This is a genomic window from Acidobacteriota bacterium (genome assembly GCA_003225175.1).
Taxonomy (GTDB): Bacteria; Acidobacteriota; Terriglobia; order Terriglobales; family Acidobacteriaceae; genus Gp1-AA112.
The window spans coordinates 1-104,742 of the sequence record QIBA01000055.1; the positions used below are offsets into that span (position 1 = coordinate 1).

Annotated in this window: 93 protein-coding genes and 1 pseudogene; 35 read left to right on the forward strand and 59 right to left on the reverse strand. The window is 55.5% G+C overall.

The window, feature by feature from the left end:
- Nucleotides 1-183: 183 nt before the first annotated feature.
- A pseudogene (locus tag DMG62_15440) lies at nt 184-270 on the reverse strand (energy transducer TonB).
- Nucleotides 271-1,157: 887 nt separating this feature from the next.
- Here DMG62_15440 and DMG62_15445 point away from each other — a divergent pair.
- Entirely contained in the window at nt 1,158-3,464 is a 2,307-nt protein-coding gene (locus DMG62_15445) for an amylo-alpha-1,6-glucosidase (protein PYY21954.1), read from the forward strand.
- A 38-nt stretch (nt 3,465-3,502) separates the two neighbouring features.
- Here the strand turns inward: DMG62_15445 and DMG62_15450 are convergent, their stop codons facing one another.
- Complete coding sequence (locus DMG62_15450) at nt 3,503-4,021, reverse strand: DinB family protein (protein ID PYY22038.1); 519 nt, start codon at nt 4,019-4,021, stop codon at nt 3,503-3,505.
- Between the two features lie 314 nt (nt 4,022-4,335).
- Here DMG62_15450 and DMG62_15455 point away from each other — a divergent pair, with 314 nt between their 5' ends.
- Entirely contained in the window at nt 4,336-4,524 is a 189-nt protein-coding gene (locus DMG62_15455; protein PYY21955.1) for a hypothetical protein, read from the forward strand.
- A 217-nt stretch (nt 4,525-4,741) separates the two neighbouring features.
- Here the strand turns inward: DMG62_15455 and DMG62_15460 are convergent, their stop codons facing one another.
- Nucleotides 4,742-5,812, reverse strand: a complete 1,071-nt coding sequence (locus DMG62_15460) for a hypothetical protein (GenBank protein PYY21956.1) — start codon at nt 5,810-5,812, stop codon at nt 4,742-4,744.
- An 81-nt stretch (nt 5,813-5,893) separates the two neighbouring features.
- A complete protein-coding gene (locus tag DMG62_15465; GenBank protein ID PYY21957.1) occupies nt 5,894-6,739 on the reverse strand; it encodes an EamA family transporter in 846 nt (281 codons plus the stop codon).
- A 149-nt stretch (nt 6,740-6,888) separates the two neighbouring features.
- Between DMG62_15465 and DMG62_15470 the strand changes: the two genes are divergently transcribed.
- Nucleotides 6,889-8,121, forward strand: a complete 1,233-nt coding sequence (locus tag DMG62_15470) for a hypothetical protein (GenBank protein PYY21958.1) — start codon at nt 6,889-6,891, stop codon at nt 8,119-8,121.
- Between the two features lie 205 nt (nt 8,122-8,326).
- Here DMG62_15470 and DMG62_15475 read toward each other — a convergent pair whose 3' ends face one another.
- The 6 genes from DMG62_15475 to DMG62_15500 are packed head-to-tail and all read right to left on the reverse strand — an operon-like array spanning nt 8,327 to nt 12,453.
- Nucleotides 8,327-9,280, reverse strand: coding sequence for a carbohydrate kinase family protein (locus DMG62_15475; protein ID PYY21959.1), 954 nt, complete (start codon nt 9,278-9,280; stop codon nt 8,327-8,329).
- Nucleotides 9,281-9,337: 57 nt separating this feature from the next.
- Nucleotides 9,338-10,240 (reverse strand): formamidopyrimidine-DNA glycosylase, encoded by a 903-nt coding sequence (locus DMG62_15480; protein ID PYY21960.1) that lies wholly within the window; start codon nt 10,238-10,240, stop codon nt 9,338-9,340.
- Between the two features lie 5 nt (nt 10,241-10,245).
- Nucleotides 10,246-10,464 (reverse strand): hypothetical protein, encoded by a 219-nt coding sequence (locus DMG62_15485; protein ID PYY21961.1) that lies wholly within the window; start codon nt 10,462-10,464, stop codon nt 10,246-10,248.
- A gap of 3 nt (nt 10,465-10,467) precedes the next feature.
- Nucleotides 10,468-10,974 carry a glyoxalase gene (locus tag DMG62_15490; protein ID PYY21962.1) on the reverse strand — a complete coding sequence of 169 codons (507 nt, stop codon included), beginning with the start codon at nt 10,972-10,974 and terminating at the stop codon, nt 10,468-10,470.
- On the reverse strand, nt 10,971-11,981 hold the full coding sequence (locus tag DMG62_15495; GenBank protein PYY21963.1) for a hypothetical protein: 1,011 nt from the start codon (nt 11,979-11,981) through the stop codon (nt 10,971-10,973). Before DMG62_15495 ends, DMG62_15490 begins: the two co-directional genes overlap by 4 nt.
- Nucleotides 11,956-12,453 (reverse strand): GNAT family N-acetyltransferase, encoded by a 498-nt coding sequence (locus DMG62_15500; protein PYY21964.1) that lies wholly within the window; start codon nt 12,451-12,453, stop codon nt 11,956-11,958. Before DMG62_15500 ends, DMG62_15495 begins: the two co-directional genes overlap by 26 nt.
- A gap of 632 nt (nt 12,454-13,085) precedes the next feature.
- On the opposite strand from DMG62_15500, the gene tsaA reads away from it, so the two are divergent.
- Nucleotides 13,086-13,532 (forward strand): tRNA (N6-threonylcarbamoyladenosine(37)-N6)-methyltransferase TrmO, encoded by a 447-nt coding sequence (gene tsaA / locus DMG62_15505; GenBank protein PYY21965.1) that lies wholly within the window; start codon nt 13,086-13,088, stop codon nt 13,530-13,532.
- Nucleotides 13,533-13,567: 35 nt separating this feature from the next.
- Here the strand turns inward: tsaA and DMG62_15510 are convergent, their stop codons facing one another.
- Entirely contained in the window at nt 13,568-13,900 is a 333-nt protein-coding gene (locus DMG62_15510; protein PYY22039.1) for an NIPSNAP family protein, read from the reverse strand.
- 145 nt (nt 13,901-14,045) lie between these two features.
- Between DMG62_15510 and DMG62_15515 the strand changes: the two genes are divergently transcribed.
- Both DMG62_15515 and DMG62_15520 read left to right on the forward strand, forming a co-directional pair.
- Nucleotides 14,046-14,810: a transcriptional regulator gene (locus DMG62_15515; protein ID PYY22040.1), complete on the forward strand. Its 765-nt coding sequence runs from the start codon at nt 14,046-14,048 to the stop codon at nt 14,808-14,810.
- A gap of 44 nt (nt 14,811-14,854) precedes the next feature.
- Nucleotides 14,855-15,610, forward strand: coding sequence for a TIGR02206 family membrane protein (locus DMG62_15520; GenBank protein ID PYY21966.1), 756 nt, complete (start codon nt 14,855-14,857; stop codon nt 15,608-15,610).
- Here DMG62_15520 and DMG62_15525 read toward each other — a convergent pair.
- The 5 genes from DMG62_15525 to DMG62_15545 form a co-directional block, all read right to left on the reverse strand.
- Nucleotides 15,601-16,764, reverse strand: a complete 1,164-nt coding sequence (locus DMG62_15525; GenBank protein ID PYY21967.1) for a VWA domain-containing protein — start codon at nt 16,762-16,764, stop codon at nt 15,601-15,603. The two genes, DMG62_15520 and DMG62_15525, sit on opposite strands and share 10 nt — an antisense overlap.
- Before the next feature lie 86 nt (nt 16,765-16,850).
- Complete coding sequence (locus tag DMG62_15530) at nt 16,851-17,216, reverse strand: general secretion pathway protein GspG (GenBank protein ID PYY21968.1); 366 nt, start codon at nt 17,214-17,216, stop codon at nt 16,851-16,853.
- On the reverse strand, nt 17,216-17,632 hold the full coding sequence (locus DMG62_15535) for a general secretion pathway protein GspG (protein ID PYY21969.1): 417 nt from the start codon (nt 17,630-17,632) through the stop codon (nt 17,216-17,218). Before DMG62_15535 ends, DMG62_15530 begins: the two co-directional genes overlap by 1 nt.
- Complete coding sequence (locus DMG62_15540) at nt 17,626-18,114, reverse strand: general secretion pathway protein GspG (protein ID PYY21970.1); 489 nt, start codon at nt 18,112-18,114, stop codon at nt 17,626-17,628. The genes DMG62_15535 and DMG62_15540 overlap by 7 nt, the downstream gene beginning before the upstream one ends.
- A 10-nt stretch (nt 18,115-18,124) precedes the next feature.
- Nucleotides 18,125-20,800: a type II and III secretion system protein gene (locus tag DMG62_15545; protein ID PYY21971.1), complete on the reverse strand. Its 2,676-nt coding sequence runs from the start codon at nt 20,798-20,800 to the stop codon at nt 18,125-18,127.
- Between DMG62_15545 and DMG62_15550 the strand changes: the two genes are divergently transcribed.
- Nucleotides 20,799-21,323 carry an SsrA-binding protein gene (locus DMG62_15550; protein ID PYY21972.1) on the forward strand — a complete coding sequence of 175 codons (525 nt, stop codon included), beginning with the start codon at nt 20,799-20,801 and terminating at the stop codon, nt 21,321-21,323. The genes DMG62_15545 and DMG62_15550 overlap by 2 nt on opposite strands.
- An 80-nt stretch (nt 21,324-21,403) precedes the next feature.
- On the forward strand, nt 21,404-22,906 hold the full coding sequence (locus DMG62_15555; protein PYY21973.1) for a leucyl aminopeptidase: 1,503 nt from the start codon (nt 21,404-21,406) through the stop codon (nt 22,904-22,906).
- A gap of 65 nt (nt 22,907-22,971) precedes the next feature.
- Here DMG62_15555 and DMG62_15560 read toward each other — a convergent pair whose 3' ends face one another.
- Both DMG62_15560 and DMG62_15565 read right to left on the reverse strand, forming a co-directional pair.
- A complete protein-coding gene (locus DMG62_15560) occupies nt 22,972-23,550 on the reverse strand; it encodes a hypothetical protein (protein ID PYY21974.1) in 579 nt (192 codons plus the stop codon).
- A gap of 165 nt (nt 23,551-23,715) precedes the next feature.
- Nucleotides 23,716-25,653, reverse strand: coding sequence for an arginine--tRNA ligase (locus tag DMG62_15565; GenBank protein PYY21975.1), 1,938 nt, complete (start codon nt 25,651-25,653; stop codon nt 23,716-23,718).
- Between the two features lie 273 nt (nt 25,654-25,926).
- Between DMG62_15565 and DMG62_15570 the strand changes: the two genes are divergently transcribed.
- The 4 genes from DMG62_15570 to DMG62_15585 all read left to right on the forward strand — a co-directional run bounded on the left by DMG62_15570 (nt 25,927) and on the right by DMG62_15585 (nt 30,469).
- Nucleotides 25,927-28,005, forward strand: coding sequence for a methionine--tRNA ligase (locus DMG62_15570; GenBank protein ID PYY22041.1), 2,079 nt, complete (start codon nt 25,927-25,929; stop codon nt 28,003-28,005).
- Complete coding sequence (locus DMG62_15575) at nt 28,006-28,818, forward strand: TatD family deoxyribonuclease (GenBank protein PYY21976.1); 813 nt, start codon at nt 28,006-28,008, stop codon at nt 28,816-28,818. It begins immediately after the preceding gene.
- 153 nt (nt 28,819-28,971) lie between these two features.
- Nucleotides 28,972-29,472 carry a YajQ family cyclic di-GMP-binding protein gene (locus tag DMG62_15580; GenBank protein ID PYY21977.1) on the forward strand — a complete coding sequence of 167 codons (501 nt, stop codon included), beginning with the start codon at nt 28,972-28,974 and terminating at the stop codon, nt 29,470-29,472.
- A 1-nt stretch (nt 29,473) separates the two neighbouring features.
- Nucleotides 29,474-30,469 (forward strand): polyprenyl synthetase family protein, encoded by a 996-nt coding sequence (locus DMG62_15585; GenBank protein ID PYY21978.1) that lies wholly within the window; start codon nt 29,474-29,476, stop codon nt 30,467-30,469.
- A gap of 84 nt (nt 30,470-30,553) precedes the next feature.
- On the opposite strand, the gene DMG62_15590 is transcribed toward DMG62_15585, so the two are convergent.
- The 4 genes from DMG62_15590 to DMG62_15605 all read right to left on the reverse strand — a co-directional run bounded on the left by DMG62_15590 (nt 30,554) and on the right by DMG62_15605 (nt 34,226).
- On the reverse strand, nt 30,554-31,114 hold the full coding sequence (locus DMG62_15590) for an NADH-quinone oxidoreductase subunit B (protein PYY21979.1): 561 nt from the start codon (nt 31,112-31,114) through the stop codon (nt 30,554-30,556).
- A gap of 194 nt (nt 31,115-31,308) precedes the next feature.
- Nucleotides 31,309-31,968, reverse strand: coding sequence for an antibiotic resistance protein MarC (locus DMG62_15595; protein ID PYY21980.1), 660 nt, complete (start codon nt 31,966-31,968; stop codon nt 31,309-31,311).
- A 249-nt stretch (nt 31,969-32,217) separates the two neighbouring features.
- Nucleotides 32,218-33,240: an alcohol dehydrogenase gene (locus DMG62_15600; GenBank protein PYY21981.1), complete on the reverse strand. Its 1,023-nt coding sequence runs from the start codon at nt 33,238-33,240 to the stop codon at nt 32,218-32,220.
- 23 nt (nt 33,241-33,263) lie between these two features.
- A complete protein-coding gene (locus DMG62_15605) occupies nt 33,264-34,226 on the reverse strand; it encodes a deoxyhypusine synthase (protein PYY22042.1) in 963 nt (320 codons plus the stop codon).
- A gap of 243 nt (nt 34,227-34,469) precedes the next feature.
- On the opposite strand from DMG62_15605, the gene DMG62_15610 reads away from it, so the two are divergent.
- The 3 genes from DMG62_15610 to DMG62_15620 all read left to right on the forward strand — a co-directional run bounded on the left by DMG62_15610 (nt 34,470) and on the right by DMG62_15620 (nt 36,817).
- On the forward strand, nt 34,470-35,315 hold the full coding sequence (locus DMG62_15610; protein PYY22043.1) for a xanthine dehydrogenase: 846 nt from the start codon (nt 34,470-34,472) through the stop codon (nt 35,313-35,315).
- Between the two features lie 222 nt (nt 35,316-35,537).
- Entirely contained in the window at nt 35,538-36,089 is a 552-nt protein-coding gene (locus DMG62_15615) for a hypothetical protein (GenBank protein ID PYY21982.1), read from the forward strand.
- Nucleotides 36,086-36,817, forward strand: coding sequence for a haloacid dehalogenase (locus tag DMG62_15620; protein PYY21983.1), 732 nt, complete (start codon nt 36,086-36,088; stop codon nt 36,815-36,817). The genes DMG62_15615 and DMG62_15620 overlap by 4 nt, the downstream gene beginning before the upstream one ends.
- On the opposite strand, the gene DMG62_15625 is transcribed toward DMG62_15620, so the two are convergent.
- Nucleotides 36,801-37,367: a hypothetical protein gene (locus DMG62_15625; GenBank protein PYY21984.1), complete on the reverse strand. Its 567-nt coding sequence runs from the start codon at nt 37,365-37,367 to the stop codon at nt 36,801-36,803. The genes DMG62_15620 and DMG62_15625 overlap by 17 nt on opposite strands.
- Between DMG62_15625 and DMG62_15630 the strand changes: the two genes are divergently transcribed.
- Both DMG62_15630 and DMG62_15635 read left to right on the forward strand, forming a co-directional pair.
- Nucleotides 37,234-38,067 carry a Fe3+-hydroxamate ABC transporter substrate-binding protein gene (locus DMG62_15630; protein ID PYY21985.1) on the forward strand — a complete coding sequence of 278 codons (834 nt, stop codon included), beginning with the start codon at nt 37,234-37,236 and terminating at the stop codon, nt 38,065-38,067. The genes DMG62_15625 and DMG62_15630 overlap by 134 nt on opposite strands.
- 9 nt (nt 38,068-38,076) lie before the next feature.
- Nucleotides 38,077-38,634 carry an NUDIX hydrolase gene (locus DMG62_15635; protein ID PYY21986.1) on the forward strand — a complete coding sequence of 186 codons (558 nt, stop codon included), beginning with the start codon at nt 38,077-38,079 and terminating at the stop codon, nt 38,632-38,634.
- A 57-nt stretch (nt 38,635-38,691) separates the two neighbouring features.
- Here DMG62_15635 and DMG62_15640 read toward each other — a convergent pair whose 3' ends face one another.
- Both DMG62_15640 and DMG62_15645 read right to left on the reverse strand, forming a co-directional pair.
- Nucleotides 38,692-39,930 carry an Mn transporter gene (locus tag DMG62_15640; GenBank protein ID PYY22044.1) on the reverse strand — a complete coding sequence of 413 codons (1,239 nt, stop codon included), beginning with the start codon at nt 39,928-39,930 and terminating at the stop codon, nt 38,692-38,694.
- 126 nt (nt 39,931-40,056) lie between these two features.
- Complete coding sequence (locus tag DMG62_15645; protein ID PYY22045.1) at nt 40,057-41,313, reverse strand: magnesium transporter; 1,257 nt, start codon at nt 41,311-41,313, stop codon at nt 40,057-40,059.
- Nucleotides 41,314-41,530: 217 nt separating this feature from the next.
- Between DMG62_15645 and DMG62_15650 the strand changes: the two genes are divergently transcribed.
- Entirely contained in the window at nt 41,531-41,974 is a 444-nt protein-coding gene (locus tag DMG62_15650) for an ATP-binding protein (protein PYY21987.1), read from the forward strand.
- Nucleotides 41,971-42,318, forward strand: coding sequence for an anti-sigma factor antagonist (locus DMG62_15655; GenBank protein PYY21988.1), 348 nt, complete (start codon nt 41,971-41,973; stop codon nt 42,316-42,318). Before DMG62_15650 ends, DMG62_15655 begins: the two co-directional genes overlap by 4 nt.
- A 187-nt stretch (nt 42,319-42,505) precedes the next feature.
- On the opposite strand, the gene DMG62_15660 is transcribed toward DMG62_15655, so the two are convergent.
- From DMG62_15660 to nth, 3 genes are all read right to left on the reverse strand, one after another.
- Nucleotides 42,506-42,898 carry a hypothetical protein gene (locus tag DMG62_15660; GenBank protein ID PYY21989.1) on the reverse strand — a complete coding sequence of 131 codons (393 nt, stop codon included), beginning with the start codon at nt 42,896-42,898 and terminating at the stop codon, nt 42,506-42,508.
- A 306-nt stretch (nt 42,899-43,204) separates the two neighbouring features.
- The gene (locus DMG62_15665; protein PYY21990.1) at nt 43,205-45,190 is read right to left on the reverse strand and encodes a hypothetical protein; all 1,986 of its coding nucleotides are present in this window, start codon (nt 45,188-45,190) and stop codon (nt 43,205-43,207) included.
- Nucleotides 45,191-45,202: 12 nt separating this feature from the next.
- Nucleotides 45,203-45,964: an endonuclease III gene (gene nth, locus DMG62_15670; GenBank protein PYY21991.1), complete on the reverse strand. Its 762-nt coding sequence runs from the start codon at nt 45,962-45,964 to the stop codon at nt 45,203-45,205.
- A 367-nt stretch (nt 45,965-46,331) separates the two neighbouring features.
- Between nth and DMG62_15675 the strand changes: the two genes are divergently transcribed.
- Nucleotides 46,332-47,777 carry a hypothetical protein gene (locus DMG62_15675; GenBank protein PYY21992.1) on the forward strand — a complete coding sequence of 482 codons (1,446 nt, stop codon included), beginning with the start codon at nt 46,332-46,334 and terminating at the stop codon, nt 47,775-47,777.
- A gap of 68 nt (nt 47,778-47,845) precedes the next feature.
- Here DMG62_15675 and DMG62_15680 read toward each other — a convergent pair whose 3' ends face one another.
- On the reverse strand, nt 47,846-48,724 hold the full coding sequence (locus tag DMG62_15680; protein ID PYY21993.1) for a formate dehydrogenase accessory sulfurtransferase FdhD: 879 nt from the start codon (nt 48,722-48,724) through the stop codon (nt 47,846-47,848).
- A 218-nt stretch (nt 48,725-48,942) separates the two neighbouring features.
- On the opposite strand from DMG62_15680, the gene DMG62_15685 reads away from it, so the two are divergent.
- Nucleotides 48,943-50,646, forward strand: coding sequence for a hypothetical protein (locus tag DMG62_15685; GenBank protein ID PYY21994.1), 1,704 nt, complete (start codon nt 48,943-48,945; stop codon nt 50,644-50,646).
- 105 nt (nt 50,647-50,751) lie between these two features.
- On the forward strand, nt 50,752-52,512 hold the full coding sequence (locus DMG62_15690; GenBank protein ID PYY21995.1) for a DUF885 domain-containing protein: 1,761 nt from the start codon (nt 50,752-50,754) through the stop codon (nt 52,510-52,512).
- A 97-nt stretch (nt 52,513-52,609) separates the two neighbouring features.
- On the opposite strand, the gene malQ is transcribed toward DMG62_15690, so the two are convergent.
- Nucleotides 52,610-54,202 (reverse strand): 4-alpha-glucanotransferase, encoded by a 1,593-nt coding sequence (malQ, locus tag DMG62_15695; protein ID PYY21996.1) that lies wholly within the window; start codon nt 54,200-54,202, stop codon nt 52,610-52,612.
- Nucleotides 54,148-57,480, reverse strand: a complete 3,333-nt coding sequence (gene treS, locus DMG62_15700) for a maltose alpha-D-glucosyltransferase (protein ID PYY21997.1) — start codon at nt 57,478-57,480, stop codon at nt 54,148-54,150. The genes malQ and treS overlap by 55 nt, the downstream gene beginning before the upstream one ends.
- Before the next feature lie 418 nt (nt 57,481-57,898).
- Here treS and DMG62_15705 point away from each other — a divergent pair, with 418 nt between their 5' ends.
- Both DMG62_15705 and DMG62_15710 read left to right on the forward strand, forming a co-directional pair.
- Nucleotides 57,899-59,002: an efflux RND transporter periplasmic adaptor subunit gene (locus tag DMG62_15705; protein ID PYY21998.1), complete on the forward strand. Its 1,104-nt coding sequence runs from the start codon at nt 57,899-57,901 to the stop codon at nt 59,000-59,002.
- A 9-nt stretch (nt 59,003-59,011) separates the two neighbouring features.
- On the forward strand, nt 59,012-62,071 hold the full coding sequence (locus DMG62_15710; GenBank protein PYY21999.1) for a hydrophobe/amphiphile efflux-1 family RND transporter: 3,060 nt from the start codon (nt 59,012-59,014) through the stop codon (nt 62,069-62,071).
- Nucleotides 62,072-62,206: 135 nt separating this feature from the next.
- On the opposite strand, the gene DMG62_15715 is transcribed toward DMG62_15710, so the two are convergent.
- Complete coding sequence (locus DMG62_15715) at nt 62,207-63,181, reverse strand: hypothetical protein (protein PYY22000.1); 975 nt, start codon at nt 63,179-63,181, stop codon at nt 62,207-62,209.
- Nucleotides 63,182-63,520: 339 nt separating this feature from the next.
- On the opposite strand from DMG62_15715, the gene DMG62_15720 reads away from it, so the two are divergent.
- On the forward strand, nt 63,521-64,411 hold the full coding sequence (locus DMG62_15720) for a hypothetical protein (protein ID PYY22001.1): 891 nt from the start codon (nt 63,521-63,523) through the stop codon (nt 64,409-64,411).
- A gap of 75 nt (nt 64,412-64,486) precedes the next feature.
- On the opposite strand, the gene DMG62_15725 is transcribed toward DMG62_15720, so the two are convergent.
- The 10 genes from DMG62_15725 to DMG62_15770 all read right to left on the reverse strand — a co-directional run bounded on the left by DMG62_15725 (nt 64,487) and on the right by DMG62_15770 (nt 74,876).
- Nucleotides 64,487-66,934, reverse strand: coding sequence for an ATP-dependent Clp protease ATP-binding subunit ClpC (locus DMG62_15725; GenBank protein PYY22002.1), 2,448 nt, complete (start codon nt 66,932-66,934; stop codon nt 64,487-64,489).
- Between the two features lie 198 nt (nt 66,935-67,132).
- Complete coding sequence (locus tag DMG62_15730; protein PYY22003.1) at nt 67,133-67,843, reverse strand: ABC transporter ATP-binding protein; 711 nt, start codon at nt 67,841-67,843, stop codon at nt 67,133-67,135.
- A complete protein-coding gene (locus DMG62_15735) occupies nt 67,831-68,151 on the reverse strand; it encodes a hypothetical protein (protein ID PYY22004.1) in 321 nt (106 codons plus the stop codon). The genes DMG62_15730 and DMG62_15735 overlap by 13 nt, the downstream gene beginning before the upstream one ends.
- Nucleotides 68,144-69,511, reverse strand: coding sequence for a permease (locus tag DMG62_15740; protein PYY22005.1), 1,368 nt, complete (start codon nt 69,509-69,511; stop codon nt 68,144-68,146). The genes DMG62_15735 and DMG62_15740 overlap by 8 nt, the downstream gene beginning before the upstream one ends.
- A 117-nt stretch (nt 69,512-69,628) precedes the next feature.
- On the reverse strand, nt 69,629-70,324 hold the full coding sequence (locus DMG62_15745; GenBank protein PYY22006.1) for a hypothetical protein: 696 nt from the start codon (nt 70,322-70,324) through the stop codon (nt 69,629-69,631).
- Nucleotides 70,224-70,544 (reverse strand): hypothetical protein, encoded by a 321-nt coding sequence (locus tag DMG62_15750; protein PYY22046.1) that lies wholly within the window; start codon nt 70,542-70,544, stop codon nt 70,224-70,226. Before DMG62_15750 ends, DMG62_15745 begins: the two co-directional genes overlap by 101 nt.
- A 149-nt stretch (nt 70,545-70,693) precedes the next feature.
- Nucleotides 70,694-72,298, reverse strand: coding sequence for a 2,3-bisphosphoglycerate-independent phosphoglycerate mutase (locus tag DMG62_15755; protein ID PYY22007.1), 1,605 nt, complete (start codon nt 72,296-72,298; stop codon nt 70,694-70,696).
- Nucleotides 72,299-72,309: 11 nt separating this feature from the next.
- Nucleotides 72,310-72,834, reverse strand: a complete 525-nt coding sequence (locus DMG62_15760) for a hypothetical protein (GenBank protein ID PYY22008.1) — start codon at nt 72,832-72,834, stop codon at nt 72,310-72,312.
- A 5-nt stretch (nt 72,835-72,839) separates the two neighbouring features.
- Complete coding sequence (locus tag DMG62_15765) at nt 72,840-73,469, reverse strand: hypothetical protein (GenBank protein ID PYY22009.1); 630 nt, start codon at nt 73,467-73,469, stop codon at nt 72,840-72,842.
- Between the two features lie 102 nt (nt 73,470-73,571).
- Entirely contained in the window at nt 73,572-74,876 is a 1,305-nt protein-coding gene (locus tag DMG62_15770; protein PYY22010.1) for a phosphopyruvate hydratase, read from the reverse strand.
- Nucleotides 74,877-75,057: 181 nt separating this feature from the next.
- On the opposite strand from DMG62_15770, the gene DMG62_15775 reads away from it, so the two are divergent.
- On the forward strand, nt 75,058-75,402 hold the full coding sequence (locus tag DMG62_15775) for a 4a-hydroxytetrahydrobiopterin dehydratase (protein PYY22011.1): 345 nt from the start codon (nt 75,058-75,060) through the stop codon (nt 75,400-75,402).
- 238 nt (nt 75,403-75,640) lie between these two features.
- Complete coding sequence (locus DMG62_15780) at nt 75,641-77,011, forward strand: amino acid permease (GenBank protein ID PYY22012.1); 1,371 nt, start codon at nt 75,641-75,643, stop codon at nt 77,009-77,011.
- Here DMG62_15780 and DMG62_15785 read toward each other — a convergent pair whose 3' ends face one another.
- The gene (locus tag DMG62_15785) at nt 77,012-78,328 is read right to left on the reverse strand and encodes an amidohydrolase (GenBank protein PYY22013.1); all 1,317 of its coding nucleotides are present in this window, start codon (nt 78,326-78,328) and stop codon (nt 77,012-77,014) included.
- An 85-nt stretch (nt 78,329-78,413) separates the two neighbouring features.
- On the opposite strand from DMG62_15785, the gene DMG62_15790 reads away from it, so the two are divergent.
- From DMG62_15790 to DMG62_15800, 3 genes are all read left to right on the forward strand, one after another.
- Nucleotides 78,414-79,121 carry a haloacid dehalogenase gene (locus DMG62_15790; GenBank protein ID PYY22014.1) on the forward strand — a complete coding sequence of 236 codons (708 nt, stop codon included), beginning with the start codon at nt 78,414-78,416 and terminating at the stop codon, nt 79,119-79,121.
- 52 nt (nt 79,122-79,173) lie between these two features.
- A complete protein-coding gene (locus tag DMG62_15795; GenBank protein ID PYY22015.1) occupies nt 79,174-79,401 on the forward strand; it encodes a hypothetical protein in 228 nt (75 codons plus the stop codon).
- An 80-nt stretch (nt 79,402-79,481) separates the two neighbouring features.
- On the forward strand, nt 79,482-81,470 hold the full coding sequence (locus tag DMG62_15800) for an excinuclease ABC subunit B (GenBank protein PYY22016.1): 1,989 nt from the start codon (nt 79,482-79,484) through the stop codon (nt 81,468-81,470).
- 33 nt (nt 81,471-81,503) lie between these two features.
- Here DMG62_15800 and DMG62_15805 read toward each other — a convergent pair whose 3' ends face one another.
- The 16 genes from DMG62_15805 to DMG62_15880 form a co-directional block, all read right to left on the reverse strand.
- Nucleotides 81,504-82,226, reverse strand: coding sequence for a hypothetical protein (locus DMG62_15805; GenBank protein PYY22017.1), 723 nt, complete (start codon nt 82,224-82,226; stop codon nt 81,504-81,506).
- Nucleotides 82,227-82,244: 18 nt separating this feature from the next.
- Nucleotides 82,245-83,009: a hypothetical protein gene (locus DMG62_15810; GenBank protein PYY22018.1), complete on the reverse strand. Its 765-nt coding sequence runs from the start codon at nt 83,007-83,009 to the stop codon at nt 82,245-82,247.
- Nucleotides 83,006-83,455 (reverse strand): hypothetical protein, encoded by a 450-nt coding sequence (locus tag DMG62_15815; protein ID PYY22019.1) that lies wholly within the window; start codon nt 83,453-83,455, stop codon nt 83,006-83,008. The genes DMG62_15810 and DMG62_15815 overlap by 4 nt, the downstream gene beginning before the upstream one ends.
- Nucleotides 83,452-83,979, reverse strand: a complete 528-nt coding sequence (locus DMG62_15820; protein PYY22020.1) for a hypothetical protein — start codon at nt 83,977-83,979, stop codon at nt 83,452-83,454. The genes DMG62_15815 and DMG62_15820 overlap by 4 nt, the downstream gene beginning before the upstream one ends.
- On the reverse strand, nt 83,976-85,121 hold the full coding sequence (locus DMG62_15825; GenBank protein PYY22021.1) for a chemotaxis response regulator protein-glutamate methylesterase: 1,146 nt from the start codon (nt 85,119-85,121) through the stop codon (nt 83,976-83,978). Before DMG62_15825 ends, DMG62_15820 begins: the two co-directional genes overlap by 4 nt.
- Nucleotides 85,122-85,123: 2 nt before the next feature.
- A complete protein-coding gene (locus DMG62_15830) occupies nt 85,124-88,192 on the reverse strand; it encodes a hypothetical protein (GenBank protein ID PYY22022.1) in 3,069 nt (1,022 codons plus the stop codon).
- Nucleotides 88,189-89,061 carry a hypothetical protein gene (locus DMG62_15835; GenBank protein ID PYY22023.1) on the reverse strand — a complete coding sequence of 291 codons (873 nt, stop codon included), beginning with the start codon at nt 89,059-89,061 and terminating at the stop codon, nt 88,189-88,191. The genes DMG62_15830 and DMG62_15835 overlap by 4 nt, the downstream gene beginning before the upstream one ends.
- Nucleotides 89,062-89,094: 33 nt before the next feature.
- On the reverse strand, nt 89,095-90,546 hold the full coding sequence (locus DMG62_15840; protein ID PYY22024.1) for a hypothetical protein: 1,452 nt from the start codon (nt 90,544-90,546) through the stop codon (nt 89,095-89,097).
- 37 nt (nt 90,547-90,583) lie between these two features.
- Nucleotides 90,584-91,111: a hypothetical protein gene (locus DMG62_15845; protein ID PYY22025.1), complete on the reverse strand. Its 528-nt coding sequence runs from the start codon at nt 91,109-91,111 to the stop codon at nt 90,584-90,586.
- A complete protein-coding gene (locus DMG62_15850; protein PYY22026.1) occupies nt 91,108-91,467 on the reverse strand; it encodes a two-component system response regulator in 360 nt (119 codons plus the stop codon). The genes DMG62_15845 and DMG62_15850 overlap by 4 nt, the downstream gene beginning before the upstream one ends.
- Nucleotides 91,468-91,483: 16 nt before the next feature.
- Nucleotides 91,484-92,191 (reverse strand): hypothetical protein, encoded by a 708-nt coding sequence (locus DMG62_15855; protein ID PYY22027.1) that lies wholly within the window; start codon nt 92,189-92,191, stop codon nt 91,484-91,486.
- Complete coding sequence (locus DMG62_15860) at nt 92,188-93,615, reverse strand: hypothetical protein (protein ID PYY22028.1); 1,428 nt, start codon at nt 93,613-93,615, stop codon at nt 92,188-92,190. Before DMG62_15860 ends, DMG62_15855 begins: the two co-directional genes overlap by 4 nt.
- Entirely contained in the window at nt 93,612-93,989 is a 378-nt protein-coding gene (locus tag DMG62_15865) for a hypothetical protein (protein PYY22029.1), read from the reverse strand. The genes DMG62_15860 and DMG62_15865 overlap by 4 nt, the downstream gene beginning before the upstream one ends.
- 202 nt (nt 93,990-94,191) lie before the next feature.
- Complete coding sequence (locus tag DMG62_15870; protein PYY22030.1) at nt 94,192-95,580, reverse strand: sigma-54-dependent Fis family transcriptional regulator; 1,389 nt, start codon at nt 95,578-95,580, stop codon at nt 94,192-94,194.
- Nucleotides 95,581-95,964 carry a hypothetical protein gene (locus tag DMG62_15875; protein PYY22031.1) on the reverse strand — a complete coding sequence of 128 codons (384 nt, stop codon included), beginning with the start codon at nt 95,962-95,964 and terminating at the stop codon, nt 95,581-95,583.
- 49 nt (nt 95,965-96,013) lie between these two features.
- Nucleotides 96,014-98,380: a hypothetical protein gene (locus DMG62_15880; protein PYY22032.1), complete on the reverse strand. Its 2,367-nt coding sequence runs from the start codon at nt 98,378-98,380 to the stop codon at nt 96,014-96,016.
- Nucleotides 98,381-98,709: 329 nt separating this feature from the next.
- Here DMG62_15880 and DMG62_15885 point away from each other — a divergent pair, with 329 nt between their 5' ends.
- Genes DMG62_15885 through DMG62_15905 form a run of 5 tightly spaced genes read left to right on the forward strand, consistent with a single transcriptional unit; the run spans nt 98,710 to nt 104,604 of the window.
- Entirely contained in the window at nt 98,710-99,045 is a 336-nt protein-coding gene (locus DMG62_15885; protein PYY22033.1) for a hypothetical protein, read from the forward strand.
- 33 nt (nt 99,046-99,078) lie between these two features.
- A complete protein-coding gene (locus DMG62_15890; protein PYY22034.1) occupies nt 99,079-101,088 on the forward strand; it encodes a hypothetical protein in 2,010 nt (669 codons plus the stop codon).
- Nucleotides 101,089-101,106: 18 nt separating this feature from the next.
- Nucleotides 101,107-101,577, forward strand: a complete 471-nt coding sequence (locus DMG62_15895) for a chemotaxis protein CheW (GenBank protein ID PYY22035.1) — start codon at nt 101,107-101,109, stop codon at nt 101,575-101,577.
- A 58-nt stretch (nt 101,578-101,635) separates the two neighbouring features.
- The gene (locus tag DMG62_15900; protein PYY22036.1) at nt 101,636-102,541 is read left to right on the forward strand and encodes a hypothetical protein; all 906 of its coding nucleotides are present in this window, start codon (nt 101,636-101,638) and stop codon (nt 102,539-102,541) included.
- The gene (locus tag DMG62_15905) at nt 102,538-104,604 is read left to right on the forward strand and encodes a hypothetical protein (protein PYY22037.1); all 2,067 of its coding nucleotides are present in this window, start codon (nt 102,538-102,540) and stop codon (nt 104,602-104,604) included. Before DMG62_15900 ends, DMG62_15905 begins: the two co-directional genes overlap by 4 nt.
- Nucleotides 104,605-104,742 lie beyond the last annotated feature (138 nt).

Consider the following 104,742-nt stretch of genomic DNA (forward strand, 5'->3'; position numbering starts at 1 on the left):
CAACCAGGTTCTGGTTCCCGTGGAGGACGCCTTGCGAACCACACTGCTCCACATCGTCTTTCTCAGCGTTCTTGTTCTTGCGATGATGATAGTGACATCTTGCGGCGGAACTTCCAACACCGCCAGCAACTCTCCCGGGGGTAGCAGCGCCAATCCAGGACCGGCAGCGGCGCCTGGCTCCGGAGGCTCCGGCTCCTCCGGCGGCAATGCTGGCGGAGGTTCTTCGGGCGGTTCAGGAGGAGGCACTTCCGGGACCGGCTCGGGAGGTAATACGACTCCGAGTGCTCCAAGTGGTCCAGACACTTATCTTGCTCAGATTTTTCAAGTGGCGGAGAGGTTTCCGAATTCAGAGGGACAACTCACACTTAATAACAAGGCCAACGATGGCTCGGGCGTCCTGCAATTCTCACATGCGAGTACCAATACCGGTAATTTGGTTCTGCGGTTTTGTCAGTATGCCTTTAACCCACCGAACTGCTTCAACATCACATCTCTCGCAACCGATGCGAACGGCAACGGAACCGTAAACTTTACCTTTCCCAGAAAGGGAACGGTTTCCGGCGCATTCCAGATAACCCTCAACGGCGACCAGTGGGGCTATGCTGCGACCGGCACCTCGGGAAAGAACTTTCAATCGGCGCTCCTGCCGGCCTCTTCGATCACAGGAGGCATCAACCTGACGGCGGGCAATGCACAAGGTTGGGGATCGATTGTGGTCAATGACACTACCGGACACATTGTTCTAAACCAGACCACGCCGAACCACACGTTTAATACCGCGATTTGTGGCCCGACGAATTCGTGTCTGAATCTGGGCAATGTCTCAACCGATGCGCAAGGAAACGCGAGTGCCGATATTGGATCAGTCCAGGCTGCTGGTGGAAGTGTGTTTCGCGTCAGCGACGAAAACGGTGTGCAGTTTGTGTCTGCATTTCGCGTGCAGTAGCTGCATGTAGCTGAAAGTTTGTCCTGCAGCGTGGGGCTCTGGCTGGGCAGCATCTCCCTTTCTTCAATCCGTCAGTTCGCCTGAATGAAGACCTCTACCACTTTCTCGGATGCGCACGTAAGTTTCTCGTGTACATTTTTGGACTCCGAGCGCAGATCGGGGAGAAGGTCCGCACGACAAATAGGACAAGCGAAGCATCGAACAGAGCAGGATGCTCTGCTCGGATTCAAGTCTGATTGAACTTCAGTCGCGCTCCGATTCTGAATACATAAGCCATAGCCGCACTGTGCTCATCACCGACCGCAAAGGTTGGGTGAGTGGCAACTCTGACCAGGGACTCTGGATCTACCAAGCGCGCCTCCTGTCGCGGTACTTGTGGACGCTGGATGGAAAGACGCCGCAGCTCAGCGCCTTTTCTTGTGTCCGCCAGAACAGCTCTCTTGGCTACTACATTGCGGCGCCGAAAAATTGGAAGCGGACTGAGCCGAAAGACCGCGATGCAGCGCAGCAGTCCATCGAGTTGCGCGTTTCCCGAACACTCGGCGCTGGTCTCACAGAAGAGGTGGCGGTCACAAATTACACGCAAATCAGCACGGTTGTTGAGCTCGCGCTCGAAGTTGCCTCCGATTTCGCCAGCCCAAGTGCGGAATCCGGCGCGGACAGAGTTCCTGGAACAATGAAACAGAAATGGGCTGAAGTCGGTGAAGGTGAATGGGAGCTCTGCTTCGATTATCGGGCTCGGCACTGGTACAGCCACCAGGGCGATCGTGGAATAGCGCGCTTTCATCGCGGAGTCCGCTTGCGTCTGAAAGCCAATGTTACGCCGAAGTATCGAAATGGGAAGATATCCCTGGGTATCAGGCTTGCACCTCGCCAGAGCTGGCGATGCTCAGTTCATGCCACCGCACTGATGGAAGGCGATGAATGGAGCCCGGTAGACGGAAGCCCCTGGTCTTCACCCGTAACAACTACAGAAAAGGAAGACGCCTTCCCTGCCGATGCCACGCAACTCACTTCGCCCGGGTCGCCAACCTTTCCTGCCCTCGTACTCAGCACGCTGGCACGGTCTCAGAAGGACCTGTTTGCCCTGCGTCTAGTCGATCTCGACTCTCGCGACGAGGAAGGAAGGGCCTGGATTCCTGCAGGCGGACTCCCGGCCTATGTTGGACTGTTCGGGCGCGACTGCCTGGCTTCAGGATGGCAGGCAGCCCTATTGAGCACGGCCATGATGCGCGGTTCCCTTTCGGAACTGCCAAAAACGCAGGGACAGAAGATTGACGATTGGCGAGACGAGCAGCCTGGACGCTTCGTCCATGAGCTGCACACCGATCCGCGCGCGGTGCTTAACTACAATCCGCACGCCCGCTATTACGGAGGCGTCACCGCATCCATTTACTACCCGGTCGTCGTCTCCGCAGTCTGGCATTGGACTGGCAACAAACAGTTGGTCCGGCGGTACGTCAAGCCGGCGCTTGAAGGACTCGACTGGGCAGATAAGTACCTGCGCGACGAAAGCGGCTTTTACCGCTACCGCAAACGCTCCAACCAGGGAGAACGCAACCAGGGATGGAAAGACTCAGACGATGCCATCGTGAATGCTGACGGATCACAGGCGAAACATCCCCTGGGGACGTGCGAGATGCAGGCATTTGTCTACGCATCGAAGATGCATCTATCCGAAGTTCTCTGGTGGCTCGGGGATCCCGAAACGGCCCGCCGGTTGTTTCGTGAGGCAGGAGAATTAAAGGAACGCTTCAATGACTTCTTCTGGATGGAAAATGTCGGATATCTCGGAATGGCCATCGATGCGAAGAAGCGCTTAGTGCGATCGATTGCTTCAGATCCCGGGCATTGTCTCGCCTCGGGAATTGTTGATCAGCGTCTGGCGACGGGGCTTGCCGAGCGGCTCATGCGGCCTGACATGTTTTCTGGTTGGGGCATACGCACACTGTCGGCGGAGCATCCTGCATTCAATCCATTCTCCTATCATCGCGGATCGGTTTGGCCGGTTGAGAACGCCGTCTTTGTGCTTGCTTTCGCGCGCTATGGCTTGCACAACAAAATGCAGACGCTTGCGCGGGCGATGTTCGAGACTGCCGAAATCTTCAAGTACCACCGGCTGCCCGAGGTCTTTGCCGGACATCAGCGCGATGGCGAGCATCCCTTTCCGGGAATGTATCCGAGAGCGAACTGGCCGCAAGCCTGGTCGGCATCAGCTCCATTCACGGTAATGCAGGCGCTGCTCGGAATCTTTCCCTATGCTCCGCTGAATGTTCTGCTTCTCGATCCCCATCTGCCGGAGTGGCTGCCGGAATTCACCGTGCAGAACATGAGGATAGGAAAGGCGACTGTCTCCCTGCGATTCAGGCGTAGCGAAGACGGTCGCACGAATTACGAAGTTATAGAGCTCCGAGGGAAGCTGCACCTGGTCCGCCAGCCGAGCCCGTGGTCACTGACGGCGGATCTTGGCGAACGAGTGCGAGACGCAGTCAGCAGCCTACTACCCCTTGCAGCCTAGAAGATCGCTATCTGGTTGTTTTCCTGTCGTTTTCGGCATCAGTTCACGCCATTCTTCGGATCCCATGATCCTTGCTCTTTGCGGACATAGATGATCTGGCCGATGTGGTAGGCGTTGTGGGTGCTGATGTGCGTAAACGTTTGCGCCACGTTTTTCAGTTTTGCTTCGTCTGCGGTTTCCACCCACTTCTCGAGCTCGGTCAGAACCTGATCGAGCTGCTGCACTGTGTCATTCCAGGTTTTCGTATCGAACTTGTTAAAGGTCTCGTCGTTGTTGCCGCTGAAATTTTCTGGTTTCTCACCCTTGAGCCGTGCGAAGTTCTGCTTGTTCCAAAACACCAGGTGATAGGTAAGCTGGCCGACCGAGTGGTTCCCTTTCCCGTCGGTCCAACTCGCCTGCTCGGCGGTCAGCCCTTTGACCGCAGTGTTTGCTGGGACGAACCACTCCGCGGTTGTATGCGTCGAGCGCAGCTCGGCCAGCAGTAAGTCGCGAAGATTCGAGGGCTTCTTGTCTTGGGCATGCAGGGGAAGCACGAGCAACAGCGTCACAAATAGCAGCCACCGTTTTGTCAACCTGGAATTTCCTCCGCCGTCTTAGACGCGCGAGCGGCCGGAACGATTCTCCAGAACGTGAAAGGGGAGAGCGGCCTCGGTTTCCGTTGGGACGAGATGCGGTGAGAGTGTCGTCCACGATGCCGACGGAGAGTCCTTATTCGACCCAAACCGACATCTCGGGCTTAAAGTGGATTGAGCCAAGACGAAGTGGACCAAGTGGAAGGAAAATGCCTGTGTTGGCGCCTCTTTGGCAGTTCTACTGCCCTCCCACTCCTGTCTGTTTTCCCTCGTGCGTTACTTGCGCGGCGATCTTCTGCATGGCATGTGCGAGTTCCGCGGGTGAGTGGATTTTGAAGTTCGTTCCGTCCAGCGCACGCGGCAGCGCGGGCAGCCCCCGCGTGCTGCATAACCTCTACGATCACACATCGATCCTGAAGCTGCTTGAATGGCGTTGGAAACCTCCTACGCTGACGACGCACGATGCATCGGATAGATCATTAATTTAAAACACGCTCTGGACTTTGGGGGTCCACAGCTCGATGTCCCTGCTCTTCCGGCACCAGCGACCTATGTGCCTCTCGCCTGTCCGAACGGATCCGGACAAACCTTCGGCGACACCGTCGGACAGCAGGAGTCGATCGATATGTCGAATTTACAGCAGCTCGCGGTGAGCTATGGATGGCCGATCTATTAGGCTCTGCCGCTGTCGAGTCATCGTGTTCCTTACTTGCCGCGAAAGACGAATGCCAACTCTATGATCAGAATGATCACGACCATCAGCTCCAACACGAATCCGCGCGCCTGCTGGAACTGATCAATCATCACAGTGTAGAGATCCTCGGCGGTTTTGAGCTTCTCGGCGACCAGGGCCTGAAAGTCGTTCACACCGATCCTTGCGACGCACAGTTTGTATAGCCGCGCTATAAACATGTCGCCTACGAACTTAAGCGCGGCAGTTGTGCGCTCCGTCAGCTCCGTGACTTCCAAGACGATGGTGCGCAGGCGCGTCGCCGCCGGACGCATTCTCCAACCGGCCAGCACACCAGCGCGACGTTCGATAAAACGATAAACCTCGCGCAACTCACGTGTGAGCAGCTCGTCGTAGTGGCGGAACTGCAGAAGCTGCGAGTTTGCATATTCGAGTATGAGAGCCGTTGCTTCTGCGCCCTGCTGAGTATCAAGCACGAACGCTGCATTCCAGCCGATCACGATCAAGTCGTTTGGATAATAGGACACGCTTCCCTGCATCACCTCAGCGCGTTCGCTGTCGGAGAGCGCGAAGGGTTCTCCACGGACGATCTGAGCGATGTCCGCGCTGTGTCTGGCGAGTACTTTGGCCGCTGGTTCCATTCCAGGACCGCTGAGGATGTGAAAAATGCAATAGTCCTCGTCCAGCCAATTTTCATAGGGACGCACCAGGGTTGGACGAATCGCCGCGACTCTCTCTCGAACGATCCGCCGCGAGAGCTCGTCAAATGTAGTGCTGGAAACCCAGCGCGCAGCCAATTCACGCAGTCCGTCCCATTCGCAGCAGAATGGAAAACGCAACAGCAGGCTGATGACGCCGTAATCGTAATAGCGCAGAGTCGCATCAAAACGCTCGCCGCTCTGAATCACGACTTGATCGATGGTTTCAATTACCGGCGGCCGCTCGAATCGGACATACTCCGGAGCGGTGTGTTTAAAGCTCGGCGTCACGACTTTGCCCTGGATAAATGGGGGCAACTCCTTCAGTCGAATCTCTTCGCAAACGTCGTACAGCGACAAGATGGAGATTGATCCGCGCAGTTCCATTGTGCCAGTGTAAGTCGACGCTCCTCGTTAGAGACGCAGCATGCTGCGTCTCTATCATCAGCTGTGCAGAGCCCATTCAGTTTAGCGGGCTACCAGCGGCACCGCGGCCAGTGCCGCGACCATTCCTAAGCTCTGTAACCGTGACCAGCGTTCCTTCAGTAGCACGCGCGCCAAAATGATAGTGCTAGCCGGATAAAGTGCGGACAGTACCGCAGCGACGTCGAGTCGCCCGCGCTGGGTGGCGGCAACGTAGAGCGCATTGGCGGCCGAATCCAGAATTCCGGCAAGAAAGATGTAGCGGAACACTCCGGGTGCCGGCGTCCAGGAGACCGGGTCTGTGCTGGATCGCTCTTGATTGGCGGCAAACAAATGCTGCTGAAGCAAAATGGAAATCATCAAGACGAATGACGCAGCACGCGCCGCGACCAGCGGCCAGAATACAGACTGAGTTCCCGCAAACTTAATGAACAACAAAAACCCGCCCAGTCCAAATCCTGCGGCGACTGCGAGGCCGAGTCCTGCGGATTCGCCAGCTGAGCCGCTTTGCGTCGCAATCAGCCAAATGCTGACAATCGCCAACAAGAATCCGAATAACTGCAGTCCACGCGGAAATCCGGCAGTAATGAAACTGAAAATGATCGGAACGAGCGCCGAGATCACGGCCGAAAGTGGCGCGGTCAATCCCATCTTGCCGACAGCTAGTGCCTTGTAAAGACAAGCAAGCCCTGCGCCGCCAACCGAACCCGCTGCAATCCCCCATAGCAAGGAGATCTTCGACGACAAGTGCTCACCTGCGAGAACTGCAAGGAGGAGCATGAAGATGAGGCCAATACCATGCGCGATCGCCACTACCCCAAACACACTCGATCGCTTAGTAGCAAGGCCGCCACTGAAATCAGCCGCGCCCCAGGATGCGGCAGCAGACAAGCTAAATGCGGGTGAAAGGAGGTTCTGCACAACCTATCTTCGCATTTCGAAGCTGTTGCGGTTCGTATGTTGCATCTTGCGCTCCTACCGAGTCTAAAACGTATCTTAAGATTGAGTCCTACGAATCACGAGGAGCTTCCGTGCAAGAGATGAATGTACGTTGCTGCATCGTAGGCGGCGGACCAGCCGGAATGATGACAGGGTTTCTGCTGGCTCGGGCCGGGGTTGACGTTCTTCTACTCGAGAAGCACGCCGACTTTCTTCGCGATTTTCGCGGCGATACAGTGCATCCCTCCACTCTCGAGCTGATGTATGAACTGGGCATCCTTAAAGAGTTTCTCCAGCAACCTCATCAGGAGCTCTCGCGTGTAGCCGTGCAAATCCGGGACACGAAGCTTTGGGTTGGCGACTTCACCCACCTGCCCACGCACGCAAAGTTCATCGCGCTCATGCCGCAGTGGGACTTCCTCAACTTCCTCGCGGAACGCGGGCGAGTTTACCCGGAGTTTCAGCTGCGCATGCAGGCTGAATGTATGGACTTGCTCCAGCAGGACGGCGTGGTGAAGGGTGTGCGCGTCAAAACCACGGGCGGCGAGCTCACCGTTCATTCCGATCTGGTCATCGCTACCGATGGCCGGCATTCAATCGTCCGCGAGAAGGCCGGGCTCACGGTGCGCGACAAAGGTGCGCCAATGGACGTGCTGTGGATCCGCCTTTCACGCCGGGAAAACGACGCTGCACAGGCGCTTGGCCGGGTTGATCGAGGAAGAATCATGGTCATGATCAACCGCGGTGAATACTGGCAATGTGCTTTCGTAATACCAAAGGGAACCGCGGAAGCCCTGAAGGCTCGAGGAATCGAAAACCTTCGTGAGGAGATCAGTCGGCTCGTTCCCTATTTAGGAAATAGAGTAGGAGAATTGAGAGACTGGGACGATGTAAAGCTGCTCACCGTGAAAGTCGATCGCCTGGAGAGATGGTACAAACCGGGACTCATTTGTATTGGCGACGCGGCTCATGCGATGTCTCCGATCGGCGGCGTTGGCATTAACCTCGCAGTGCAGGACGCGGTGGCAGCTGCAAACGTGCTCGCACCTGCCCTGCTCACGCGGAAGGCGATAACACATTCGCTTCAGCAAGTTCAGCGGAGGCGCGAGTTTCCTACAATAGTCACGCAAGCAGCGCAGATTTTTGCGCAGAACCGAATCATCAGCAGGGTTTTAGCCGCTGATAAGCCTCTGCAAGTTCCTTCCATTATGAAACTGCTGGACCGCTGGCCGCTACTTCAACGTATTCCGGCCCGAGCCATCGGCATAGGAGCGCGTCCGGAGCATGTGAGAACGCGAGATGTTCATCAGCAACAGCGCGCGATTGCGTCCTAAAGGCTAGGTGAGCTGGCTTTAACGTCATTCCGTCCGCTCTCGGCCGGCACAAGTTTGAAGAACCCAGAATGGGTCTAAGGCGCTGTCATCGTCGACTGATCGGGATTTAGCCACTCGTTTAGATCGAAGACGTAGATCGAAGACATGGATGTCTTTAACCTTCTACGGGCTGAGGCGGCCGGAACCACGTTAGAAGGGAACCACGCTAAGCCTGCTTCGCGACATCGAGGACAGGCTCGTAGCGAGCGCCTGTCGCCATCAAATTTTCGATCAATTCCACCGGCTGAATTCCACCTCTCGCGCCAACGCCCATGCAGTTCAATGCAGCGGCAGCGCAGGCGAAGTCGAGCCTTCGCCGCAATGGCCAGCCTTGAAGAAGGCCGTAAATGAACCCGGCGTGAAACGTGTCTCCGGCTCCGGTCGTGTCCACGGCGGCCACCTGATAGGCGGAGGCGTAATGGAACTGCTTGCCATCCCACGCTAGCACTCCATCGTCTCCGAGCGTCGCTGCGGTCAATGCACATCCATATCGACGCTGCATCATAGGCAGCGACTTCTCCAGATCCTCCAGCCCGAGCAGCCGCGCTGGAACGTCTCTGCTGACGATGGCATAGTCAATATTTTCGAGCAATCCTTCCACACCAGGATACGTATCATCAAGATCAGCGACGACGGGAATTCCCACAGCGCGAGCCCAGCCCGCTGCAACAGTGGCGGCGGCAGTATCGTAGCCGTCCACGTGGAGCGCACGAGCATTCACGATCCATTCGCGATCCAGTTCTTCGGGACGAAGGCCGAGCTGCTGATCGCGGCGCCACAGAACTGTGCGCTCGCCCTGACTGTCCACAAGGATTACCGCCTGTTGACTTGCACAGCCGGGCACCGTAATGACGTGCGCCTCTACGCCGGCGCGCGCAAATTCGTCGCTATGAAGCTGGGCAGCGCCGTCGTCGCCCAGCTTGCCGACGTAGCGAGTACGCAGTCCCCACTGCTGACATGCCATAACGGCGCTTGCGACCTGTCCACCGGGAAGCACGCTGGCTGAGCGAAACTCGACCTTGGACCCTGGAACCGGGTGCTCCGCCATTGGAATTAACATATCGGTCGCGTTCAAGCCAACGCCGACGAGGTCAACCTTCGATGGCTTTGCTTTTGTCATTGTTTGCGATGACACTGTAAACGAAACATTACGGTACACGAAATCGAGCGGTGCTGCTCACTGACGTCGCTTGAGCCCTTCCAGTTCCTCGAGCGTGCGCGGCCAATCGTCTCTTAGCAAGCGAGACAGGCTGCGATCGGCGAGAACTTTTCCACCTGTCTGGCATCGCGCGCAGTAATTCGTCTCGTTATCAGCGTAGCGGATACGTAACACCCTCTCACCACATCTCGGACACGGCTCGCCATAGCGACCATGGACCGCCATTCCCTTGCGAAACGCCGTGACCTTTTCGGGAAAGCCGTGCGTCGCTTCTTCCCGCAGCGTTCGCGTCCAAAGCTCGAGCGTGCTCCTGGTGGCGGCGAAAAGGCGCTCCCATTCTTGTGGCTTCAGATTGTGCGTCTGTGCAATTGGCGAAAGTTGCGCTGCATGCAGAATTTCATCGGAGTATGCGTTGCCGATGCCGCTCAACAAGCGGGGATCGGTCAGGGCTCGCTTAAGTGCGCGATTTTCTGACGTGAGTGTTGCACAAAAGGAGTTGAGATCGCTCGAAAAAACGTCGATTCCTCCTGGATCCATCGCGCGCAAACTGTCTTCGCCAACCAGAAGGTGCAACGATGCACGACGCTGCGTGCCCGCCTCCGTAAGCACGAGTGATCCCTTCGGAAAATCAAACGCCGCTAGATTTTGACGGCCAGACAGCTTTGCTTCCGCGGGTCGCCAATGCAACCGGCCAGCAATCATCAGATGCAGCACCAGCCAGAAATCACCGCCCAAGCCGAATGCAATGCGCTTGCCAATTCGCCTCAACTCGCGAACGACGCGGCCTTCGACGCTCGTGATCGGTGGCTGCACGGTTCGCAGCAGAAACGCGCTCGCGATTCGCACTCGCTGTAGTGGCTGATGAATCACGCGCGGTTCCAGCGCGCTGATATAAGCGACGATGTCGGGCAACTCGGGCATGCTTATCAGAAGAATGCAGGTTGAAGCCCTAGTTCTGCAAATCGGCCCGACCCGGGAAGCAGAGTCATCCACACGGTGAAAGCCGTGATGACCCTTGCAGCTTCCTGCGCCTTCGTGGATTCGGCCGCACTCGGCCAGGTGTTGGCGATTTTTTGATGTGGTGATTCGAAAATCGCGAAATCACAAATGAAATCTACGGCCGGGCGGGAGGCGCCCGGATGCACGTCTTAGAACTTATCGTCGTTTACTTCGATCCAATATCCATCCGGATCCTGGAAGTAGAGCTGATGGACTCCGTCGGGGCGGACCGAAGTTCCTTTGCTCGCGTCGCGAATACTTTTCCGGTACTTGACCGACATTTGATCGAGATGAGAGACGAAGGTATCGAACGATGGGACTCGAAATGCTAAGTGCACATTCACGTCATGAGGGATTGATTCCGTTGCCCCTGAAACGACGTGGAGCTGGTCGTGCGCGCCAATGCGGAGCCAGAGGTGCCGTCCATCTTTGAAGGGTTCATTTATACGCTCCAAGCCCAACACAGTTTCGTAAAAATCAGCGCTCTTCTGCAGGTCACGTACGTAGACCGTCGTGTGATCGAATTCTGCAGGCTTTGTGCCAGATTGGGAGACAACTAGAGAAGCACCCAAAGATAGCGAGATCAGGAGCAACGCAAGCCTCATCTTTTTCATGCCGGAATGGTACATCACGGATCCTGTAGCTCCGCCGATCATTTCTGCGCCCAATAACTCGTCCTGGCCAACACTCTCAAGTCACTCCGTCCGCGTAATCGAACAGTAAGTCGATGAAGACCAGCATGAGGTTCCTTTGGCTGAAAACTGAGCACGTATCGGCTGTGGAGCCGATTCGTGAAGTCAAACATGTGATCTTCGAAGCTTTTGCTTGACGCAAACAGCTGGTATTCGCCGCCGGTCATGGACGCCAATCCCTTTGCCACATTTTTCCTGGTCGCGTTCATTGTCATCAACAATGGGGCGCCAATATCGAAGGGAGCCCCAGCCGGCCTCCACTCGTCCTTATTCAATCCGCGCTCGGTGTCCAAGACCTGCGACACAGAAGGCGAGAACGGCAGCGCGTACACGACCACATTGCTTCTGCCAACCTCCTCGACGACTTGCTCCAGCTTGGCTTTGTGACTGCCATGATCTCTGGTCTCACTAATAAGCAGCAGCACGCGCTCATGGTCTTTGGAAAGATTCGTCAGCAGTCTGACGGAGTAATCAACTGCATCGAGGATCGCGGCGCCGTTGTCACCCGGCGAAAGATCTTTCAGGTAGTCGGTGACCGGAAGTTCGTCGCGCGTAAATCCTCGGACAGTGCGCACGCGAGTGTCGAACTCCACAATGCTGATTTCTGAAATCGTATGTTCTTGAGCGAGGATGTCATCGAGCATGGAACCTAGGCGCGCCATCCTGGAGAATTCTCGTTTAGCGCGGCGACCGGTCTGTAGCGCGACCACAATTGATACTGGTTCGATATCGGAACGCTCATCGAGTTGCACTGCCTGCTCAACCCCGTCGTCTTCGACCACGAAATCTTTCGCCAGCAAACCATAAACTGCCTGTCCCTTTGCATCTCTCACAAGCGCCGGGATGATGACAATCTGCGACTCACTTCGAAAGACGGGATTCTCCTGTCCCAAGGTGCTATACGAAATCAGCAGAAGGATCATGCACTTCGCTGCCGTAATGCGTTTAACCGACTGGCCGCGACATTTCATATTCAATCAGCGCTGGATCGTTCGGATACGGTTCTGTCCTTCCGGTTCGCGTGAATCCGAGTCGCTCGTAGAATCTTATGGCACTTTCGTTGCTGCTCGTCACCATCAAGTCCAGTGTCTTCGCACCGCGCTCACGGCACCAGTTCAGGATCTCATTCACCAGCAAACGGCCTGTACCCTTTTGGCGCTGGGTCGGTGCTGTCCACATGGAGATCAGCTGGGCGCGGCTTGTGTCACTCTCATGGAGAAGAGAGAGAGCCAAGCCGCATGGGCTCCTTCCCTCCATTGCCATATAACCAATCGATCGTTCTCCACACAGATTGCCTGCACGTTTGATCCACTCGGCGTCACTGAACTGAGACTCCCTCGCGTAGGTCGAGCCAAAAGCACTGGGAGTGTCCTGCAGTGCGCGCAGACGAACAGCTTTGAAGGCAGAGACGTTCTGCAACGTGATTCGCTCGAGAGTAACCATGCAGGTACGATGACTCCTTAAAAATAATAAAGCGCAGGAGCCTTTGTCGATCCCTGCGCTGGCGGTTCGTAGCTGTTGGTGTCTGCAGATCCAGTTATGGTTCTCCATAGCGATCACGAAAACTCGTATGATTTCTTGCGCACTGGCGTTCAGGCTGCCGGTTGCGGTTGCTACGGCAAGCACCCCCAAAAGGCCAAGAGATCTGACATGCGACATTGACACGCTCCAGATATGGGATTTCGCCAGCACCCTGCCGTTCGAGATGACTCGAATCCGGCCAATGCGCACCCGTACTCACTGGATTAGCAGGCGTATCTTTCAAAATAATGACCAGCAGATTAGTTTTCAATGACTGATCTTCTGGAACGGGATTAAGTGCTGCATCCGACGATCGCCTTCACTATATTGTTAAGAATTCTTTACGTATCGTTTTGGGAAGGACAGTTGGAACGGCCAATCAATCGCCGCTAGGATCAAAAAGGAGAGCCCCTGCTTGGCAGGAGCTGTTGCCACCGACACCGCACGAGGCGGGCCCCGGAAAACGCCGGTGTTGAGCTTGCCGGGGTGCAGACGGGGCGCGGCAGTGCCTGAAACAAAGATTTTTCTATAATGGGAATGGAGCACCTCCTACTATGTTCACGCCGCGGCCGATCGGATTCGTGCTTAGTCCTTACAAAAAGACAAGTGAGGTACCCAAAGGTCCTGGAGCTAAGCATGACGCTGACGGCGTGCTTAAGATCCTGCCGGAGTTTGAGCCGGGTCTGAACGACATCGAAGGCTTCTCGCATCTCTTCGTGCTCTGGGAATTCGATCGCTCCACCGACTTTGAGCTGTTCGCTGCTCCGCCTTTCGATGACCGTCCACATGGCGTGTTCGCTACCCGATCTCCGCGGCGTCCGAATCCAATTGGGCTCACTGTTGTTGAGCTTCGCCGGCGCAACGGAGCAGAACTCCATGTCCATGGGGTCGATATGCTCGACGGAACTCCGATTCTCGACATTAAGCCCTATCTTTCGAGTATTCCGTCAGAAAAGTTGCGGCGCGGTTGGGTGGCTGAGACTGAAGCACGACAAAAGTAGTAGCTCGCCAACCGACGTCGCCCAGGGGCCAATCTTCATTGTCTGGCGGGCAAGCCAAAGGTGCCATCAACCACCTCAAGAAATGTCCGCTCCTCGCGTAGGATGAGGCGTTTCGTTTGTGCCATCGCAAAATTCTCGCGGCTCTCCGGATCTTTTTTTAGCCTGGCCCGGTATCGTTCATACGATCCCAGACTGTCGAAGGCAATCAATCCCCACGCAACATCGTTCGTTCCCTCATCGGGAAGGAAATACCCAAGCAGATGCCCGCCGCAACGCGGAATGATGCGTCCCCAATTCTCGGCATATTTCTTGAATGTGTCTCGCTGGAACGGATCGATCTGATATCGGATGAAACAAGTGATTGTCATCGATGTTTTCCTGGTAGTGGGTTGGATGGGTAGAGCATCGCGGCCAAGGGTTAGAGCTGCGCCCATAGTCGCAATCGTGCGAATCGCCTTGCGGCGATTCATCCGCATCTTTGGCTGATCCATCCTGTGCAGTATGATGGTGCCCATGCAGGAACACTTCGCTAATCATCAAACTATAGATGTAAAGCTCCAGCCGGATCGGGCAATCTCGAAAATCGCGGCAGCGATTGGCGAACCGGCAAGAGTGCGGATGCTTTATTGCCTGCTCGATGGCCGTGCCCGGAGCAGCACTGAGCTTGCCGTCGTGGCCGGAGTGAGTCCATCCACTGCGAGCGTGCACCTGCATCGTCTCAAAACGGAAAGACTGGTCAAAGTCTTTACGCAGGGCAAGCACCGTTACTACAACTTGGAAGGGCCCAACGTCGCCAGCGCTTTGGAAGTGCTGAATGTGGTTGCCGCCGGATCCCACGACAAATTTGTTCCGAATACCTCAAGCCGGCTACTGACTGCACGAACCTGCTACGACCATATTGCGGGTAGGTTGGGTGTGGTGCTTCACAGCCGCTTCAAGGCTTTTGGATGGTTGTCGACCCGGAAAGACGAAAATGCTTACGATGTCACACTCGCAGGAACGAAGGCCTTCGAGGCGCTCGGCATTGATCTGATCGCGATTCGGACGCTGCGCCGTCGATTTGCTTATGCCTGTCTGGACTGGAGCGAGCGGCAACCCCACATCGGCGGGGCACTCGGCGCAGCTCTCCTGAAAAGTGCACTCAAACGAAAATGGGTTGTTCAGGACCTGGATAGCAGAGCCCTGCACATTACGCGGCTCGGACATCGCGAAATGCTGTCTCGCTTCGGCCTTCACATTGAGGAAATTCAAGGCGGCTCCCGCCGAGCCGATAGCTAGCCCACGGGTTGCCAGCGGCCTTACACTCGTCTGCGTCTTCGAGCATGTCTGCGCAACCGTATATTCGCCTCTTCGGTCCGACGCATCTCTTAATTCTCATCAACGTGCCGGTTTGCGCGGCAGGACTGTCCTGGATGAGTCGTCGCAAAGCGGCTGCTGCGAGATGGACCCGCTTCACGCTTGCGGCACTTCTCACGCTCAACGGACTCTGGTGGTACTGGTATCGATTCAGGGCGTTGGGGGTGCGACTTCCACAGGGGTTGCCATTCGAGCTGTGTGATATCTCCCTTTGGCTCGCCATCTATTCTCTGTTGTTCTTGCGGCAGCGGCCTTTCGAACTCGCATACTACTGGGGATTGGGAGCCGCCATGGCCGTACTCACACCCGATCTGCTCGGGCCACTGCGAAGCGCCTCCTCGGTCAACTTCTTTCTGCGACATGGCGGCACGATCGTTGCAGTCCTATATCTGATTTGTAGCAACCAGCTTCGTCCGAGCCCGCGCTCGTGGCGATTGGCGTTTTTCAGGCTCAATTTGTATGCCGTGCTGGTGGCTTGTTTCGACTTCTTTTTTGGCACGAACTATCTATATCTGCGCAATAAGCCTGCTTCTGCATCCCTGCTAAACGCCATGGGACAATGGCCGATCTACATATTGGGCGCGGACTTGCTTGCGTTGATCATCTTTCTCGCGATGGCTATGCCCTTTCGTGAATCGAAAGTTCATGCTACGGGATCTCAGGCTATCAAGCACGGGTCAGAGGCATCGAATGATGCGAATTATCCGCAGGATCAATCGTAATATCCTTCTCGCGTCTGTACGATGTCATTCTTGTCTTTCGCAGCCAGATGGATCTTGTGGTACGAGGATGATGTTGTACCGCGATCAGGTGTGTACCCGATATTGTATTGATTGCGTAGCTCTTGCTCAATTAGGGAATAGATCTGATCGATCGGCTGCTTCTTGGAAATCTCGAAGATGCGCCCGCCGGTCTCTTTCGCTATACGCTCCAGGACCTTCTTGCCATCTTCGTGCGATTCCTCCGGATAGCGGCCCGGGCCACCACCCGGTCGACCCATTCCCCCACGACTCCATCCGCCGTGCCGGCCGCCGCCAAAGCCACCGAAGTTGCCGGGCTCTTCTCCCTTGAAGTAGATGCAGTAAACGATGGTGTCGGCGCGTTCCGCGGATTCGATTGCGGAATTGAGTGAGGTCTTACTGCCACGATCTTCGCCGTCGGTGAGCAGGATGAGCGCCTTGCGTCCTTTTTGCTTCCGCATCAGTTCATCGGAGGCAAGATAGACGGCGTCGTAGAGTAGCGTGCCCCCGCCACCGAAATGATGATGACCACCTCTGCCGCCTGGAGATCCACTGCCCGGGTATCCACTTCGCGATCCGCCTGAATTCGAGTCATCAGTGCGCTGGGTGGGTTCAATCTGCTCCATGGCGGAAGCCAATTTCTCTTTGGACGACGTGAGGTCCTGAAGGAGTTCGACTTCGCGGTCGAAGTGAATCACGAACGCCGAATCTTTGTCGTCACGCACCACCTGATTGAGAAATGTCCCGCTGGCGCTGCGTTCATCGGGCAGCGCCGCCATCACACTCATGCTCGTATCGACCAGCAATCCCAACTTGAGCGGCAGATCAGTCTCGCGAGTGAAGTACTTGATTGTCTGAGGACGTCCGTCTTCTTCGAGCGAAAGATCGTCCTTTGAAAGGCTGTTAATAATTTGGCCATGTTTATTACGCACAGTGGCAAGAAGATTGACCACTTTCACAGTCGCCGAAAAGGTAGGTCGGGAAGGCTTAGAGTTGGCCGATGCCGATGAGTCCGTGCTATCGGAGCCATTCTGCGCGAAACTTAGCGACAACAGAGTGACCAGAATCAGGCAAACGAGGGCCGCAGAGAGGTATTCCCTGAAAAGCAAGCGGAAGGAGGAGTGATCGCCGGCCATGATGAGGCTTCACCAGAGCTAAACCCTGCGCGTCAAAGGAAGTCGCGTTATTGTTTGCTCGCCCCGCGGATCCTCGGATCGGTAACTCACCAAGTGCTATACCGCGTTCCGTCAGTTCCGACGCGGTTCGAGCCGCTATGGACATTGGAAATGCCCGGTTCGGTCTCGTCGAGGCTGATTGGCCTGTCTGCGTCTTCTATCCGCCACGTATCGGCGGAGCCAGTGAACGGATCTTTGGGAATTTTTCGCAGGTATCCGGAATCCACGAGGTCTTGAAGCGAGGTCGGGCGCTTCTCCTTGTCTCGCGTGTAGTTGTCGATCTCGTCGCGTAACGTCTTGAGATCCTGTCGCAGCACATCCTCTTTTGCTCTCGTGGGTGACAGTTGGCAACAACCAATAAGAGCAGTGGATATGAAGAACGACAGAATCAAGCGTGGGGTGGAGCGAAGCATCACCAGCTGCTATAAGCCGTTCCGTCGCTCCCTACGAGGTTCGATCCGCTGTGGACGTCAGAGATGCCCGGTTCGGTCTGATCGAGGCTGATCAGTGTGTCTGAGTTTTCAACCTGCCACGTATCGCTTGAGCCAGTAAAAGGATCTTTGGGAATCTTTCGCAGATATCCGGCATCCACCAGGTCCTGCAGTGCTTGCGGGGCCTTTTCTTTATCCATCGTGAAGTTGTCGATCTGATCGCGCATCGTCTTAAGATCCTGCCTCAAAACAGCTTCCTTCGCGCGGATGACCGACTGCTCGTACATGGGAACAGCGATGGCAACTAGAATCAGGATGATCGAGATAACGACCATCAGCTCGATCAAAGTGAAGCCGCATAGCTTGCGTGTAAGTGCCGACTTAGCCCGCCTTACCATGTGTTGTACTTGGTCCCGTCCAATGCTGTTCCTTCGCTCTTGGTATACACGTCGAAGACGTTTTGTCCGCCCCAGGATGTGGAATCAGGATCGTCCTGGTTAGAACGCATTCCCCATTCGGTATTTCCCGTGGTGGGATCTACTGGAATACGGCGCAGGAAGCGCAGCTTCTTGCCTTGCACATCTACGCCGTCCACGAGAGTCTGCAGATCGGGTGGATAATTCAGGCTATCGACTTTAGTTTGGAAGGCTCCACGGTCGGCGGCGTCTTTGTAACGATCAATCGCGTCCCGCATCTCCCAAAGATCGCGTCGCAACTCGATTTCTTTGTCGCGCTTCACGCGCACGCGAACGATAGGCACCGCAGCACCTGCAAGCAGGCCGATGATCGATATCGCGATGATAAGTTCGATCAGCGTGAGGCCGCGAGTGCTTCCCCCAGGAGTGCTTCCCAAGACGCGTCGCCTGAAAGCTCGATGCATGACGTCAACCCTACTGAACCTTCACTGTCATCTGCGAACCCAGCACTTGTATCGGCTGCTGTTGGCTGTTTCTTGCCCCAGGACGAGTGATGCTAAGCACGGTGTCGCCAGGTTGCTTCGCCTGAAGCGTTACCATAAAGACGGTGCCCTGCCCACTGACCCCGCCTGAACCTGGCGGACGCGAAGCCGAAGCAACCAGAGTTCCTGTGTTGACATCATCCCGATTGACAAGCGCGACTGGCTGTCCGTCTTTGGTGAGGAAGTCGCCATTGTCGATTTTCACTACCGAAAGATGCTTGGGATCATAGGTGATCTGGAGCGGAACGGAAGCCACGTCGGTGCCACCGTTCATGGTCACCCCCACAGTGAAGGTCCCGCCGTTCGTCGTAGTGATCGATGGAGGATCGAAACGAAATAGAGCCTGGGTCGAGGGCGTGCTGGCGACTTGTGGGAGAGCCTGAGAGCTCGACGGTTGCACCGAAGCTGTTGCCGCTGGATTCACAGTCTGTGGCGGGGGAGCCTGGACTCCACCGACCGTAGAAGCAGGCGTGGCCGCAGCGCTACTCGCCGGAGTCGCGGTCCTTGGCGGTTGCAGCTGACTTTGCGGTTGGGGCGACTCGCCTTGCCCACCCCGGCCGGGCCGGTTCGGTGCGAGGCGTAGTTCAATTCCGCTGTCGGTCCCGACATCAATCGGGCGCAGGTTCAAGTCGCTGACATCCTGGTCCCGCACCAGGTGCGGAATCATTATGAATACAACTTCATTCTTCGTATGATCGATCTTTTCACTGCCGAAGATATACTTCAGTATAGGAATTTGGCCCAATCCGGGAATGCCGGTGAAGCTTTTTTGATCTTGATCCTCGAAAATACCGCCCATCAGATTCACTTCGCCTTCGCGTAAACGAATCTGATGATCAATCTTGCGCTGGCTGATCACCGGCTGGTCAATTCCTCCGATTGAGACGGTATTGGTTTGGGACGATATGTCCATCGTCACTTTCAAAGTGACATCACCATTCAAGTGCACAGTTGGTTGAACATCGATATTCACGCCGACGTCGAGATACTGGAATTGCGTGTTCACCAGCGGATTGATACCAACACCGCCGATGCCCGGCTGAAATGATCCAGTAGCGATGGGAATGCGCGAGCCGATCTTTAGCGATGCTTTCTGGCCATCCGATGCTCGGATCTCCGGGTTCTGCAGGAGTTTGGTATCGGAATCGTTCAATAAAGCATTGAGTTGAGCTTGCGGGACACTTACCGCAAAATCCGTGGCGTTCAAATTCTTGAAGGTATTGAGAGTCAGGCCGTTGTTAGTGGTAGTGGTTGATTGTCCATTGGTGTTGTTCGGGTTCGTGGTAGTAGTCTGCCCGGGCGGAATAAGCTGAACTCCGATGGGTCCATTCGCCAAAGAAGGAGTAAATCCGAGGTTGCGAATTCTCTCTTTTGAGACTTGGAGAATAGCCACGTCAACGACGACTTCTGCGCGCGACTTATCCAGATCGCTGACAATCTTCTCCGCGAGAGCAACTCTGTCCGGCGAGGAACGCACTACAATGGCGTTTTCGGCCGCGATCGGCTGCACTCGCGTGATGTCCAAAATTGTGCGCAGCGTATTCGCGATGTCCTGAAATTCTGTTTGGCTGGCAGCGTTCGTTAAATAGAAAGTTTTGACGACGCTCTGATCCAGATCCTTGCGCTTTGTTTGTGTATTCGGAGCAACAAAAATCGTATTCGGCGTCACTGGCCGCCAGAAGGTCCCCGACTGGATGGAGACGATGCTTAGCGCTTCCTGCAGAGTGACACCGTTCAATTCCAGCGGAGGAAGTTGCCTCGCCACGTAATCTGGATCGAAGAGAATGTTGATGCCGGCCAGCTTGCCGATCGTCTGATAAATCGTCTTGCTGTCGCCGGAGATGTGCATGTTGATCGAGAGGTCGTTAATTGGGGCCAGTTGAACTGGTCCCTGTGCCTGCTCGATGCGTTGGCGGAGGATATCCTCGCGCTTTGGTTCTTGCTGAGTTGTGTTTCCCGCTCCAGCTGCGGCATTGATCTGGGCCTGAGTGCGGGTGATCTCCTGCTGGGCAATGAAGCTGGAGGCGTCGATCTGCGTTGCTGTCTGGAATTCCTGAAGAGCTTTCTGAAGATCGCCACTCTGGCGCAACTGCTGACCGCGCTTTACATGAACAGCCGCTGCCTGGAACTTTAGGCGTTCAAAGGCCGAACGATAGCGTAAGTCCGTCGGCTTCTGTTCATAAGCCGCTTTGTAGGCTTCGTAGGCAGCGACGTAGTCCTGCCTCGCCTCGGCGTCCTGGCCGTGATGGTAAAGAGACTTGGCTGATTCGGCGACGCTTGTTGAAACTCCCAGGGCACATGCCAGCAGCAAGAGAGCGCTTCGGGTGCGGATTCTCAAACCTACTCCTTCGAGCAAAGTTTTTGGACCATTCGTCCAAAACCGGTCCTGTCGTGAGCGGCAGCTGAAAGGGGAATCTAAAAATACCAGACCGCAGGCGGCGCGCAAAGCGGGAGCCCTTGCCTCCGGACCTCGCAAGTCACTGTGGCTAGGCCACTTGAGACCCGCGGAATTGCCGATTATAGCATTGGAACGAAGACCTACCTCGGGCTTGCAGCAATTCTTGCATGTTACGATTTGAGATTGTCCTTCTCTCGGAATTACTTTCATGGCTCGCTCCGCTGTGCAGACCAAACCCGAAAAGTCAAAGAACGTAAAGCGGGACCCGGTAGCATCGGGCGAGCGCAATGCCGCGGTCAATCGGGCCGCCTCACACAAATACTTTCTGCTGGAGAAATTCGAAGCCGGACTCCTTCTGCGTGGGACAGAGGTTAAATCGATTCGCTCGGGCCAGGTTCAGCTCAAAGACGCTTACGGATTGGTGAAGGACGGAGAAGCGTGGCTCCTGAATGCGCATATTGGACCATATGAGCACGGGAACATCTTTAATCACGAGCCGCTCCGCACCCGCAAGCTGCTGCTTCATCGCGAGGAAATTCGCAAACTTATCGGCAAGACGCAGCAAAAGGGGCTCACTCTCATCCCAACCCGCGTTTACTTTCGCAACGGCAAAGCCAAGATCGAACTGGCCCTCGCCCGCGGGAAACAGGAATGGGACAAACGCGAAACTGAGCGGCGCCGGACAGCCGATAAAGAAGCACGCGAAGCGATCGCGCGCAGCCGTCGCGCTTGACGGTGTAGAGACGCAGCATGCTGCGTCTTGTACCGGAATCTCCACACATTTTGAGATTAGCTCTGGAGAAAAACGAAATAATGAAATTTGATCTGGCCATCAAGAACGCTGCCGATGTTCAAACCGATTGTCTGGTGATTCCGGTCGTTGACAAAGGTGAGAAGGATAAATCTCAAGCCGCCGTACTCAGCCCGGAAAAACCCTTTCAGGAGGCAGCACAAGAGCTCATCGCATCCGGCGAGCTGACCGGTAAAGCTCTCGAGTTGGCGATGCTGTATCGTCCTTCCGGTATCAAAGCGAAACGAGTGTTGCTTGTTGGCGGCGGCAAGGAGAAGAAATTCAGCCCGAACGATCTCCGCAAGATCGCGGGAGCCGCAGCCCGCCACCTGAAGTCGCGAAACATTCGCAATGTTGCGATCGCGCTTCCTGGGCCGGTGCACTTTCATGCCGACAATGCCGTACGCGCCTCAGTCATCGGCACACTCATCGGCGACTTCGATCCGGACATCTATAAGAGCGATCGCAAGGATCAGCGGCTTGAATCACTCACGGTTGTGGCCCCATCAGGCAGCGACGAAAAGCTCCTGCGCGCTGCGCTGGAAGAAGGACGCATCATCGGGGAATCCCAGAACTTCACTCGCGAACTGGTGAACGAACCTAGTAACCGTCTCACACCGATGATGCTTGCGGATCGTGCGCGGAGGATGGCAGCCGAAACTGGTTTGCAGTGCGAGGTGCTCGGTCCCGATGAGATCAGGGCTCTGAAAATGGGCGCTTTCTGGGGCGTTGCCCAAGGTTCCGACGAGCCGCCGGCGCTCATCGTGCTGAAATATGCGCCCTCAAGCGCCCCAGCTGAGCCCGTTTTGGGACTGGTGGGCAAGGCAATCACCTTCGACACCGGCGGAATCTCGATCAAACCGGCGGACGGCATGGAAAAGATGAAATATGACATGGCGGGCGGTGCCACGATGCTCGGGGCCATGCGAGCCATCGCTCAGCTGAAGCCAAAGGTGAAGGTGAATGCAGTGATCTGCGCCTCGGAGAACATGCCGTCAGGTAAAGCTCAGAAACCAGGCGATGTGCAGATTGCAATGTCAGGCAAGTCGATTGAGATCATTAACACGGACGCTGAGGGACGGTTGGTCCTTGCCGACGGTCTGACGTATGCTCGTACCAAATTGGGATGCACGCATCTTGTGGATGCGGCCACGCTCACTGGCGCCTGCGTGGTCGCGCTGGCGATGGTGAATGCCGGCATCTTTGCGAATGATGACGTTATGTATGAGCGCTTTGAGAAGGCACGTCATCAAGCCGGGGAAAAAATGTGGCGTCTGCCCCTCGACGATGAGTATCGCGACATGATCAAGTCCAGCATCGCCGATATCGTGAACAGCGGAGGCCGCTACGGCGGAGCTGTAACCGCCGCGATGTTCCTGAAGGAGTTTGTCGAAGACAAACCCTGGATTCATCTCGACATCGCAGGCACTGCCTGGGTGGATGAGGCAAAACCCTTCATTGCCAAGGGGCCATCAGGAATCGCCGTAAGAAGTTTGATTGAGTTCGTGCGCGGCTTCGCTGCGTAAGCGTCCATGCTAGAGACGCCCGCTGCGGCTGGCGTCTCTACGGCAGGATGGACTTCACAAGGCGCCTACGGCTTCTTTGACTGCTTGGCCGCGGCCTCTACATCGCTCTTGAAATTCTCAAGGAGTGGTGGATCCTTGCCGCCGAGACCGTCATCTTCAGTTTTGCGCCAGATCCTTGGTCCTTCCTCCCCTTCATGCGCTGCATAAACAGCCAAGTAGTCGCTGGGAGGACCTGCTTCAGCACCAATAGCCGGACCAATTCCGACACCTGGCATTCGGCGTGTTCTTCCGGTTGGATCAATGGACCCGGTCTCAACGTGAATTCCCCCGTTGGCTGAAGCAAGACGCCCTGCGCGCACCGCAATCAGAAGCTCGGCTTGTCGCGGATCAATGGTGATCGCGTATCGATTCCACTTCCTGAGGGCACCACTTAGATTGGCAAGAGCCTGACGATCTTCCGGCAGGATGTTCGCCGAAACAAACGCGTGAGTTTCCCATTCACCGAGAAATCCGCCAGCCGTCTCAAAGCCCAAGGCTACGTAGCGTGCCTGAAGCAACAGAGCCGAGAGTTTTGGCTCTCTTGCATTGCCCTGATTCGAAAAAACAAAAACTGAGACAAGCAGAGCGGCGCCAAATTTGCGCATAGAGGAACTCCCGTGGGCGAAGAGTCTACCCTAACTTCCAGGTCAGAACCCATGAATCACGGAAAGTTTCGGTCGAACTATTTGGGTGCTGCAGTGCTCATGATAGAGACGCTGCATGCTGCGTCTCTCTACAAGGCAGACTGCGTCTGCGAGTTCGCCGGCAGCTCACATCACGTCTGGCGCCTCGATTCCCAAAATAGAGAGTGTCCTCACCAGCTCACGTCGAACCACGGCAGCTGTTGCCAGGAGGAGGGACTTGCGAGCTACGTCTTCTTCCGTGAGTATGTGATGCCGGTGGTAGAAGTTGTTGAACAGCTGGCCGAGTTGAAATGCGTACTTCGCCAGATAGGCCGGCTCGGTGGTTGAGATACATTGATCCACCATCAAGGAGAATTTGCCCGCTGTGAGCCATAGCTCCCAGATATCGTCTTCTGCCTCGAGCATCGCTCCCCAGGCAGGATTGAACCTCTGCAAGCTCTCTTCCGCAGAAGTTCCGGCTTTCCGAAAGATACTTGACACGCGAACGATCGCATACTGAACATATGGTCCCGTCTCGCCTTCAAAGCTGAGTGCGTCTTTAAAGTCGAAGGCAATCAACGCACCCTTCGTGAACTTAAGCATGAAGTAGCGCAGTGCACCGACCGAGATCTGCGTTGCAATCTGCTTACGCTCGTGTTCGCCGCGTTCGGGATGCCGGGCGTCCACTTCCTTCTGCGCCGACGCGATCAGCGCATCCAGCAGATCGTCAGCTTTAACCCCGAAGCCCTTGCGACCTGAGACTTCGATGTAAGCTCGCTTGCGATCCTCTTCCGAAACGTCGTACCCAAGCTCGATCGCGCAACGCGGAGTGAGAGCCACCATCTCATAGGAGAAATGCGTATAGTGCGCTGCCTGGTCTGCATAACCCAAAGCCCGCAGAGCTTCGATGACATTGTTCTGCGGATCCGATTGGCGCGAGTCGATCACGTTATAAATTTCGCTCACGCCACCGAAGTGGGGATGATCTTTCTCGCCACTCTCGGATGACATCCAACACTCCTGTCCATCGGGATACCGATAGAAGCGTCGATATCCAAAATCTCGACCGAGCAATCCGAATTTCCAGAGGTGATACGCGATGTCCTTGCCAACATAAGTGACGGTTCCATTCGAGCGCACGATCACCTTGTCGTCTTCTTCTGTGTTTTCGCCTCCCGAAGCCGAGCTGCGCTTCATCACCCAACAGCCTTTGTTCTTGCCATCCGTCTCCAGACGCAACACGCCCTTCTGCTTTAATTGCTCGAATGCCAGTTCCCAGAAGTGGAGGTGAAGAATCTCGCTTTCGCGTGGCAGAAAGTCATAAACAATGCCTAACCGCTGCATCGTTTCCAGATGGCGTTTCAAGATTGCGGTTGAAATCAGATCGGCGAGCCGGGCGGTCTCGTTGCCGTCAGCTTCGAGTTTGTGCAGGGTGTCCAGACGAATCTGCTTGTGCACTGAATCTTCTTCGTACCATTGTGAAACGCGGGCGTAGAGGTCCCAGCAGTAGTAATCAAAACGGGGAGCACGGGTGAGTGCTTCGACCTCCGAATACGTCTTCCGCTCGAGCTGCTCGAAGCCTACAACGACATCTGCAACCTGCGCTCCTGTGTTGTCGATGTAGTTCTGCACATCCACCGGATGCGACGCCTCACGAAGTAGGCGCACGAAGGTGTCGCCAAGAATTGCATTGCGCAGATGTCCAATGTGCGCGGCCTTGTTGGGATTAATGCTGGTGTGCTCGACTAGAATTTTGTCCTTCGGAGTAGCAGGACAGCGATCTCGCGACAGCATCTGGCGAATAAATTCACTGCGATCCACACGGGCGTTGATGTAACCTGCACCCGCAAGCTCAAAGACTTTGAATCCGGGAACACCTCCCAGGCCACTGACAATCTCTTCAGCGGCTTTGCGGGGAGGCTTTCGCAGACGCTTCGCGAGTTCGAAAGCCAATGGCAGCGCAAACTCACCGAAAGCAATCTTCGGGGGCTGTTCCATTACGATATTCGGCAGGTCTAGCTGATACTTAGCGCGCAGAAGTGCACGCACGCGCTCGGCAAGGTTTTGTTGGAAGTGAAGGTACAAGAATCCTCAGTGGCACTGGCGAGCAGATGCACCGCCCGGAATGTCTCCCAGCGTGAACGATAAAATCGCGATTATAACAATCGCCTTCTGCTGAACCTCATGGCACCCTCAGACGCACCCTCTAGCGCAATAACGCCCGACAGTTTGACGCTACCCAATGCACCTCATATGATGAGGAATTCCTGTCTTCATCGCTTCCGTAGCGGCAAACCCTAAGCGCCGGAGACTCTCACAACACGGCGTGAAGTGCCCGTGCCACAAAATCTGGTCAGCATGGAAAAAGGCGAAAAGTTCTACATCACTACCCCGATTTACTACGTAAATGCGCGGCCTCACATCGGCCACGCGTACACGACGATCGTGTGCGACGTGGTGGCACGGCGCCAGCGCATGCTTGGGTCGGATACCTTTTTCCTCACTGGCACTGACGAGCACGGACAGAAAATCGAACGCTCAGCGGCCGCCGCTGGCAAGAGTCCCAAACAGTGGACTGATGCGGTGGCGGCTGAGTATCGCAGTCTTTGGGACCGCATGGGCATCAGCTATGACGGTTTCATCCGTACGACGGATAAGTGTCATGCTGAAGGTGTACAACAGCTCTTTCGCCAGATCCGTGACAATGGGTATATCTACAAGGGTTCGTACACCGGTCAGTACTGTGTATTCGACGAACTCTACGTCGATGCTCCTCCAGGATCGCCTTGTCCCGATTGCGGCCGTCCCACAGAGACAATTAGTGAAGAGAACTACTACTTCAAACTGTCGGCTTTTCAGGACAAGTTATTGAAACTCTATGAAGACAATCCAGACTTTGTCTGGCCGGAGACTCGCCGCAATGAAGTGATAGCTTTCGTGCGCGGCGGATTGAAGGATCTGAGTATCAGTCGTACTTCAGTACGGTGGGGGATTCCAGTTCCTGACGATCCGAAGCACGTGCTCTACGTATGGTTCGACGCTGACGCAAACTACATCACCGCCATCGGTTACGGCTCCGACGACTCCAAGTTGAAAAAGCAATTCGATCGCTACTGGCCAGCCGATGTGCACATGGTGGGCAAAGAGATTGTGCGCTTCCACGCGGTGTATTGGCCGGCGTTCCTGATGGCCGCAGGACTGCCGCTGCCAAAACAAGTAGTCGTGCACGGCTGGCTACTGTTCGAGCAAGACAAGATGTCGAAGTCGCGCGGGAACATCGTGCGCAGCGAGACCGTACTCGACGTGCTCGGCTCCGATGCGCTGCGGTATTTTCTGCTACGTGAAGTTGTCTTCGGGCAGGACGGTAGCTTCTCGTTTGACGCGTTAGTGCAGCGTTACAACTCAGATTTGGCCAACGACCTTGGCAATCTGTCCAGCCGGACGTTGTCAATGATCGCGCGCTACTTCCGCGAGCAGATTCCGTATCCCTCGCCGAAGGCCTCACGTGCTGCGAGCGATGACGCGATAGCCGATCTCGCGACAGATGTGATCAAGAGCACAAATGAGCTGTTTTCCGGCTACCAGTTCTCGCGCGCGCTGGAGAACATCTGGTCACTCGTCAGTGGCGTCAACAAGTACATCGTCGAAAACGAGCCATGGCAGCTCGGCGAGCACAAAGACGAAGCCAGCCTTGCTCGTCTTGCCACGGTGCTCTACACGAGTGCAGAAGCTTTACGCATCATTACTGCGCTACTGCACCCCGTACTGCCCAGCGCAACCTCACGCATCTGGCAACAGCTCGGAGTCGGCGATATTGCGAAGTTCCCACTGAACGATCTCAAGTGGGGGCAGCTCGGACTCGGCACCAAGCTTGGCAAAGTAGAAGCCGTATTTCCACGTGCGGAGAAGAACGCAGTTGAGCGTATGCAGCAGGCAGAGCTCGATCGAGCATCAGCCGCGGCGCAAGCCGTTCCTGCAGGTGCTGGAGCCAAAGCCGGTCAGCCTGCGACGCAAGCTGCGGCGGCTATAGCAACAGCCGAAAAATCAGCAGCTGCAAGCACCGCACCTGCGCAGAGTGCCACCCAAGCCGCCACGCCAACCGCCGACGGTCGCATCTCCATCGACGACTTCGCCAAGGTCGAACTTCGCGTCGGCCAGGTGAAGAGCGCTGAGAAAGTAAAAGGCGCTGACAAGCTGCTGAGACTGGAAGTCGACATCGGCACAGAGGTTCGTACGATCGTCGCCGGAATCGCCGAAAAGTATTCGCCGGAAAAAATCATCGGCATGAAGGTAGTGATCGTTGCCAACCTTCAGCCGCGAAAGCTGCGCGGGATCGAGTCGAACGGCATGATCGTCGCCGCTTCTATCGGCGAGAAAGGTCTGCCTGTGCTTGCGAGCTTTCTCGAAGACGTTCCCGTCGGCGCTCGGCTTAAGTAAATGCTGGTCGATTCCCACGCGCATCTGGAAGGTCCAAGGTTCGATTCAGATCGCGCGGAGATGCTGGAGCGCGCTCGCGCAGCCGGCGTAGTAAGCATCCTTGCTATCGGCAGCGGCACCGGCCCGGGCACCCTCGATTGCGCGATCCGCATCGCTGAACAGCATGACTGGATTTATGCGAGCATCGGCATACATCCACACGAAGCCAGGCTAGCCACTGGGAGCGACTATACGGAACTCGAATCGCTCGCGCGTCATCCTCGCGTGATCGGATTTGGCGAAATTGGCCTCGACTACTATTACGATCATTCACCGCGCGATGTGCAGCACCAGGTCTTCATCCGGCAGATGGAGATCGCACGCGCGGCAAAGCTCCCCATCATCATTCATTGCCGGCCTTCAGATAATTCTGAGAATGCCTGGGACGACACTCTTCGCCTGGTTCGCGAACATTGGGCTTCAACTGGCTTCGGAGGAGTACTGCACTGCTTCACTGGGGAGCCGAAGCATGCGAAAGCGGCGTTGGATATGGGCTTTATGATCTCGTTCTCCGGCAACGTTACCTTCCCAAAAGCAGAAAATATTCGCGAGGTGGCGCGCACCGTTCCAGAAGATCGCATGTTCATCGAGACCGACTCGCCGTTTCTCGCGCCAAGTCCCTATCGTGGCAAGCGCAACGAGCCGGCATTCGTTATCAAGACCGCAGAGAAAATCGCCGAGCTACGGGGCAAGAGCACCGGCGAAATCGGCGAAATCACAGCCAACAACTTCTTCCGATTCTTCCGACTCCCCCCGCTGAAAAGCCAAAGCTAACCACGAAGGACACGAAGGTCACAAGGGAAACCAATCCGACTGCGCGTTCCTTCGTGCCCTTGGTGTTTGATTAATCCGGTTGTGCTACCAATGCTGCGAACGAATAGAAGATGCATCCGGACCCAGAACGAATTAAGCTAGAGGGCTACCCACATGGCCAGCGATAACTCATTCGATGTAGTGAGCAAGATCGACCTGCAGGAGGTCGCGAACGCTATCCAGCAGGCGATCAAAGAGATTCATACGCGCTTTGATCTCAAAGACTCCAAATCGGACATCGCCCTTGAGGGAAAGGAAGCGATCGTCCTCTCCTCAATCGACGAATATAAGCTCAAGGCAGTCAACGATATCCTGCAGAACAAGTTGGTAAAACGTCACGTGCCGCTGAAGGGACTTGATTACGGTGCAGTCGAACCGGCAGCGGGGTCAACCGTGCGCCAGCGAGTCAAATTGCAGCAAGGAATCCCGATCGAAAAGGCGCGCGAGATCGTGAAACTCATCAAGGACGCCAAGCTCAAAGTTCAGGCCTCGATCCAGGGCGATACGGTTCGCGTAAGCGGCAAAGATCGCGACACGTTGCAGCAGGTGATCGCGACGCTCAAGGGCAAGGACTTCGGCATCGACATGCAGTTCACGAACTACAGGTCCAACTAGCGTGACGACTTCAACCAGCGCCAGCGCAGCGGCCAAGGAAGTATTCGATCTACTGCGCGACGACCTGCTCGCCATCGAGCAGGAGTTCCAGCGGGACGCCATCTCCGGAGTCGAGGTGATTACCGAGATCGGCGAATATCTGCGCGAAGGCGGCGGCAAGCGTATTCGTCCGGCACTGCTTCTGCTGTCCGCGAAACTATGCGGATACGAAGGTCGAGGTGCTGTACGACTGGGCTCGGTCGTAGAGATTGTTCATACTGCAACCCTCGTGCACGACGACATCATCGACGAAGCGCTCACTCGCCGCGGCCGGCCATCGGCCAATACCAAATGGGGAAACTCAAAGTGCGTCCTAGCCGGCGATTGGCTTTACATGCAGGCCTTCAAGATCGCCCTGGAGGAGCAGAACTTCAGAGTCCTCGATCTCCTCATTGGACTCACGCAGCAGATGGTCGAAGGCGAGCTGATGCAGATGGAGCGCCTCGGCCACATCATTAGCCAGGCCGAGCATCTCGATCTGATCTACCGAAAGACAGCGTGTCTATTCTCAGTTTCCATGAAGCTGGGTGCAGTCTTGGGACGCGCAAGCGATGCCGATGAAGATCGTCTCGGTGAATATGGCCGCAATCTTGGCCTTGCCTTCCAGATCGTCGACGACGTGCTGGATCTCACGGCCTCAGAAGATGTTCTCGGCAAACCGGTGGCGAGCGATCTCCGCGAAGGCAAAGTCACCATGGCGATCATTCATGCGCTCGATCGCTGTACCCCGGCCGAGCGCAAACTTATCGAGACAGTTCTCGATGAACGCTGCTTTGCCACGGTCATTCATGGAGACGTGCGCGCGATTCTCGAGCAGTATGGCTCGGTCGACTACGCTGTGGCCTCTGCTAATGAACACGCCGAACAGGCTCGTCGAGCCATCAGCCACTTCCCCGACGGGGAAATCAAGCGCGCGTTATTGTGGATTCCCGAATTTGTGGTTGGACGAGAGAAGTAAAGAATTTAGCCTTGCGGCACAGTCGCCCTCGGCTGTGGCTCCGCCTAACCCGAATACAGGCGAGGGCGCCGGTGCCACAAAAAGCTAAGTCAGATTCAAAGCCCGCTTAAACGACCCACGCTCGTTCATGATTTTCTCCTGCAGCAGCGTGATCGCATAGATCAGCTGCTCCGGACGTGGCGGGCAACCTGGAACGTAGATGTCCACCGGAATTACCTGATTCACTCCCTGAACCAAAGCGTAGTTGTTAAACACACCACCTGACGTTGCGCAGGCGCCCATGGAGATCACCCACTTGGGTTCGGGCATTTGCTCATATAAGCGCCGGATCACCGGCGCCATTTTCTGGGAGACACGGCCGGCGATAATCATAAGATCGGATTGCCGTGGTGAAGGACGAAATACCTCAGCTCCGAATCGGGCGATATCGAAGCGCGAAGCGCCCATAGCCATCATCTCGATCGCGCAGCAGGCCAGGCCGAAGGTCATCGGCCAAATGGAACTCTTGCGCATCCAGTTCACAACCTTGTCCAGAGAAGTAAGCAGCACGCCTTCAGGGACGTCCTCGCCGAAGTTCACCTCTTCCACCCGACGGCGGTTGTTCTGCATTTTCAGGGACTCTTGGTAGCGCTCAAGTTCACTCATGGCTGTACTCATTTTACGCTGTCGTAAACGGCAACAGCAAAAACATGACACCGATCAACGGAAGCACGGACTCATACAGATATTCCCGAGCTAGTCACGTTTGCTCCAGTCCTCTCGTCATATCCGTATAAATCCGCGACCCCAAGGTCCATGCGATGCCTGTGGTGTTTTTGGCGTCGCCGTTTGTGTCGCACTTACTGACGCATAGTCTGCACCACTCCCAAGTCTGCGAGGCCATTAACCATGAACTGCACAGCGATCGCGGTGAGTAGAAGGCCCATGAGCCGCATCAGGATTCGAATTCCCGTTTCACCAAGGAACCGGCGAACGCGGTGGGCTGCCGAGAGGATAAAGAACGATGCGACAGAAGTAATCGTGATGGCGATGAAGATCGTCAGCGTACGCCACCAGCCTGGCGATGGCCCCATCAACACCATCACTGTGGAGATCGCGCCAGGACCGGCAAGCATGGGAATGCCCAGCGGAATAATTCCGGCATCCTCCTTTGCCATACCTTCCTCCGTCTCGCCGGGAGTTTCATGAGTGCCGGAGCGGTGGGCCTGAAGCATCTCGAGTCCCATGAGAAGCAGGATGATGCCTCCAGCGATCTCAAATGCGGGAAGCGTAATGCCGAAGAAGCGGAAGATCAGGCTCCCCAGCAGCGCGAAGCTGGTGAGCACGATAAAGCAAGTGATGCAAGCTTTCTTTGCGAGACGACGGCGTTGTTCATAATCTACGTCGCCCGCAATCACCAGGAATGTAGGCAATGCTGCGAAGGGATCCACGAGAAAGAACACTGAGGTTAGCGCAACGATGAAGTACTGAATGCTTGGCGTCCTGAAGAAGTTGTGCATTGATCTTTCAGCTAGACCGAACCTTCAGCTTGCCTTTTTCCCCCGCAGGTAGATCCAGAACAGGAACGCCCTGAACACTAAACGGACTGCGAGGACCGATGCAATCGTCCAGAACTTGAGTCCGGCCGAATACTGGTTCCAGTGCCCGATCTTAGACGAGATCGACGCAATAAAGGATGAACAATAGCAGCGCAATCCACTTTGCCGTTTGTCGCAAATTGGGATCGGCAGCCGACGACCTTTGTTCGCTCATGGATTGAGCACGATCTTTCCGAACTGCTCACTCTTTTCCAGGCGCTCGTGGGCCCGACGCGCTTCGCTCAGGGGATACGTGCAGTCGATCACAGCGTTGAGCTTGCCGCCGAAGATGTGCCTAAGCACTTCATGAAGATCGCCCATCGTTCCCATATAGGAACCGAGGAATGAAAGCTGGCGGCTGAAGAGAACTCGAATATCGAACTTTGCTTCTGGTCCGGTAGTGGCGCCACAGGTCACCAACGCCCCACCAGGACGCAGCGAGCGCACACTTTCATCGAAGGTCGCCGCACCGACGTGCTCGAAGACGATATCGACGCCTGCCTTTGAAGTGATCCGCCGAACTTCGTCCGCGATTTTCTGCTTGTAATGATTGATCATATGATCAGCGCCGAGTTCGCGAGACTTCTGCAGCTTCGCGTCGTCACCGGCTGTGGCGATGACGGTCGCTCCAAGCATCTTGCAAATCTGGATCGCTGCAGAGCCGACGCCTGATCCACCGCCAAGCACGAGCACGGTCTCGCCGGCCTTGATGTGCGCACGCGTGACCAGCATGTGCCACGCAGTGAGAAACACCAGCGGCACACTGGCAGCCTGGTCATACGAAAAACTCTCTGGGATTGGGATCACATTCACTTCAGGAACAGCGATGTACTCAGCATTACCGCCATCGTTCAAATATCCCAGAACAGTAAATTCCCGGCAAAAACTCTGCTGTCCTGAAGTGCATTGTGCGCAATGATTGCAGAACGTCATGGGCGCAAGCAGCACACGCGTGCCACGCTTCACGCCAGATACATAGCTCCCTACTTCCATGACGTCACCGGCGATGTCGCTGCCGTTGATGTGCGGTAGCTGGACTCCGGGCAGGCCCTTTCGAACCCAGAGATCAAGATGATTCAGCGCACAAGCCCGCACGCGGACCAACACCTGATCCTCTCGCGGACGCACATCGGGAACGTCCTCATATTTGAGAACCTCGGGTCCTCCGAATTCGCGGAAACGAACGGCCTTCATCTCGAAACTTCAAACACCTTGCTCTAGCAGCCTAGAACGTACGCGAAGATCAACGGCGCCACGACCGTTGCGTCCGACTCGATGATGAACTTCGGCGTATCTCTACCCAACTTCCCCCAGGTGATCTTCTCATTTGGCACCGCGCCTGAATAGGAGCCGTAACTAGTGGTCGAATCGCTGATCTGGCAGAAGTAAGCCCAGAGCGGAACATTCTCGCGTTGTAAATCTTGATGCAGCATTGGGACAACGCAGATGGGAAAGTCGCCTGCGATGCCGCCTCCGATTTGGAAGAACCCAAGTGGCGTTTTTGCGGTCAATTCCGTGTACCACTCGGCCAGCAACATCATGTACTCGATGCCCGTACGTACCGTGTGCACGTTTTTCACATCGCCCGAGATGCAGTGACCGGCATACATGTTGCCGAGAGTTGCATCTTCCCATCCTGGCACGAACATCGGCAGGTTCTTCTGCGCTGCCGCCATCAGCCAACTGTCTTTGGGATCGATCTGGTAAGAATTCTTCAGCTTGCCACTCAGCAGAATCTTGTACATGAACTCATGCGGAAAGAAGCGCTGTCCAGCCTTGTCAGCCTTCACCCATTCATCCAGGACTGCGGTCTCAATGCGCCGCATGGCTTCGTGCTCGGGGATGCAAGTGTCAGTCACGCGATTCATGTGACGATTGAGCAAGGCCTCTTCTTCCGCGGGAGAGAGCTGGCGATAGTGCGGCACGCGCTCGTAATGATCGTGGGCAACTAGATTGAAGACATCTTCCTCAAGATTGGCGCCGGTACAGCAGATCCCGTGAACTTTGTCCTGCCGAATCATCTCGGCCAAAGAGAGGCCCAGCTCGGCCGTGCTCATAGCCCCGGCAATCGTCATGAACATTTTGCCGCCATTGTTCAACAGCTTCTCGTAAGCCTTGGCAGCGTCCATGAGCGCAGCCGAGTTGAAGTGGCGATAGTGATGCTCGATGAAGCGCGAAATCGGTCCTTTGGGCAATCTACAGTCCTCTCAACGGATGAAAGTGGAATCTTTCAAAATATCACTTCTACGAGCATGTGGCGCAGTAGGGTTAGAATTGAAACATCATTTCACCACGAGCACTCGGAGGCACAGAGAAGAGCAGCATGCTTTTCGGATCAAAATGGGGCAATGGAGTTCGCACATTTTGAGCGTCTCATCTCCCTTAGTTTAGCTTTACGTGCCTCTGTGGTGAAGTTGCCTCAAATGGACATCTTCGAAGAGATCGTCGATCTAAGACGTGCCGGAAGACGCGGCGCTCTAGCCACGATCGTGAACGCGAGGGGATCGATTCCTTCGTTCGAATCGGCGAGGATGCTGGTGCGAGACGATGGCAGCATCAGCGGCACAATTGGCGGAGGCTGCGTTGAAGCTGAAGTCTGGCAGGCTGCACGGGAAGTTATGGAGCAGGAGAAGCCGCGCACGCTGACCTTCAACTTGAATCACGATCCCAAGTACGACACCGGGCTCGTGTGTGGCGGCACACTCGAAATTTATCTGGAACCAATCCTGCCCGTGCAAACCGTGTATTTGTTCGGTGCCGGACACGTTTCAGTCAACGTGTATCGTGCCGCGCGCATGGCCGGCTTTGAGGTAGTCGTCGTAGATGACCGACAGAGTTATGCCAGTCGCGAGCGCTTCCCTGAAGCCAAAGACGTTTACGCGGAGGATTTCGACCGTGCCCTCTCGCAGCTCGCACCGAACCATTCTTCCTATCTGGTGATCGTCACCCGCGGACACCGCGATGACATGCGCGTTCTGCGTTGGGCGGTCGATACTCCGGCAAAGTACATCGGCATGATCGGCTCGCAACGCAAAGTGATTGCCATCTACAAACAGCTCGAAAAAGAAGGCGTTGCCTCTGAAAAGCTATCGCGTGTCTATGCGCCAGTCGGGCTCGATATCGGCGCCATTACCCCGGAAGAGATTGCGATTGCCATTGTGGCCGAGATGATCGCGATTCGACGCGGAGCCGGCTCTTTAAATCACAAGCGCAGCCTGAAGGCAGCGGAGATACTTCAGTCTACAAAGCAGACTTCGGACAAAGATTAATCTTGGTTACGTGGTTCCGGCCACCCTCGGTCCGGCTTTTGGTTTTGCTTTCCGGCCTAGAACTACATATTTGACGGTTTGGAATCCCTCACGTTCTTCGGATCTCACGCATCCCACCGGCCGAGGGCGGCCGGAACCACGTAGCCTTGCTGTACCCTATCTCTCGTGGCTCGCGTTTCATCAATAGCAGGAATCATTCTCGCTGCCGGCTCCTCCTCCCGTATGGGACAGGACAAAGCGCTACTGCAGTATGGAGGGCGAAGTTTCCTGGCCGGAGCGATACAAGTGCTCCAAAACGTTTGCGATTTCGTGCTCGTCGTCGCAGGAAAGAACATCGACCAGTTGAGGCCAATCATCTATCAAAATTCGGCCTACCTTGTCCTTAACCCGCAGCCGGAGCTTGGGCAATTCAGCTCTCTGCGCTTGGGACTCCAAGCTGTGCTCAATCGCGGCCGCGATACTGCTTGCGTCACGCTGGTAGACCGGCCACCGGCACAGACGCACACCGTGCAGAGACTCAAAGAACACTTCTTCAAGACCTCCCCGGAAATCACCTGGGCCGTAGTGCCGCAGTTCGATGGGAAGCATGGCCATCCCGTAATCTTCGCTCGCGAAATGATCGAAGCCTTTCTGCGGGCAACGCCGTCGAGCAACGCCCGAGAAATTGAACATCAGCATCAAGCCTACATCGAATATCTCGATGTGGACGATCCGGGCATCGCGCTAGACATCAACACTCCTGAGGATTACTCGTCTCTACAAGCCGGCCGATGACTTCTCCTGGATACGGTTCGTTCAACAGTCCTGAAGATTTCGTGGAGGCGGTCGCGAATCTGCGGCCGCAGCTTTCTGCTTTCGATTGCGACGGTACTCTGTGGTTCGGCGACTCCGGTATGAAATTCATGTACTGGGAGATTGAGGAAGGGTTGATCGCGTCCGATGTCGCAGCGTGGATGTTGCGCCGCTATGACGAATATCTCGCCGGACGAGTCAGCGAAGACGAAATCTGTGGTGAGATGGTCCAGATTCATCGCGGAATTCCTGAACAGAGGATTCGAGAGTTTGCGGCGGGCTTCGTCAAGTCCAATATAATGCCGCACTTCTTTCCCGAAATGATAACGTTGGTGAACAGACTTCGCATGCAAAGCTGTGATATTTGGGCGGTTTCTTCAACCAACAATTGGGTGATTGAAGAGGCGGTCAGCAAGATCGGAATCCCTGCTGAGCGCGTATTGGCGGTTCGCGTTGAGATCGACCGTGGTATCGCTACCGATCATCTCGGAGAGATGACATCTGGGCCAGGCAAAGCGCATGCGTTGCAGCGCGTGCTCAAGAAGCCCCTCGACGTGAGCTTCGGTAATTCGATCTTTGATCTGGAGATGCTGGAGCTGGCGCGGAATGCTTTCCCAGTGAACCCGAATGATGATCTTCGGAAGATTGCGGAACAGCGCGCCTGGCGATTTTACCAACCTGCCGTTGCGAAGCTCACTTCCACTGCTTGAGAGCAAGCTGAAGGCAATCGATTGCCAGATGGCTGGCATGAACGCTCTCGTTTGGTAAAGCACCGAGTATATCCACAATCGACTCCCGCGTTATTCCTCGCGCTTCCAACGCATTCTTGCCGATGAGCGCCTCAGTCAAAGCTGAGCCGCAGGCAATGGCAGCGACACATCCTCTCACCTGGTACTTCGCTTCCTCAATTTTGTTATTCCTGATTCGCAGCATCAGTTTCATGACATCGCCGCAAGCGGGATTCTCCGCTTGCACGCTGACTTCAGGCGAATCCATGGCACCAGCGTTGCGTGGATGCTGGAAATGATCGAGCAATTGAGGTCGATACATGGTGACGAGATAAAGAAACCCAGGCATTGCTGCCCGCTGTTCCCGAACCGATAGAATCACCTTATCGCATTTCATTATGCCCTTTCTCTCCCATCCCGCTGACTTCACTCCGCAGCGTGTTGTCTCATTGCAGCCATCCGTTACCTCCACAATGGAGCGTCTGGGGCTGCTTGATCGTCTCATCGCTTGCACGAAGTACTGCGCCGACATCTGTCCCGCAGTGAAACAACGCGCAATCGCGATCATCGAGGATTCATGGACCGCCGATTCCGAACAGATTCGCGCTGTAAATCCAGACTTGGTGATCGCCTCCGTTCCCTATCAAGTCGAAGCCCTTGCTGAGATTCTGAAATCCGGCGCTCAGTTTCTCGGACTGGCGCCCCATACCCTGCGCGATGTTTATGCCGATATCGCCGCAATCGCCGGCATTATGAACGAAGCTAATCGCGGGCATTATCTGATCCGCGAAATGCAAATGGAGATCGAACGGGTTCGCTCCCGAAACGCAACGCGAGAACCTCGTCCGACGATTTATTGCGAGGAGTGGGGGAAGCCGCTCATTTACTCACAAGCCTGGGTTGCGGAACTTGTAGAGGTAGCAGGCGGCAGATTTCTTGGCGACGCCGGAAAGCAAACTACTCCCGAAATGATTCAGCAACTCGATCCCGACGTAATGATTGCAGCCTGGTGCGGGGCGGGAGATCGCGTGCCACTGGAAAAAATTATCTCCTGGCGCGGATGGGAGTCGCTCCGAGCTGTTCGCAGCGGACACGTGTATTGCATTAATGACGAGTATCTGAACACACCCGGACCCACTCTCCTGGCCGGCTTGCGCGCGCTGGAAGCAGCCATTAACGGGCGCGAAGCTAATGGATTACGTCGCATGGCATCCATGGTCCCGTCGAAATGAACTATTATGATGTCTTGGTGGGCGGCATCCAAGGACAGTTTCTCCTACTTAGTCTTTCGTGGGCAGTGTGTGCCCGGTGTTCGTGCCTGTGAAGGACATGACTACATTCATCTCGCTGCAACATCGCTCTGTCACAATTCCAATTCGGCGGACGCTTGCGTGTCGAGCGTAAAGCAGGTGGTAGCGGCTCTCATCGTCCGCGATGGCAAGCTCCTGATCTGCCAGCGCACAAAAGATCAGCCTATGGCATTGAAGTGGGAATTCCCGGGTGGCAAGATCGAGCCCGGGGAGGAACAAGTCGCGGCACTACGCCGGGAGCTTGACGAAGAATTGGGAATTTCGGCGACCATCGGCGAAAAAGTGACCTCAATACAGCATCACTACAAGCGTGGGGGAGCCGTGGAGCTGCATTTTTATCGAGTACGAGAATATAAAGGCGAGATGGAGAATCGCATTTTCGAGCAGATTCGCTGGGTAGATCGCCGCGATCTCCCTCGTTTCGACTTCCTCGACGCAGACCGCGACATCATCCAGCAGCTTGCCAACGGAAAATTGCTGCCAAACTGAGCTCGGAACTGCGCTCAGGCACCTCACAAAGAGGTCATTTCTGGTATTTATTGCGTTTTACTTCTGTGTGAACGGATATGCCAGCGACAACAGGATAAGAACAACAGTCGTGCTCCAGGCGATCATGTTGAAGAGCCTCGAATTGGTGTGGCTGCCCATTAGTTCCTTTTTGTTGATTAGGAGCAGCATGAAAATGAGCACCGCAGGTAGCGCAATCCCGTTGATCACCTGTGAAAGAATCGAGACTTTTACGAGCGGAACGCCTGGAATCAGAACAAATCCCGCGCCTGCAGCCAAGAGAATCGTGTAGAGCCAGTAGAACACTCGGGCTTCTTTGAAACTGCGGTCCACTCCAGACTCAAATCCCAAACCCTCGCACACCGTGTAAGCGGTAGAAATCGGCAAAATCGACGCGGCAAAGAGCGATGCATTGAGCAGCCCGGCTCCAAAAAGGATTGAGGCATACTTGCTCGCGAGCGGCTCAAGGGCGACAACGGCATCTGCTGGATCGTGAATTTCGGTGTGTCCAGCGGCAAAGAGGGTTGCGGCGCACGCCACGATGATGAACCAAGCGACAATGTCGGTAAATAAACATCCGACAATCACATCGAGCCGTGAGGCAGCGTATTGCTTAATGCTCACGCGCTTCTCCGCCACAGAGGCCTGCAGGTAAAACTGCATCCATGGAGCGATCGTCGTGCCCACAAGGCCAATAATCATGTACAGGTATGCAGAATTGTGAAAGTCATGAAAAGATGGCGGACGCACAGTATTGACCATCGCCGCACTCCAGTCCGGATGAGCGAGAACGCCAGCGATGATGTAAGCGACATAAAAGAACGAGGCGCCCAGGAAGACTTTCTCAACGCTTGTGTACGTGCCTTTCACCACGATGAACCACACAATCACGGCACACACGGGAACGCTGATGTAGCGGCTAATGCCGAACAGCTCCAAGCTTCCCGCGATTCCTAAGAATTCAGTGATGACGTTGCCGAAGTTGACAATCACCAGTGCGAACATCATGAGGAACGTCGCGCGGATGCCGAACTCTTCGCGGATCAGGTCGCTCAGACCTTTGCCCGTGACAGCACCCATGCGGGCGCACATCTCCTGAATCACGATCAACGAGATCGTGATTGGGACCATGGTCCAGAGCAGCGAGTATCCAAACTGTGCTCCGGCCTGAGAGTAGGTGAATATGCCGCCGGCGTCGTTGTCGACGTTGGCGGTGATAAATCCCGGACCGACGACGGAAAAAAACAGAAGCAGTTTTATCCACCATCGAGACAGTATTCTCTTCGGTCTCACTCAGGCACTCACATCAGAATGTCGGGATTGCACTTCGCGAATGCGAAGCAGTCCAGAATAAACGGGGAACGGGAATCGGTCAGCCGGAAAAGCTGTCGAGCTACGATTTTGTCAACGCTGCTCCCGAAGAAGAGTAATTACATCGTCCGCGGTAATAATCCCGCGCAGCCGTTGTTCTCGGTTGATGACCGGTAACGTGTACAGGTTGTACTTGTCCATCAGCTCGGCGACTTTGTTCTGTTTGTCGCTTTCATGAACAAAGACCAGCGGATGGGCGGTAAGTTCCTTGAGCGGTTTCATGGGTGAGTTCAGAACGATTCGTTGCAGCGGCACGGAGCCGGTGAGTTTGCCGTCAGCGTCGACGAGATAGATTGTCGCGACGCTCTCGACGCCGCCTTCGAAGGCGCGTAAGAGCTCGATCGCTTGACCAGCAGTCGCATCCTCGGGAGCGGCGAGGAACTCTGTTGTCATACGACCAGCGGCAGTATTCTCGCCATGTTCGAGGAGTTCTACTACTTCTTCGCGCTCCTCGGGCTCCATCTCTTCCAGGATCTCTTCGGAGCGCTCCTCGGGAAGTTGATCTAACAAATCAGCGGCGGCATCAGGATCCATTTCCTCCACGATGTCGGCAGCCCGCTCCGGATCGAGCGATTCGACAATCGATGCCTGAATGTCTGGATCGACTTCTTCTAAAGCTTCGGCAGCGACTTCCTCGTCCAGAGTCTCGAATACTGCCTCACGCTCAGCCGGAGCCAGTTCTTCCACGATGTCGGCAATATCGGCCGGATGCAGCTGCGACAAGCGTTCATGGTCGATTCGCAGCTTCACGCGCCGCGCCGGATCGGTCTCAATCAAATCGACGAATTCCCAGGGAATGACTCGCGGTTTCAACTTTCTCACTACGGCTTCAATCGCTCCGGCAGGAGCCACGCCCTTCAGCAGGCGCCGCACCGCCCCACGCAGACCAACGTCGACCTCGGAAATTTTGAGATTCACACCGCCATTCGCCGGTTCGGGATGCAGATCAACATCATTGACGCGGACGACCTTGCGTCCATGAACGTCGATGATCTGCTGGTCGAGGAGGTCTCGTTCTAGAAGGAAAAAGTCATCGAGAGTCGCTGCATGGGGCCACTCTGATGCAGGAGAAGAGGCACGAACCTGCGCGTCCGCTCCAATCTGAATCATGCTGGGCACGAGAAAACGGTCTCCGTGCGCAGTCTTTATCACCAGCCCCGAAACTCGGTTCGGATCCTCCTGCGGACGCAGCGCGACCTCCCTCACCTTGCCCGCGACGGCTCCGCTGGAGTCGGTAACGCGAGTACCGAGGAGACGCGAAAGTGCCAAACCATGATTCACAATGGGCAGGATAGCGCAAAAGGAATGAGCACCGAACCAATCTTCATTTTCAATCAGCAGAACGTCACCGGAGCTGCGTCGTCCCCGGTTGGCAGAGCCTGACAAAAGCAATTGATTGACAGACTCGCAAGCGACAGGCAAACTACCGATTTCACTTGAGCAGGCGAAGGGCAACGCAGCTTAAGGGGTGCGGAGGTGCCATACGGTCGGCTCGGAAAATGAGTTCATGACCTTAGAACGGGTCTCATACACGCTGGATTCCACGCTCGACAGCGTAAACAAAGCAGAACAGACGGCTGAGGCATTAGCGGCCAAAATGCCTTTTGAAGAGGAAGACTGTCATCGGATCGCAATGGCCGTTCGCGAAGCGGCGGTAAATGCCGTGCTACACGGCAACGCTTACGATCCGAAAAAGAAGATGACGGTGTCTTTTGAGAATACCGGCGATTCGCTTGTAATTAAGATCGCCGATCAGGGGCGCGGGCTCAGAGACGAAGACATTCCCGATCCGTTGGCGGAAGAGAACCTGCTCAAGCAGTCCGGGCGAGGCATTTTTCTCATTCGATCGTTTATGGACGAGGTCAAGATCCGTCATCTGGAGCCTGGAACGGAAATTACGCTAGTCAAACACATCGGCCATTCAGAAGCGGCCACGGAGGAAAGACAGTGACGATGAAAGCAAGCAGCCGACGCGTTGATGGCGTCACCATTCTGGATTTAAGCGGACGCATCACCTTGGGTGAAGGCAGCGTCGTGCTCCGAGATCACATTCGCGATCTGCTCGGCAAGAGCGAAAAGAAGATACTGCTAAACCTTGGAGATGTGACCTATATCGACAGCTCAGGAATTGGCGAATTGGTCAGCGCGTTCACTACGGTGCGCAATCAAGGTGGTGAGCTGAAGCTTTTGAATCTTACAAAGAAGGTCCACGACTTGCTGCAAATCACGAAGCTCTATACGGTTTTCGATGTAAAAGACGACGAAGCTTCCGCGGTCAAAGCGTTTTCGAGATAGTTTGCACGACAATACGCGCCGCAAAAGGCCGGGTGCTCATTCCCCGGCTTACTTTCAGCCCTGCAAGAATCCGTATATTCAGAACCACGCCCTTAGCGGGTGGTGCTTTGGCTTGAGATTGATGTCGCATTTACCCGTTCAGGAATCCGAGGAGCAACACCGACCCCAACGTCAACGGAACCACCCACTACCGCAGGTGGTTCCGCGCCATAGCGACATAATCCACCTCATCCGCTACGCTTTCATGACGGAAAGACTTCAGTATCTCGGAGTAATGAATGAGGAACAGACCGGGTAGCTGGAAAGAGTCGCCTATGATCTTGCCCATGCCGTAAGTAAGCGTAATCCGATCGCGGAATTCCCGCTTCCAGACCTTAAGACCGAATAGCTGACTGAGCTTCCCGCGACGGAGAGAAAACGTCTTATAGAGCTTTTGCTCCGGATCGCTCACGCGGTGCTCCCCATTCAGTGCAAATTTCGAAAAAAATTTTTGCGCCTGCTCCTCTGTTCCCATGTGCACGAACGCCAACTGCGTTCCAGTCGCCGCGATCTCCGAGCGCTTCTTCCGAATCTCAGCCATGCCGGCGACGCAGAAGGGTCAACCAAACTGACGGAGAAAAACGAGCAGGAGTGGGCTCTCATCGCTCAATGAACCGAGGGTGGCTCCGGTTTGCGTGATTGCCTGCGTGAGTGCCTCTGGGATTGTGGTGCTTGTCGCGGCTTCAGCCATTTAGGTCAAAAACACTTGAACACAGAGGAGACGGAGGGTACGGACGGGAACATCAAAATGGAGGTCGTCCTGCTCCGCCAGATCCATTCAATCCGTGTTCCGAGTCTGGTGTCCACCTATGTACCCTCCGTCCTCCGTGTTCAGCTTTGGATTTGCTTACAAATTGCACCCACAAGGTGGAGCAGGAACATACTTCTTCAAGAACTCGGCAACGCGATTGTAAGCATCGATTTGATTCTCCAGTCGAGCAAAGCCGTGCCCTTCGTTTTCATAGATTTTAAACTCAACGGTCCCACCGCGTTTCTTGATCACGTCTGCGACTTGCTGCGCTTCCGATTTGGGACAACGCGGGTCGTTGCCTCCGGCGAGCAGCAGAACAGGGGCTTTCACACGGTCGACGAAGTTGATCGGACTCCGATCCTCCCAGAGCGATTTGTTCTTCACCGGATCGCCCATTGTCGCTAAGTCGTATTCGCGCAGCAGCGGATCTTCGTTCTGCACTTCAGTAAACCAGTTCACGAACGGCACAATCGGCACGCCGGCCGCCCAAGTCTCCGGCGCTTTGGTGAGCGCCATCATCGACATGTATCCACCGTAGCTCCCGCCCATGATGATTAACTTCTTGGGATCAGCGTAGCCCGTCTTTTGAATCCAATCTCCCGCGGCGAGTACGTCTTGCAGATCTGCCCCACCCATGTCGAAGCGGTTGGCATCCGTGAATTCCTTTCCATAGCCTGTCGAGCCGCGATAATTGGGAGCGATCACCAGATATCCCTGATTGGCAAGGTACTGCACAATGCGATTGAAACCGTTTACCGTCTGGGAAGTTGGACCGCCATGCACGTAAACGATCGCCGGATGAGTCTGGTCACGCGGAGCGTTGTGCGGCACGTAGACGAAAGCCGAAATCTGCCACTTGCCATCTCGACTCGGATAGTGGACGAGAAACGGTTCGACCATATCGTCGGAGTTGAGCCCTGCGAGCAGAGAATGCGTGAGTTGTCTCGATTGCTTCGCAGAGAAGTCGTAAAGCCAGACATCATTAGGTGCTGTCGGACCATTATGGTAATAGAGCAGCCGCCGCGCATCCGAAGAGAACGCCGTCACGGCGCCCGCCAGACTGTTCAAGCCTCTCGGTAACGGGAGAGAGGCTGTTTGCTTGCTGGCGATGTCGTAAACGAAGACATCGGTATTGCCATCGATATTCTTCGTCCACGTAACCTGACGACCATCTGGAGAGAACGAGCCTGACGAGACTCGCCACTTTTCATTTGTTAACCACTCGATCCTTTTACTGGCGATCTCCAGCAGGCCAGCGTTCTCGTAGCCGGTCGCATTGGACGTGATGAGCAGATATCTACCGTCCGGCGAAAACCCAGTCGCCTCATAGTTGTGCTCATCGGTGTGCGGAGTTAACAGTGTGGATTTGCCGGTGCTCACATCCGCGATAAAGATGTTGGAGTTTTTCCCGGTGGCGTGCGATTGCGTGTACGCAATCCACTTGCCGTCGCGAGACCAAAGTGGGCCGAAGTTCCCCAGTTGCTTGGGCGTGTCCTTCGTGAGAAATCGATAGCGCTTGGTCAACACGTCCATGATGTTGATTTCGAACGTGGATGAACTCCGCGGCTTCGACATGAAAGCGATGTAGCGTGAGTCAGGCGACCATGCTGCACCTTCTTCGGCCACATCAGGAGTGTTCGTCAGGTTAACGACTTCACCAGTAAGCGGCGAAGCAAGAAACAGGTCCCATTGCTCGTCGCCATTATGGTCGGAGCTATACGCGATCCATTTGCCATTCGGCGACCAGACTGGATCAATCTGTCGCTGATCACTGATCGTGAGTTGCGAAGGCCATCCGCCCTCTGACGGAATCAGCCAGATGTTGTTCCGTCCGGAAATGTTGGTAACGAACGCGATTGTCTTGTCGTCGGGCGACCAGCTCGTGGCCCCGATATTTCGCGTTGTATAAAGCTTCTCGATCGAGAATGGTTGAACCTCTCGCTTCAGGACTTTGCTTGTGATTTGCCTAGCGTCGGTTATAGGTTTCGCGGAAGCTGATTCCGGCTGCGCGGGGAGATACCACGAAAAGAGAGCGACGGCAGTGAATGAAAACAACTTAAACATTGCGGTCGAATTTACCACGGAGAGACGGAATCACGGTTTCGCATTCTTGTGAATGTCAACAGTTGACCAAGTCTTGTCCGCAGCATGGCAGATGTTCTCCAGCTTGCAATCGACACATTTCGGCTTGCGTGCGATGCACAGCGCACGACCGTGCCAGATTATGCGGTGCGAAAAGTCGATCCACTGATCTCGCGGGATCACTTTCATCAGATCCTGCTCGATGTTGCGAGGATCATCTGCCTTCGTTAATTCGAGACGGCGCGAGATCCGATGAACATGCGTGTCCACAACCACCCCTTCAGCTTTACCAAACCATGATCCGAGAACCACATTCGCGGTCTTACGGGCCGCTCCTGGCACGGTAAGAAGCTCGTCCATCTCATCAGGAACCTTGCCGCCGAACTCTTTGAGTATCTTTTGCGCTGCACCAACCAGCGACTTCGACTTGTTGCGAAAGAAGCCCGTCGACCGAATGTCTGGTTCGAGCTGCTCGGGCTTGAGGGCAGCGAAGTCGTGCACGGTCGGATACTTCTTGAACAGAATTGGAGTCACCATATTCACGCGTACATCGGTGCACTGCGCCGAGAGAATGGTTGCAACCAGCAGTTCCCAGGCATTGGAATGATGAAGAGCGCATTTGGCGGTGGGATACATCTCAGCCAAACGCTGCAAAATTTCCCGCACCCTCTCCGGGGAAGTTGGGTTGTATTTTGCGGAAGTCTTCTCAGGCTTGGCGGCTTTTCCAATGGAGGGTGCGACGGCCTTTTGTTTGAGCCCTGGTTTTGCAGGCATGAAGAAGATGATTTTAGCTGAGGGGACGCTTGGAACTCAGGTCTGAATACTAAAAGCACTTGAACACGGCGGCGCCACGGAGGACACGAAGGGAGGTCAAAACTGGAACACGTATTGAACGGCTGGACTAAGCTCGGTTCGACCTATCAATCGGGTGATTTTGTTATCCGCACTCGTTAGATTGCAAAATACAGAATCGCCTCGGAACCGTTCAATCCGTTATATCGGTCTTCCAGCAGTTACTTTTTTCTCATTCCCCTCCGTGCCCTCCGTGTTCATACTTCTGGTGCCTTGCATTACAAGAACGTGAACGTTGCGTCAAAATGTAAGAGTCGATTGCTGCTCGTCCAGAAGGGGAGAGTTACCTATGAGTTTTGCAGTTGTAAGACGTTTCGGATTTTCGTTGTCTGTGATGTTGTTCCTAAGTTCCGGCCTTATGGCACAACGATCGTACGACGGCAACAGCAATGCGCCACAGGCTCCGGCGACGGTAAATATCACCCAGGGTCCTACGATCCAATACGCTGATGATCAGTTCGCGGTGATCACCTGGACAACCGACCAGCCGTTCGTAAGTCGTGTCTTCTACGGCAAGGATGCAAGCAATCTGAATCAGATCGCCGAAGATGTGCGCTCGCAGAGCTTGCGACATCAGATCAATTTGCGCAACCTGCAGGCGAGCACAACTTACTATTTCCGGATCGACACCGGACAAGGAACCGCAGCAGCCGCCTCTGCCGACACTTTGAATGGATTCCAGACAACCGCACTCGGTGCTAATCCGATTCGCAACCAGCAGCCATTCAAGGGCACTGTGCAAAACGCTTCCGCCGCTGGAAATAACAACACTGCGAAAACAGCAAACTTCGGGGCTATCAACCTGACGCGCGATCCGTCGATTCAATACCTGGATGACACCACGGCGGTGATCTCATGGACGACAAACGTGCCCGCCAGCAACACCGTCTACTACGGGACGGATCGTAGCAACTTGCTGTATACGGGTGGTGACTTCAAAGATGCCACAGAGCATCGCGTCCATCTTTCGAATCTTAAGCCGAATACGCGCTATTACTTTCAGTTCGACGAGCCATCGAACCAGCCCATCGCAAGCTTCACGACTGTGAACATTGGAGCCCAGCCTCTGTACGATCAGAAACCGATGGCTGAGTCGGTGAGCAATCCTACTTCTGCTGGTCCACAACTTACACGCCGCGAGCGCTCACCGGGGCACGCGAATGAATTGCCGTCAGGAACGGAGATCGACGCCAGCTTGCAGACAGCGCTGTCTACCAAAACATCGCAAGTTGGGGACCGCTTCACCGCCGTCGTAACTCAGCCAGTGCGCGATATCGACGATCGAATAGTGATCCCTCCCGGCGCACATATCAACGGTCAGGTCACGGAGTCAGAGGAAGGAAAGACGCTTCCCACAATGCGTGGCCGCGGCAAGCTCAACCTTCGCTTCAACAGCATCACCCTGCCGAATGGCTCTCAGATTCCCATTGCGGCAACGCTGCTTTCGGTGAACCAAAGTGGTGGAAACGGTTCTGTGAACCCGGAAGGCGAAGTTGAGTCCGTAACCAAGACGTCCACAGCCGCGAAGGGAGCAGCCGTCGGTGCCGGGATTGGAACGATCGCGGGCCTAATTTTTGGCGGCCCGCTGAAGGGGCTGGCAATCGGAGCGATAGCCGGGGGCGGCTACATTCTTGCCACAAAAGGGAAGGATGTAGAACTTCCGGAGAACACCGGCGTAAGAATCCGTCTCGATCAAGCCGTGAACCTGGGTAATCGAGGACAAGTTCGAGAGTAGTCGGGGCACCATGCTCGTCAGCAATTGTGACCCCTTCTTTCACAGGACGCCCGGCGCCTCGTGATCAATTAGCTGCGACTTTTCTGTTCCTTGTCCACTGTCCCGTTTCCCCTGATTCGCCTCTCTCCCGAGTAGACGACAAAGCGCTGCCCGCGCAGGAATCCAACCAGTGTCATACCGAACTCCCGCGCGAGTTGAACTGCGAGGCTCGATGGAGCTGAAACCGATGCAAGAACAGGTATGCCAGCAACAAGGGCTTTTTGCACGATCTCGAATCCGCCTCTTCCACTGACCATCAGAGCAACGTCGGACAGCGGCAACCGGTTATTTAGCAACGCCCAGCCGACCACTTTGTCCACAGCATTGTGCCGGCCGATGTCTTCGCGAGTCACGAGCAACTCGCCGGAAGAGTTAAACGCCGCGGCAGCGTGGAGTCCTCCTGTTCGCCCGAAGACCGCCTGCTCTTTACGAAGTAGTTCGGGCAACTCACAAAGAATTTCTGAGCCGATCCTAAATCCCCGGTTTGGTGCCTTGACACCGCGCACGCGAATTGAGTCGATCGTGGCCTTGCCACAGATTCCGCAACTGGAGGCGGCCAGAAAGTTTCGTTGCATCTGCGCCGAGACAGAATCGGTTCTAATCGAGAGTTCTGCGTTTATCGCGTTCCCTGCCCCAGGGCCGGTCACCGGCTGGAGCGCCTTCAACTCGCCCTGGTCGGAAATAATGCCTTCGGTAAGCAGGAAGCCCGCAGCTAATTCCTGATCATGCCCCGGAGTTCGCATGGTGACGCTCATGGGTACATCTCCGATGCGAATCTCGAGTGGTTCCTCGACGGCGAGGTAGTCCTGCACGCGAGTGACAGATCCCTCTTGCCACTGCTCGACTGAGGTAAGAGCGATGCTACGCCGTGGATGTTCAACTTCTTGAGATTTGGCCACGATTCCCATGATATGAAAGCCGGCACCCGAGCGGTACTAACGCTCCATACTTAATCCCGTGGAACTATAGCGTCAGGGGCCATGATTGGGTAATCTTGCGCCATCCCGAGACTCACAATACGATTCCAAGAAACAGCAGCACTCCCTGCCAGATGACGTGCTAAGAGGAACTCCTGAAGACACAAATTGCCACGCTAGCTCTCCCGGCGAGAACCGCGCTTTTCGCATTGGTTGTTCTTGGGCTGCCATCCACGGTAACGGCGCAAACACGCGAGACGCTGCAGTTTATCGGTCCGTCACAGCTTGATTCCGTAGCTGCCACGGCGATTTCATCCGATGACCTGCGAGTGAGTCCGCACCCTGATGCCGACGCCGATCTAGCAGGAATCAGCAAGGGTCCCGGTTCCGCGTCGGTCCCACTGGTCACCGCTCCGCAATCCATCTCGCCTTCTGTGAGGAATATCGGGCTGGCCTTCAGGGGGCTCACCCACCGTGACCAGCGATTTGCGGGTACTGGTGCTTACGCCAATTCCCAATTCAGTACGGAGCCACCCGACGCTGGGTTGGCCGTGGGCAACGGATTCGTGCTCCAGACCGTGAACGCAGCGCTCGCGATTTATGACGCCCGCACGGGAACGCTCCGGCAGGGGCCAACTGCGCTGAATCAGTTCTTCCGCTTAAAGCCGGAGATCACGCGACCCTCTGGAACGTATGGCGATTTCACCAGTGACCCACGTGCTTACTACGACGCGCAACTGCAGCGTTGGTTTCTGAGCGCGGTGACCATTGCTACAAATCCGCAGACCGGAGAGTTGGCTGCTCCCACCGGCTTGCTGATCGCCGTTTCGGAAACGAATGATCCGACGCAGGCCTGGAAGATCTACGCCATCGATACGACGAGCCATGGCGCTGAAGGCTGCCCATGCTTTGGAGATCAGCCGGTGATCGGCGCAGATGCGAATGGGCTATTCATCAGCACGAACGCATTCAGCCTTCATGAAGGTTTTGCCGGCGTTCAGATCTATGCGCTGTCCAAACACGTTCTAGCCGCTGGCGCCATGCCCCCGGTTGTGCACTGGAACAATCCCAAGCTGGCGGGCGGATTTGCCTTCAGCGTGCAGCCCTCGATCCGCTCGTCATTAGCTCCTGACGATTCGGCAAATGGGGTCGAGTACTTCACCAGCGTGGCAGATATCAGGAACATGCTCGACCGCCGAATCGCAGTCTGGGCAATCAGCAACACGGCTTCACTAGTCAACGAAACGCCGGCTCTCAAGTTGCGCGTCTTGATGGTAGGGAGCCAGCCTTTTGGCGTGCCGCCTGACGCAGCTCAGAAATCCGGAGAAACTCGGCTGGGTAGTCTGCTTTCGGAGAAAACCGAATACATAGCCACGAACGACCAGCGCATGCAGCAGGGTGTGTACGCGGATGGCAAACTCTGGTCGGCACTGACCACAATGGTTGCGGTTGGCGATGACCCCAGTCCACATGCGGGGATTGCCTATTTCGTGCTCGATCCTTCTGTCTCAAGCGACGGAGCCATTCGAGCGGATGTAGTCAAGCAAGGATACTTAGCTGTCGCGAATGCCGATCTGTTCCACCCAGCGATGGCAGTTCGTCCGAATGGTGAAGGAGCGATTGCGTTTACTCTGAGCGGCACCGAGCACCACCCCAGCTCCGCGTTTGCCATGCTCAGCCACAATGGCATCGGGAACGTACAAATCGTGGCTGCTGGTGCTGCTCCTAACGATGGCTTCAGCGGATACCAGTATTTTGGCGGCGGTGGCTCAGGGCGAACCGGGGATTACTCGGCCGCCACCGTCGATGAACACGGCTCCATCTGGATAGCTTCGGAATACATCCCCTTGGGGCATCGAACTCTCCTGGCAAACTGGGGAACCTTCGTCGCACAGATCATTCCGGGAAGATAGTCCCTCCTTCCGCTCTAGTTCCAGCTCCTTCCGTTGAGGACGTCACATATCAAGTCCCCGACTCTCGTCCTTCCGTACAATGTTCTCTTTCCAAGGATCTGCCGAATGAAGACTCTCACCGCAATGATTTTGCTAGCCTCCTGCCTTTATGCCCAACAACCCTCGCCGAAAGCTGCATCACAGGCTTCTGGCGACACCGCGTTCCGCAAACTTGCGGATAGATATTTCGACGAGGTGTATTTCAAGTTCAATCCTACGCAAGGAACTGCGGCCGGCTTCCATCAGTACGACTCTCAATTCGAGGATCTTTCTTCGCAAACCATTGGCACCCAGGTTGGAGCGTTGCACCGATTCCGGGCTCTGTTTGATCAAGTCGATCCGGGAGAGTTGTCTCCAGAAGCAAGAGTGGACCGTGACTTGCTCATTTCGAACATCATGAGCACGCTGTTAGCGCTAGAGAAGATTCGCCCGTGGGAATTGAATCCAGACATTTACTCCAGTTCTACCGCCGCCAGCGCATTTACGATCATGAGCCGCAAGTTTGCTCCTGCTGACGAGCGTCTCAAAGCGCTGGCGGAACGCGAGCAGAAGATGCCGGCGCTGCTCGATGAAGCGCGGCAGAACTTGAAGAATCCGCCGCGTATCTATACGGAAGTCGCGCTCGAACAGATGCCCGGCATCATCGGATTTTTTCAGAAGGATGTACCCGCAGCTTTTGTCGACGCAAAAGATCCTGCGACCAAGCAGGCATTCGATAAGGCTAATTCTGAACTAATTGCTGCGCTCCAGAAATACGAGCAGTACGTGAAGACTGAGGTGCTGCCGCATTCCAGCGGTGACTTCAAGATCGGGGCGGACAATTACCGCAAAAAACTTCTCTACGATGAGATGGTCGATACGCCGCTGGATCGTCTGCTGGAAATCGGCACTGCCGACCTGAAGAAGAATCAAGAAGAATTCAAACGAGTAGCGGCTGAGATCGATCCAAAGAAAACTCCAAGACAGATTCTCGAAGAGCTCGAGAGTGACCACCCTGCCTCGAATCAGCTTCTGCAGTCATTTCGCGATACTTTCAGCAGCCTGCGCAGTTTCATCCAGCAGAAGCATATTATTACCATTCCATCACCGGTACTTCCTACGCTGGAAGAAACCCCTCCCTTTGCGCGAGCGCTGACTACAGCCTCAATGGACACACCGGGTCCGTATGAGACCGTAGCGAAAGAGGCCTATTTCAATGTCACGCTTCCCGAAGCCAATTGGCCGAAGGAACAGGTTGATGACTATCTGAGTGGCTTCAACCGGGGAACAATTATCAGCACAGCAGTACATGAGACGTATCCCGGCCATTACGTCCAATTCCTCTGGATGAAAGATGCTCCTTCCAAAGTACGCAAGCTACTCGGGTCGGGCACGAACGCGGAAGGATGGGCGCACTACTGCGAGCAGATGATGCTCGATGAGGGCTACGGACAGTCTGGCGCGGGGGGGCGCAACGAGCGCGAAGCAAAGATGCTGAGGCTCGGACAGCTTCAGGACGCGCTTCTGCGAAATGCGCGTTTCATTGTGGGAATCAAGATGCATACCGGGAAGATGACCTTCGATGAAGCCAAAGATTTCTTCGTGACGGAAGGCTATCAAGTGCGCTCCGTGGCAGAAAAGGAAGCCAAGCGCGGCACCAGCGATCCAACTTACCTCGTGTACACGCTCGGGAAGCTCCAAATAATGAAGCTACGCGACGATTACCGGAAGATGAAGGGCGATCAGTTTAACCTGGAAGAGTTCCACAATGCATTCATGCGGCAGGGATTCCCGCCGATCAAAATCGTTCGCCAGGCGCTGTTGGGAAATGATTCGCCGGCGTTATAGCGGACATAAAGCGCGAAGCTGCACTTCAGGGCGATAATCGGAGAAGGCGCGGCACTCCTCTAGCCCTTCTATGAGATGACCCGCGTGGGCGCTGGTGCTACGACAAGCGATCATAAATCGATGCTATCTTGCGCAAACGACTCGCAATATCCTCAGTCAATCGTTCGCCGCGAAACCGCCAGCGCCAATTGCCTGTCGCGGTGCCCGGAACATTCATGCGCGCTTGTGCTCCCTCGCCCAGCACATCCTGGAGCGGAAACACAACGGTGTCGGCGACCGATGCCATCAGGCTCCTAATGAATACCCAATTGATCGGTTCAGAAATCCCAGTATCGTCGTAGCCGAGGTAAGTGCGGGTGAACTGGCGTTCTTTGCGAATGTCTTCTTCGGTGCGAATACTTCCCTCGCCCGGCTTGGAAGTCCACCAGCCAATGACGGTGTCGTTGTCGTGGGTTCCTGTGTACGCGACGAGGTTTCGAGGGTAATTATGCGGGCGAAAGCTTGGACCCTGAGGATCGTTCCCAAATGCGAACTGGAGAATCGCCATTCCGGGAAATCCGAAGCGCTCGCGAATCGCTTCGACTTCTGGCGTAATCACCCCAAGATTTTCGGCCAGAATCGGGAGACATTCCAGTTTTGCTTCGAGAACGGCAAATAGTTCGGCACCCGGCCCTTTTACCCATTTCCCATTCTGGGCGGTCCTTTCGCCGGCTGGAACCTCCCAGTAGGCCTCAAATCCTCGGAAGTGATCCACGCGCAGCATGTCGAACATACTGAAAGCAGCGCGGAAGCGCTTGATCCACCAGGAATATTCGTCCGCAGCCATACGCTCCCAGTGGTAAATGGGATTGCCCCAGAGCTGACCGGTCGCGCTGAAATAATCTGGTGGGACACCGGCAACTTTGGTCGGACCGCCATGACTATCGAGGTGAAAATACTCGGGCTGAGCCCATACATCGGCACTGTCGTGCGCAACATAGATGGGAAGATCCCCCATCATGTGGATCCTCTTCTGTCCGCAGTATTCCTTCAATGAATTCCACTGTTCGAAGAAGACAAACTGCAGAAATTCTTGTTCGCCGATTTGCAAGGCGAGTTCTTTGCGGGCACGCTGCACAGCCGCCGGCTTGCGCGAGACCAATTCGGGATCCCACTTGGGCCAAGCCACACCTCCAACTTTGTCCTTCAATGCTCGAAAGAGCGCGTAGTCGGCCAGCCAATCGCGTTCTGCCTCGACGAATTGCGCGAACTCCTGCTGTCGATGCTGAGGTGCACCGCTCCGGAACTCGGCAAAGGCCTTGCTGAGCTTCCCCTGCTTGAATTGATTGACGCGCTCGTACTCCACCTGCTCGCGGGAAAACTCGGGTAGGGCGTCGATGTCCCGCGCATCGAGCAATCCTTCATCGGCCAACCGAGAAAGACTAATCAGGGCGGGATTACCGGCAAAAGCTGAGAAGCACTGATATGGCGAATCGCCATAACCAGTCGGTCCGAGAGGAAGCATCTGCCAGATCGACTGACCGGAATCTGCGAGGAAATCGGCGAACTCATACGCAACTGGACCTAAGTCGCCAATACCGAATGGTCCCGGCAGTGACGTTGGGTGCAGGAGAATCCCACTCGATCTAGGGAAGCTCACGGTTCTGGTCCAAGAATTTCCAGTATGCCGACAATGGGGATTCTCGCCCATTCCGGCCGATTCTGCAGGTCGGATAGAACCTCGATCATGCCGCGCTCGAGCAGATATGCATCAAGCAGGATTCGGAGTTCTTCGCCGCGGATTGCCAATAGCGAAGCTACACCTCCGGCCTGCAGGTATCCGTGCAGAAATGAGGCTCCAACCCACCGATACCAAAAACCCGCCCACTTATGCAATTGCGGGCTCGACTCTTTTCCCGGGACGATGCCGGCCACCTTGCCATAAAGCACAGCATGAGCGGCGTAGTGGAACGAGCGAAGCATTCCCGCGACATCCCGCAACGGCGAATATTTGATGCGACGTTCGCCAATAGAGCGCCGTGGATCACCTTCAAAATCGATGAAGACGACATCCTTGCCAGTGAAGAGAACCTGACCGAGATGGAAATCTCCGTGGATGCGCGTTCGAACAGTTGGAATCCGGCGATCACGCAGCGGTTTCAAAAGCGAACGCATCTCTTGTTCACGTGCTAATAACTGCTCCGCTTCGGCGCGAACGTCTCCCTCGAATGAACGCAAGCTGCTGCGCAACCTCGTAAAGCAACGGGTTGTATGACCCAGCATGCCGTGATAGAGACCCTGCCTATAGAAGTCGGTGAAGGGCTCGGGTACAAATGCTGCGTCCTGGTCATTGCGAGCGAGCGCAACATGCAACTCACCTGTGCGTTGTCCCAGCAGGCGAACTATCTCGTGAAACGATCCCACAAGCTCTGACACAACCTGAGGAGTGGGCTCATCCACGAGTTCCAAAGGACGCGCGTGCTTTACTTGCGCCAGCCGCGGATCCCCTTGCGCCGCTAACGCGCGATCGAGAAACAGTCCGAGGTTATCAAGCGCGTAATTCCATCCATTGGCCTGATGCGTTACGTAGCACTGCAGAATTGCCGCTGTCACTGACTCGCCAACGCTGTTGCGATACTCAATGTGCCCGGCGAGAGTTGGAGCGTTAGCAAATCCCTCTGCCGTGAGCCACTCCAAAACCTCCTGCTCTGGATTGGGACCAGCTTCCAGCCGCCGGTAGACCTTCATCATGAAGCGATCACCAAAATAAATACCAGTGTTGTTCTGAGGTGATGGACGCGGCACCGATGCCGACAAATTAGGTCGATCGGCTCCCATGATCCGGCGAAACGACCGCGTGTGCGAACCGGCGAACTCTCCGCGCACTCCGCGAAGTCGACGACGGCGTGAAATCATCCCGAGTAAGGCGTCAGGAAAAAGGCGATCGCGGAAACCACTGTACAAGACACCTTTGGTGCCATCGTCCGACTCGAGATGAGCAAGAATGAATTCAGGCAGGCTGGCTGTTATTCGATCTACTTCTTCCTGGCCCCGAGCGACTGACAGTGGCAACTGATAAATTTCCGGCTCGCCTTCATCGAATTCAACCCGGACCAGCAATATCTGGGCACTAGTCTCGGGCAGATGTAGGACGTCGGCCAGCTCCACGGTGCGGATCCTACGATTTCGGCCTAAGAACCAGGGCCTGGAGCGCAGGAAGGACGGCAAGAGGCGATTCAGATCCGCCTGCACGGAATCCGTAAAGATCTCTTCCCAGGATGTCACTCGAATCGGGCGGTCACGTTTCTCACCGAATCGCAGGCCTACGGTTTCCGCAATGGTCTCCCCAGGCTCGAGCGTGAACCAGTAAAAGGCATGCGGACCGAGCGTCAGCAGATACGGCCGTTCTGTAATGCAGGGAAATTCATTCCCTCCAAACATTTCCACCAGTTTGCAACCAGAATAATTTCGCAAATCCAGTTCCACTGGCTGAATGAACCTTGAGAGGTTTGCGACGACAAGAATGCGCTCGTTCTCGTGGTGGCGGAAGAATGCGAGCACTCGCCGGTTCTCTGGAGTAAGAAACTCGAGCGTCCCGCGGCCAAAAGCCCTCGAGCGCTTGCGTTGTGCAAGAATGCGCTTCATCCACCATAACAGGGAGTTGCTGTTCCTCTGCTGAGCCTCAACATTCAGAGGTTCATAGTGATACTCCGGATCGATGATGACCGGCAGATAAAGCTTCTGTGGATTGGCATGCGAGAATCCCGCGTTGCGGTCAGCCGTCCACTGCATTGGAGTTCGCACGCCATTTCGATCGCCTAGATAGAAGTTGTCACCCATGCCAATCTCATCGCCGTAGTAGATGACCGGGGTTCCGGGCAACGAGAGCAGCAGAGCATTCATCAGCTCGATCTTCCGGCGGTCATTTCCAAGGAGAGGCGCCAGGCGACGACGGATCCCGAGGTTGATCCGCATCGGGCGATCCTCGGCATACATGCGATACATGTAGTCGCGCTCTTCATCCGTGACCATCTCCAGCGTGAGTTCGTCGTGGTTGCGCAGGAACAGCGCCCACTGGCAGTTGTCAGGTATTGGCGGCGTGAGCTGCAGGATATCGACGATCGGGTAGCGGTCTTCAAGGCGCAGCGCCATAAAAAGACGCGGCATCAGCGGGAAATGGAAGGCCATATGGCACTCGTTGCCATTCCCGAAATAGGCAATCGCGTCTTCGGGCCATTGATTCGCTTCGGCGAGGATCATGCGATCCTGGTACTTCGATTCAATGTGCTGCCGCAGTTCTTTCAGAAAGTCGTGTGTTTCCGGCAGGTTCTCGCAGTTGGTTCCTTCGCGTTCGAAGAGATAAGGGACAGCATCAAGTCGCAGACCGTCGACGCCCATATCCAGCCAGAAGTCCATGGCCTGGAGCATGGCCTTTCGCACGGGGGGATAGTCGTAGTTCAGGTCGGGCTGATGTGCGAAAAAGCGATGCCAGTAGTACGCCTTGGCGATCGGATCGTACGTCCAGTTTGAGGGCTCGAAATCTTTGAAAATAATTCGCGCTTCTTTGTACTTCTCTGGCGTATCGCTCCAAACATAAAAGTTTCGCCAATGAGATCCAGGCTTTGCGCGGCGGGAGCGCTGAAACCACGCATGCTGGTCGGAGCTGTGGTTCAGTACCAGCTCGCTGATTACCCGTAAGCGACGGCGGTGGGCCTGGTGAAGAAATGCCTCGAAATCGCGCAACGAGCCATAAGCAGGATGAACGCTCGTGTAATCGGAGATGTCGTAGCCATCATCCTTCCACGGTGACGGGCAGGTGAGGCCGGGAAAGTCGCCCATGCCGTCGTCCACCGAATCATAGAACGAGCGCACGTGCACCTCATAGATGATCGCGTCCTTGTACCAGACGGGATCTCCTACGATGGTCTGTGTTTGTCGTATTAGGGCAGGCTCTTGCTTTAGGGCCGTGGTTTCTTGCTCGCGCGGCATCCAAGTCTCTCAATATGCAAACCTAGTAGGATGCGCCCTGAATGCCAAGGTCTGCATTCAGGAACACGCCGCAGGTCTCAGCCTCAATCTGAACCGCCTTGATCCCAACGAAAACAGACAGTCTGCGCCGCCTAAGGACCGGTCCAAAGGGCAAGCCTCGACTCTGGCACGTGTTGGCAATTTGTAAAATCTTTCTGAGCTGTCGACTTTTGCACCCCGATCGCGTCAATATGCTGGAAACGCCCATCTCGGGAAATGCTCGACAGCGCTCAGTTCCGACATTTAGCATTTAGAGATCCCCTGGAAGCCTGAAACGCCTTGGCTTCTGTTCGTGCAGAGCTGGCCAAGCTGACGCATTCTTAAGTGGTTATGATCGTAGAAGAAAGTATTCTTGGTCCTGTCGACATATTTGAGGGCTATGCATGTGTTAACGGCAAATCGTTCCTTCCTGGCTTTAGCGGGCTTTCTCGCACTATCCAACCTGATCGGCTGTAGCGGAAAACAACAAAGGGCCCAGGGACCTCCGCCCGCGATGCCCGTGAAAGTTCTCCAGGTAACCAACCAGCCGGTCACTGACTGGTCGGAGTACGTTTCCATGCTCAAGTCGCGCGATTCGGCGAACATAAGTCCGCAGGTGGAAGGTGTGATCACCAAGATCTTTGTGCACTCCGGTGAGCGGGTCAATTCGGGCGCTGCTCTGATCCAGATCGATCCGCTGAAGCAAGAAGCGACGGTTCGCAACCAGCAGGCCAGCACTGCTGCTCAGGAAGCAAATCTGAAATGGGCACAGCAGCAGTATGACCGTAACTCGCAGCTTGCCGCGGCCGGCGTGATCAGCAAGCAGGAGCTGGATCAATCGCGCGCCAACCTCGATGCCGCCAAGGCCCAGCTCGCCGCCCTGCAAGCTGGAGTGAACGAGCAGGAGACGCAGCTCCGCTATTTCAAAGTGGTCGCACCGATGTCCGGCATGATCGGAGACATTCCGGTGCACGTCGGAGATCGCGTTACAACCTCCACGCTTCTGACTACAGTCGACAAGCCTGGAAACCTTGAAGCTTACGTGCAGGTGCCAGTGGAACGTGCGGCCGATCTCAAAATGGGAAAGGAAGTTCAGATCCTCGATACCGATGGGAACAAGATCGCTCAAGGAAAAATTACGTTCATCTCTCCGCAAGTAGACAGCATGACCCAGACTATCCTGGCAAAAGCCACAGTTCCCAACGACAACGGCCTGCTCCGTACCGCCCAGGCGGTGCACGCGCGCGTGCAGTGGGGAACTCATCCGGGCATTGAGATACCTGTTCTGGCTGCCTCTCGTATTGGAGGACAGTTCTTCGTGTACGTAGCCGAAGGTAGCGGTGGGAAGAGCGTCGCTCATCAACGGCAGATCAGAGTGGGCCCGATGAACGGCAATAACTATGTGGTAACCGATGGATTGAAACCAGGGGACAAAGTTATCGTGTCGGATACGCAAATGCTGGCAGATGGCATGCCAGTTAACGCCCAGATCCAGGGAAGTTAGGCGAGGTATATGTTCGTCGATTTCTTCATCAAGCGGCCGATCTTCGCTACGGTATGCGCTCTGCTCATCATTCTTGGCGGAGCCGTTTCGATTCCGACGCTCCCTATCGCGCAGTTCCCTAATCTCGCGCCACCTACGGTGCAAGTCGGCGCTTTTTACAACGGCGCGAGCGCGCAGACGGTCGAGACCTCGGTTACGACGCCACTTGAGCAAGCCATCAACGGTGTCGAAGGCATGAAATACATGACTTCAACGAGCGGCAACGACGGCAGCAGCGGCATCAGCGTTGTCTTCGATCTCAATCGTGACGTCGACCTTGCTGCCGTGGACGTGCAGAACCGCGTGAATCAAGCTCTTGGCCGCATGCCGAACGAAGTAAAGACCACCGGCGTAAGTGTAGTAAAAGCGACCAACAACTTCGTCTTCGGAGCCGGCTTTTACGCCGAAAACAATCGGTACGACAGCCTTTTCATCAGCAACTATCTCGATATTTACGTGCGCGACGCTCTCAAGCGCATAAAAGGAGTTGGACAGGTATTCATCTTTGGTGAGCGCAAGTACGCAATGCGTGTATGGCTCGATCCAGTGCGCATGGCTAGTCGCCAGCTCACAGCTAGCGATGTAGTCAGCGCGCTTGCCGAACAGAACGTTCAGGTAGCCGCTGGGGCTGTAGGACAGGCGCCCGCACCACCGAACCAAGCTTTTGAAATCAGCGTACGCGCAGTGGGACGGCTGACTGAACCTTCGGAATTCGAGAACATCATTCTGAAGACTGCGAATGACGGAACCATTGTCCGGCTGAAGGACGTCGGGCACGCCGAACTCGGGGCTGAGAGCTACGGTTCCGGACTGCGGTTCAATGGATATCCCGCAGTGGGCGTCGGAGTCACATACAACGTTGCTTTCGATACGACGAATGTGGTCGCGGACTCCATTAAAGACGTTGTTACAACCCTGCTCGAAGCCATTGCGCTGGTGATCATCGTCATATTCGTGTTTCTGCAGGATTGGCGCTCCACTGTTATTCCGTCGGTCACGATTCCAGTGTCCCTGGTCGGCACTTTCATCTTCGTCAAGGCGCTGGGCTTCTCCATCAATACGCTAACGCTCTTTGGCATCACCTTGGCGACTGGTCTGGTGGTGGATGATGCGATCGTGGTCATCGAGAATGTTCAGCGACACATCTCAGAAGGAATCACCGAAGCCCACAACGCGGCCTCAGTGGCAATGAGCGAAGTGGCCGGCGCGGTTGTAGCGACGTCCCTGGTGCTCGTCTCGGTGTTCGTGCCGGTGGCATTCTTTCCCGGAACTACCGGAATCATGTTCCGGCAATTCGCGCTTACGATCGCTTTCTCGGTATCGATCTCGGCGTTCAACGCTCTAACGCTTACGCCTGCACTATCGGCGCTGATGCTCGGCCGTCATACTGGGGAATCTGATCGCGGGATCTTTGGGCTGTTCAACCGTGGGGTGCACAAGACGACAAACGCCTATCGCGACACCTTGAAACATCTTATTCCGCTCAGATGGGCGGTTGTACTCGTCTTCCTTGCCGGTTTGGCATTTACATACTGGTATTACCAACGCGTGCCCCGCGGGTTTGTTCCGCAGGAAGATCAGGGCTGGTTCATGGTGCTCATCCAGTGTCCACCGGGCGCTTCGATCGAGTACACGGAGAATATTGCGAAGCAAGTGGAAGTCGAGATGATGAAGCAAAAGGAGATCATTGGCAGTTTCGCCGTGTCCGGATTCAGCTTCGGCGGTTCCGCATCCAATCGCGGCATGGTGTTCGGAACGTTTGCTCCGCTGGCGGAGCGTAGAGGCTCACAGCATGCTGCTGACGCCGTGATCGCACGTTTACGCGGTCCGCTATTCGGCATCTCCGGCGCTATCGTGGTGCCGTTTGCTCCGCCATCCGTTAACGGCTTAGGAAATTTCGGCGGATTCCAATACATCCTGCAGGATGAAGGCGGCCACACGCCGGAGCAGCTTGGGCAGGTGGCCTACAAGGTGGTAGGCGCTGGTCGGGATCCAAAGAGCGGCCTGGCCGGACTGTTCACCAGCTATAGCGCAACCGATCCGCAATTTCTGGTGAGCATCGACCGTGAGAAGGCCAAGAGCCTGGGCGTGTCGCTCTCGCAGATTACGAATACGCTCCAGGTTTACATGGCATCGGTATATGTAAATGATTTTGACTTCAACAATCGCGCTTATCGTGTGTACGCACAGGCAGACACGAAGTGGCGCATGTCTCCGGATAATATGCGCCAGTTTTATGTGCGCTCCGATCGCGGAGGCATGATTCCACTCGCAGACATCGTCAAGATCGAACAGACCATCACCCCACCAGTAATCAGTCACTATAACCTGTTCCGCTCAGTGGAAATCGACGGATCGGCCGCGCAAGGACAGAGTTCGGGCCAGGCGATCCAGAAGATGGAAGAACTCTCCAAGAAGCTTCTTCCACAGGGCTATAGCTTCGCCTGGACTGGATTGTCGCTCGAAGAAATTGAGTCGGGCAGTCAGGTGGTGATGCTGTTTGCTCTTGGCCTCCTCGTCGTCTATCTAACCTTGGCAGCCCAATATGAAAGCTGGTCGCTGCCTTTCATCGTGATTCTCGCTGTGCCGATGGCGATCCTGGGTGCCGTTTTGGCACAGTCGTTGCGAGGCCTGATCAATGACATCTATTGCCAGGTTGGACTCGTGATGCTGATCGGACTCTCCGGCAAAAATGCCATTCTGATCGTGGAATTCGCCGAGCAGTTGCGACAGCGTGGTCTCTCAATCACCGAGGCCGCCATTGAGGCAGCCCGCATTCGGCTGCGGCCCATATTGATGACATCATTTGCATTCATCCTAGGGGTGCTGCCACTGGTGCTCGCTACTGGCGCCGGTAAGAATGGACGTCAATCAGTCGGCACCACAGTGTTCGGAGGGATGCTAGCCGCAACCACGCTTAACTTACTCTTCATCCCGATTCTGTACGTGACCCTCAGGACCTTGCAAGAGCGGGGACGCGAACGCAAACCGCAACTCGTGGGAAGCGAAGAAGAGCGAGTAGCAGTCTAGGACAACCATTAACGCAAATCGCTTTAGGAAGGGACACGGATTTCATCCGCGCCTGGCCGAGGCGATTTTGAACTTTTTGAGCGGCTACAGCCGCGTTTGGAGCCGCTCTCGGCTTTGATCCAACCCGCAATTGATTTATCTGTTCGACTGGGAGCTAGCGGCGCGTCTTTGCAGTTCTATTGCATGTAGGAGATCGTGAAGCGCTTCTACTGAAACTCCAAGCGATGTCCCGTTGAAACCATTGATCAATGCTGCGTTCACTCCGACCACTTCTCCTCGCATGTTTAGAACCGGGCCGCCGCTGCTGCCATGCGCCGTACTGGCGTCATACATGAGCGACATGCCGATCACGTCGGAGAGATGCCCCTGAGTGGCCGAAGGGCGAATCAGATTAATCTGAGCAAGGCGATCAACCTGCCGTTCGTCGGACCGCAATCCAGAAAGCTCGTATGGCAGTGCGGTTGATTTGGCCAGCATGGTCGTAACACCCAGAGGATATCCGATCACCAACACTGGGTCGCCTGGAGCACTGGGCAGTTGAGCCAGGCGTAACGGAGAAACTGCGGCACGCGCAGGCAGGTGCACATGCGCGGTGGCGACATCCGCCTCGCTCGAGGTAGCAAAGTCGGAAAGTTCGGCGGGAGTCGCCAGACTCGGGAAATATGCAAGCACTCGTTCGCGCGTTGGAAGGAATCCTTGAAAAATGAGACGTTGTGCTTTGGCATCACCAAACCACGGTTCCATTACATGGCGGTTTGAAACCACAATGCCGTCATCCGTGAGAAAACCCGTAGCGAAGAGACGATAGTGCAAACTTGGCGATGGTGGCCCGTCTGACGCACTCAGTCTGTAGCTGCTTACGATGAAGCAGATAGAATTACGGGCGCTGGAAATGATGTCGGAAGGCTGCTTCTCCTGTTTCCGCAATTGCTTCAACTCAGCATCAAGCTGGTTCACACGTCCCAGCAGTTCGGAACTGGGATAGGGCGTTCTCTCAAAAGTAATCAAACGGGAGCCGGCCACTAGGCCACCGGCAAAAACTACGCTTGCCGCCGCAATGCCAAGTGCAGCCCGTCTCCAGATCGAAAGGGAGCCAATCTTCATCGCCATTTCCGACTACCGCGATCATTTGGGAATTCCCGGCACTCGCGCCTCTACAGCTATTAGATTGTCGAAAATTCCGGGAAGTCGCGGCTCTATAGCTATTAGTCCCTATAAGTATTAGTGTGTCTAGTGCATGTCGGGATGCCAAACTGAGTTGCGCCAAGTCACTTTAGTAATGCCCGTTTGGCGTCTTCTCCCAGGTTCACAGCAGGTAGTCCTACTCCGTATTTTGGCGGAGACAAGGAATTGACAGTGGTTCGGCGCGGGTGTACAGTCCGCGTCGAAATCTCCGATCGCGCGTTTCGCGCAGGCCCCCAAAACTAAGAATCACAAAGGAGCACTTCCATGAGGAAAGCGATCTCTATCGCCTTCGCAATGATGTTTCTGGCAACACTCGCGTGGACACAGTCGACCAGCGCACCCAAATTCCTTCTCATCTCCAGGCAAAGCATCAAGGAAGGGAAAATCGCGCAGTATCAAGGGCTAGACAAGCAGGTGCGTCAAGTAGTTCATAAGGCCGATCCCAACCTCAATTGGATTACCGCGACTGCGTTTACCGGTGCTGACAATGAGGAGACTTATTTCCAATTTGCGAACAGTTTTGCGGAGATTGAGCAGGCAGATGCCGCATTCGGCAAAGCGGCTGGATCGTTGTTTATGAGCGCTGAATTCAACCAGACGGTTGCGGATTCGGAAGAGTCAGGCAGAACGATTATTGCGAAGCTTCGAGACGACTTGTCGTACAACCCCGAGAAGTTCGACCCAGCACATGCCAAGTTTTGGAGTGTGGTCTATCACCGCAATAAGCCGGGTAGCGGACCCCAGATAGTGTCGATCCGAAAGGATATCGATGCGCAACTGAAAGCAGCGAACTTTGACGAGCACTGGCTTGTTTATCAAGTTCAATATGGGCTGCCAGCAACAACCTACGTGATCGTCAGAGATTTGAAGTCTTTGGCCGACCTGGACGTGGACAACTCAAAAGCCGTTGAGGCAGCGGTTCCAGCAGGTTTGCGGGAGCGAGAAATGTCATATGCCCGTGAAAACGTCCTCGGAATCGAAAGTGTCATTTATCGCGTGAAGCCGGAACTGAGTCATCCCGGGCAGAGCATGGTCGCGGCAAATCCGAGCTTCTGGACGGTACAGGAAACCGAACAGGCACCTGTTGTAGCGAACAAGAAGAGCAAGAAGCAGGAAGTACAGCCTGCTGCCCTGAAGGAAAAGACAAGCAAATAATGCCCGCCGGACATGTCGGCGCAAAAGCGAAACGGCTGCTTTTTAGCAGCCGTTTCATTTTGGACTCGCGACAATTTAACCGTTGCTGTACAGCAACACACCTTCGTGCTTCTCTTCGCCCACTGGGCGGTAGAAGAGCTTGTCGCCTTCGAGGAAGACCTCGATGAACGCGGGACGCGTGTTGATTGTGCCCTGAATCATCGCCTCTGACAGCGGATCCTCGATGTACTTCTGCAGAGCGCGACGCAGTGGACGGGCGCCGTAGCTGCGGTCGCCGAGCGTCTTGTCGAGCACCCATTTCTTGGCCTCATCCGTCACCGAGATGGTGATCGCCTTCTGAGCCAAGTTCGCATTGAGTTGCTGCACCATCAGCTCGACGATCTGGATCAGATCGGTGTCTGCCAGGGCGTTGAACAGGATGACTTCGTCAATGCGATTCAAGAACTCTGGGTTGAACGTCCTTTTCACTTCATTCTTCACCAGCTCTTCAACCTTGCTTGAGACCATGTCTTCCTTGTCTGACTGGAAGCCCAGGCCGGAGCGCTTCATCAGGTGACGTGCCCCGATATTCGACGTCATCACTATGATGGTGTTCTTGAAATCGACCGTATTGCCGAGACCATCCGACAGCTGTCCATCTTCGAAGACCTGGAGCAGGATGTTGAACACATCCGGATGCGCTTTCTCAATTTCGTCGAGTAGGACAACGGAATACGGAGCGCGTTTTACGCGCTCGGTCAGCTGTCCGCCCTCTTCGTAACCAACGTATCCCGGCGGCGATCCGATCAGCTTGGAGACTGAATGCTTCTCCATGAACTCCGACATGTCAAAGCGGATTAGCGATTTGTCGCTTCCGAAAAGGAACTGCGCAAGTGTGCGTGCAACTTCAGTTTTGCCCACCCCAGTAGGCCCAAGGAACAGGAACGATCCAATCGGACGATGCGGGCTCTTTAGTCCAGCACGTGAGCGGCGAATGGCACGCGCCAAGGCTGAAATGGCTTTCTCTTGAGAGATCACACGACGATGCAGCTCTTCCTCGATGCGCAGCAATTTCTGCGTCTCTTCTTCCTTTATCGAGGTAATCGGGACACCAGTCCAGCGTGAAACCACATCTTCAATGTCTTCGCGCGTGACTACTCCCGTCGATGACTCGTCGAGGTGATACTTCTCGCGCAATCCGCGCAGATTCTCTCGTTCCTTGCGTTCTTCGTCGGAGTAGAAGCGCGCTTTCTCGAACTCGTGGCTCGCGATGGCATTCTCCATGCGGTGCACGATGAACTTGATCCGCTTCTGCACATCCGTGATCTCGTCTGGCAGCGAAGTCTGGCGCAACTTGACGCGCGCGCCTGCCTCATCGATCAGATCGATTGCCTTATCCGGCAGGAAACGATCAGGAATGTAGCGGTTCGAGTGCGATACCGAAAATTCAATCGCTTCTTCGGTATAGGTGACCGCATGGAACTTCTCGTAGCGTTCCTTAATCCCGTTGATGATCTTCACTGCATCGGTTTCGTTCGGCGGCGGAACCTTAACGGACTGGAAGCGGCGTTCCAGTGAGCGATCTTTCTCGATCGACTTCCGGTATTCGCCAGGCGTAGTCGCGCCAATGCACTGAATCTCGCCGCGCGATAGCGCGGGCTTCAGGATGTTTGCCGCATCGAGCGAGCCTTCTGCGGATCCTGCTCCAACCAACGTATGCAATTCGTCGATAAAGATAATGGCGTTCTGATTCTCCATCAGCTCCTTCATGATGGTCTTCAGACGCTCTTCAAACTGTCCGCGGTATTTGGTTCCGGCAACGATCAATGAAAGATCGAGCGCCAGAATGCGCTTTTCGGCGAGAAACGACGGCACATCGCCGTCGGCGATGCGCTGCGCTAAACCTTCCACAATGGCCGTCTTACCCACACCTGGTTCGCCGATCAGAACGGGATTGTTCTTTGTCCGGCGGCAGAGAATCTGAACGACGCGCTCAACTTCTCCCTCGCGTCCAACCAGCGGATCGAGCTGATTGTCCATCGCGGCCTGCGTAAGGTCACGCGAGAACTCACTCAGCAGCGACGACTCACGCGAACGCTGCGGTTGCGCTTTTTCCTGCGTGCTGCGCGCCAGCTCTTCGCGGATCGCGCTCAAACGCAGTCCACGTTCATGCAATATCTCGGCGGCGAAGCACTTCTCTTCGCGCAGCAGTCCGAGCAACAGATGTTCGGTTCCAATATGTTTGTGGGAGAGCCGCTCAGCTTCTTCAGCGGCGTAGGCAAGGACGCGCTTGCACTCGTTGCTTAACGGCAGGTCGACGGACGTCGATACCTTCTCGCGGATCGTGGTGTGTCCTTCAATTTGTTTGCGGATGGATTCAACCGAGGCATGCGAACGCAGAAAGCGATTAGTTAATGCCTTATCTTCGCGCAGCAAGCCCAGCAGCAGGTGTTCGGTCTCGATATATGGTGAACCGAACTGGCTGGCTTCGTAACGAGCAAAGAAGATTACTCGCCGCGCCTTTTCTGTGTAGCGTTCGAACATGTTCCCCCTTGAAGGTCCCTAAACCCGCCGCCCTCATTCCGAGCGGCCCACGTTACCTCTCCACCTCCGCGCCTGCGATCCCTAAAACCGCCAGCTCTTTGGGAAGAACTTACTCCTGTTTAAACCCTGTCTGAGAGTATCGTTTCAGATTACCCGCAGATTAACTAATACATCTGTCCTTCCTTACTGCAATCTTTATCAGGCCATGCGAGAAGGTGCAAGCTCCTCGAGTCGTCCTGCATGCAGGCGAAGAATCCGCCCGCAGCGCCTCGCAAATTCCAGGTTGTGAGTGACGATAATCGAGGTGAGTTGATGCTGTAAATGCAATCGCGCAATGAGATCGAATATCTTCTCGGCCGTTCCGGTATCGAGATCTCCTGTCGGCTCATCCGCCAGAAGCAATTTCGGACCGGTCACCAGCGCCCGCGCCAGTGCCACTCGCTGCTGCTCGCCACCCGAAAGCTCCCCTGAGCGGTGATGCATTCTGTCCCCAAGGCCCACTTCGCGCAGCCATTCCGCTGCTCGGGCCCGAGCTTGCTTCGGGTTCTCGCCTCGCGCCAACAACGGCATCGCAACATTCTCCAGCGCGTCGAACTCCGGCAACAGATAGTGGAACTGCCAGACAAAGCCGATTTCGCGGTTGCGGAGGTCCGCAGCCTGCTCATCGGACAACAACTTCAGCGAAAGTTGCGCGAAGTATATGTCACCTTCCGACGGCCTATCAAGAGTTCCGAGAATGTGCAACAGCGTACTCTTACCCGTGCCGGACTCGCCCACAATCGCCAGCATTTCCCCCAATCTCACAACGAAGGACAAATTTTCAAAGACCACCAGCCGGCTTTCGCCCGACCTATATTCCTTCTTCAGATTCTGGACCCGAAGAAGCTCTACTCGGTCTATTGGATGCAAGTGGCCTCGCCAAAGGAGCAATGGAGGTGCCCCAAAGCCTTGTATTCCGCGGTCTGAAGCGCCTTTAGCCCTTGTCCCGAATAGACTTTTCCTATGTTAATTAGAACACTCTCTGCAAGCCCCCGGTGTGTTACCGAAGTCATGAGAGCGGTTACTGTGAAAGAAATTGCACTCGGAAACGCAGCGATTAGCGATAAGCAATAAGCAATTAGCCAAACCTCATGGCCCCTGGGCCTCTGCAAGCGAGCCGCAAACACCCGCTTTTCGCTAATTGCTAATCGCTTATCGCTCATCGCTACCTTACTCATATCGCAACGCCTCCACAGGCAGAATCCGTGCCGCTGACCAGGAGGGATAGATGGTCGCAAGCAGCGACACCAAAATCGCTGTGGCTGCAACCAGCACTCCATGCACTGCTTTAGGTGCAAAAGGAACGTAATCGATCGAATAGACCTCTGCCGAGAGCCTTATCCAGTGATAGTGACCGCCTGCATAGGAAAGAACGTACCCGCCAACCAGCCCCATAATCGTCCCGACAACGCCGATCAGGAGTCCCTGATAGACAAATATCTTCCGTATTTGGACTTTGCGCGTACCCATCGACATGAGCACCGCGATGTCCTTTGTCTTCTCCATCACCATCATGGTCAGCGAAATCAGGATATTCAACGCTGCCACAAAGACGATCAGGCTGATAGTGATAAACGTAACCACGCCCTCGAGCCGCAGCGCACGGAACAACGGCCGATTCTGCTCCTGCCAGTTCGTGGTCATATAGCCCGGTCCGGCAGCGTTCTCTAATTCAATACTGATTTCTGGCGCTTTGTAGATGTCATCAATTTTGGTCTCAATAACTGACACAATATCGCCTAACCCAAACAGCGCCTGCGCATCTTCCAGCCGAATCAGTCCCCAGGAACTGTCGTAGTCGAAAAATCCAGATTTAAAGAAACCAACCACCTTGAAGCGCTTGTACTTCGGCACAAGCCCGTATGGAGTCAATTCACCCTGCGGACTGGTTACAAGCACCACCGATCCCAGAGTCGTGCCGAGGTCGTTTCCAAGATCCTCCCCAAGCACAATGGGCGGATAGGGAGCGCTTGATTCAGTGGTTCCGGCCGCCTTCTTGGGTCCGGACGTCGCCTGCGCCCCAGCAACCGTAACTGGGGACCCCGAGTTCGCCTGGGTGTCTGCCTGCGTCTCCAATGCGCCCTGCGCAGCTCCCTTGATGAACGCATCGCTAGCCTTCAACGCCTCAGCCGAACCGATCTTCACATCCCCCAGCAGCTCACTGACTAGCAATTCGTATTGCGGGATCACACCCTTCAGCAGGAGCCCGTTCGCCCGCGCACCGCGCGAAACCAGGACTTTCTCGTACAAAGCCGGAGAAGCAGCAACAATGTGCGGTTGACTCTGAGTTTTTTGCAGCAGAGAACGCCAATCGCGAATGCCATCAGCGCGCACCCGTTCAAGACTGACGTGCGCGGTTGATCCGAGCAACCGGTTTTGCAAGTCCTGACGAAATCCGTTAGTGATGGCGAGCGCAATGATGAGCGACGCAACACCCGCAGCCACGCCCACGATTGAGATCGCCGTGACGACTCCAATTACCGCCTGGCGGCGCTTGGCCCTAAGATATCGCGCCGCGATGAAGAGTTCGAAGCTCACTTCAGAGCAGAATACAACAAAGAAATCGGGTGATCGGGTGAGTGAAAAACCGGTCTGAGGTTGCTCTAGGAAAAAAAGGCCGGCTTGCGCCGGCCCGGGTTTCCCTCACCAGAGAATTTATTTCTTCGGTTTCTCGTCCCAAGTCGAACCGGACTTCACTTGAATCTGGTTGTCCACTCTCTTGTTGGTGCTCTCTTTTGCGATCTGCTCGGCTTTGGATCTATCGGCTTCACTACGAACCGTGCCAGTTAACTTCAAGCTGCCATCATCGACAACGCTTGCGGTGACCTGTGCGTTCGCAGGTAGCTGCCGATCAAGCGCCTGTTGTACTTGCTCTGGTGTAGCTCCGGTTATTCGTCCTGGCAGCGGCGACTCGGGTGATCCGCCTTGAGGATTACTCTGCTGCTGCGTGTTTGGAGAAGTGGGCACCTGGCCGGGACTGCTTTGCGCCGAAGATACGCCGCTGCGGCGATCCGGATTCGATTCAGGCGACGACTGCTGGGCACTTGCCCCGGTAGCGACCAGCAGCACAGCCATGACGAACGTGGAAACAAATCTCTTCATAGCCGCCTCCTTAGGTTCAGTGGATGCGCCGCAGAAGTCATGGTTTTTCCCATGGAAGGTCAAATTGAATGCTGGCGAGAGCTGCCTTTCGGCTGCTTTGGCCAGCATTAGGCAGCTGAGCGTCTGCGGCACAACCCGAAGCATGTGTCTAAGCGATGCGTTCGACCACGACCGCAGTACCGTAAGCGAGCACCTCAGTGACGCCCTGCATGATTTCAGTCGCGTCGTAGCGCGCGCCAAACACCGCATTGGCTCCCAGTTCACCAGCATGTTGCAGCATCAAATCAAAAGCCTCGCCGCGTGTCTTCTCACACAGATTCGTTAACAGCGTGATATTGCCTCCAACGAGCGTCTGCAGGCTCGCACCGATGGTTCCAAAAATGGAACGGGACCGCACAACGATTCCTCGGACAACACCCAATGTGCGCACCACGCGATACCGGGGAAGTTCAAACGTAGTAGAAACCATGTGGTGACCAGGAAGAGGAGACATGAAGCTATTATGCGCGGAGTGCTACGAAAAGAATCGCTGGGAATTTAAAGAGGTAATGACACTCCGATGATCTGCTCATCTCCGAGCTTGGGCCGCTGCAATGGCCAAGGGCACGCGCTTGATGATCAACGACGATTTGCCCGCAAGTCGTGTCCTGTCATCTCCTTCGGTTGTTGGATGCCGAGCATTCCGAGCACAGTCGGAGAAATGTCCTGTAGCGCTCCATCGGATCGAAGGCCAAACCTCTTGTTGTCGTCGCTCACAATGATGAACGGCACTGGGTTCAGCGTGTGCGCCGTGTGCGGACCCCCGGTAATTGGATCGATCAGCATTTCGGCGTTGCCATGGTCGGCGGTCACGATCATCGATCCGCCTTTTTGTGTGACTGCCTTGTAGATTCGGCCGAGGCATCCATCCACTGCTTCCACGCCTTTTATTGTAGGTTCGATCTTTCCGGAGTGACCCACCATGTCGGCGTTGGCAAAATTGACGATGATGACCTGAAACTTACCGCGTTCAACGGCGTCCACTACCGCGTCTGCGATTCCCTCGGCACTCATCTCCGGCTTTAGGTCGTACGTCGGAACTTTTTGTGAGGGCACTAGAACGCGCTCTTCACCGGCAAACGGCTGCTCAACTCCACCGTTAAAGAAATACGTGACGTGCGCGTACTTCTCTGTCTCGGCAACGCGAAGATTATGCAGACCCTCCCCGGCCATGACGTTCGCCAAAATGTTCGTGAGTGAATCTGGAGGCACGACAAACGGCAATTCGAACTGCTTGTCGTATCGGGTCATGCAGATGTAAATCAGATTCGTCGGTGCCTCGCTTGCCGGAATTGTTTTCTCAAGAGATTCAGCGTCCGGCAAATCTTGACCATTTTGTTTCGTGATGCCGCTGTTGCGCGCGAGAATGCGGGTGATCTGGCGCGCGCGGTCTGCCCGGAAATTGAAATTGATGCAGCTATCGTCGTCACGAATTGTGGCCAGCGGCTCGCCGCGATTGTCCACGCAGACGAACGGAACAATGAACTCATCGGTCACATCGCGGTTGTACGATTCCTTCATTCCGCGAAGGGGGTCGATGTAAGTGCCGCCCTCAGCTTTACCCTTCACCAGCGCGTCAAACGCTTTTTGCTCGCGCTCCCAACGCTTGTCGCGATCCATGGCGTAGTAGCGGCCACTGACGCTTGCAACGTGTCCAGTTCCGAGCTCACGCATCTTCTGCTGAAGCTGCTCGATGTATCCGGCGCCGCTCGTGGGCAGCGTGTCACGGCCATCCATAAACGCATGCACGAAGAGGCGATCGACTCCGTTCTGCTTGGCCATGCGCAGCAGTGCGTAGAGATGGTTCTGGTGCGAATGGACGCCGCCGTCTGAGAGCAGCCCGAAGATGTGTAGCTGTCGTCCTCCAGAACGCGCATTCTTCATCGCCGACATCAGCGCCGGATTCGAGAAGAGCTCGCCCTTTTCAATCATCACGTCGATTTTCGTGATGTCCATGTACACCACACGTCCCGCGCCGATGTTGAGATGACCAACCTCGCTGTTTCCCATTTGGCCGGCCGGGAGACCAACATACCGGCCGCTCGTGTGCACAAGCGTGCTGGGGAAATCGCGCAGCAGCGCGTCGTAATTCGGCTTTCGCGCGAGCGCTATCGCGTTGGCATTAGTCTCGGCACGGTATCCCCAACCATCGAGGATGATGAGAACGAGTGGAGTATTCTTCATTATTCAGATCGTCATTGCCCGACAGGAGAATCGGGAGAAGGCATCGACGAGGACTTGTCGTAGCCTTTGTCGCGCAGCTTGCGCATCGCACGGTCGGCGACGATTCGTCCCCACTCCTGCCCAGCATCGATCGCTTCGGCAGAGAGTTTGGGAAGAACTTTGATCGTCTTCTGACCCACTGGCGACTTGTAGAAGGTCGTTAGATCCTGAATTTCCTGGCGCGTGTAGTACTTGTCGTAAATGGGAATGACGAGATCGATCAATTCGTCAGAGCGAACTTCTTTGATAAAGGTATCCCAGAACTCTTCGGGAACCTGCTGAAAGCCATTGCGCAATGGAGCGATGATCTGGCGCAGTGCATCTGCTGAAACGCTCGCCGCCCCGGTAAGTTCGATCAGGTGACGAATCTCAGCTTTTTTGGCGGCTTGACCAGTATCACCCTGATTCGCCCCGGGACTGGATGCTCGAGACGACGCAGTCTGCGCCATCGCAGCACAGCTCAGCAATAGCGCGAGGCCTAGAAAATACGTTTTCATACGACCTACTTTGGCTTTGAATTCGTTCCCGACTTCTGCGATGCGTTCTGCTGCGCCATTGCATGTGCCCGATCCTGCATGCGCTGCGTCATCCTAGCCATCCATTCCTTCATCACCGGATTCGCAGCCTGCATCGCTTCCCTCGACATCGCCGGCATTTCGTTCAACATCTTCTGTCCAGTCGGCGTCTGATAAAAAAGGAGGATGTTGCCGATATCTGCCTTGCTCAGATGCTTCTGGTAGACGGGAACCATTGAATCCAACACTGCCTGCATCGGATAGTCGTGGAAGATGTCGTCAGCCATGGCGTCTAGCTGCTCTTGTGGGATTTCAACGTTCTGCTGTCTCATCAGCTCGGGCAAATTCCCTTTCATCTGATCCGCAGCCGCGGACATGGTGACCTGCATCATGCGATCGAGCTTGAGAACGGAGAACAGATTCTGCACATCTTCACGGCTCGCCGGTTCGGAGGCGGGATCGCTTTGGGCAACGGCTTCAGTAGAAAAGAATGGAACGGACATTATGAGGGCAGATTGGCCCAGGGCTCCCCCAAGACACATCAGGCTTACCAGGCATTTCGAGAAAAGCGGCTTCATTTGGAACTCCTCTGTAATAATCGGTAGAGAATGCAGCATGCCGCGTCTCCAGCATGCATATCGGGATACTCGTCCGATGTATTCGACCCCCAAGCCGCTTCGCAACGAGGGAGCCCCGTGGCGGGCGGTCTCTACCGTTAACTAGGCTGCCTTGCCGATTACTCCGTGATAGTTCAGGGCCTCGACACCCAGGAATCCAGCCGCGCGTCCCAACTGTTCCTCGATCCGCAGCAACTGGTTATATTTGGCGATGCGATCCGTCCGCGAGGCTGATCCCGTCTTAATCTGGCCGGTGCCAGTACCAACCGCGAGGTCGGCAATGAAGGTATCCTCGGTTTCGCCAGAACGGTGGCTGATGATAGCGCTGTAACCATTGCGACGCGCGAGCTCGATCGCCTCCAGCGTTTCAGTCACGGTTCCAATCTGGTTCACTTTAATGAGAACGCTGTTTGCACAACCATCTGCGATGCCGCGACGCAGCCGTTCCGTATTGGTCACAAATAGATCATCACCGACCAACTGAATGGTCTTTCCAATCTCATCCGTCAGCATCTTCCAGCCTGCCCAATCGTCCTCAGCGAGTGCGTCTTCGATTGAAACGATGGGATATTTCTTCACCCAGTCGGACCAGAAGCGCACCATCTGTTCCGAATCTTTAACACTCTTATCCGACTTCTTGAAAACGTACTTGCCGTCGCTGTACAACTCGCTGACCGCGGGATCGAGGGCGATGGCGATCTGTTCGCCTGCCCTGTAACCCGCCTTCTCAATAGCTTCAAGTATTACTTCAATAGCTTCCACGTTCGACTTCAGGGAAGGCGCAAAGCCGCCTTCATCGCCAACTGCCGTGCTATAACCTCGCTTCTTTAATACGCCCTTCAGGGTATGAAAGACTTCGGCGCCCCAGCGCAGCGCGTCCGCGAAGGTTTCCGCGCCAATGGGCATGGCCATAAACTCCTGGAAGTCGACGTTGTTGTCGGCGTGGGCGCCTCCGTTGATGATGTTCATCATTGGAACAGGCAGGATGTTGGCATTTACTCCACCAAGATAGCGGTAGAGCGGTAGCTTGAAGTCATTGGCAGCGGCACGGGCGCAGGCCATGGAAACGGCGAGAATTGCGTTTGCTCCGAGTTGTCCCTTGTTCGGGGTGCCATCGAGTTCAATCATCGTGCCATCGATCAATCGTTGATCTGAAGGATCCATCCCCCCAAGAGCAGGCGCGATCGCACTCTCTATGTTCTCAACCGCTTTGAGCACTCCTTTGCCGAGGTAGTGCTGCGAATCGTTGTCGCGCAGCTCGACTGCCTCATGCTCGCCAGTCGAGGCTCCGCTGGGGACCGCGGCACGTCCCATTGTTCCGCTGTTCAAGAAGACATCGCACTCGACCGTTGGATTGCCGCGCGAGTCGAGAATCTCTCGCGCACGAATCTCTCGAATTTCGCTCATTCCTCTCCTTGTAATGGATCTCTGAGATCTGCTCTCTGATTCGCGTCCAACGGTTAACGGATCACCACCCGATGAATGTATTGTGGTTACCAGGTCGGACATATGAATTGCGTCGCAAAGAAGCGATTATAAATGTCCATGCGGAGAGCTCTCTTACGTGAATGCGCTATATTGCTCAGTCATGGCAGAACTCGCAAAGCGTACCTGCGTTCCCTGCAAAGGCGGAGTTCCGCCGCTCAAAGGGAAAGCGCTGGCCGCCCTGGAGCGTCAGGTCAAAGGGTGGAAAGTAATCGATGAGCACCACATCTCGAAGAGCTATAGCTTTTCCGATTTCGTGAGCGCGCTTGAATTTGTGAAATCAATTGGCGCCATCGCCGAAGAGCAAGGCCATCATCCCGACATCCTGCTGCGTTGGGGGAACGTGACCGTATCGATCTGGACGCACAAGATTGATGGTCTCACCGAAAGCGATTTCATTCTTGCAGCGAAGATCGATGAGATTCCACGTCCCCAGCCGAAGCACTAAGCAGCAGATTTGGCCAAGAAAGCAAGGTAGTTCCGGCCGCCCGCGGCCAAGTACAGAGATTGTTTGGGCGACAAGGTTGATACCTGAGCACAGTAATGCGGAACATAAGCGCTAAATTTTCGCGGAGCGTACGCGTGTTTCACAGCTCATGGCCCGATTAATCCTTGTACCGCCGAGGGCGGCCGGAACCACGTAAGCAAGTAAAGTACAAAGAGAAGATTCGATACACTCAATCCACTTGAGCTCAGTCCAACAAGTCTCTGCCTCAGCCAAAGGCATCGGCAATGAAGCTGGGCTGCATCGACAACTCTCCGCCGGCCAGATGGCCATGCTCGCTGTCGGAGGTTCGATCGGCACCGGCCTGCTCCTGGGCTCAGGCGCAGCCATCCACATCGCCGGACCCGCCGTCGTACTCAGCTACGTAATCGGAGCCGCGATCGCATTCACCGTTACCATGGCTCTGGGCGAGATGGCGAGCGCCCACCCGGCGGCTGGATCATTCGGCGTCTATGCCGAGCTCTACCTGAACAACTGGGCAGGATTCGTTGCGCGCTATGGCTATTGGTTTGCAGTCGTTATAGCCGTCGGTGGTGAGTTGGTCGCGGCAGCGACTTACATGCGGGTCTGGTTTCCCAAGACGGCTCCGATGGTATGGATTGCCGTCTTTGCAGTCTTGCTGCTGCTGATCAACTTGCGTCCAGTTGGCGACTACGGAACATTCGAATACTGGTTCGCGATGGTGAAGGTTGTCACGATAGCAGCATTCATCGTCGTTGGAGCGGCTCTGCTTCTTTCAAAGCGAGTACCCGCTCAGTACAGCGTCTCTGGAGGGTTTTTCCCCCATGGCCCCGGCTCGCCGCTTCTGGCGGCATCGTTTGCTCTGTTCAGCTTTCTCGGACTCGAGTTTGTAGCGATCGCTTCCGGAGAGGCCAAGTCCCCCGCCGCTGTGGCTCGCGCGACGCGAATTATGTTTGCCCTGCTTGCTGTCCTCTACATCGGAGCCACAGGAATACTAGTCGGAGTCATGCCGTGGACTCAGGCAGGCGTGGCTCAGAGTCCATTTGTGACCGTATTTCGCATTGCTGGAATACCTGCGGCGTCGCTGCTGATGAATGTCGTCGTTCTCACGGCGGCCTTATCAGGAGCAAACGCCAACATCTTCGCCGCTGGCCGGATGCTTTTTTCCCTCGCACGCAGCGGGTACGCCCCTGCTTCTCTCGGAAGAGTGACCGCAGCCGGCTCGCCGCACGTGGCTCTGAGTCTTTCCGCATTCGGGATTCTCGTGGCCATTCTCGTGCAGACATACGCGCCGGAGGGAGCTTATCTCTACATCATCGGAGCGTCACTGTTCGGAGGAATGCTGGCTTGGTGGATCACATTGGCCGCCCATATCAGCTTTCGAAGGCGCTTCCCTGCGGATCAACTCGCGCAATTGCCGCTGCATGCGCCCGGCGGAGGAGCACTTTCCATCTTCGGATTCGTAGCTCTATTGGCTGCCATCGGATCAACCTGGTTCGTACCGCAAACCCGGATCACCGTTATAAGCGGCCCGTTTTATCTCCTGCTCCTCACGGTTGCATACCTGTTGGTTCGAAACGCGCGACGCTAGCTATTGCAATCCATACAGCTTTGCTGCAGTGTCATGCAGAACCATCTGCAGGATTTTAGACACTTGCTGCCGGTTTACCTCTCCATCCTCCATCATTCCCGTCAGCGCGATCGCAAGTGCCTGGCGCGCCGTTTGATTTTCGATCCATCCCACTTCCTCCCAATCGAGTTCTGGAGTGCCGGGTGCGAGGTCGGTGCCATAAAGGACCTTATCGGGATACCATTCGAGCCAATCTCGAAGCACTAGACTAAGTGCACGCGGCGAAAGCAACCAGGTTTGCTCCGATAGATCGGCATAGACGTTCGGCTTACTTAGCAAATAGGAAACTTCCTTGCTGAAAGTCTGCGCTCCTCCGTGCACCAGGACGAACGTTGTTTTGCGAAGAGCCGGATCGTCGATCAGCGAGCTAAGCAGAGCGGGATTTGAGCCTGGCAGATCAAAATAGCTTCCGCATCCACCGCCAGTATGAAAGTGAACGGCCATTCCCAGCCGGCCAGCCTCGGTTGCTATGTATCGCAACAGATAGTTCTGGAGACGCAAATATTCCTGATCCGAAGGAACCCTGGCAGAGAGCGCCGCGCGATAAATTGGGTCGGCGTCTGCTAGCTGGCTGGCCGGTGGACCAAAGTCCAGGGCGCGAAGATAGGCGGCTTCAAACTTGATGGCTACAGCCCCAGCTTGCTTCTGTCGCTCCAGAACGGGAGTAATCACCCGCTCTTTGTACTGCTCAAGAGTCGATGGCATTGCTGCCACGCCGGCTTCGTCCATGTAGCGCTTGAGCAACTGACGTTCGCGAGGATAGAAGTACTCTCGGTCGGGAGAGGAGGGAGTCAAACCCTTTCCCGGAAAGAGCAGCGGGTCATCAAACGGTACCCAACGGAATCGCGGCGCTTGCAATCCGCGGCCCATCGCTACTCGATTTGCAAACTGAGATTGGATGCCGAGCTGATCGAGAACCCAGTTTGAATAATTATCCCCTCGCTCTTGCTTTAACTTTTGCTTGGCTGCAAGGAGCGCTTTAACGTGCTCGGGATCGCGGTCGTTGTAGGAATACGCCCATAGCGCCTTCCAGGCTTTCAGAACCTGGGGATTCTCGGGACGGGTCTGAAATGGCGGATCCATCTGGCTGATCGGATCGCATGGCAACGCATCGAAGTCGTCGTCCTTCTCTCCCGGCGCGACTAGCTTCGGCGGATGTGAATGGTTGTCGATCGCCTTGATGCGGAGTGCCTCCGCAAGAATCCCGGCGTCCGGAGTCTGGGCGAAAACAGCGCACGAAAGCAGGAGAAGCGCGAAAAACTTAGATGGTATGTTCATCGGTGAAGGAAATCTCGCGCAACATCATAGATGCAGTGCGCGTTAGGACTTATCTCGATTCGCTCCCACAGATAAACTGAGAGAAATGAAGATTAATCGTGAAATCCCAGTTCGCCAGCTGCGGCTCTTGATCTTCGACCTTGATGGAACTTTGGTTGACTCCCGGCAAGACCTGGGAAATTCGGTGAATGCGATGCTCCGCCACTTTGGACGGCATGAACTGCCATTGGAGGTGATTGCCTCGTACATTGGCGATGGCGCCCCCATGCTGGTTCGTCGTGCTTTGGGCGATCCCAAAGACGAGCATTTTCTTCACGTGGCCCTGCAATTCTTCCTCGACTACTACCGCAAGCACAAGCTTGACACAACGTACGTGTATGACGGCGTAATCGATGCACTCAAAGCCCTCTGCTCCACGGATACCTTCCCCCGCAAGATGGCCGTACTAACCAACAAACCGGTTGGGCCATCCAGGGCCATTGTCGATGCGCTTGGCATGAATGAATTCTTCTTCCAGGTGTACGGTGGCAATAGCTTCGAAACGAAAAAGCCCGATCCATTTGGAGTTCGGAAACTGCTTCGTGAAGCGAACTGCGAAGGTTCCGAAGCGGTGTTGATCGGGGATTCGGATGTCGACGTGGTTACGGCACAGAACGCCGGAATCTATTCGGTTGGATGCTCGTACGGCCTCGCCCCACACACATTAGAAACCGCTCCCCCTGACGTGCTTGTGGACAGTCCGCGCGATTGGGTCAAACTGTTTAAAGGGAAGAAAGCCGTTCAGACCAGGTAGAGTCGCAGCACGAAAATCAGGAACTCCGAAACGACTCGTCTACGATATACACATGAAGCGTACAAATCTTGTGCTAGCGGACCCTATTCACATCAAAACGTTCGTTTTCGCATCTGAAAATTTAGCGGCTTGGCCGGAGGAAAGGCTATACGATCCGCTCCTCAATCGACTGTTGATCGCCGCAATCGCGATTGAGAACGACGCCACTATCTGGCAGCTTGACCGCGATTTTGCAGCGATCTCTACATACACCGCCCTGCGCAGCACGCAACGGATTTAGCCTGAGAAAATCCACTTGCCCGTTGTGTCACAATACTGAGATACCCACTCGCTGATTTTTCGCTCTGTGGGCTTCCGTTTATGGACTTCAAGCTGGTAAGCGATTACAAGCCGGCCGGTGATCAGGGCCGCGCGATTGAGGAATTGTCGCGAGGTCTTTACGCTGGCGAGAAGCATCAGGTCCTTCTCGGTGTGACTGGATCTGGGAAGACCTACACGATGGCCAAGGTCATCGAGAGGTTCAACCGTCCGACCCTGGTACTAGCCCACAATAAGACTCTGGCCGCCCAGCTCTATCACGAGTTCAGACAGTTCTTCCCTAACAACGCGGTTGAATACTTCGTTTCTTACTACGACTATTACCAGCCTGAGGCATACATTCCTTCTGGCGATGTCTATATCGAGAAAGAAGCCACCGTAAATGATGAACTGGATAAGCTGCGGCTCTCGGCCACCAAGTCGCTGTTTGAGCGGCGCGATTGCATAATTGTTGCCTCCGTTAGCTGTATTTACGGTCTCGGTTCGCCGGACGCCTATTACGGCATGCTGCTCTTTTTGGAGAAAGGACAGAAAATCCGACGGGAGGACATCACTCGGCGGCTGGTCGAAATCCTTTACGAGCGCAACGAATCGGAGTTTCGTCGTGGAACGTTTCGAGTACGCGGCGATGTGATTGAGATCTTCCCAACGTATGACGACATGGCGTACCGGATTGAACTTTTCGGCGATGAGATTGAATCTCTCTCGCAGATCGATCCGCTGTTTGGCACAGTGAAGCAGAAGTACGCGCGCCTGCCGATCTATCCGAAGAGCCATTACGTGCTGCAGCCGGATCGCAAGAAGCGTGCGATCGATTCCATTCTGGAAGAATTGGCGTGGTGGGAGAAAGAACTCGAGCAACAGGGCCGGCTTGTGGAAGCGCAGAGAGTTCACCAGCGCACGCGATTCGATCTCGAGATGATCAAGTCGGTTGGATACTGCCATGGGATCGAGAACTATTCACGTCATTTTTCCGGACGGTTGCCCGGCGAGGCTCCGCCGACGCTGCTCGATTATGTGCCGCGCGATTTCCTGCTTTTTATCGATGAGTCCCACCAAACTGTCCCCCAACTCCACGCGATGTGGCATGGGGACCGCTCACGCAAAGCCAACCTGGTTGAGTACGGCTTCCGTCTGCCATCAGCAATGGACAATCGTCCATTGCAATTCGAGGAGTTTGAGACGCGGGTAAATCAAGGAATCTATGTCTCGGCTACACCCGGCCCGTACGAGTTGACGAAGTCGGCAGGGGTTGTAGTCGAGCAGATCATTCGGCCCACCGGATTAATAGATCCTGAAGTTGAGGTTCGCCCTGTAAAAGGACAGATCGATGATCTCTTGCACGAGATTCGGTTGCGTGTCGAATGCAGAGAGCGCGTACTTGTTACTACTCTCACCAAACGCATGGCGGAAGACTTAGCCGAATACTACAGCGAGGTCGGCGTGCGCTGCCGCTACATGCATTCCGAAATCGAAACCCTTGAACGCATCAAGATTCTGCGGGACTTGCGGCGCGGTGAGTTCGACGTGCTGATCGGAATCAATCTACTTCGTGAAGGCCTTGACTTGCCCGAGGTATCGCTTGTCGCGGTGCTGGACGCCGATAAAGAAGGGTTTCTGCGGTCCAGTGGATCGCTTATTCAAACTATCGGACGGTGCGCCAGGAATCTAAACGGCCGCTCTATTCTCTACGCCGATGTGATGACCGACTCTATGCGGCGCGCAATGGATGAGACTGAACGTCGTCGCGCTATTCAGCGCGCATACAACGAGGAAAACGGGATTACGCCGGAATCCATCGTGAGGCCGCTCGAGTACTCGTTGGCGCAAATCGTCGATCCCGATGCTACGGAGCTCACCGAGGCGGTCGAGTCCGTTCCAGAATTCGGAACTCAACAGGATTTGGACGGTTATATTTCTCGTCTCGAAGCACAGATGCGTGAGGCCGCCAAGAAATTTGAATTTGAAAAGGCGGCGAAGCTCCGGGATACGATCAAGGATTTGCGATCTAAGGAAATCCTGATAACCTAGCGCGCTTTCCGGCTCGGCTGCGGCTCGATAAATCTAGCCCTGCTGTGCGGTCTTGAAGTGCTCCTCTAATGAGCGGACATATTCGCGCTCAGCGGCCAGCTCCGATTGCAGTTTCTTCACCAATCCTTCTAAACGCGCAATCTCCATCTTCAACTTACCCATATCTCCCAATGCACTGACCCCTACCTTTGCTGTGGCTCCATTGCCCAATGACTGCGCCGGCGGGGCAGCTGCGCCAGGTATCTCCTGAGCCGGACTTGGCGCTACCGTTGCCGGAGGCTGCGCTCCAATTGCTGCGCTCGGTCGCGGTTTAGCGCCACCATTCACCGGCGCGCCCGAGAAGATGCTGCTGAGGGCCGCTGCAGCATTAGCTTGTGGTTGTGAGGCAGCAGGACTGCTTTCCGACTTAAGTAGATGTTTTACTCGCGTAATTAAATCTTGCGGCTGAAAGGGTTTGCGAATGAGCTCGTCGGCCTTCACCGAAAAAGCCTTTTCCGCCACTGCCCGATTCACCACCCCCGACATGAGAATCACGGGCGTGTTGCCAAGCCGAGGATGCTGCTTGATGTGTTGGCAGACCTCGTAGCCATCCTTGTCGGGCATGATCACGTCGGTGATGACCACGTCCGGATTGCCTTGCTCGATGCTTGGCAACGCGCTGGCTGCATCCGGATAAGCGACAACCTCAATGTTTTCGCGCCGAAACGCGATCTTGATGACTTCGCGCATCGTGGCGCTGTCGTCGATGAAAACCACAGTAGGGGTGCTAGCCACCTATACCTCCTCATCCAGTAAGCTCGCGCCTTCGTCGAGCTCACGCAGAGCATCAAGCATGAGTTCCGTCGCGGATCGCAGCACGGTGCGTGTCGCCGCGGTTGCTCCAGGAACGAACTTGTACACTCCGTTCTCGATTCCATTCGTGCGCTTCACAATTTCCAATACAGCCTCGTCGCCAATGCGCTCTCCCGCTTCCGCATGAGAGATATCGCCAGCGTCGAAGAACAGAACACCATCAAGATCAGCGGCGTTGATATGCAATGCGCCCGATTGTCTCGAGTGCAACAGCATCTGTATGACTCCAAGCAGATCCAGATGCGAGAGACTTCCGCTCAACGCCGTATCGGAGCCCCCCAGCATCTGCGTTGGCTGGAACCCTTCTTCGTGGCTCTTCAAGAAGGCGCGCATGTGCGACGCGATATGCTCAGGCCCGAGCTTGCGATCCACGTAATCGTCACAACCGGCGCGGAAGGCGGCCATCAAGGCGTGGTCTCCGCCATCGCCGAGTGCCATGATGGGAATGTGTGCGGTCTTGGTGTCTGCGTGAACGATGTGCGGCAAATCAAAGGCATTCATCTCACGCAAATTGGTGGCGCACAGAATGGCGGAAGGAGCGTCCCACTCCAGCATGGTGAGCGCATATGCTGCCTGCGTGCTGTGGGTTACCTCCATACCTTCCTGCTTCATGGCGTCAGTCAGGCGCTTCGCAAAGAACACGTTGCTATCGATCAGAAGGATCTTCGGAGAGGTTTGCGGACTCATGCGCGCACCTCCGCCGCCATCAGGCGTTCGAGGTCGAGCACCTCCACGATTTCATCATCGAACGACAGCAATCCCGATACGTACGGCGCCAGCTTGCCGTTTCCTGGCAGACGCTCCGCCTGCGCGAGTTCGCATTCTCCGGTCACTGGCACGGCGGCTCGAGTCAGTCCGCTCTTTCCACCAAGATTTATGATCAGGTAAAACTTTCGCTCGGGCACCTCCGGCCCAACCAACACGGGAGCTATATCGGCAACTGGCACAATCTGGTTGCGACGCAACACGACTCCGGTAAGCATTCGCGTAGTGTGAGGAAACGTCTGCTGCTCCTCTGCTCCACGCTCTCGCTGACGCGACAACTCGCTCACCTGCTCGGCAGAAAGAGCAAAGCGCTTCTTCCCCATGGGAAAGACAACGAAGTTTTCTCCTGCTTTGCTCTTCTTTATCATGCTCCAGCCACCGCTCTTGCTCCAGCTTCGCGACTGCGCAAGGACGCTTCAATGAGAGCGACCTCAGCCTTACTCAAAAATGCTTCCGGCCGGACGACGGGAATCACTTTCCCCTTGATCAGCGCCAGACCCCGATACCAGTTTCGCTCTTCGCCTGAAAAAGCTTTTGGCAAAGCCTGCATTGCGTTGAGCTCGAGCATGGACTCGATAGCATCGACGCTCACGGCTGCCCGTGCGTGGCGTAGGACCAGCACCCTTGCTGGACGCGCCATCGCGAGACGAAAGTGCTCGCATGCGTCAACCATGAAGTAGCGTTGTCCCTGCCGCTCGAGTATCTGCTTTACCTTTGAAAACTTTTCCGGAATAGTTCCCAGGCCAAGCTTCTGAACTCCGGTAAAATCGCGAATCTCCTCGATAGCACTTGCCGCGATCGCAAACTTCATGCCAGCGACGGAGAACAGGATCACCGCCTCTCCGCTGCGAGCGCCCGATTTCTCGTTTCTCGAAGCCCGGCTGACACTCATACGGCACCCGCGCGAGCCGGACTGTGAATCTGAAGAATTCTTTTCTCGATCGCCCCGAAGACATCGTCAATCGGTAATACTTGATCGACGGCCCCCGCGCGAATTGCCTCGCCATTCATCCCGAAGATGACCGAGGTGGCTTCGTCCTGGGCGATTACGCAACCTCCGGCGTCTTTGACGGCTTGTGCTCCACGTACGCCGTCATTTCCCATTCCGGTAAGGACCACTCCAATGCACATCGTGCCGGCGTAGGCCGCAGCGCTCTCTAAAGTCACGTCTGCGCACGGACGATAGCCAAGAATTCGTGGACCATCGTCGAGCATTACCCGCCCAGTCGAGGAAATACGCATGTGGTGCGATCCGGGACACACGTACACCGTTCCCGGAGCGAGGATCTCGCCAGCCTCCGCTTCCTTGGCACGTATGGAGCAGGTCTCGGAGAGTTGCTGGCTGAACTGCGAGGTAAAATTCCGCGGCATATGCTGAACCACGATGACCGCGGCGGGAAACTCCCGTGGAAACAGCGGGAAGAACTTCATCAGCGTCGCCGGACCGCCGGTAGAAGCAGCAATCACGACCAGCGGGAACTTGTTCTGAGATCGCGGTGGTGTAGGAGCGCCATTAGGCTTTTGCTCTTCAGATTTTGCTGCGGGCGCCGAGCCAGGTTCCGTGCGCGGAGCCGAGCTCGCCACGTCATGTCCCAATTTGGTTCGTGATGCCGTCCTGACGACTCGCACCTTCGCAGCGACCCGCAGTTTTCGCACTAGCTCATCGCGAACGCTGCTCATATCCAAGTCGACGCCGCTGGTTGGCTTCGCAACGAAGTCAATCGCCCCAAGTTCGAGCGCCTTCAGAGTTACTTCCGCGCCCTCGCGCGATTCGGAACTCACAATCAGAATTGGGCGTGGATTAATGGACATGATCTGCTCCGTCGCCTGCAGACCGTCCACATGAGGCATGTTGATATCCATGGTTACGACATCCGGTTTCAGTGCCTCGGCCTGCGATACGGCTTCGCGTCCATCGCGCGCCTCACCTGCGACCTCAAATCCGGGTTCTGCCAGAAGAATGCTATGCAGCACTTTCCGCATGAACGCCGAATCATCGGCGATGAGTACTCGAATTTTCTTCGAACCAGTCATGCTTAAACCGTTTGTGCCATGCCCAGTAAGCCACTATGGGCTACGCCAATCAGCTCTTGTACAGCCGCGATCAGTTGCTCGTCTTGAACAGGCTTGGTCAGGAATGCCGACGCGCCTTCCTTGATGGCGCGATCACGATGTTTCTCGCCCGCGCGGGACGTAACCACCATTACGGGAATGTGTTTCGTTTCTGGAGTCTGACGCAGGTGCATCATCAGCTCGTAACCGTTGGTGCGCGGCATCTCCAGGTCCGTGATGATCAAGTCGCATTGTCCCTGCAGGGCAATCTCCAGGGCTTCAAGACCATCTCCCGCTAAGCGCACGCGGTAACCGGCTTTCTCCAGCATGCGACCGACGAATTTGCGCACGCTGATGGAATCGTCTGCCAGAATGACCACTTTTTCGACAGCCACCTGTTCAATCGCGCTCCGGGGGATGTGTCCAGCGGCCACTGCTGCCGCACCTGGCGCGAAGATCCGCGCTGCCGTTGCGCTGGTCATCAGCGGACGCTTCTCGATCGATTCTCCTGCTACAAGCCGATTTACATCGATGAGCAGGATCAGACTGCCATCGGGGGCAATCGTAGCCCCCGGAAAGAGCTTCACATTCCGCAGATACTCACCGAGGTTCTTGATAACGATTTCGTCTTTTCGAATCACTTCGTCGACGACCACTCCGACGGAGCGACCCGCAACGGTGACCAGCACCAGGTGACAATAACCATTCACGGGCTCGGATTTAGGCAGCCCAAGCTGGGAATCGAGACGGACAACCTCGGTGACTGCCTCCCGGACCTTTGTCAACAATTTTCCGCCAACCTCTTCAACAGCTCCGGCGGGAACGCGACGAATCTCTTCGACGAAAGAAAGCGGTACGGCAAAGCTCATCTCGCCACAGCGCACGAAGAGCGCTTGCGAAATGATCAGCGTCAGCGGAACCTTCAGCGTGAAGCGCGTCCCCAAACCCGCCTGCGTGTCGACATCGATTTCGCCGTTTAACCCTGTCAGATTGGCGCGAACTACGTCGAGTCCGACGCCGCGTCCGGCAAGTTCTGTTTTTCGCGACGCGGTCGAGAAACCTGGATGGAATAGAAGCTCCAGCAAGTCCCTCTCTCCGAGCTTCTCGGCTTGCTCCTGAGAATAGACGCCCTGGTCTACTGCTGCCTTGCGAACGCGCTCGTACTCAATTCCCTTTCCGTCGTCTTCTACTTCGATGTAGATGTGATTGCCGCGATGGTACGCCCGTACGGCTACATTGCCGTGATCGGTCTTGCCGGCGCGATAGCGCTCTTCTGTGGTTTCCAGTCCGTGTGCAACTGCATTCCTGACAAGATGGATCAGTGGATCGGAGATCTGCTGAATGATGCTGTTGTCCAGCTCCGTTTCGGCGCCCGCAAGATTGAGTTCAACTAACTTGCCCGACGCCTTCGCGGCATCGCGCACTGTGCGTGAAATGCGCGTGTAGAGGTTCCCAATCGGAACCATTCGCGCCTGCGTAATTTCGTCTTGCAGCCGGTGCGCAAGTCCGGTGAACTCATCGATGTCGGAATCAACGCGGCGTACGAATCCGTCAAGCTGCGTGAGAACTTCTGTTACATCAGCGGAGATTTCCGTCAGCGAGCGCGAAAGAATGTTGTAATCATCATAGCGATCCATCTCGAGTTCAGTGAACTCGGAGTGATCGTCGAAGCCGGCGGCGGCTTGCGATGAGAACGAAGACGTAAATCCGCCCACGAGCCGGTTGAACTCATGCTTCTCCTGGAATTCGCCGATCTTGTCGGACATTCTTCCCTTGGAGAAGTTGAGGACATCCGCCAGACGCTCGAGCTCCGCCAGTCGGCCCAACATGCGTGTTCGATTGATGACCAGCTCGCCAACCACGTTCATCATGCTGTCAAGACGGTCGAGCGCGATGCGTACTGATTTAGATTGAGGCAGCGCGGCAGGCTCTTTGCTGCGCAAGCCAGTGATAAATTCCGGTTCCACTTCAGCGTCGGATAGCTCAATTACGTGTGGTTTCGCCTGCGCGCTGCTTTGCTTTGGCGGCGTAACCGACGATGGCGGGACAGGTTGGCTAGAAGTGTGAACCAGCTGCTTTTGTCCCGAGGCGGCGGCATTTCCTCCCGATGCGACTTGCTTCAGCCGACCGAGCAGCGACTTGACGCTGCGCTGAAGCGTGCTCTCATCCGGCCATTGCCCATAGATCAGTTTCTTGATTACATCAGCCGATTCGAGACAAAGATCAATCACCTGCTGCGTTGGCTTAATCTCTCCATCTCGCACGCGACCGATGAGATCTTCAGCGCTATGCGCGACACGAGAGATTCGCTGCAATCCAACCTGCGCTGCCGAGCCCTTGATTGTGTGCATCGAGCGAAAGAGGCGGTGAACCGTTTCCGGATCGCTTGAGGTTTCGATTCCTAACAGGCAATCCTGGACTAGCTGTAAGTGCTCTTCCGCTTCGGGAACAAAGAACTCAAGAATCTCCGGAGGAATCTCTCCATCCGGCTCCAGATCGGCAATTCCGGACGAGGTTGCAGGCTCCGTCTCGTGAGAGCTCGCTTGCGGGACTGAAGGCTGTGCCGTTGGAGCGTGCTCTGCCGACAACGGCAGTTCCGGCGTCTTGTGCAGGTGGACAGGCGCTACGTATTCCTGAACAGGCTCCGGCGTCGCTGGAGCAGGCTCAAAGGCAAACGCGTATCGCTGCTTAAAAGTCGCGATCTCTTCCGCGTTCTCGACTCCATTTGCGCTGATCATCAGCAAGTCGGATTCGAGAACGGCAATCCCTTCGGAGATAAACTCGACGAGGGCCGCGGTTGCATCCGGCGCAATGACGGCATTCATCGCATACTGGAAGATGTGGCTGAGCTTGCTCGCGACTTCGCGAAATAGTGGATAGCCGTACGAACCGGAGCTGCCTTCGAGCGTATGCGACGAGATGTACAACCGTTGGATGTCTTCGGGAACCGGATAAGGATCCTGCAAAATTCCGGAGTACTCTCGCAGGAACTGCAGGTGCTCCGACGCCTCCTGCAGAAACACTTCGACGAATTCTTGTCCGGGCGTGTTCACAGACTCTCCTGCAGGGCGCTACGCATCGACTTGCGATAAATGAGCGAATCGCTGATGACGATGGGCTCAAGATCTACTTTCGCTTTCGCGATGGACTCCGCGTGACCAAGAAAGAGATAGCCGTCCGGCTCCAGGCACTCATGGAAGCTGCGAATCAACGTCGCTCGTAATTCATCCGAAAAGTAGATCAAAACGTTCATGCAGAAAATGCAATCGAAGCGGCCCATGTACACCATTTGCGCGAGATTCATCTGCGCAAAGGCGATCATCTTCCGCAGCCGCTGTTTAACCCGATACTCACCACCCGCTATGGGCGTGAAGTACGCTTCAATGTGTTCGGGCACCATCGAAGCGAGATCGCGACGTGAATATTGCCCGCGCTGAGCTATATCCAGAGCATGACGGCTGATGTCTGTCGCCAGGATCTCGATATTCCAAGCCTCCGGAAATTCCAATGTCTCGAGCAAGCTGATCGCTATCGAATATGGCTCCTCACCCGTAGAACATCCCGCAGTCCAAATGCGCAACGAGCGAGGGTTATGCCAAAACTTCTTGCCGTGCAGCTCAGGCAGCACTCGTTTTTCCAGCGCCTCGTATATCGAGGGGTAGCGGAAGAACGAGGTCTCCTGCGTGAGCAATATCTCCAGCAGCCCTTCGTATTCGGCGTTGGAGCCGCCAATCAAGCGCAGTAAATCAGTACCGTGTGCCAAGCCGCGATGTTTCAGGTGCTTGCTAACACGGTCGGACAGGAATCTAGTTCGAGATTCGTCGAATAGAATCCCTGAACGCCGCAGGATGAACAGACGAATCTCTGCGAGCTCATGCTCAGTCAATGCCGCTGTATTTCCATCCTTCATCAAGCTGCTCATTCAGGGCCGAAAAATCTATTCATCGGCTCGCCATTACGCCTTGACGGCGTGAAATGCCGCCGTTGTAACACCTCTTACTTCCACTGGACCGCTCCCCGCCGTGCGGAATTGGGAGAGGGCTTCATTCAACTGTTCTGAGAGCTTCACCATATTCTCGACTGTGCGTGCTGTCTGCCGCGCGCCCTGTGAGGTCTGGCGAGTGATGTTCGAGATAATTTGCATCGCGTTCGCCACGCCTTCTGTGCCGCGCACCTGCTGCTTCGAGGCCAGCGAAATTTCCTGTACCAGCTCTGCTGACTGGCGCACCACGCTGGAAATAGCATCGAGCGCCTTGCCGGCCTGATCTGCCAGCCGCGCTCCCACTTCCACTTCCTTAGTGCCTTCTTCCATCACCACCACAGCCTCGTTGGTTTCCGCCTGGATGGCTTTGATCAACGCTGCAATGTCCTTCGTCGCGGTACGCGAGTGTTCGGCTAGCTTCCGGACTTCGTCCGCGACGACGGCGAATCCACGTCCAGCTTCGCCGGCTCGCGCCGCTTCGATCGCGGCGTTCAAAGCCAGCAGGTTTGTTTGTTCGGTGATGTCGTTAATCACGTTGATGATCTCCGAAATTTCCAGCGAACGATCGCCCAGCGATTTGATCTTCTTCGCCGTAGCCTGCACCGAAGATCGAATGCGCTGCATACCATCGAGCGTATCGCGCACAGCGCGGTTTCCTTGTTCGGCAGCGTCCAGCGCTCTGCGCGCCGCTTCGGCGGAGGCTTCAGCGTTGTTCGACACCTGTTTCATCGACACCGTCAACTCTTCCACTGCGGAGGAAGTATTGGTGATCTCCTGGTCCTGCTGAACGGCGCCGCTGGCCATATCTTCCGAGGAGAGCAATATTTCGTTCGCGCTGGAGGAAACGTCAACGGCGGCCTTACGCACGCGCTCGAGCACCTTCATGAAGTTCTCAAGCATGTAGTTCACGGAATCAACAACGTTGCCGAGCGCGTCGTTGGTAACCCGCCCGCGCAACGTGAGATCACCGCGGGCAATCTGGCTTACAACCGTAAGGAATTCCGTAACGCTCTTCTGTAGATTCTCCTGGGCATCGTGATTTGCGACCGCGCGCGAGACTCGCTCAGAGCTGCGGGTAAAATTCTCGGCGATCAGCCCGAAGTCATCGTTCGAATCAATCTGCGGACGGCTGCTGTACTCGCCCTTCGCAAACTTCTGCGAGTAGTCCACCAGCTCGTTCACAGGCTTGGCGACCTTATTCGAGAGCATAAACAAGAGCGCGCATGTCATGGACAAGCAAATGAAAATAGCGATGAACAGGAGCATCGGCGCCTTGCCGCTCGCCGACATCGCATCGCTAATGCCCATACCAGCGGCACCGTTGGCACTCGCCCCTGCCGTGTACGCTAAGTAAAGGACGACAAACAGCGCGATCGCATTGAAGGCGCCCAGCGTCCACATGGCTTGATTCAGCCGACCTTTCATAACAGCCTCCGAAACCTGAACTCCATTGTTACTCCAATCAAATTACCGGGACTGGGAATACGTCGACCAGCCGCCGCAAATCCAATGTCAATGCCAGGCGGTCTTCGTGCCGCAGCATACCGCGACAATGCGGAACTTCTCGTGGTGCATCCGTCAGAATCAGTGGCTCCGAGGTACTGAAAGTGCCAAAGACCTCATCAGCCGCGATGCCGACCCGCACCTCATCGTGTATCTCGTCTCCGGGCAGCGAAGCGACCACTACATGCCGTGGCAAGAGATCCGGCCGCCGTCCTTCTGTAAACGCAATATCCACAATCGGCACGATCGAGCCACGCAGATTAAAAATTCCCATCAGGAAACTTGGGGACAACGGCATCTTCGTCACTGATGGCCACTCGACCACTTCCTCAACATCCAGCACTCCCAGGCAGAACCGCTCGCGCCCTGCGCGAAACACGCAATACTGGCGTTTTGGCAGGCTCTCTTCCGCCGCTAGAAGCTCTTCCTGCTCCGGCGAAATCGGTTCTAACTGCTCTGGTGCTGCTGGTTCTTCCTGCACGTTTATACAAACCTCTGCACCGCTCCCAGCAACTCCGCTGGCGTGAACGGTTTAATTACATAGCCATCGGCGCCCTGCTGCTGCGCCCAGAATTTATCGCTGTCCGTGTTCTTTGAACTGACAATCACTACAGGGATGTTTCGAAATGCATCGTTTCCTTTTAGCTCGCGACACGCCTGGAAGCCGTTGCGCTCGGGCATCACTACATCGAGCAGAATGAGACTCGGGCGCTCCGCCGCTACGGTGGCTTCGATCTTGCGTGGATCGTGTAACGCGACCGGCCAATAGCCCGCCTGCTGCAGCACAGACTGCATCAGCTTCACTTCAGCCAGCGAATCGTCGACGATGAGAATCTTCTTCACTTTGTTTTACCTGTGACTAAACGCGTGTTGCGTATGAAATTGGCTCGATCATCTTCTCGGAGCGCGATGCCTTCTCCGTGCATTGCATTTCCACCTCGAGCGAAGTAAAACGCTGCATCATCTCGTGCAGCCGCAGCGTCATGGCATGCAGCGTCTCCAACTGGTCTCGCATACTTGGCTTGAGGGCAGTTGTCTCCAACAGCAAAAGTTCGGCATTTCCCAAAACCGACGTCAGCGCGTTGTTGAAGCTGTGGCGCATCTCGACCATGTAGCGCCCAAGAGTCGCCAGCTTGTATCCGGCCCTGGCCCCCTCTTCAACGCGACTGATATGCCCAGAGAGTTCAGCTCGCCTCAAAATCTCCTCCGTCAGCAACACCACAGTGTCCAACCATGCATCGTGACGCGAAACCACAATCACTCTCGGATAATCACGACGCAGCGTGTGCACCGGCTCCCCCACAGAAGCGACATAGACCGTCGGAACGGGACTCTGATTCAACTGAGCAAGCACAGCTGCGGTTCTCTCTGGTCTTACGTCTCCTACAATTGCTACATCAAACGGCAACGACGCGCTGCCTCGTAACAGATCGCTGCTGAGCGCGGTGAATTCCGGCACCTGCGGTTGCATCTGCCAGCGGGCGATCAAGTCACGCGAAAAGCCGTTCTGGTCGGAGCTGACCAATACCCTTTGGGGGATGGTCGTGCCGCTGGTTCTTTGCTTCATGCCTTCAAGTTCTCCGTCTCCTCGATCACCGAGAGCAGGCGCTTGGCGGTCGCAGCCAGGCTGACAGCGGCATCGATGTCCCCTTTATCTTTTGCTTTTGCAACCTGCTCCTGAATGATCGCGGCCTGTATGTGCGCGCAGTCCAATGCCTCAGCTAGCCGATTCGCGTGGCCGCGCTTAATTTTTTCCTTAGACTCGAAGAGCAACGCGCGCGCCCCAACCGCGCGCTGAATAGCACCGCAGAAGGCGTCGTCACCTCCACGCACGAAGGCATTGACCTCCCACGACGCAAGCACTTGCTTTGATTCGCCGATTGAGACCGTGGAAACGGTGGTCTTTTGCTTACTCCCGAACAATTGCTCCGAAATGATCTCCAGCACCTGTTCGACGTTGCTGAAATGGGAATGATCTCCATCGCCGTTTTTCGCCTCGGCCTCTGGAAGAGTGGGCAAGACCGGTTCCAGCTGAGCCGCTTGGGGTTGAGATGGCGCTACAACTGCCGGGCCTTGCAGTGGGGCGGAACTGTCTTTGGCTCTTTTCGCCCAACGAGCCATTACCTTCTTTGAAAGAATGTTACGCACGATGCCAAGCTGCCGGAACGATTGCCCGGCTTTGTAGGCTTCGCGGAAAGGCTTCTTCCATTGCTGACAAAGTGTCCGCAGAGTCGCGAGAGGCTCTTCTGACCCCAGTCCAGCCTCCCTGCAATCCACCGTCATCACGTCCATCGACTCGAGCTCCTGCACAGCTTTGCGGATCGCATGCAGGTCCGAGTGCATGAGACGGAAGAACCCAAGGCGAAGACGGAAATTGAATCGCGTAACTTCGATCAAAGCCGCAGGCTGGAAATAGGACTCGCCTAAACTGCTCTTGGTATTGCGACCAAGCTCTACCAGGCCGCTCTCCAGCAATTCCGAAAGCGTTGCGCAGTTATCTACAGCATCGGCTACCTTATCGAGTTCTTTGCTCCAGGGATATTGGCGAAGCTCCATGTGTCCCAAAACGGGCTGCAGAGCTTCCAGAACCTCCGCTGCTCTGACGTTCGCTTCATGAGGATGATGGGGCGTAACCGCCGCGAAGTACTGCACAAGCAGGTAGTCGAGCTTCTCCCGGAGGTTTTCGTCCTTGCGATCCTGCGGAAGATGACGCAACAAGAGCGCCCGCAGCGTCGCTTCCTCGCCGAAGTTTTGACCCTGTAGCAGCTGGCGGATTTGCGCCACCTGTATGTGACGATCAACCTCAGCAAACCACTTCTGCACTCGTTCCAATACCTGGGGCTCGGGTCTATCGACTGGATTCTCCAACTCTTTCGAGTGTGGTACATCGAGCTGAAACTCCCGAATCAGCGCGGAGTAAAACGGATAGAGTCTGCGCGCGGTGCGCCATTCAGCGGCGATCTCAACCAGGGACACAGTCGCGGTGCTCATGCTTTGATAATCCAGTTCGGAATTTCCGTAACGAATCTGACAGCAACCAGTGTTTCTGCAGTCCCTATTTGCACAGCCGTCACTTCCGCCTCGGCATCGAGCGATCCATCCTTGTTCGTGAGCCGCACGCGGTCGCCAAATTCCACCGGCAGCGTGCAGCGGAAGATCACTTCGCGTGATGTTCCGTACTCGAGAACTGTTTTCGTCGTTTCCGAACCCAGCGGTAATCGGGCCACCTGAACCGGCACTTTCACCTTCGTTCCGTCCGGAAAAAACTGCGCGAGCCGGTCGATCTCAGCACTTCCAGCATTGCGAGCTTCCGTCCCAACGCCCGTGCCGAGCCTTTGGTTATCCGCTTCTCTGAGAAATCCCATCTACCGCCCTCACTCCATGTCTCGAGGCAGAATGCGACAGTAAAGAATGTGCAAAGCGGCTGCCAAACTAGCTTCTCCCGTAAGTGCCTGATTATCTTGGGGAGTCTCAAGCGGTTCGCTTATGAGACTGATGTGTTCGTCTCACACTGAAACACCTGTCTCATGCAAAGCTAGAGACGCAGCACGCTGCGTCTCTACCGTGCTAGCTCGGAGTTGTTGCCATCGCGCTAGCTGAACCGATGTTGTAACGCTTCAGCTTTCGATACAGAGTCGCGCGGCTAATACCAAGCATTCGTCCTGTGAGCGCCTTGTCGCCTTTCGTCTGTTCGAAAACTCGCATGATGGTTTCGCGCTCGAGTTCTTCCAGGTCAGTCGAATTCATCAGTTCAACTGCGACTGATGCATCCTGATCTTCAGAAAGCCTGCGGATGGCCGGTGGAAGATCGTGAACATCGATCACATTCTGGCTGCCAAGGGCCACCGCGCGTTCGATGCAGTTCTCCAATTCGCGAATATTTCCAGGCCACTCGTACTGCAACATGTCACGCATCGCAGCCTGCGTAACCTGAATCGGCAAGCCGGGCGCAAACCGGTTTGAAAACCAATGCACCAGCGCAGGAATGTCGGCCTTTCTTTCTCGAAGCGGAGGGAGATGCACGGTGACTACATTCAGTCTGAAATACAGATCCTTGCGGAATGTGCCTTCGCGATATGCCACTTCAAGGTCGCGGTTTGTCGCCGCAATCACTCGCACGTCGACTTTCACCTTGTTGTTGCTGCCGACTGGCCGTACCTCCTTCTCCTGCAGGACGCGGAGAAGTTTCGCCTGCATCTCCAAAGGCAATTCACCGATCTCGTCGAGAAATATCGTGCCGCCATTCGCGCTCTCGAAGAGTCCTTCTTTGCTCTTTGCGGCGCCCGTAAATGCGCCTTTTTCATAGCCGAACAGTTCGCTCTCGATGAGAGTCGGCACTAGAGCTCCGCAATCTACGGCGACGAACGGACGCTTGGCATATTGTCCGCGAAAATGAATCGCTCGCGCGATTAACTCTTTCCCTGTTCCGCTTTCACCTGTGATCAAGACCGGAGTTCGCGTGTCCTTCAAGCGCGCGATCATTCGCAGCAAGTCCTGGATCTTCGCCGATGAACCGACGATGCCGTTCAGATCCATTTCGGTATTCACACGCTCACGCAGAAACAGGTTCTCAGTGACGAGCTCCACCTTCTCCTGCATGCGCTGCAAAAGTAGTTTTAGCTCCTCGATGCGAAATGGCTTGGTGATGTAGTCGTACGCGCCTGATCGCATGGACTGAACCGCGGTTTCGATAGAGCCGTGTCCTGTCATGATCGCGATTTCCGTGTGCGGCAGCATGCGTTTCACTTCGGTGAGGAAGTCGAGCCCTGACATGTTGGGCATCATGAGATCCGCGAGGATCATTTCGGGAGCTTCAGCTTCTAGCCGTGCAAGAGCTACTTCGGCGCTCTCCGCTTGGGTGCAATTCAGGCCAAGCGAGCCGCCAACCGTAATGCACAGCTTACGAATGCTCTCCTGGTCGTCCACGATCATCAGGTGAAGCTTTTCTGCAGCCATCTATTGGCCTCCGCCTGCGATCAGCATTTCTACACTTTTGAGCAGTTGCCCAACGCGAAACGGTTTCTCGATGCACGGAGCTCCGGTTTTCTGAAGGATCGCCATGGTCTCCTGGTTCACCGTGTCTCCGGTTATGAAAAGAATGCGATGCAGCAACTCTGGACGATTCGCGCGGATCCAGGCATGAACATCGGCGCCAGTGACGCCGCCGGGCGTGCGCATGTCGCTGATAACTGCCATATACTTGCCGCTCTCAAGCAGCTTCAATCCCTCAGCGCCGGAGGACGCGCCAACGATCTCATAACCGTTTCGTTCCAAAGCGGCCCGCAAGAACGACATCACCGCGCTCTCGTCTTCAATAATCAGTAGCGGAAGTTTGCTCATCGCTGGCTGTGGTTTCCCTTAAACGGTCTTCGTTTAGTCGTTCTACTCTTTAATTCACGCAGGCTGCCGCTTTCGCCATAGCCTTGCCGGTCTTGCTCTTCATCAACGGCAAGCGAATCGTGAACGTAGCACCCTCAGAATCCTGATTGTTGAAACAAACGATCTCTCCACAGTGCTCCCGGACAATGCCATAGCAGATGCTCAATCCGAGCCCAGTTCCTTTTCCGACCTCTTTGGTCGTGAAGAAGGGATCGAATATTCGTTCCGGGTGCCTTATTCCAGTACCGTTATCCCGGAACCGAACCTCGACCAGCCCGGCCGACTGCTCCGTGGCGATAACGATTCGTCCTCTGCGTCCAGTTTCTCGGACCGCATCGCAAGCGTTGTTGAGGATGTTTAAAAACACCTGCTGCAACTGATGAGCGTCCCCGACGATCTCCGGTAAGGTCGAATCGAACCGTTCAATGAGCTCGATGCCGTGACTGCCCATGTCGTAGGAGCGCAGCGCGATCGTCCGCCGCACAACCTGGTTTACATCGACCGCGTGTTTTTCTGGTGGAGTCTGACGGGCAAAGCTGAGGAGGTTCTGCACAATCTCACGCGTGCGCTGCGATTCCTGCACAATCACTTGCAGATCGTCTCTCACCTGATCGTTGAGCTCAGGATTCTCGAGTAGAAGATCAGCAAATCCAAGAATGGCTGTGAGCGGATTGTTCACCTCGTGGGCGACGCCGGAGACAAGCTGGCCGACCGCCGCCATCTTTTCCGTGTGCATCAACTTTGCCTGCAGGATGGCGACATCCGTGATGTCGGTCATCACGGCGACCAGGCTATTCACTTCGCCGCTCGGGCTCCGCATTGGGCTCAGGTTCACCGAGAAGCTGCCAATCGTCTGCCGTCCGCGAGCGAGCGGAAGTTCCAGGTTGTTTACAGCCTTGCCTTCGAGAACGCATTCAATGGCACCGCGCAATACGGGGCGATGCGATTCGAGAACGATAGTCTCCAGTCGCGAACCTACGAGATCAGCCCCTTCCCCACCGGCGACCTCGCTGCAACGACGGTTGGCATAGCTGACCAAGCCGGCGGTGTCGGCAACTGCAATTAGGCTCTGCGTGTGGTTCAGAATCTGCGTATTGAAATCGTGCTCGCGCAAAAGCTGCGACTGTACGTTCTTCATCTCCGTGATATCGAGCAGCACGCCACGGTACTCGACCACCTTCCCAGTCTCGTCGCGGACAACAAAGCTGTTTTCCAGCGCGTAAATAATCGAGCCATCCCGCCGCAACAGCGCCAGTTCGTGGTTTCTCAAACGACCGAATTGATTCAATGCGCGCGCGGTAAGCTCGCGGTGTGCAGGTTCGAGATATAGATCGTGTGCAGTTACCTTCAGCAACTCTTCCCGACTGTTGTAGCCGAGCATGCGCACCAAGGCGTCGTTCACTTCCAATAAACGACCATCCGGAGCGGAGAAATAGGCTCCTTCCTGAATGTTGTCGAATAGTTCCCGATAGAGCCGCTCCGCCCGTCGGTTCGCAGTGACGTCTTTGAGAACATGCACCGTCTGCTGCGTATCTTCGCCAACGCCACGCAGGCGGGAAGACGACACAAGGTATATGTTGCCTGTCTTAGGCTCGCGAAACTCTTCGCGGAATTCGCCGCTACGCATATCGAGGCAGAACGGACATGCCTGTGAAGCGGACGACAGTCCAAACAGCTCGCGCACCGGTAGGCCCAGCACGGCAGCCGGATGCTTCCCCAACTTTTCCGAGAGCGAGCGATTTACTCGAGAGATCCTCTGGTGCTCATCGTGCAGCAACATGAAATCGGAGATGGAATCGAACATCCCTGCCCATTGCCGGCTCGACCGAGTGATGCGCATGAACAGCTGGGACATCTCCTTGTCGGACAGTGCCATGCTCGCGATCTGAGCAAGGGCGGCAACGAGGGCGCGATCAGCCTCTGCTAATTGCTGGCCACTGGTCAGGAGCAGCGCCAAAACAGTGCTTGATTGCGACGTGCGGATCGGAGCCGTGAAGATGCTAGAGAAGCCGGTATCAGCAAGCTCGAGTGACTGCAGGCCTGTTCGCTCTTCAGTCAGCGCTTTGCGGACGCTGGCTGTAAGAGACTGGTAAGGTGTGGCGAGATCCTGTTCGATCGCGCGCGCGTGAGACCTCTCATCCTGAGACGCAAAAGCAGATAGATAAAGCCTACCGTCCTCCTCGGTGATCAGCGCCACCGGAAGTGGATAAAAATAGGCATGCGCTTGTTCCGCAAGGCGATCCAGGATGGCCTTGGGCCATGTCTGGGCCTTCAATATTTCAACGCAGGTGAGCAGAAACTCTACCGAACCGGGCGGCACGGTCGATGTCTCGCGCGACTCCGAGTCGCGAGGTTTTGGAGGGGCAAAATGTGCCATTCGGGTGCGGAGTTCGTCTCAAAACGAACCAATCGAGATGCGACGGTAGCTTGCATTCTCAATTTGAGTCAATACGAAACCAGATATGTGAGCACCTAAGGTAACCAGTTACTTGCCCCAGGTTTTCTCAGCGTGAGACATCAAGCTGACATAATTGGACCTCGTGAGACGCCGATCCGCTTTCTATTGCCCGGATCTCTCTAAAATCCCCTAGGTTTAGCTCCTTGGAATCAGCAACTTAACTAGATCCGATTACTGAGGTCACAATCTGCTTCCGGTGGCAGCGACCGTGCACTCTGATAGCTGAATTCATCTCGGAGGAGACTGCTGTGTCTAACCCCTTCTGCTGGAAGCCCTTTCGTTTTATCGCGTTATTTGCCTGCGTTCTTGGATTTTCGCTCTTATCTCACGGTGACGACGCCGCCAGAAAAATCAGAACAAAAGTCAGCCCGCAATATCCCGAACTCGCCAAAAGAATGAACATCATCGGCTCGGTGAAGTTGGAGTTAGTGGTCGCAGCGAGCGGCCAGGTGAAATCCGTGAGAACCATCGGTGGACACCCATTGTTGATCGACGCGGCCCAGAACGCAGTTAAGCAGTGGAAGTACGAACCCGGCCAGGAAGGCACAGAATTCGTGGAAATCCGTTTCGGCATGGGCAATTGATCTCGCTGTGAAAAGCGAGCAGGTGAACAGGCAATGACAATCGCAAAGAAGCTTTACTGGGGATTTGGCGGGATGATCGCCCTCGCCTTGATCCTTGCCTTGGTAAATCAATTCGCACTCTGGCGCGAGCAGGCGGCGAAGCGCAAGACCGACCGTTCGTTCCGGCTGCTGCGCGACACTTCGACTCTTCAGTACCTGCTCAGCCAAAACCAGATCCACCTGAACAACTACCTCCTGAGTGGCGACTCCGGTGAAGCGGAGAAGGTGCTCAGCGGCGTCACGCAACTCGACGAAGCCATCCACCGTACCGAGGCCAAAGCCACGGCCGAGGAGCAGATTCCGCTGGAGAAACTGAACGAAGCGGAGCACGACTGGGCCGAGCACTTTGCCCGCCCGCTGATCGAAAAACGCAGGCACGTAGATTCCGGAAATGGAACGGTTGCCGAGCTGCAGATCTTCTACCTTCAACTGAATCCTGGCGACTGGCTAAAGAAAGTAAAAGATCCGATCGATCAAACCATGGCGGCGACGGAAACCGATCTTCAGGAGCAGCAAATCGCCGACAGCACGAAGAGCACCTTGAGCTTCTGGTTCTCCATCCTGGCGGGGATAGCTGCAGTGGGAGGCGGAATGGCCATCGCCTATAAGACCGCGCTCTCCATCAGCGAGCCGCTCATACATCTGATGATGGTGGCTCGTGAGATCGGCGAGTCCGGTGATCTCGATCAAAAGATCGATCTCAATCGCAAGGATGAAGTTGGCGAGCTCAGCAAGACCTTCAACAAAATGATCGCTTATCTGAAGGAGATGGCGGCGGTCTCAGAGGCCATTGCCGGCGGTGATCTCACCCTGCAGGTGCAGCCACGTTCCCAAAGTGACACTTTGGGGAAAGCCTTCTCCGAAATGACGATCGGCTTGCGCCAGTTGGTAAGGAGCGTCCGGGAGAGCGCGTCGCAGGTAGCAGGCGGCTCAACCGAAGTCGCCAGCGCTTCCGATGAGTCGGCCAAGATCAACATCCAGGCCGCATCGGCAATCGATGAAGTCACCAGCACCATGCACGAGATGAGTATCAACGTGCAAAACATGGTGAAGAACACGCAAACGCAAGCTTCAAGTGTGAGCGAGACCTCCGCTTCGATCGATCAGATGGTCACTTCCATCCAGCGTGTAGCCGACACGGCGAAAGTACTGCTCGATATTTCCCAGCGCTCGCGCGAAGAGGTCCACAGCGGCATTCAGACCATGGAAAAAGCCACTGATGGGCTCAACCGCATTAATACGTCCATCCAGAACTCATCAGTCATTATCGGCGAGCTCGGAGCTCGCGCAGACAACATCGGCAAGATCGTGGAAGTAATCGATGACCTCGCTGAGCAGACAAATCTCCTGGCTCTGAACGCCGCTATCGAGGCTGCGCGAGCCGGCGAGCACGGACTCGGATTCGCGGTCGTTGCCGATGAAGTTCGCAAACTCGCGGAAAAGTCTGCGCAGTCGACGCGTGAAATCTCCGATCTCATCCAGAGCATTCAGAAGGAGGCCCGTAAGGCTGTAGAGAACATGGAGAAGAGCCGATCGATCGTGAACGACGGTCTCTCACAGGGAACCGATCTGAACATGGCGCTCAAGAAGATCTCGAACGTGGTGACCGAGGTATATAAGTTCGCGCAGGAGATCGGCGCAGCGACGAACGAGCAATCCAATGGATCGTCGCAGATTGCGCGCGCCACAACTCGACTGAACGAGATCACGCACGAGATCAATTCGTCTGTGGAAGAGCAGGCCTCGGGTGCTCAGGCGGTGGTTCGCGCGATGGAGAAGATGCGCGAACTGATCCAGCGTTCTACTTCGGGATCGACGGAATTAGCGGCCTCAGCCGATCAGATGTCCAAGATGTCGCGCACGCTGCTGGATGCCATGGACCGTTTTGTCCTCGAGTCTCTCAATGGCAGCGGACATCGCAACGGCAGTGCCAATGGAAGCGTCACCGGCGGAGCGCGAGGACAGGAGTACAACGCCTCGCGTTACGCGTCCAGCATCAACTGAGCGTCGGCACAGGATCGCATGGCGAAAGATCTCCAACTCGTTGGGTTCCGTATCGGGAAAGAAACGTTCGGCGTTCCGATTGGGCTGGTGCACGAAATTGTGCGTGTCCCGGAAATCACGGCCGTGCCCGACGTGCCAGATTACGTCGAAGGCGTGATCAACCTGCGGGGGAAGATCATCTCGGTCATCGATCTGCGCAAGAGATTCGGCGAAGTGCGAATTGAATCCACGCGCAAGAATCGCATCCTGGTTGCCGAAATCGATAAGAAGCAGGTGGGGCTCATCGTGGATGCGGCTTCCGAAGTGCTCCGTTTGCCCCACGACCAGATCGAAGCTCCCCCTGAAGTCTTTGAAGAAAGCGAAGTGAAGTACGTGACCGGAGTCGGCAAGCTGAACGGACGCCTCGTGATCCTGATTGACCTCACGAAGATTCTGCAGCAAGGCGAATTGCGGCGGTTGGGAGACCTCGCCGCAGCAGCGACTGCCTGAGCGCACTCCGGCCGACTCCTGACGGTTACAGCGGTAAAGAGATTTTTAAGAGAGCGCAATGGCCACTATCAGTGTTCCTGTTGTCATCAGCGACGCCGAACTCAAGCTCCTGCAGACCCTCGTCTACCAGGAGTGCGGCATGCATTTCGATGAGCGTCGCATCCACTTCCTTCAGGACCGTCTGCAGCGCCGGCTGAGGGCCTGCAGTTTAGACAGCTTCTATAGCTATTACCGTTTGCTCACCAGCCGCGAGGGCAAGGCGGAGCTCGGCTCTCTGCTGGAGAACCTCACGGTTAACGAGACAAGCTTCTTCCGCAATCGGGCGCAGCTTGATCTATTTCAGAAAACCATTTTGGAAGAGATTCTGCACCGCAAGCAGTCGCGGCGCGATTGGAGTCTGCGTTGCTGGAGCGCAGGCTGCTCGACGGGACAAGAGCCATACACAATGGCTATGCAGATCGCCGACGCCCTGGCCTATTACTACCTGCGCAATCCTCTTCCATTCGAGATGCCGACACCGAAGCCGCTGATTCCTCCTCCCTGGAAGGTTGAGATTCTGGCTTCCGACATCAGTTATTCCGCGCTGCGAACTGCCCAGGAAGCTTCTTATTCGGATTTACAGATGGAGCCGGTCGACTACGGCTACCGGCTGCGCTACTTCGACAAACTCGGAGAACGTTATGCCCTGAAGAAGAACCTGAAGGAGCTCGCGCACTTCGACTTTCACAACCTCAAGACCGAGTTCCTCCCGCAGCGCAATGACGTGATTTTCTGCCGCAATGTGATGATCTACTTTGACGAAGCCGAGCAGAAGCGCCTCATCGACAAATTTTATCGCTGTCTTAATCCTGAAGGTTATCTGTTTGTTGGTCACGCGGAGAGCCTGTTCGGACTCACCGATAAGTTCCGCATGATCCACCAGAACAACGGCACTGCCTATCAACGAATTGAGGCTACGGTTTGAGCTTGTTTCCCGATGAACGGCAATCCGAGTTGAAGGAGCTCTTCTTTGAGACCGCGGCCGAGCTGTTGCAGGCGCTCAACGAAGAGGGACTCAGTCTGGAAAAGCGCCCTGCCGACGCCGAACTCGTGCGCGAGGTGCGCCGCACTGTTCATACGCTGAAGGGAGACTCGGGCTCCTGTGGATTCGAAGAACTGAGCAGCCTCGCTCACGATCTGGAGGATGTACTCACTCCCGACATTGCGCGCAACAATGGCGCAAAACTGGCGGAAATTGTTCTCGCTGCGGCCGACGTCTTCTCCTCGATGCTGGATGCTTATCGCGGCGAGGGTCAGCTTCCTTCCGCTGCTCCAATTCGGGAAAAGATTCGGCAACTTGTCGCGCGTCCCGAACCGAAGAACATTGTTCCTTACAAACTCAGTGGGCGATTTGCCTGGACGGAATACGAACATATCGCCATCGAGCGCGCGCACAGCCAGGGACAGACCGTCTATCACATAGCCTTGGCGGTTGATCCAACATGTCCGATGAAGAGCGCCGCGATGCAGCTCGTGAAGAACGTTCTGGCTCAACTCGGAGACATACTTGCGGCGTTTCCGGATTCCTCAATCCCTCCCGAGCACATCGATGTAATGGAATTTGCGGTCGCAAGCGAGCAATCAGAAGACGTGTTCACAACAAAGTGCCGCATCCCGTCGATAATCTCCGACGTTCTTGTCGAAGCAGCCAGTGCCCAGAGTCCCATCGAGCAAGCAGCGGCAGTCCCGGTGCATGATGAGTCCGCCGACGTGCTTGGCATCGCGGACGCAAACGCGGAATCGACTGAGAGTTCTACTGCCGCGACTGCGCAATCAACCAGCGTGAAGCTGCGCGTCGATGCCGAACGAATCGATACCGTATTGAACCTTGTCGGCGAACTCGTGATTGGGAAATCAATGCTGATGCAGAACATCAGCGAGTTCGACAAGCGCTTTAAAAAGGACCCGTTGCGGACGAAATTTGCAGATGCTCTGGCATTTCAAGCTCGCGTCCTGAACGACCTGCAAAAGTCTGTGATGAAAATCCGCATGGTGCCGGTGGAGCAACTGTTTCGCCGCTTTCCTCGCATTGTCCGCGACGTCGCGAGGACCTGCGGTAAAAACGTTGTTCTCCAGGTCTCCGGTGAAGAAACTGATCTCGACAAGAGCATCCTCGATACCCTCGCCGAGCCTCTGTCACACCTCGTGCGCAACTCAGCCGACCACGGAATCGAAACTCCCGAGCAGCGCGTCGCCCTCGGCAAAGCGCCGCAAGGCACAATTCGCCTGAATGCCTTCCATCAAGGCAACCAGATCGTAATCCAATGTTCCGACGATGGGGCGGGCATCGACCGTTACAAGCTCGTCAGCAAGGCAGTCGAGAAAGGCATCATCACGCACGATGAAGCCGAACGAATCTCGGACAACGAAGCCCTCCACCTCATCTTCCATCCTGGATTAAGCACTGCAGATGAGGTGACTGCGATCTCCGGACGCGGCGTCGGCATGGACATCGTCAAGAGCGTAATCGAACAGCTGAAGGGTACGATCTCCATCGATTCAAAACCAGGCGCCGGCACTACATTCCTGTTAAAGGTTCCCTTAACGCTCGCAATCATCAAGGCGCTCATGTTCCGCGTTTCCGATCGCCTATACGCGGTTCCGCTAGCTTCCGTTTTGGAGATCGCGCGCGCCTCCGCCTCTGATGTGCACCGGGTAGATCAGCATGAAGTCATGCAGTTGCGCGACCAGGTGCTGACGCTCATACGCATGGGACAGCTCGTACATCGCGGGCCCTTGCCCGTCAACAACAAGATATTCGTGGTAGTCGTCACGATCGCGGAGAGAAAGTTCGGACTTATCGTCGATCGTCTGGTGGGCGAGGAAGAACTCGTGATCAAAGCTTTGGACGACCATATCGCCGCGACCGAGTTCGTGAGCGGCGCATCCATTTTGGGAGACGGCAGCGTAGTACTCATTCTCAATCTTGCTGCGGTCGTGGCAAGACTTGGGAAAGCACCGGCCTTGGTGGAGGCGGTCACGGCGTGAACAACGGCTCCGGCAAGGTTCGCGTTCTCGTAATTGACGACTCGGCTCTGATGCGAAAGCTGATCCCGAAGATTTTGTCGCGCGATCCAGACATTGAAATCGTAGGTACAGCGATGGATGGCAATTTCGGCCTGAAAA

What these genes read in the sequence shown, in the direction of transcription:
- DMG62_15705 (PYY21998.1), top strand. Translation starts at nt 57,899, where the DNA reads ATGCATGTGTTAACGGCAAATCGTTCCTTCCTGGCTTTAGCGGGCTTT.
- DMG62_15470 (PYY21958.1), top strand. Translation starts at nt 6,889, where the DNA reads ATGAATGTACGTTGCTGCATCGTAGGCGGCGGACCAGCCGGAATGATG.
- DMG62_15725 (PYY22002.1), bottom strand. Translation starts at nt 66,934, where the DNA reads ATGTTCGAACGCTACACAGAAAAGGCGCGGCGAGTAATCTTCTTTGCT.
- DMG62_15675 (PYY21992.1), top strand. Translation starts at nt 46,332, where the DNA reads ATGAGTTTTGCAGTTGTAAGACGTTTCGGATTTTCGTTGTCTGTGATG.
- DMG62_15720 (PYY22001.1), top strand. Translation starts at nt 63,521, where the DNA reads ATGAGGAAAGCGATCTCTATCGCCTTCGCAATGATGTTTCTGGCAACA.
- DMG62_15490 (PYY21962.1), bottom strand. Translation starts at nt 10,974, where the DNA reads ATGATCGGCGGAGCTACAGGATCCGTGATGTACCATTCCGGCATGAAA.
- DMG62_15775 (PYY22011.1), top strand. Translation starts at nt 75,058, where the DNA reads ATGGCAGAACTCGCAAAGCGTACCTGCGTTCCCTGCAAAGGCGGAGTT.
- DMG62_15785 (PYY22013.1), bottom strand. Translation starts at nt 78,328, where the DNA reads ATGAACATACCATCTAAGTTTTTCGCGCTTCTCCTGCTTTCGTGCGCT.
- DMG62_15815 (PYY22019.1), bottom strand. Translation starts at nt 83,455, where the DNA reads ATGATAAAGAAGAGCAAAGCAGGAGAAAACTTCGTTGTCTTTCCCATG.
- DMG62_15610 (PYY22043.1), top strand. Translation starts at nt 34,470, where the DNA reads ATGGACATCTTCGAAGAGATCGTCGATCTAAGACGTGCCGGAAGACGC.
- DMG62_15880 (PYY22032.1), bottom strand. Translation starts at nt 98,380, where the DNA reads ATGGCACATTTTGCCCCTCCAAAACCTCGCGACTCGGAGTCGCGCGAG.
- DMG62_15570 (PYY22041.1), top strand. Translation starts at nt 25,927, where the DNA reads ATGGAAAAAGGCGAAAAGTTCTACATCACTACCCCGATTTACTACGTA.
- DMG62_15540 (PYY21970.1), bottom strand. Translation starts at nt 18,114, where the DNA reads ATGCATCGAGCTTTCAGGCGACGCGTCTTGGGAAGCACTCCTGGGGGA.
- DMG62_15455 (PYY21955.1), top strand. Translation starts at nt 4,336, where the DNA reads ATGGCATGTGCGAGTTCCGCGGGTGAGTGGATTTTGAAGTTCGTTCCG.
- DMG62_15745 (PYY22006.1), bottom strand. Translation starts at nt 70,324, where the DNA reads ATGCGGTGTTTGGCGCGCGCTACGACGCGACTGAAATCATGCAGGGCG.
- DMG62_15870 (PYY22030.1), bottom strand. Translation starts at nt 95,580, where the DNA reads ATGGCTGCAGAAAAGCTTCACCTGATGATCGTGGACGACCAGGAGAGC.
- DMG62_15460 (PYY21956.1), bottom strand. Translation starts at nt 5,812, where the DNA reads ATGGAACTGCGCGGATCAATCTCCATCTTGTCGCTGTACGACGTTTGC.
- DMG62_15525 (PYY21967.1), bottom strand. Translation starts at nt 16,764, where the DNA reads ATGGCCGGCGATCACTCCTCCTTCCGCTTGCTTTTCAGGGAATACCTC.
- DMG62_15510 (PYY22039.1), bottom strand. Translation starts at nt 13,900, where the DNA reads ATGACAATCACTTGTTTCATCCGATATCAGATCGATCCGTTCCAGCGA.
- DMG62_15710 (PYY21999.1), top strand. Translation starts at nt 59,012, where the DNA reads ATGTTCGTCGATTTCTTCATCAAGCGGCCGATCTTCGCTACGGTATGC.
- DMG62_15650 (PYY21987.1), top strand. Translation starts at nt 41,531, where the DNA reads ATGACCTTAGAACGGGTCTCATACACGCTGGATTCCACGCTCGACAGC.
- DMG62_15535 (PYY21969.1), bottom strand. Translation starts at nt 17,632, where the DNA reads ATGGTAAGGCGGGCTAAGTCGGCACTTACACGCAAGCTATGCGGCTTC.
- DMG62_15795 (PYY22015.1), top strand. Translation starts at nt 79,174, where the DNA reads ATGAAGCGTACAAATCTTGTGCTAGCGGACCCTATTCACATCAAAACG.
- DMG62_15825 (PYY22021.1), bottom strand. Translation starts at nt 85,121, where the DNA reads ATGACTGGTTCGAAGAAAATTCGAGTACTCATCGCCGATGATTCGGCG.
- DMG62_15520 (PYY21966.1), top strand. Translation starts at nt 14,855, where the DNA reads ATGTCTGCGCAACCGTATATTCGCCTCTTCGGTCCGACGCATCTCTTA.
- DMG62_15860 (PYY22028.1), bottom strand. Translation starts at nt 93,615, where the DNA reads ATGAGCACCGCGACTGTGTCCCTGGTTGAGATCGCCGCTGAATGGCGC.
- DMG62_15600 (PYY21981.1), bottom strand. Translation starts at nt 33,240, where the DNA reads ATGAAGGCCGTTCGTTTCCGCGAATTCGGAGGACCCGAGGTTCTCAAA.
- DMG62_15475 (PYY21959.1), bottom strand. Translation starts at nt 9,280, where the DNA reads ATGACAAAAGCAAAGCCATCGAAGGTTGACCTCGTCGGCGTTGGCTTG.
- DMG62_15575 (PYY21976.1), top strand. Translation starts at nt 28,006, where the DNA reads ATGCTGGTCGATTCCCACGCGCATCTGGAAGGTCCAAGGTTCGATTCA.
- DMG62_15690 (PYY21995.1), top strand. Translation starts at nt 50,752, where the DNA reads ATGAAGACTCTCACCGCAATGATTTTGCTAGCCTCCTGCCTTTATGCC.
- DMG62_15515 (PYY22040.1), top strand. Translation starts at nt 14,046, where the DNA reads ATGCAGGAACACTTCGCTAATCATCAAACTATAGATGTAAAGCTCCAG.
- DMG62_15615 (PYY21982.1), top strand. Translation starts at nt 35,538, where the DNA reads ATGGGACAGGACAAAGCGCTACTGCAGTATGGAGGGCGAAGTTTCCTG.
- DMG62_15480 (PYY21960.1), bottom strand. Translation starts at nt 10,240, where the DNA reads ATGCCCGAGTTGCCCGACATCGTCGCTTATATCAGCGCGCTGGAACCG.
- DMG62_15635 (PYY21986.1), top strand. Translation starts at nt 38,077, where the DNA reads ATGTCTTGGTGGGCGGCATCCAAGGACAGTTTCTCCTACTTAGTCTTT.
- DMG62_15750 (PYY22046.1), bottom strand. Translation starts at nt 70,544, where the DNA reads ATGGTTTCTACTACGTTTGAACTTCCCCGGTATCGCGTGGTGCGCACA.
- DMG62_15660 (PYY21989.1), bottom strand. Translation starts at nt 42,898, where the DNA reads ATGGCTGAGATTCGGAAGAAGCGCTCGGAGATCGCGGCGACTGGAACG.
- DMG62_15545 (PYY21971.1), bottom strand. Translation starts at nt 20,800, where the DNA reads ATGAAAGTAATTCCGAGAGAAGGACAATCTCAAATCGTAACATGCAAG.
- DMG62_15820 (PYY22020.1), bottom strand. Translation starts at nt 83,979, where the DNA reads ATGAGTGTCAGCCGGGCTTCGAGAAACGAGAAATCGGGCGCTCGCAGC.
- DMG62_15530 (PYY21968.1), bottom strand. Translation starts at nt 17,216, where the DNA reads ATGCTTCGCTCCACCCCACGCTTGATTCTGTCGTTCTTCATATCCACT.
- DMG62_15590 (PYY21979.1), bottom strand. Translation starts at nt 31,114, where the DNA reads ATGAGTGAACTTGAGCGCTACCAAGAGTCCCTGAAAATGCAGAACAAC.
- DMG62_15625 (PYY21984.1), bottom strand. Translation starts at nt 37,367, where the DNA reads ATGTCGGCGCAGTACTTCGTGCAAGCGATGAGACGATCAAGCAGCCCC.
- DMG62_15735 (PYY22004.1), bottom strand. Translation starts at nt 68,151, where the DNA reads ATGAGTAAGGTAGCGATGAGCGATAAGCGATTAGCAATTAGCGAAAAG.
- DMG62_15900 (PYY22036.1), top strand. Translation starts at nt 101,636, where the DNA reads ATGGCCACTATCAGTGTTCCTGTTGTCATCAGCGACGCCGAACTCAAG.
- DMG62_15875 (PYY22031.1), bottom strand. Translation starts at nt 95,964, where the DNA reads ATGAGCAAACTTCCGCTACTGATTATTGAAGACGAGAGCGCGGTGATG.
- DMG62_15770 (PYY22010.1), bottom strand. Translation starts at nt 74,876, where the DNA reads ATGAGCGAAATTCGAGAGATTCGTGCGCGAGAGATTCTCGACTCGCGC.
- tsaA (PYY21965.1), top strand. Translation starts at nt 13,086, where the DNA reads ATGTTCACGCCGCGGCCGATCGGATTCGTGCTTAGTCCTTACAAAAAG.
- DMG62_15810 (PYY22018.1), bottom strand. Translation starts at nt 83,009, where the DNA reads ATGAGTCCGCAAACCTCTCCGAAGATCCTTCTGATCGATAGCAACGTG.
- DMG62_15855 (PYY22027.1), bottom strand. Translation starts at nt 92,191, where the DNA reads ATGAAGCAAAGAACCAGCGGCACGACCATCCCCCAAAGGGTATTGGTC.
- DMG62_15595 (PYY21980.1), bottom strand. Translation starts at nt 31,968, where the DNA reads ATGCACAACTTCTTCAGGACGCCAAGCATTCAGTACTTCATCGTTGCG.
- DMG62_15580 (PYY21977.1), top strand. Translation starts at nt 28,972, where the DNA reads ATGGCCAGCGATAACTCATTCGATGTAGTGAGCAAGATCGACCTGCAG.
- DMG62_15495 (PYY21963.1), bottom strand. Translation starts at nt 11,981, where the DNA reads ATGAAATGTCGCGGCCAGTCGGTTAAACGCATTACGGCAGCGAAGTGC.
- DMG62_15865 (PYY22029.1), bottom strand. Translation starts at nt 93,989, where the DNA reads ATGGGATTTCTCAGAGAAGCGGATAACCAAAGGCTCGGCACGGGCGTT.
- nth (PYY21991.1), bottom strand. Translation starts at nt 45,964, where the DNA reads ATGCCTGCAAAACCAGGGCTCAAACAAAAGGCCGTCGCACCCTCCATT.
- DMG62_15620 (PYY21983.1), top strand. Translation starts at nt 36,086, where the DNA reads ATGACTTCTCCTGGATACGGTTCGTTCAACAGTCCTGAAGATTTCGTG.
- DMG62_15760 (PYY22008.1), bottom strand. Translation starts at nt 72,834, where the DNA reads ATGAAAACGTATTTTCTAGGCCTCGCGCTATTGCTGAGCTGTGCTGCG.
- DMG62_15755 (PYY22007.1), bottom strand. Translation starts at nt 72,298, where the DNA reads ATGAAGAATACTCCACTCGTTCTCATCATCCTCGATGGTTGGGGATAC.
- DMG62_15445 (PYY21954.1), top strand. Translation starts at nt 1,158, where the DNA reads ATGCTCTGCTCGGATTCAAGTCTGATTGAACTTCAGTCGCGCTCCGAT.
- DMG62_15835 (PYY22023.1), bottom strand. Translation starts at nt 89,061, where the DNA reads ATGAGCAGCTTGATGAAGGATGGAAATACAGCGGCATTGACTGAGCAT.
- DMG62_15895 (PYY22035.1), top strand. Translation starts at nt 101,107, where the DNA reads ATGGCGAAAGATCTCCAACTCGTTGGGTTCCGTATCGGGAAAGAAACG.
- DMG62_15800 (PYY22016.1), top strand. Translation starts at nt 79,482, where the DNA reads ATGGACTTCAAGCTGGTAAGCGATTACAAGCCGGCCGGTGATCAGGGC.
- DMG62_15560 (PYY21974.1), bottom strand. Translation starts at nt 23,550, where the DNA reads ATGCGCAAATTTGGCGCCGCTCTGCTTGTCTCAGTTTTTGTTTTTTCG.
- DMG62_15680 (PYY21993.1), bottom strand. Translation starts at nt 48,724, where the DNA reads ATGGGAATCGTGGCCAAATCTCAAGAAGTTGAACATCCACGGCGTAGC.
- DMG62_15555 (PYY21973.1), top strand. Translation starts at nt 21,404, where the DNA reads ATGAAATTTGATCTGGCCATCAAGAACGCTGCCGATGTTCAAACCGAT.
- DMG62_15765 (PYY22009.1), bottom strand. Translation starts at nt 73,469, where the DNA reads ATGCTGCATTCTCTACCGATTATTACAGAGGAGTTCCAAATGAAGCCG.
- DMG62_15500 (PYY21964.1), bottom strand. Translation starts at nt 12,453, where the DNA reads ATGGTTACTCTCGAGCGAATCACGTTGCAGAACGTCTCTGCCTTCAAA.
- DMG62_15715 (PYY22000.1), bottom strand. Translation starts at nt 63,181, where the DNA reads ATGGCGATGAAGATTGGCTCCCTTTCGATCTGGAGACGGGCTGCACTT.
- treS (PYY21997.1), bottom strand. Translation starts at nt 57,480, where the DNA reads ATGCCGCGCGAGCAAGAAACCACGGCCCTAAAGCAAGAGCCTGCCCTA.
- malQ (PYY21996.1), bottom strand. Translation starts at nt 54,202, where the DNA reads ATGGGCGAGAATCCCCATTGTCGGCATACTGGAAATTCTTGGACCAGA.
- DMG62_15550 (PYY21972.1), top strand. Translation starts at nt 20,799, where the DNA reads ATGGCTCGCTCCGCTGTGCAGACCAAACCCGAAAAGTCAAAGAACGTA.
- DMG62_15630 (PYY21985.1), top strand. Translation starts at nt 37,234, where the DNA reads ATGCCCTTTCTCTCCCATCCCGCTGACTTCACTCCGCAGCGTGTTGTC.
- DMG62_15890 (PYY22034.1), top strand. Translation starts at nt 99,079, where the DNA reads ATGACAATCGCAAAGAAGCTTTACTGGGGATTTGGCGGGATGATCGCC.
- DMG62_15790 (PYY22014.1), top strand. Translation starts at nt 78,414, where the DNA reads ATGAAGATTAATCGTGAAATCCCAGTTCGCCAGCTGCGGCTCTTGATC.
- DMG62_15840 (PYY22024.1), bottom strand. Translation starts at nt 90,546, where the DNA reads ATGAAAGGTCGGCTGAATCAAGCCATGTGGACGCTGGGCGCCTTCAAT.